This is a genomic window from Nostoc sp. GT001, assembly GCF_030382115.1.
Taxonomy (GTDB): domain Bacteria; phylum Cyanobacteriota; class Cyanobacteriia; order Cyanobacteriales; family Nostocaceae; genus Nostoc.
This window is the reverse complement of sequence record NZ_JAUDRJ010000003.1, coordinates 6,555,766-6,671,108: the sequence shown is the minus strand read 5'-3', so window position 1 is coordinate 6,671,108 and position 115,343 is coordinate 6,555,766. Positions and strand designations below refer to the sequence as shown.

Annotated in this window: 71 protein-coding genes and 7 pseudogenes (1 of these 78 running past the window's edge); 36 read left to right on the top strand and 42 right to left on the bottom strand. The window is 42.0% G+C overall.

What is annotated here, in order from left to right:
- Positions 1-28 precede the first annotated feature (28 nt).
- The 7 genes from QUD05_RS31095 to QUD05_RS31065 form a co-directional block, all read right to left on the bottom strand.
- Positions 29-1,438: a type I polyketide synthase gene (locus QUD05_RS31095; RefSeq protein WP_502911422.1), complete on the bottom strand. Its 1,410-nt coding sequence runs from the start codon at positions 1,436-1,438 to the stop codon at positions 29-31.
- Between the two features lie 54 nt (positions 1,439-1,492).
- Complete coding sequence (locus QUD05_RS31090) at positions 1,493-2,950, bottom strand: acyl-CoA-binding protein (RefSeq protein WP_289799416.1); 1,458 nt, start codon at positions 2,948-2,950, stop codon at positions 1,493-1,495.
- Positions 2,951-2,963: 13 nt separating this feature from the next.
- Positions 2,964-4,427: a fatty acyl-AMP ligase gene (locus tag QUD05_RS31085; protein WP_289799415.1), complete on the bottom strand. Its 1,464-nt coding sequence runs from the start codon at positions 4,425-4,427 to the stop codon at positions 2,964-2,966.
- A complete protein-coding gene (locus tag QUD05_RS31080) occupies positions 4,336-4,701 on the bottom strand; it encodes an AMP-binding protein (RefSeq protein ID WP_289799414.1) in 366 nt (121 codons plus the stop codon). Before QUD05_RS31080 ends, QUD05_RS31085 begins: the two co-directional genes overlap by 92 nt.
- A gap of 23 nt (positions 4,702-4,724) precedes the next feature.
- On the bottom strand, positions 4,725-5,219 hold the full coding sequence (locus QUD05_RS31075) for a 2OG-Fe(II)-dependent halogenase WelO5 family protein (RefSeq protein ID WP_289799413.1): 495 nt from the start codon (positions 5,217-5,219) through the stop codon (positions 4,725-4,727).
- The gene (locus QUD05_RS31070) at positions 5,203-5,583 is read right to left on the bottom strand and encodes a 2OG-Fe(II)-dependent halogenase WelO5 family protein (protein ID WP_289799412.1); all 381 of its coding nucleotides are present in this window, start codon (positions 5,581-5,583) and stop codon (positions 5,203-5,205) included. Before QUD05_RS31070 ends, QUD05_RS31075 begins: the two co-directional genes overlap by 17 nt.
- A 145-nt stretch (positions 5,584-5,728) precedes the next feature.
- Positions 5,729-6,052, bottom strand: coding sequence for a hypothetical protein (locus QUD05_RS31065; protein WP_289799411.1), 324 nt, complete (start codon positions 6,050-6,052; stop codon positions 5,729-5,731).
- Positions 6,053-7,151: 1,099 nt separating this feature from the next.
- On the opposite strand from QUD05_RS31065, the gene QUD05_RS31060 reads away from it, so the two are divergent.
- The 13 genes and pseudogenes from QUD05_RS31060 to QUD05_RS30995 all read left to right on the top strand — a co-directional run bounded on the left by QUD05_RS31060 (position 7,152) and on the right by QUD05_RS30995 (position 30,634).
- Positions 7,152-8,006, top strand: a complete 855-nt coding sequence (locus QUD05_RS31060; RefSeq protein WP_289799410.1) for a 2OG-Fe(II) oxygenase — start codon at positions 7,152-7,154, stop codon at positions 8,004-8,006.
- Between the two features lie 316 nt (positions 8,007-8,322).
- Positions 8,323-9,129: a 2OG-Fe(II)-dependent halogenase WelO5 family protein gene (locus QUD05_RS31055; RefSeq protein WP_289799409.1), complete on the top strand. Its 807-nt coding sequence runs from the start codon at positions 8,323-8,325 to the stop codon at positions 9,127-9,129.
- Positions 9,130-9,177: 48 nt separating this feature from the next.
- Complete coding sequence (locus QUD05_RS31050; RefSeq protein WP_289799408.1) at positions 9,178-13,902, top strand: non-ribosomal peptide synthetase; 4,725 nt, start codon at positions 9,178-9,180, stop codon at positions 13,900-13,902.
- Positions 13,903-13,922: 20 nt separating this feature from the next.
- Entirely contained in the window at positions 13,923-15,803 is a 1,881-nt protein-coding gene (gene asnB, locus QUD05_RS31045; protein WP_289799407.1) for an asparagine synthase (glutamine-hydrolyzing), read from the top strand.
- Positions 15,804-15,862: 59 nt separating this feature from the next.
- Positions 15,863-16,726, top strand: a complete 864-nt coding sequence (locus QUD05_RS31040; RefSeq protein WP_289799406.1) for an aspartate/glutamate racemase family protein — start codon at positions 15,863-15,865, stop codon at positions 16,724-16,726.
- Positions 16,692-18,224 (top strand): annotated as a pseudogene (locus tag QUD05_RS31035) (amino acid adenylation domain-containing protein); the annotation flags it as partial. The gene QUD05_RS31040 and the pseudogene QUD05_RS31035, both read left to right, overlap by 35 nt.
- 84 nt (positions 18,225-18,308) lie before the next feature.
- A pseudogene (locus QUD05_RS34555) lies at positions 18,309-22,848 on the top strand (amino acid adenylation domain-containing protein); the annotation flags it as partial.
- A gap of 303 nt (positions 22,849-23,151) precedes the next feature.
- Complete coding sequence (locus QUD05_RS31015; RefSeq protein WP_289799401.1) at positions 23,152-26,481, top strand: type 2 lanthipeptide synthetase LanM family protein; 3,330 nt, start codon at positions 23,152-23,154, stop codon at positions 26,479-26,481.
- A 60-nt stretch (positions 26,482-26,541) separates the two neighbouring features.
- A pseudogene (locus QUD05_RS34550) lies at positions 26,542-26,749 on the top strand (IS1634 family transposase); the annotation flags it as partial.
- A 49-nt stretch (positions 26,750-26,798) separates the two neighbouring features.
- Positions 26,799-27,017: pseudogene (locus QUD05_RS31010) on the top strand (ParA family protein); the annotation flags it as partial.
- Between the two features lie 216 nt (positions 27,018-27,233).
- A complete protein-coding gene (locus tag QUD05_RS31005; protein WP_289799400.1) occupies positions 27,234-27,953 on the top strand; it encodes a hypothetical protein in 720 nt (239 codons plus the stop codon).
- Between the two features lie 429 nt (positions 27,954-28,382).
- Positions 28,383-29,150 (top strand): DUF1350 family protein, encoded by a 768-nt coding sequence (locus QUD05_RS31000; protein ID WP_289799399.1) that lies wholly within the window; start codon positions 28,383-28,385, stop codon positions 29,148-29,150.
- Between the two features lie 347 nt (positions 29,151-29,497).
- Positions 29,498-30,634 (top strand): PP2C family protein-serine/threonine phosphatase, encoded by a 1,137-nt coding sequence (locus tag QUD05_RS30995; RefSeq protein WP_289799398.1) that lies wholly within the window; start codon positions 29,498-29,500, stop codon positions 30,632-30,634.
- Here QUD05_RS30995 and QUD05_RS30990 read toward each other — a convergent pair whose 3' ends face one another.
- The 4 genes from QUD05_RS30990 to QUD05_RS30975 form a co-directional block, all read right to left on the bottom strand.
- Entirely contained in the window at positions 30,635-30,961 is a 327-nt protein-coding gene (locus QUD05_RS30990) for an STAS domain-containing protein (protein WP_289799397.1), read from the bottom strand.
- Between the two features lie 849 nt (positions 30,962-31,810).
- Entirely contained in the window at positions 31,811-32,455 is a 645-nt protein-coding gene (gene grpE / locus QUD05_RS30985) for a nucleotide exchange factor GrpE (RefSeq protein ID WP_289799396.1), read from the bottom strand.
- Between the two features lie 209 nt (positions 32,456-32,664).
- Positions 32,665-33,156 (bottom strand): Dps family protein, encoded by a 492-nt coding sequence (locus QUD05_RS30980; RefSeq protein WP_289799395.1) that lies wholly within the window; start codon positions 33,154-33,156, stop codon positions 32,665-32,667.
- Positions 33,157-33,348: 192 nt separating this feature from the next.
- Complete coding sequence (locus tag QUD05_RS30975; protein WP_194043156.1) at positions 33,349-33,612, bottom strand: ParB N-terminal domain-containing protein; 264 nt, start codon at positions 33,610-33,612, stop codon at positions 33,349-33,351.
- Between the two features lie 115 nt (positions 33,613-33,727).
- Here QUD05_RS30975 and QUD05_RS30970 point away from each other — a divergent pair, with 115 nt between their 5' ends.
- The gene (locus QUD05_RS30970) at positions 33,728-35,455 is read left to right on the top strand and encodes a SpoIID/LytB domain-containing protein (protein ID WP_289799394.1); all 1,728 of its coding nucleotides are present in this window, start codon (positions 33,728-33,730) and stop codon (positions 35,453-35,455) included.
- A 276-nt stretch (positions 35,456-35,731) separates the two neighbouring features.
- Here the strand turns inward: QUD05_RS30970 and QUD05_RS30965 are convergent, their stop codons facing one another.
- Positions 35,732-36,031 (bottom strand): ferredoxin, encoded by a 300-nt coding sequence (locus QUD05_RS30965; protein WP_289799393.1) that lies wholly within the window; start codon positions 36,029-36,031, stop codon positions 35,732-35,734.
- A gap of 664 nt (positions 36,032-36,695) precedes the next feature.
- On the opposite strand from QUD05_RS30965, the gene QUD05_RS30960 reads away from it, so the two are divergent.
- The 5 genes from QUD05_RS30960 (at position 36,696) to QUD05_RS30940 (ending at position 41,416) form a co-directional block, all read left to right on the top strand.
- Positions 36,696-37,712, top strand: coding sequence for a Gfo/Idh/MocA family protein (locus QUD05_RS30960; protein WP_289799392.1), 1,017 nt, complete (start codon positions 36,696-36,698; stop codon positions 37,710-37,712).
- A 10-nt stretch (positions 37,713-37,722) separates the two neighbouring features.
- A complete protein-coding gene (gene map / locus QUD05_RS30955) occupies positions 37,723-38,523 on the top strand; it encodes a type I methionyl aminopeptidase (RefSeq protein WP_289799391.1) in 801 nt (266 codons plus the stop codon).
- 56 nt (positions 38,524-38,579) lie between these two features.
- Positions 38,580-39,194 (top strand): Uma2 family endonuclease, encoded by a 615-nt coding sequence (locus tag QUD05_RS30950; protein ID WP_289799390.1) that lies wholly within the window; start codon positions 38,580-38,582, stop codon positions 39,192-39,194.
- A 703-nt stretch (positions 39,195-39,897) separates the two neighbouring features.
- Positions 39,898-40,572, top strand: a complete 675-nt coding sequence (locus QUD05_RS30945) for a calcium-binding protein (RefSeq protein ID WP_289799389.1) — start codon at positions 39,898-39,900, stop codon at positions 40,570-40,572.
- 229 nt (positions 40,573-40,801) lie between these two features.
- Entirely contained in the window at positions 40,802-41,416 is a 615-nt protein-coding gene (locus tag QUD05_RS30940) for a Uma2 family endonuclease (RefSeq protein WP_289799388.1), read from the top strand.
- A 10-nt stretch (positions 41,417-41,426) separates the two neighbouring features.
- Here QUD05_RS30940 and QUD05_RS30935 read toward each other — a convergent pair whose 3' ends face one another.
- The 5 genes from QUD05_RS30935 to QUD05_RS30915 all read right to left on the bottom strand — a co-directional run bounded on the left by QUD05_RS30935 (position 41,427) and on the right by QUD05_RS30915 (position 48,723).
- On the bottom strand, positions 41,427-42,761 hold the full coding sequence (locus tag QUD05_RS30935) for a pentapeptide repeat-containing protein (protein ID WP_289799387.1): 1,335 nt from the start codon (positions 42,759-42,761) through the stop codon (positions 41,427-41,429).
- A gap of 242 nt (positions 42,762-43,003) precedes the next feature.
- On the bottom strand, positions 43,004-44,365 hold the full coding sequence (locus QUD05_RS30930; RefSeq protein WP_289799386.1) for a DUF3370 domain-containing protein: 1,362 nt from the start codon (positions 44,363-44,365) through the stop codon (positions 43,004-43,006).
- A gap of 434 nt (positions 44,366-44,799) precedes the next feature.
- Positions 44,800-45,399 carry a hypothetical protein gene (locus tag QUD05_RS30925; RefSeq protein WP_289799385.1) on the bottom strand — a complete coding sequence of 200 codons (600 nt, stop codon included), beginning with the start codon at positions 45,397-45,399 and terminating at the stop codon, positions 44,800-44,802.
- Between the two features lie 428 nt (positions 45,400-45,827).
- On the bottom strand, positions 45,828-47,048 hold the full coding sequence (gene chlP / locus QUD05_RS30920) for a geranylgeranyl reductase (protein WP_289799384.1): 1,221 nt from the start codon (positions 47,046-47,048) through the stop codon (positions 45,828-45,830).
- A gap of 280 nt (positions 47,049-47,328) precedes the next feature.
- Positions 47,329-48,723 carry an IS4 family transposase gene (locus QUD05_RS30915; protein ID WP_289794868.1) on the bottom strand — a complete coding sequence of 465 codons (1,395 nt, stop codon included), beginning with the start codon at positions 48,721-48,723 and terminating at the stop codon, positions 47,329-47,331.
- Between the two features lie 248 nt (positions 48,724-48,971).
- On the opposite strand from QUD05_RS30915, the gene QUD05_RS30910 reads away from it, so the two are divergent.
- From QUD05_RS30910 to QUD05_RS30900, 3 genes are all read left to right on the top strand, one after another.
- Positions 48,972-49,448, top strand: a complete 477-nt coding sequence (locus QUD05_RS30910) for a hypothetical protein (protein ID WP_289799383.1) — start codon at positions 48,972-48,974, stop codon at positions 49,446-49,448.
- Positions 49,449-50,021: 573 nt separating this feature from the next.
- Positions 50,022-53,198, top strand: a complete 3,177-nt coding sequence (locus QUD05_RS30905; protein WP_289799382.1) for a HEAT repeat domain-containing protein — start codon at positions 50,022-50,024, stop codon at positions 53,196-53,198.
- Between the two features lie 261 nt (positions 53,199-53,459).
- Positions 53,460-54,476, top strand: coding sequence for a sulfate/molybdate ABC transporter ATP-binding protein (locus tag QUD05_RS30900; protein ID WP_289799381.1), 1,017 nt, complete (start codon positions 53,460-53,462; stop codon positions 54,474-54,476).
- A gap of 289 nt (positions 54,477-54,765) precedes the next feature.
- Here the strand turns inward: QUD05_RS30900 and QUD05_RS30895 are convergent, their stop codons facing one another.
- Positions 54,766-57,582, bottom strand: coding sequence for a M16 family metallopeptidase (locus QUD05_RS30895; protein ID WP_289799380.1), 2,817 nt, complete (start codon positions 57,580-57,582; stop codon positions 54,766-54,768).
- Between the two features lie 957 nt (positions 57,583-58,539).
- Here QUD05_RS30895 and QUD05_RS30890 point away from each other — a divergent pair.
- Entirely contained in the window at positions 58,540-62,784 is a 4,245-nt protein-coding gene (locus QUD05_RS30890) for a YlcI/YnfO family protein (RefSeq protein WP_289799379.1), read from the top strand.
- 28 nt (positions 62,785-62,812) lie between these two features.
- Here QUD05_RS30890 and QUD05_RS30885 read toward each other — a convergent pair whose 3' ends face one another.
- The 6 genes from QUD05_RS30885 to QUD05_RS30860 form a co-directional block, all read right to left on the bottom strand.
- Positions 62,813-64,879, bottom strand: a complete 2,067-nt coding sequence (locus QUD05_RS30885) for a prolyl oligopeptidase family serine peptidase (RefSeq protein ID WP_289799378.1) — start codon at positions 64,877-64,879, stop codon at positions 62,813-62,815.
- A gap of 339 nt (positions 64,880-65,218) precedes the next feature.
- A complete protein-coding gene (locus QUD05_RS30880; RefSeq protein WP_289799377.1) occupies positions 65,219-70,915 on the bottom strand; it encodes a hybrid sensor histidine kinase/response regulator in 5,697 nt (1,898 codons plus the stop codon).
- Positions 70,916-71,104: 189 nt separating this feature from the next.
- A complete protein-coding gene (locus QUD05_RS30875; protein WP_502911421.1) occupies positions 71,105-74,062 on the bottom strand; it encodes a methyl-accepting chemotaxis protein in 2,958 nt (985 codons plus the stop codon).
- The gene (locus tag QUD05_RS30870) at positions 74,059-74,589 is read right to left on the bottom strand and encodes a chemotaxis protein CheW (RefSeq protein WP_289799376.1); all 531 of its coding nucleotides are present in this window, start codon (positions 74,587-74,589) and stop codon (positions 74,059-74,061) included. Before QUD05_RS30870 ends, QUD05_RS30875 begins: the two co-directional genes overlap by 4 nt.
- Positions 74,590-74,602: 13 nt before the next feature.
- Entirely contained in the window at positions 74,603-74,968 is a 366-nt protein-coding gene (locus QUD05_RS30865) for a response regulator transcription factor (protein ID WP_069073698.1), read from the bottom strand.
- Positions 74,969-75,229: 261 nt separating this feature from the next.
- On the bottom strand, positions 75,230-76,408 hold the full coding sequence (locus QUD05_RS30860) for a response regulator (RefSeq protein WP_289799375.1): 1,179 nt from the start codon (positions 76,406-76,408) through the stop codon (positions 75,230-75,232).
- Between the two features lie 382 nt (positions 76,409-76,790).
- On the opposite strand from QUD05_RS30860, the pseudogene hmpF reads away from it, so the two are divergent.
- Positions 76,791-78,553 (top strand): annotated as a pseudogene (gene hmpF, locus QUD05_RS30855) (pilus motility taxis protein HmpF).
- Positions 78,554-78,788: 235 nt separating this feature from the next.
- On the opposite strand, the gene QUD05_RS30850 reads toward hmpF, so the two are convergent.
- From QUD05_RS30850 to QUD05_RS30835, 4 genes are all read right to left on the bottom strand, one after another.
- Positions 78,789-79,193 (bottom strand): helix-turn-helix domain-containing protein, encoded by a 405-nt coding sequence (locus QUD05_RS30850; RefSeq protein WP_289799374.1) that lies wholly within the window; start codon positions 79,191-79,193, stop codon positions 78,789-78,791.
- Positions 79,177-79,476, bottom strand: a complete 300-nt coding sequence (locus tag QUD05_RS30845) for a type II toxin-antitoxin system HigB family toxin (RefSeq protein ID WP_289799373.1) — start codon at positions 79,474-79,476, stop codon at positions 79,177-79,179. The genes QUD05_RS30850 and QUD05_RS30845 overlap by 17 nt, the downstream gene beginning before the upstream one ends.
- A gap of 30 nt (positions 79,477-79,506) precedes the next feature.
- Entirely contained in the window at positions 79,507-80,499 is a 993-nt protein-coding gene (tilS, locus tag QUD05_RS30840; protein ID WP_289799372.1) for a tRNA lysidine(34) synthetase TilS, read from the bottom strand.
- 67 nt (positions 80,500-80,566) lie between these two features.
- On the bottom strand, positions 80,567-80,908 hold the full coding sequence (locus QUD05_RS30835) for a KGK domain-containing protein (RefSeq protein WP_289799371.1): 342 nt from the start codon (positions 80,906-80,908) through the stop codon (positions 80,567-80,569).
- A 398-nt stretch (positions 80,909-81,306) separates the two neighbouring features.
- Here QUD05_RS30835 and nrdJ (QUD05_RS30830) point away from each other — a divergent pair.
- The 3 genes and pseudogenes from nrdJ (QUD05_RS30830) to QUD05_RS30820 all read left to right on the top strand — a co-directional run.
- A pseudogene (nrdJ, locus tag QUD05_RS30830) lies at positions 81,307-82,536 on the top strand (ribonucleoside-triphosphate reductase, adenosylcobalamin-dependent); the annotation flags it as partial.
- Positions 82,537-82,845: 309 nt separating this feature from the next.
- Positions 82,846-83,919, top strand: a pseudogene (nrdJ, locus tag QUD05_RS30825) (ribonucleoside-triphosphate reductase, adenosylcobalamin-dependent); the annotation flags it as partial.
- 142 nt (positions 83,920-84,061) lie between these two features.
- Positions 84,062-84,280 (top strand): ssl0294 family protein, encoded by a 219-nt coding sequence (locus tag QUD05_RS30820; protein ID WP_289799370.1) that lies wholly within the window; start codon positions 84,062-84,064, stop codon positions 84,278-84,280.
- A gap of 112 nt (positions 84,281-84,392) precedes the next feature.
- On the opposite strand, the gene QUD05_RS30815 is transcribed toward QUD05_RS30820, so the two are convergent.
- From QUD05_RS30815 to QUD05_RS30790, 5 genes are all read right to left on the bottom strand, one after another.
- Complete coding sequence (locus tag QUD05_RS30815) at positions 84,393-84,905, bottom strand: hypothetical protein (RefSeq protein WP_289799369.1); 513 nt, start codon at positions 84,903-84,905, stop codon at positions 84,393-84,395.
- Between the two features lie 482 nt (positions 84,906-85,387).
- Positions 85,388-90,721, bottom strand: coding sequence for an NHLP family bacteriocin export ABC transporter peptidase/permease/ATPase subunit (locus QUD05_RS34215; protein WP_354666166.1), 5,334 nt, complete (start codon positions 90,719-90,721; stop codon positions 85,388-85,390).
- Positions 90,722-90,874: 153 nt separating this feature from the next.
- Positions 90,875-92,314: an NHLP bacteriocin system secretion protein gene (locus QUD05_RS30800; protein WP_289799368.1), complete on the bottom strand. Its 1,440-nt coding sequence runs from the start codon at positions 92,312-92,314 to the stop codon at positions 90,875-90,877.
- Positions 92,315-93,103: 789 nt separating this feature from the next.
- Positions 93,104-94,873, bottom strand: a complete 1,770-nt coding sequence (locus tag QUD05_RS30795) for a WD40 repeat domain-containing protein (RefSeq protein ID WP_289799367.1) — start codon at positions 94,871-94,873, stop codon at positions 93,104-93,106.
- Positions 94,874-95,277: 404 nt separating this feature from the next.
- Positions 95,278-95,673 (bottom strand): hypothetical protein, encoded by a 396-nt coding sequence (locus tag QUD05_RS30790; protein WP_289799366.1) that lies wholly within the window; start codon positions 95,671-95,673, stop codon positions 95,278-95,280.
- Positions 95,674-95,994: 321 nt separating this feature from the next.
- On the opposite strand from QUD05_RS30790, the gene QUD05_RS30785 reads away from it, so the two are divergent.
- Positions 95,995-96,672 carry an SDR family oxidoreductase gene (locus tag QUD05_RS30785; RefSeq protein WP_289799365.1) on the top strand — a complete coding sequence of 226 codons (678 nt, stop codon included), beginning with the start codon at positions 95,995-95,997 and terminating at the stop codon, positions 96,670-96,672.
- A 1-nt stretch (position 96,673) separates the two neighbouring features.
- Here the strand turns inward: QUD05_RS30785 and QUD05_RS30780 are convergent, their stop codons facing one another.
- The 3 genes from QUD05_RS30780 to QUD05_RS30770 form a co-directional block, all read right to left on the bottom strand.
- On the bottom strand, positions 96,674-97,726 hold the full coding sequence (locus QUD05_RS30780) for a Rieske 2Fe-2S domain-containing protein (RefSeq protein WP_289799364.1): 1,053 nt from the start codon (positions 97,724-97,726) through the stop codon (positions 96,674-96,676).
- A gap of 183 nt (positions 97,727-97,909) precedes the next feature.
- Positions 97,910-98,347 carry a secondary thiamine-phosphate synthase enzyme YjbQ gene (locus QUD05_RS30775; protein ID WP_289799363.1) on the bottom strand — a complete coding sequence of 146 codons (438 nt, stop codon included), beginning with the start codon at positions 98,345-98,347 and terminating at the stop codon, positions 97,910-97,912.
- An 84-nt stretch (positions 98,348-98,431) separates the two neighbouring features.
- The gene (locus QUD05_RS30770) at positions 98,432-99,601 is read right to left on the bottom strand and encodes a pyridoxal phosphate-dependent aminotransferase (protein ID WP_289799362.1); all 1,170 of its coding nucleotides are present in this window, start codon (positions 99,599-99,601) and stop codon (positions 98,432-98,434) included.
- A gap of 580 nt (positions 99,602-100,181) precedes the next feature.
- Here QUD05_RS30770 and QUD05_RS30765 point away from each other — a divergent pair.
- The 3 genes from QUD05_RS30765 (at position 100,182) to QUD05_RS30755 (ending at position 102,886) form a co-directional block, all read left to right on the top strand.
- Positions 100,182-101,174: a hypothetical protein gene (locus QUD05_RS30765; protein ID WP_289799361.1), complete on the top strand. Its 993-nt coding sequence runs from the start codon at positions 100,182-100,184 to the stop codon at positions 101,172-101,174.
- 284 nt (positions 101,175-101,458) lie between these two features.
- Positions 101,459-101,650, top strand: a complete 192-nt coding sequence (locus QUD05_RS30760) for a hypothetical protein (protein ID WP_289800122.1) — start codon at positions 101,459-101,461, stop codon at positions 101,648-101,650.
- 90 nt (positions 101,651-101,740) lie between these two features.
- The gene (locus QUD05_RS30755; RefSeq protein ID WP_289799360.1) at positions 101,741-102,886 is read left to right on the top strand and encodes an AI-2E family transporter; all 1,146 of its coding nucleotides are present in this window, start codon (positions 101,741-101,743) and stop codon (positions 102,884-102,886) included.
- 371 nt (positions 102,887-103,257) lie between these two features.
- Here the strand turns inward: QUD05_RS30755 and QUD05_RS30750 are convergent, their stop codons facing one another.
- On the bottom strand, positions 103,258-104,148 hold the full coding sequence (locus QUD05_RS30750; RefSeq protein WP_289799359.1) for a DUF4231 domain-containing protein: 891 nt from the start codon (positions 104,146-104,148) through the stop codon (positions 103,258-103,260).
- A 610-nt stretch (positions 104,149-104,758) separates the two neighbouring features.
- Between QUD05_RS30750 and QUD05_RS30745 the strand changes: the two genes are divergently transcribed.
- Positions 104,759-105,928, top strand: coding sequence for a homocysteine biosynthesis protein (locus QUD05_RS30745; protein WP_289799358.1), 1,170 nt, complete (start codon positions 104,759-104,761; stop codon positions 105,926-105,928).
- A gap of 106 nt (positions 105,929-106,034) precedes the next feature.
- Here QUD05_RS30745 and patR read toward each other — a convergent pair whose 3' ends face one another.
- Complete coding sequence (patR, locus tag QUD05_RS30740; protein WP_289799357.1) at positions 106,035-107,060, bottom strand: heterocyst master regulator PatR; 1,026 nt, start codon at positions 107,058-107,060, stop codon at positions 106,035-106,037.
- Positions 107,061-107,438: 378 nt separating this feature from the next.
- Between patR and QUD05_RS30735 the strand changes: the two genes are divergently transcribed.
- The gene (locus QUD05_RS30735; RefSeq protein WP_289799356.1) at positions 107,439-108,332 is read left to right on the top strand and encodes a tetratricopeptide repeat protein; all 894 of its coding nucleotides are present in this window, start codon (positions 107,439-107,441) and stop codon (positions 108,330-108,332) included.
- A gap of 179 nt (positions 108,333-108,511) precedes the next feature.
- Here QUD05_RS30735 and QUD05_RS30730 read toward each other — a convergent pair whose 3' ends face one another.
- The 3 genes from QUD05_RS30730 to QUD05_RS30720 all read right to left on the bottom strand — a co-directional run bounded on the left by QUD05_RS30730 (position 108,512) and on the right by QUD05_RS30720 (position 111,196).
- On the bottom strand, positions 108,512-109,132 hold the full coding sequence (locus tag QUD05_RS30730) for a TMEM165/GDT1 family protein (RefSeq protein ID WP_289799355.1): 621 nt from the start codon (positions 109,130-109,132) through the stop codon (positions 108,512-108,514).
- A gap of 313 nt (positions 109,133-109,445) precedes the next feature.
- Positions 109,446-109,898 (bottom strand): DUF29 domain-containing protein, encoded by a 453-nt coding sequence (locus QUD05_RS30725; protein ID WP_289799354.1) that lies wholly within the window; start codon positions 109,896-109,898, stop codon positions 109,446-109,448.
- Between the two features lie 338 nt (positions 109,899-110,236).
- Positions 110,237-111,196 carry a protochlorophyllide reductase gene (locus tag QUD05_RS30720; RefSeq protein WP_289799353.1) on the bottom strand — a complete coding sequence of 320 codons (960 nt, stop codon included), beginning with the start codon at positions 111,194-111,196 and terminating at the stop codon, positions 110,237-110,239.
- 425 nt (positions 111,197-111,621) lie between these two features.
- Here QUD05_RS30720 and QUD05_RS30715 point away from each other — a divergent pair, with 425 nt between their 5' ends.
- Both QUD05_RS30715 and QUD05_RS30710 read left to right on the top strand, forming a co-directional pair.
- Positions 111,622-113,028, top strand: coding sequence for an AAA-like domain-containing protein (locus QUD05_RS30715; RefSeq protein WP_322687406.1), 1,407 nt, complete (start codon positions 111,622-111,624; stop codon positions 113,026-113,028).
- A gap of 138 nt (positions 113,029-113,166) precedes the next feature.
- Complete coding sequence (locus QUD05_RS30710; protein WP_289799351.1) at positions 113,167-114,741, top strand: AAA-like domain-containing protein; 1,575 nt, start codon at positions 113,167-113,169, stop codon at positions 114,739-114,741.
- A 24-nt stretch (positions 114,742-114,765) separates the two neighbouring features.
- Here QUD05_RS30710 and QUD05_RS30705 read toward each other — a convergent pair whose 3' ends face one another.
- Complete coding sequence (locus QUD05_RS30705) at positions 114,766-114,930, bottom strand: hypothetical protein (protein WP_289799350.1); 165 nt, start codon at positions 114,928-114,930, stop codon at positions 114,766-114,768.
- A 189-nt stretch (positions 114,931-115,119) separates the two neighbouring features.
- Between QUD05_RS30705 and QUD05_RS30700 the strand changes: the two genes are divergently transcribed.
- Positions 115,120-115,343, top strand: partial view of a hypothetical protein gene (locus tag QUD05_RS30700; protein WP_289799349.1) — the 5' portion only. The gene runs 13 nt beyond the window's last position; 224 of the gene's 237 nt are visible here — the first part of the coding sequence; it begins with the start codon at positions 115,120-115,122; its stop codon lies off the right edge, out of view.

Below are 115,343 nucleotides of genomic sequence, written 5' to 3'. Positions count from 1 at the left end.
CGATAGAGTCAGAAGATGCAGCGATCGCTCAACTTGAAAAATCCCCCCCGCTCCCCTGCCCCCCTGCTCCTCGGTAACAGAGCGACTTGCCCTGAGCGGAGCCGAAGGGAGCCGAAGTGCTGCCCCCCCTGCCCCCCTGCTCCCCTGCTCCTCCGCTCCCTTCAGGCGAAGCTTCTAAAATCAGATGAGAATTAGTGCCACCAAAGCTAAACCCACTCACACCAGCCAAAAGGCGATCGCTAGGCCAAGGTTGACATTCCCCAGGAATAAAAAATGGTGTTCCATCTAAACCTAGATGGGGATTTAACTGCTGCAAGTGGAGGTGGGGGGGAATTTTCTTGTGTTGTAGCGATAACACTACCTTAATTAAACCTGCTACCCCAGCGGCTGGTTCTAAATGACCAATATTTGTTTTCACCGAGCCAATTCCACAGCGTTGTTCAGGGGAACGCCCCGACATCAATACTGCTTTTAACGCTCTAATCTCAATTGGATCTCCTAGAGGAGTACCAGTTCCGTGGGCTTCTATATAGCTAATCTCTGCGGGTGCGACACCAGCGTTTTTTAAAGCTTGGCGAATCACTGCCTGTTGAGCCAAGCCATTCGGTGCTGTAATCCCGTTACTGAGTCCATCGTGATTAACTGCCGAACCTTTAATTACTGCTAAGATGCGGTCTCGATCCTGAATGGCATCACTGAGGCGCTTGAGAATCGTAATACCGCAACCCTCACCCCGGACGTATCCATTGGCACTAGCATCAAAGGTTTTACATCGACCATCAGGAGCCATCATCCGGGCTTGGGAGAAGGTAATTGTCATGTCTGGCGATAGCATCAGGCTGACACCGCCAGTAATTGCTAAGTTAGACTCCCCACTTTGCAAACTTTGACAAGCAGAGTGAATTGCTACCAAGGATGAGGAACAAGCTGTTTCGATAGCCATACTTGGCCCATGCAAATCCAGCAGATAAGATAAGCGATTAGCGGCAATGCTCAGAGTCAGACCAGTGCCATTATGAATATTGATGTTGGCTAAATCACTACATAAAAATCTGCCGTAGTCGTAGTTGCCAATGCCAATAAAAACACCAGTTTGGCTACCCGCGAGACTTTCTGGTGCGATCGCGGCATCTTCTAAAGCCTCCCAAGCTACTTCCAAAACCAGTCTGTGCTGGGGGTCTATGCGTTCGGCTTCACGGGGAGAAATCCCAAAAAAATTGGGGTCGAATCGATCTACTTGATCTAAGAAACCGCCCCAGCGAGTGTTCATTTTCCCTGGAGTAGCCGGATCGGGATCGTAAAAAGCCTCAACATCCCATCGGTCTTTTGGCACTTGAGCGATCGCATCGATGCCATTATGCAAAAGCTTCCAGAATGATTCGGGATTATTAGCATGAGGAAAACGGCAACCGATGCCTATAATCGCTATGGGTTCCACTTTTGACCTTTTTTGTGTATATTACAACATCATTTTTTCGGTACTTACAGAAGTTTACGCCAAAACTTGCATTTCCTCTGCTATGTGTTGGGCTAAAGCCTCAATAGTCGGGTATTCATATACTAGAGTCGGAGCAAGTTTATATCCTGTCGCAGCTTCTAGATCGCCAATTAGAACAGTTCCTTCTGCTGAGGATAAACCATAACGTTGGAAGGGAATTTTCACTTCTATTTCATCTGGTTGCGTGTCCAACAGTTCAGACAGATAAGAAATTAACCAACTTTCAATATCCGCTGCTTTTAATACTCCCTTGTTTACTGTACTAGTATTGCTTCTACTGCTGACATCTTTGGGATTTTTTCGTGGCAAACTCCTTACTAATTGGTTATACCGCTTCATTGCTTCTGTAGTACTCATGCCTTGATATCGATTCCACGCTTGCCATTGAATATATTTACGCGGATGCAAAATTGGATTTGGTTCTTCTTCTTGACAATCTCCTTCTAAAACCTGTTTTTCCAAACCGTAAATTTCTAGTTGTAGTTTGTCTTCTGGGATATTTACATGACCAAACCGCACCAAATTAGACATGAGTTGAAATTCTACTTCCGTCTCATCTAAATCATGCTCATCTCTAACTACGTTATGTCTATAATCATCACGTCCAGAAACTAAAATACAAAAATGCCTTTTGATGTTGTGGGCATTTTCATCAATAAAATCCCCTTGCCAGCGATAGGGATAAACCTGGGTACTTGGACGCACATAACGGCCAATAATCGCCAAGCGACGACGATTTGAGTGATTGGGTAGGGAACAGTGCATTGTACTTTCAGTAAAGACGATCGCTTGACCTGCCTTGACTGGCACTGATTCTACTTCCCAGTCATTTTCATCAAATTCATAAGATAAGGAGTATTGTTGCTCTTTTTGCCAAACTGTTTTATGGGCACTAATGCCAGCAAACACACCTTCAGATGCCGGAACACTCCCTTTTAATATTTTAAATATTCGTTGATGCGATCCATTGGCGAAACGCATACAACCATTTTCCAGGTCGGCATCTTCCAAGGCCACCCAGACTGTTAAATTTAAAGGGTCTTCGTCTTGAGAATAAACTAAAGTTTTCTTAGCAAAGTCGATGTCACTTGATGTATAAAACTCTTTCGCTTGATGCCATTTAATTTCCCCTTGTCCGGGCATTTTACAAAAGACATTGGTATACCAAAGCAATAAGTTTTCTCCAGCGATTTGGTTTAAGCGCTGAATTAGTTGTGGATGTTGAAATAGTTCTGCTATTGGTTTATGAAATAGATAATGATCGCGGGGAGTTTCTAAATTAAGAACATTATTATAAAATGTGATAATTTCCTGTCCGTCTGCTTCTTTGATAATGCGGCTATTAGTTTCTAAACATTCCTTTACTGCGGCAATTTCTGCTGGTGCAAAGATATCAACTGGGCCGACCCATCCTTTTTGTTGGAAATGTTTAACTTGGTCTTGATTTAACATATTATCTCTATCTTTAGATGGTTGTTGTTAATTTCGGAGATTTTTCTGATGTTAATAAATTCAGTGTGTTATTCAAAAAATTTTGACGGCAAGCTTGACGCTGAATCTTACCACTAGAAGTTTTAGGAACGGTTCCCGTTTTTACTAATAAAACAGTATGAGTTCGGATCTCATGTTCTGCTGCCACCGCTTGACGAATGTTACCAATTACTTCATTGACATCTAGCCGTCGCAGATAACTCCGCTCTACTTCTTGAACTACAACTAACTGTTCCTCACCTTTAAATTCCACTGCAAAGGCTGCCCCACAACTGGGTCGCAATGCGGGATGACTATTTTCAATGGTTAATTCAATATCTTGGGGATAATGGTTGCGTCCTTGAATAACGATCGTATCTTTCAACCGCCCTGTAACGAATAATTCGCCATCCTTAATAAATCCTAAGTCGCCTGTACGGAGAAACATTCTAGAATCACTATCTTTTAGGGTTGCTTGAAAGGTTTTTTGTGTCTCTTGGGGGTTTTTCCAGTAGCCTTGAGCAATAGTAGAACCTGATACCCAAATTTCCCCGACTTGTGAATCTTGGCATCGAATAAACGATTCAGGATGAACGATCGCAATTTGTGTATCAATCTCGCTACGTCCACATCCCACCAATGTCTGCACATTTTGTTGATTTAATCTCGCCTCTACCACTCGATTTTCTGCTAGTGCATCTGTATCAACTCGCAAGAATACAGGCGGATCTTGTTGACGCACCGCCGCCACTTTCAGGGTGGCTTCTGCCAAACCATAACCGGGACAGAAGGCTGTTAAATCAAATCCACAGGGTTTAAAGGTTTCGGCGAACCGTTGTAGGACATCTGCCCTCACAGGTTCAGCACCATTTAAAGCCATTTGCCAGCTACTCAAATCCAAGGTAGCCTTTTGTGCTGCGGTGATTTTCCGCACGCATAGATCGTAGGCAAAATTCGGTGCGCCGCTATGACTAGCTTTGTAAGTCGAAATCGCCTGTAGCCATCGTATGGGTTTATGCAAAAAGGACACAGGAGGCATCATGTAGCAAGAACAACCTTTATATAAGGGTTCGATGACTCCATAAATTAGCCCCATATCATGAAAAGTGGGTAGCCAAGTGACAATAATACTATCTGCTGTGTGGTTCCATCCGCGATCGAGGTCGGTACAGTTGGATAGGAGATTGCCGTGGCTGACCATCACTCCCTTGGGAGTGCCTGTAGAGCCGGAGGTGTACTGGAGAAGAGCTAGGGTATGGCTATTGACAATAGGTTTCTGCCATGCATCTGCTAAATCTGCATCAATGTCATCGGTGGCTAACCAACGCAACTGGGCTAACTCTGGGTGTTCTACCAACCAATGCTGACTATTGGCTAAGACAGATGTGGTTGTGAGGGCAAAGGTTGCTTCTGCATCTTTGAGCCATCGCCAACAGCCTAGACTTTGACTGATTGGCACGGAGGGGATAGGCGGGAATAGCTACAACTCCAGCCAACAAACATCCGAAAAAAGCGGCAATGAATTCTAAACCTGGTGGATACAGTAGTAAGGCTTGTTGACCTATGGCATTAAAACTCTGAAGTTTGGCGGCGATCGCCTGTGCTAATCGCTGCAATTCTTGATAACTTAGAGTATGCGCTGCAATTTCTCCATCCTGAAGAAAAGTGTAATTTTTATCAGGCTGCGATCGCGCTCTTTCACTCAAAGCATCTACTAAGGTAGAAAATTTCATGCCGTTATTGCTCTCTTAATTCCCTAACTCCAGTAGAAAAGTTTTTCACGCTCCTTGGAGAAGGCAAGAAATCCACCTACGGTAATCCGACGGCGAGAACCTTCAACCGCAGAAACACGATGCAAAATCCTCCCCGCATCAAAGACTACTAAAGAACCAGCTTCTGGACTGAGGAACATTTGGTCATAATCTTCCATAACTGAGGCAATCAGTTGACCGTTCACTAAACCATTTTTCCTTGTTCCCCCATGTTCCTTATCGGGCCATTCTGTCTCTGACCACTCTAAATCATAGAGAATCAACTCTCCCCCAGCATTAGCAGCACTCAGCACTACAAAATAGCTGAGATGATCTTCGGGTTCAACTATGGTTTCTAAGTGGCGATACCCTGGTGTGCAATGCAGAAATTGATTTTCAAAATGCCAGCCCATCTCCTGGCCAGTTTTTAAAACTCGAATTGTCGTTGGAGTATAGGCGTAGCCGTCGGGGGTAACGGGAAGTTCAACGGGCCGACTCACCAGACATTGCACCGAGAACTTCTGTTAGCCGCGTCTCGAAATCGGCTCCTCCACTGAAGAGTTGACGGCAATATTTCCGAAAATCAACTGCTTCTTCACAATATTGAGTAATATCGGCATCGCATACATATAATGCTGGGCCGTAAATCAGAACATCCCCAAAGGGCGAACCAGGAAATGGGTCTTTGCGCGTTAGCCGACTGACGACTCTAGAGATATCTTCTTGAGAAAGAAAATTTTTGACTATTAGACCATGAACCTGGCGATCGCAAATATCTATAATTCCTTCTGGATAGTTACCAATTTCGCTAACATCCAGTTCAACAAAATTATATAAGGACTTGGCTACAGGAGACTTAATCATGATTTCGCCAAAAACAAATTTTTACAAACTCTACTAATTGTTCTTTTTGTTCAAGAAGGCTTGTAATCGATACATCTCAGACTATCCTGTTTTTTGAAAACCTGAGATGTATCAAATTTCAAATCAAAGATTTCGCACTCAGATTTTAGCTGGCACTAATTGCACTTCCAAAATGACAAGAGGTACTACAGTAGGTATCCGCCATAGCAGCTATGATAGGGTTGATTTCATATTGGACTTTCAGAGAGTCGATATACGTACTCACATCTGCTTCTGAAACATCAAAGCCCTTAGATTTAGCTACTTTAGACAACTCTTGTGCTACTTTTGCAACTTTTTCTTCTGGAGATCCCTGAAGATTAGTTAAAGCTTTTTGCAATTCTGCACCTACTCCTGATGAGTCGCTAGCTGGATTGTTATTTTCTGTCGTAATATTTTTTACGAAGTCAGTAAATTGTGCTATTGACATATTGTTTCTCCTTGTAATCTTGTCCTCTGTTTTTAAGAAACACATTTTATAATCCTCCTTCTCTAAGAATTTGAGGATTTATATTTCAGTGTGTTTCTTTCATAATTATTGCGGCAGCGAAAAAACTTCTCTGTTAGAGGTTATTAAGAAATACACACATTTTATAAACCTGATTCAGTCAGGATCTGAGGTTTTAAATTTCAATGTATTTCTTCCATTTTTTGTTAGCGCATAGGGGGCGCTAATCAAAAGCTCATATCTGGTGCCATTGTCTGATTGCAAGCTTTAAAATTGCATTGTTTGTTGCTAGTCATTACTGGTTGTTCGCTTAAATCCTGAATTTATAAGCTGTAGACATTGCCCAGTTTCAGGTTGTCGAAAATAGCGCCAGATTTGGTCTCTGTCAAAATTGAGAGAATTTTACTAGAGAAATCCGCTTACCAGAAATTGAGATATTTGGGATTTTGTAAATCAAGGGTAAAGCAGATCAGCCTTTGGTATAAAACCTTTTGCACTTGGTAGCTATTCGCTTTCCGTCAGATAATTACTTGAATTTATTTCGTAGTCAGGCTTTCAGCTCTGAGTTGGGAATTTCAAAAGCGATGAAGTCTTTACCACGCAACTCTGTCATCCTATAACGGGAAGGGACTAAGTGCAATGTCCGATACAAAATTTAATTATATTGACCATCTAGTTACCATGTATTAACATTACTTTATCATATACCCCTTATACGCTATCTTGTGTAATATTTTTGACATTTTTACGTACAAACACTGTATAATTGCGATGTCAAAACTAAATAACTTTAGCTTTTAAGCTCTATTTTTCGTGAAGGCTGTTATTGGGAGCGACTGCGTTAAACGGGTTTCTCGGCTTGTTTGCCCTTGGCTTTCTCGTTCGTATAGCGTCTTTGTTAGGATAAGGGTAGCAAGTAAAGTTTGACAAAAAAAGCTTAATAAAAAAAAGATTTACATCAAGATATGTTAGTGTTTGACTAAGTTGTATAAACCCTAAATTCTTGGTTTAAAATTTATGGATACCATCACCATAGCCAGTTGTAACTGAATATTAAATTACCGATTGCGCTAGATTAATTTTGTGGTATTGGTTAAAACAAGGTAACAAACCAGATTTAGGAGTTTTGGAAAATTCTGCGATGACATACGTTAAAAATGATTTATGGCTCACGGTTACAGCTGATTTATTAGCTAATTATCCAGACGCAGTTAATCGGATATACAAAGGTGAAATTGATGGAATGCTGATTAAGCAGGTTTTCACCAAAGAAGAAATGCTCAAGGCGAAACATCAACTGGAAAACATAAAAAGTCGAAAAAGTGTAGGTTACGGCGAATCATTTGGTGTTGTTCTACCTGCCAAAGAAAATGAACCGACTAAATATTTTCAAGATGTAAATGTATATAGAAACGATCTGAAAAATATTTTTGAAGGTGGTTATGAACAAAGAATTGAAGGATTACTAAGTAAAGTCTCAGGAGGGAGAGTAGTAGAGATAGCCTCAGAAAATAATCAAACTTATGCCCCTGCTCAAATCAGATTTGTTGAGCCAAATAAAGGTGGGATTATTATTCATAAAGGTAGTCAATTTCTCCAGCATCCATCCTTTGCTCATTTAACAAAAATTGCTAGATTACAAGAACATCTGAGTTATTTTCTGATCGTCGATAAGCCGGAAGAAGGTGGAGAATTAATAATTTACGATTTGCCGCCAGAAGAAGCGAAAAAGGATTTTGATACTTTAGTTAAGGATTCCGCTTTTGAAAAATGCGACAAAAAATATATCAGTCCAGACATTGGTGATATGGTTCTTTTCCACGGTGGTACAATATGGCATAAGGTAGCGGAGGCCAGGGGAAACAAAAATCGTATTAGTATAGGTGGATTTGTTGCTATATCAACAGACGATCAAAAGATATTCTATTGGAGTTAATCAAATTATAGTCAAAAATCATCGTAGAATTTAAGCAACGCTTAAAGGATGTTTTTCAAGTATCAAATTGTGTTACTATCTCCTTTTTTATTGGGATTTAGGGAGATAAAGAAATTTTTACATAACCAAGCACTTTTAAAACATCCTCTTTGTAGGACTTTATCTAAATACAAGAACGTCAGCCTTATTTTATAAAGGTTCTAGCTTCGACAGCCATTTTTTATTTATAAACAAAGGTTTTATTGGATGCAATCGCATCTAATTAATGTATGTAAAATGGCTCATCACAAATTTAAAATCATAAATGGAGAACAAGATGAATAAAAATGCTACTCAGCCAGAATTAGCAATCAATAACTGGCTCACTTTAGAAGCTGAATTAGCCAGTAATTATCCTGATAGTGTGAATCAAATTTATCAAGGTGAAATCGATGGAATGCTCCTCAAAGGAGTCTTTTCCCAGGCAGAAATGTTAGAAGTAAAACAGAGACTAGATAACGCCAGTGACGAGCTAGAAACTGTTAGATACGGTACAACGCTTGGCTGTGTTTTAATGGCAGCAGGTAGTGATAAAGAAAGATATTTTCAAGGTGCAGACAATTTCAGGAACAAGTTAAAGACGCTTTTTGACACCAATTTTGAAGCGAGATTAGAAGCAACTTTAACTGAAATTTCTGGAGGCAGAAAGGTCGAGGTAGCTAGAGAAAATGATGAGCGGGTTTATACTCCGGCTACTGTGAGATTTGTTTACCCAAATCTAGGTGGAATGGTTCCCCATAAAAACAATGATTTTCTGGAAAATTCCTACTACGATCACTTGAACCAAATTGCCAAAATGGTAGATGCTCTTAGCTATTTTATCATCATTGATAAACCAGAAGCAGGTGGAGATTTAGTACTTTACGATTTACCTCCAGAAGAGTCAATGACTCTCACCAAAGATTTGGATTTAGAAAAATGCCCCAAGAGATATATTACCTCCGATATCGGAGACATGATTGTTTTTCACGGTGGTAATATAGTGCATCAAATTACTGATGTAATAGGGCAAAAAGTTAGAATTACGATTGGTGGCTTCTTAGCAATGTCCAAAGACGATCAAAAAATCCTCTATTGGAGTTAAATAGTTTTGCTGTGACTCGATAGAGGTGTAGGTAGGCAAGAAGAGGAAATGATTGAGTTTTTTCGACTTTCAACTCAGCAAAAGCATCTGTGGTTGTTGCAGCAAGCTGATTCTAGCTTGCCTTACCGGACTCAATGTGCTGTTTTCATTGAGGGAACTCTCAATATCGAGGCTCTCGAAATTGCCTTAAATACTGTCATTAATCGACATGAGATTTTACGTACCAAATTCAAAAGCTCACCTGGAGAGATTATTCCCTTTCAAGTCATAACCGACAGTAACCTACCAGCAATTTATCAGCACGACTTGGCTGCTTTAAATCCATTAGAACAGGAAGCTGAAATCGCAGCAATTTGGCAAAAGATGAGCCAATTGGATTTCGATTTTGCACAAGCTCCAATTTTGAATGTATCTTTGATAATTTTGTCGCCTCAAAAGCATTTATTATTTCTTTGTTTACCGTCTCTATGTGCAGATGGTGTAACACTTAAAAATTTGGTGCGTGAAATTAGCTGTAACTATGGAGGATTGGCAAAAGGACAGCTTCAGCAAGAACCAATGCAATATGCTGATTATTCAGAATGGCAACATGAATTACTCATAGCAGAAGATACCAAAAAAGGGCGAGAGTATTGGGAAAAACAGGATATTTCTGCTATTTTTAATTTCAAACTTCCAGTAGAAAATCAGTCAGCTAATAAGAGAGAATTTCAACCAAAATTAATTGCGATCGCTATTCAACCACATACAGTTGCAAAGCTAAAAAACCTGATACGGCAGTATGATATTTCAATATCTGTATTTCTGCAAACTATCTGGCACATTCATCTGTGGCGATTGACAAAAGAATCAAATCTGATTGTTGGTGTAGGATACGATGGTCGCCAATATGAGGAATTACAGACATCATTAGGATTGTTCGCTAGATATTTACCAATTCATGTTCATTTAGCAGCGAACTTACAATTTTTGGAAGTTTTAAAGCAGATTAATGAATCTACACTTCAACAAACCAAATGGCAGGATTATTTTAGTTGGAATGAGATAAATTTATCTTGGTTTCCAGTCACCTACAATTTTGCAGAAGAGACAGAGCAGTATTTTGCAGAGAATCTGGTTATATATATAGATAAGCAATTGAGCTATATTGATAAATTTAAATTAAATTTATCATGCTGTGTAACCAAAAACCAAGAAATAGTTGCAGAATTTCACTATGATTCCAGCTTATTTCGAGCAGAGGATATAAAACGTTGGGCGGGACAATTTCAGATGTTGTTAGCAAGTGCTATTGAGAATCCGTTAACTTTAATCAGTAAGTTAGAAATTCTCAGTGAAGTAGAGCGACAACAACTGTTGTTATGGTGCAACAATACAGAAACTAATTATTCAAAATTTCAGTGCATACATCAACTGTTTGAAAAACAGGCAGATAGTACACCAGATAATGTTGCCGTTGTGTTTGAGAACCAGCAATTGACTTATGCTCAACTCAACGCTCGTGCTAATCAGTTAGCACGTTATTTACAGGATTGGGGTGTGGGGCCAGAAGTTTTGGTGGCAATTTGTCTGGAGCGATCGCACTTGATAATCATCGCCCTGCTAGCTATCCTGAAAGCAGGTGGTGCTTATGTACCGCTCGATCCTCAACTGCCAAAAGAACGCCAAGCCTTGATTTTAGAAGATACCCAGGCAACAGTGGTATTGACTCAAGAATTCTCAGCCTGGACTCTACCTGAACATAGGGCGCGTGTGGTTTCCCTAGATGCACATTGGCATATCATCGCCGAAAAAAGCAATGAAAACTTGCCCAGCAAAGTCATTCCAGAAAATTTAATCTATGTACTCTACACCTCTGGCTCTACAGGAAAACCTAAAGGAGTTGCCGTTGAGCATCAGCAAATGTGCAACTATCTTTATAGCATCCTTGCTCAACTAAATCTGTCTACTGGTGCTAGTTTTAGCTTAGTTTCTAGCTTCGCCGCAGATTTAGGTAATACAGTTATCTTCCCTGCCTTGTGTACAGGCGGCTGTCTCCATGTAATTTCTCAAGAGCGAGCCTCTGATGCAGATAAGCTGGCTGATTACTATGACAATCATGGCGGTATCGACTGTCTCAAAATTGCTCCCAGTCATCTGCAAGCTTTACTAAATTCCTGCCAACACCCCGCCCAAATCTTACCCCGCCATCGATTAGTTTTGGGTGGTGAAGCCTTGAGTTGGCAACTAGTTGAGAAGGTGCAAGCGTTAGCCCCTGACTGTAAGATTCTGAATCACTACGGGCCTACAGAAGCTACCGTAGGAGTGCTTACTTATCAGGTGGAAAACGGTCAAAGCGATTATGCAGCAAGTGTTCCCCTTGGGCAACCTCTGGCAAACACGCAAATCTTGCTTTTAGATGAGCATCTGCAACCCGTTCCCATCAGTATCCCTGGAGAAATATACATCGGTGGTGCGAATTTAGCGCGGGGCTATTTCAACCGCCCAGATTTGACCAAAGAAAAATTTATACCAAATCCATTTATTGATTTTGGATTAAGCGATCCGAGTGAGAACCTGCTATCTTCTAAAACCGATCGACAGCTTAATAATCTAAAATCCAAAATCCAAAATCCAAAATTAACCCGTCTATATAAAACTGGAGATTTAGCACGTTACCTCAGTGATGGTAACATCGAGTTCCTCGGTCGAATTGACCATCAGGTGAAGATTCGCGGCTTCCGCATCGAGTTGGGAGAGCTTGAGTCAGCATTGCGACAACACCCAACAATACGAGAAACTGTAGCGATCGCTCTGGATGATGAGCGGGGTGAACAGCGGCTAGTTGCCTATATCGTCCCCCACCGAATAGATGTATCTAGCAGTGAACTACGCAACTTTTTGCAGGAGAAACTGCCCGACTACATGATGCCCTCTGTTTTCGTGAGGCTGGACGCTTTACCATTGCTGCTTAACGGTAAGTTAGATCGTCGCTCCCTCCCAGCACCAGATTGGACACGCCCCGAACTAGAAGCAGCCTTTATCGCACCTCGGACTCCAGAAGAACAAATATTAGCCGATATCTGGGCGGAAGTTTTGGGTGTCGAACGAGTAGGAGTGCAGGATAACTTCTTTGAGTTAGGCGGAGATTCTATCCTCAGCATTCAGATTGTCGCCAGAGCCAAAGAAGCGGGGCTTTGTCTGACTCCCATGCAGCTATTTCACCAGCAAACGATCGCCCAGTTAGCAGCCTTAGCGACAAAAACGCCTAAGCCAACACAGGGTTTGGTAACTGCTGAAGTGCCCCTAGTTCGTCACCGCCTCTCTTTTGATGGCAGCTACACCCCTTCTGATTTTCCCCAGGCGAAGTTAAACCAAGAACAGCTGGATCTACTGGGCGCTAAATTTGCTATTGAAGATATTTACTGCCTCTCACCTCTGCAACAAGGCTTACTCTTTCATAGCTTGTACGATCCAAAATCAAGAGTGTACTTCCAGCAAAAGATTTTAACCTTCCAAGGAAAATTGAATGCTACCGCTTTCCGGCAAGCATGGCAACAGGTAGTAAATCGCCACCCCAGCTTGCGAACCATCTTTCTTTGGGAAGACTTGGCAGAACCGATACAAGTAGTGCTACAGCAGGTAGAATTGCCTTGGCAGCAGCAAGACTGGCGCTACATGTCTCCAACTGAGCAAGAAGAACAATTGCAGACTTATCTTCAAGCAGATTCACAGCAGGTTTTTTCACTGAGTGCAGGCCCATTGATGCGATTGGCACTTATCCAAACTGCTCCAGACATTCATCAATTCATCTGGAGCCACCACCATATAATACTGGATGGTTGGTCTACTTCTGCGATCGTCACAGAGGTCTTCAAGTTATACAAAGCATTTTGTGAAGGTCAGGATTTATACCTTAAAGATAACCATCTTTATCGAGACTATATCGCCTGGTTGCAACAGCAAGACTGGTCTGGAGAAGAAAGCTTCTGGCGAAAGGCTCTCAGGGGACTACGCGCTCCAACTAAGTTAGGTGTAGATTGGGTGTCGGGCAATTTACCCGATCCAGATTGGGGATGGGGATATGCTCAGGAGGAAACCACACTCTCAGCCGATGTTACCTCGTCCCTACAGTCCTTTGCCAGAAAGCATCATTTAACGCTCAACACCATCATTCAGGGAGTTTGGGCTTTGCTTTTAAGCCGATACAGCGGTGAGGAAGACGTGGTTTTCGGCGTGACTGTCTCTGGTCGTCCAGCAGATTTGCCAGGAGTTGAGGCGATCGTTGGACTATTAATCAATGCCCGACCGATGCGAGTACAAGTTTCTGGTCATATTTCCGTTTTATCCTGGTTTCATCGGTTGCAACAGCAACAAGTAGAACTGCTTCAGTATCAGTATAGTTCTTTAGTGCAGATTCAAGAGTGGAGCCAGATACCCAGAGGAACGCCTTTGTTCGATAGTTTTGTCTCCTTTCAAAATCACCCATTGAATCTTTCCTTAATAGAGGAAAACAGTGGCCTAAAAATTATCAATGTACGTTCCTTTTTTGAAACCAACTATCCTTTAAGTTTAACTGTGGAACCCGGTTATCAACTGTTAATCAGAATTGAATATTTATCCAATAAATTTGATCTTGCCACGATCCGCCGAATATTAAAACAGTTTGGCACTGTGCTGAAAAATATTCCAGTCAATTTAGCCCAACCTCTATCGCATATTTCTCTAACTACTGAAATGACTACAGTAGAAAGTCAGGAACTAGTTAATAGTTTCAATGCTGACCTAGAATAAAAAGATTTAAGGAAAATATTATGTGCGGTATTTGTGGATGTTTTGATATTTCAAAAGAGCGTAGCCCAGAAATGAAAGTTCTGGAAAATATGACTGACACATTAATTTATCGAGGACCAGATTCATCGGGATATTTGATCAAAGAAAATTTAGGTTTAGGCTTTCGGAGGTTAAGTTTAATTGATTTAGCAGGCGGTAATCAACCTCTATATAACGAGGATGAAACAATAGTCTTAATATGTAATGGAGAAATATTTAATTATTTAGAACTGAAAAAGGAATTAATTAAAAAAGGTCATAAATTCCGCACCAATACAGATGTAGAAGTTTTGGTTCACCTCTATGAAGAATATGGGCTAGATTTTTTAAATCAACTCAATGGTCAATTCGCCTTTGCTCTTTACGACTATCAAAAACAACAATTAATTTTAGCTAGAGATCAAATGGGCATTTGCCCACTTTTTTATACAATTGTGGATAAATTTTTGATTTTCGGCTCAGAAATCAAAGCAATCTTAGCACATCCGTTAGTTAAGCGTGAGGTTGACTTGGTTGGTTTAGATCAAATCCTCACATTTCCCGGATTAGTAAGTCCGAGAACTATGTTTAAAAATATCAATAGTTTAAAAAGTGGTCATTATGTTCTGATTAAAGATTTTCAGGTAAAAGTTACAGAATACTGGGATTTAGATTATCCACAGATTAATGAAACTGCTTATAGTCAATCAGAAAGCTATTACACAGAGAAATTACAAGAGCTTTTGATCCAATCAGTTAAATATCGGTTACACGCTGATGTCCCGGTGGGAGTGTACGTTAGTGGCGGCTTAGATTCTTCATTAATTGCAGCAATAGTCAATAAAATACGTCCTGATAGTGATGTACATTCTTTCTCAATTGGCTTTACAGATAAAGAGATATGTGAGTCAAAATATCGAGATATTTTGCTGAAACAACTGAATTTTATCCATCATGATATTTTGTTCGATTGGCATCAAATCAGTGATGGCTTAGTAAAAGCTATTTATCATTCTGAATGCCCGATCAAAGAAACTTATAATACAGCTTCTTTAGCTCTTTCTGGCTGTGCTAATAGTAACCATATTAAAGCCATTTTAACGGGGGAAGGTGCTGATGAATTATTTGCAGGTTATGTCGGCTATCGTTTTGAACAATTACGAAATAGCAACCTTTCTGCAAACCAAAAAGATTATAGTTTGGAATCTGTATTAGATGATGAATTGAGACTTAAGGTATGGGGAGATGAAAATATTTTTTATGAAAGAGATTTATACTCTTACCGAGAAACGAAATTAGCTTTGTATTCATCAGAATTGAACGATCGATTTAGTGAATTTGACTGTCTTAACTTTGAGTTAGTTAACCATGAGAAGTTACGAAATAGGCATTTTATTCATCAAAGGTCTTATCTTGATTTTAAATTAAGGTTATCAGATCATTTGATTTCCGATCATGGCGATCGCATGGCTTTAGCTAATTCGGTTGAAGCTCGTTATCCATTCTTGGATATTAATCTAGTTGAATTTACTAAAGCAATACCTCCTAACTTAAAACTCAATGGCTTAATAGAAAAATATATTCTTAAAAAAACAGCAAAAGACTTTCTTCCTCAACAAATTGTTGAGCGAGAAAAATTTGCTTTTCATGCACCTGGAAGCCCTCATTTATTAAAACAAGATATCGAATACATCAATGACATATTGTCAAGTGATTTGCTTAAAAAGCAAGGCTATTTCAACCCAATTACTATCGATAACCTTAAGAACCAATATCTACAAGATGGCTTTCACCTCAATCTTCCTTTTGATATGGACTTGTTAATTATCCCCCTGACTTTTGGGATATTTTTACAGGAATTCAAAATGCCTGATATTAACTAATTCACCAATACCACTAACATAATTAAGTTTGTTTACAGCAGAAGCGAGGTATCGGCAAAATGGCAAAGATTCACAAGAGGGAAATGTTGGGTGTTTTAGGTGGTATGGACCCATTGGCATCGGCTGAATTTTTGAAGACAATTTATGAATATAATATTTTCGGTCAACGTGAACAACAATCACCTAAAGTTATTCTTTATTCTGACCCCACATTTCCTGACAGAACGGAAGCTTTGCTCAGGGGAGATGATGAAATTTTACTAGCTAATTTAATAGCAGCTTTAGATCAATTATGTGAATTAGATGTTTCAAAAATTGTTATTTGTTGCATAACTTCTCATTACTTACTGCCCAAATTACCCTATGATTTAAGAGATAGAGTGATTTCTTTAGTAGATATCATTTTCAAAAAGATTTTAGACCAACCAAAAAAGCATTTATTAATTTGCTCAACCGGAACGCAAAAATTACAAATCTTTCAAAACCATATTCTTTGGCAGTTTGTCAAAGATGACATCATATTACCTGATGAAAGCGAACAAAATTTAATTCATCAAATGATTTATTATCTAAAAATTAAAGGAGATTTTCAAAAGTGTCTGCCTATTTTAGAAAACTTGCAAGCGAAGTATAATGTAGAAAAATTGATCGCAGGCTGCACAGAAATTCATTTGTTAAATAAATATTTAGAGTCAGTTGCAGGTAAGCAACCCGAAAATATCTTTTTAGATCCGTTGACGATAATAGCACAAGAACTATGGAGTATTTCAAATCTGCAAAATTACACAGATTTACCAAATACAATTGTGGCTTTCCAGTTTCTCTCCCGGATATTTTCGCCAGATTTACATCTTCCTCAAGAAATAGACAAATATAATTCTAAAAAATATGAACTCTCAAATTTATATTCAAGATTGGTTTAGTGAAACTGCTGAAAAATTTAGCAAAAATACAGCTATTGATTGCGGTGAACGACAATTTACCTATGGTGAAATTGAAGCGCAGTCAAATAAACTTGCCAATTTTCTCATTGAACATGGCGCTATTAAAGGCTCAATGATAGCGATTTTGGCTAAAGATTATGTTAAATTTATTATTGCAATCATCGGCATTTTAAAAGCAGGGTGTGTCTTTGTACCGCTAGTTCCCGATTTACCTGATGACCGAATTTATACCATCATCGCAGAAGTAGCTCCACAATGGTTAATCGTTGATGCCACAGGGTTAACGAAAATTAGCAATGGTAGAATAGCAGAATTTTTACAATCGCCAGTTATTTGTTTGGAAGAAAATCGCAATTTTGATAGTTTTAATCCTCTGAATTGCTACCTGAATAAGTATGCAGAATATTCTCAATTTGAGAAGCCAAATATTCAAATAGAACCAGACGATATGTCCTACTTATACTTCACCTCTGGTTCGACGGGTAAGCCTAAAGGAATAGCAGGTCGTTTGAAAGCGATCGCTCATTTTATCAACTGGGAAATTCAAACATTTGGGATTAAAGAGTTCACCAGAGTTAGTCAATTAATTACTCCCGCTTTTGATGCTTTTTTAAGAGATATTTTTGTTCCCTTATGTGCTGGTGGCGTCGTTTGTATACCGGAAGAAATTGATATTATCCTTGATGCTAGAAAGCTAATTGAATGGATAGAACGTCAGCAAATTAATCTAATTCATTGTGTACCTTCCTTATTTCGCTCTCTTCTAAATGAGGATTTAGACCCGAAAAGTTTTTCATCTTTGCAATATATTCTTTTATCTGGAGAACCCCTACTGCCTGCGGATATTAGCCGTTGGATGGATATTTACGGCGACAAAATTCAGTTAGTCAATCTTTATGGGGCATCAGAAACAACAATGACGAAGTTCTTTTATTTCGTCAAGGCTGCCGATCGAGAACGACGGTCTATCCCTATTGGTAAGCCAATGGATGGAGCTGCGGCTTTAGTTGTTGATGAGCGAGGAAAAGTTTGTCTTCCGGGAATGGTGGGTGAAATTTATATTCGGACTCCCTATCGCACCTTGGGATATTATCAGCAGCCAGAGTTAACCAATCAATTTTTTATTCCCAATCCTTTTAGTAATAACCCCCATGATATTGTCTATAAAACGGGCGATTTAGGTCGAATTTTAGAAGATGGAAATTTTGAATGTTTAGGCCGCCGAGATGGGCAAGTCAAGATTAGAGGAGTGAGAATAGAATTAGGAGAAATTGAGAATTATCTGCGACTTCATCCATTAGTTAAGGATGTGGTTGTCGTAGATCGTGAAGACGCAAATAGTCATAAATATTTGTGTGCCTATGTTGTTCTCAAAGAAGAATTGGAATCAGGGAAATTGAGAGATTTTTTATTAAAATCCCTGCCAGAATCGATGATACCTTCAGTATTCGTGCTGATGGATGCTTTGCCAAGAACCATTAGCGGGAAAGTGGATAAGCGATCGCTCCCTGCACCCAATCGACAACAAAACCGAACTTTTGTACCACCCCAGACACCTATTGAGACACAGTTGGCGCAAATCTGGTCACAAGTCCTAAATCTTGACCGAGTAGGGTTAAACGATAATTTTTTTGAATTAGGCGGACACTCCCTCAACGCCACTCAGCTACTTTCTCGTGTGGCTAAAACCTTTCAAGTAGAAATATCGTTGCGATCGCTGTTTGAGTCGCCAACATTAGCTACTCAAGCCGAAAGCATTGAAACTCTGCATTGGGTAAAAGAAAGTCCACACCTTGAGGGCGCATTGGAGGAGGGAGAATTATGACAACCATCGAGTTTTTATCTGAGTTGCGCCGCAGCAATATCAAACTGTGGGTGGAAGGCGCGGCTCCACAGGAGCTTCGCCTCCGTTATAGCGCCCCCCAAGGAACGCTGACACCTGCTCTCAAAGCCGAGTTATCACAGCGCAAGGCGGAAATTCTCGATTTTCTGTGGCAAGCTACAGTTACTCCTGCTACTTATAGTCCATTGCGCTCCACCTCACGCAATGCCAAACTTCCTCTTTCTTTTGCCCAACAACGGTTATGGTTTCTTGACCAATTAACCCCCGGTAGCTCGGTATACAACATTTCTGGAGCCGTTGAAATCCAAGGTTTACTCAACGTAGCAGCACTAGAAAAGAGCTTGAACGAAATTATTCAGCGTCATGAAATCTGGCGTACTTCCTTTAAAGCGGTAGATGGGGAACCGCTACAAGTGATTGCTCCCAGTTTCAGCTTCACGCTCAAGGAAGTGGATCTCAGGTTAATAGCAAAAAAAGAACAAATAGATACAGTAAAATTCCTCATAGAGAAGGAAGCAGCACAGCCCTTCGATTTATCTAAAGCAACGTTATTAAGAGCAACGTTGCTGCAATTAGATGAAGTTAACTATGTACTAATTTTGACTATTCACCACATTGTTTTCGATGCTTGGTCTATGGGAGTGCTAATTGGGGAATTAGCAGTACTCTATGAAGCGAACGCTCTTGGCATACCGCATCTACTCCCTGAACTCCCGATCCAGTATGCAGACTTTGCCGAATGGCAGCGACAGTGGTTACAGGGCGAGGTACTTTCAACCCAGCTTGCCTACTGGAAACAAAAGTTGAGTGGTAAGTTGCCTTTGTTGCAGCTGCCTACCGACCGTCCGCGAACGCCACAGCCAACTTTCCAAGGAGCAAAGCGATCGCTGACACTATCTAAGACTCTATCCCAGGCAGTGAAGAACCTGAGCCAGCAGTCAGGTGTAACTCTGTTTATGACGCTGCTGGCGGCATTCAAGACCTTACTTTATCGCTACACAGGTCAAGCAGATTTGCTAGTTGGCACAGCGACAGCAGGTCGCAACCTACCGGAAGTAGAACAACTAATTGGCTGTTTTGTCAATACTTTGGTGCTACGGACTGACCTTTCTGGCAACCCAACATTTTTGCAGCTGTTAGAACAGCTTGCGGGAAGTTGCCTTAGCAGCATTCAATCACCAAGACTTGCCCTTTGAAAAACTGGTAGAGGAATTACAGCCAGAACGCCACCTCAGTTACTCGCCGCTATTCCAAGTTGGGTTCGCTTTCTATAATGCTCCTAGAACAGAACTGAAACTTCCTGGTTTGACCTTGAGTTCTCAGCCAATAGATAGCGGCACAGCCAAGTTGGATTTAACCTTATCCTTTAAAGAAACTGAGGAAGGATTAACTGGGTGTTTGGAATATAAAACCGAACTATTCGATGCCGCCACAATTAACCGGATGTTAGCTCATTTTCAAACCTTGTTAGCGGGCATAGTTGCCAACCCAAAACAGCGTTTGGATGAGTTGCCTTTATTGACGACAACTGAGCGCCAACAGTTATTGTGGGAGTGGAACAATACTGAAATAGACTATCCTGGTGATGTCTGCATTCATCAACTATTTGAGGCTCAAGTCGAGCGATCGCCCGATGCGATCGCACTGATATCTAATCACTCTACACTCACCTATCAGCAGTTAAACACCCAAGCCAATCAGCTAGCTCATTACTTGCGTTCACTGGGGATAAAACCAGAGATGCCGGTGGGAGTTTGTATGGAGCGATCGCCCTTAACGATTGTGAGCATTTTAGGCATCCTGAAAGCGGGTGGTGTCTATGTACCGCTAGATCCTAAATATCCCAAAGAACGCCTAGCTTTCACGATCGAAGACGCGAGATTGTCGGTGCTACTCACTCAACAGTCATTGGACATTGAAGTAGGAAAAAGCACAACTGTAGTTTTTCTAGATCGAGAATCGGAAATCATCGCCCAACACAGCAGTACTAACCTGAACCAAGTTGTCACACCCGATAACCTCGCCTACATTATTTATACATCTGGTTCCACAGGTAAACCCAAGGGCGTTCTCCTCGCCCATCGAGGATTGTGCAACCTAGCTACAGCCCAAATTCAAGCCTTCGATATCCGACCTGATAGCCGCGTCCTTCAGTTTGCCTCCCTCAGCTTCGATGCCTCAATCAGTGAAATTTTTATGGCTCTAGTAGCAGGAGCAACACTTTGTTTAGCAACCACCGATGCTCTGCTTCCTGGTGCAAACTTGCTGCGCTTGTTGCGCGATCGCGCCATCACAACCGTCACCTTACCACCATCTGTACTAGCAGTGCTACCAGTTGAAGAACTCCCAGCTTTACAGACAATCATCGTCGCTGGAGAAGCTTGTTCTGCCGATCTAGTAGCGCGTTGGGGACGCGATCGCCGCTTCTTTAATGCCTATGGCCCGACTGAAGCAACCGTCTGTGCCACCATTGCCGAATGCACAGATGCCCAAAATCAACCGTCTATCGGTCGTCCAATTGCGAACACCCAAGTCTATATTTTAGATCGCCATCTCCAACCCGTACCCATCGGCGTGGCAGGAGAACTGTACATTGGTGGCATTGGACTTGCCCAAGCTTACCTCAACCGTCCAGACTTGACCCAAGAGAAATTCGTCCCGAATCCGTTTATCGATTTTAAATTGCCGATTTGGGATTTTGGATTAAGCGATCGGGATGATAACTTACGATCCTCTAAAACTGATAATCTAAAATCTAATCGCCTGTATCAGACAGGAGATTTAGCACGTTATCTCCCAGATGGCAATATTGAGTTTCTGGGCCGTATCGATCGTCAAGTGAAGATTCGTGGTTTTCGGATCGAATTAGGGGAAATTGAGACGGTACTGCGCCAACACCCAGATGTACTTACTTGCGTTGTGGTAGCCGATGAAGACCGCTTTGGTAAGCGTTTAGTAGCTTATATCGTTCCTGAAAATGGGATGACAATCAATCAGCAACAGCTAAAGGATTATCTCAAAGAACACCTACCAGATTACATGCTTCCTGCCGCCCTAACGATCCTAAACACCTTACCTCTGACCTCCAATGGTAAAGTCGATCGCCAAGCCCTCCCCGCCCCCCATACAGACAGAAGCCTGAAATTAGCAACCTTCGTCATGCCCCGCGACAGCTTGGAACTAGAACTAGTGCAGATTTGGGAAGAGGTTATGAACGTCCGTCCTATAGGTGTCACAGACAACTTCTTTGACATTGGCGGTCACTCGTTGCTGGCGGTGCGTCTGATGGCTTTGATTCAGCAGCAGTTCGGGCGGGAGCTACCTTTATCAATTCTGTTTCAAGGCGGGACAGTCGAACATCTCGCAACCATACTCCGCTCCGAAACGCCTTCTCGACCTTGAGTCTCCCTTAGTTGGCATCCAAACCACAGGTTCCAAACCACCTTTATTCTGCGCCCATCCAATTGGGGGTAATGTTCTGGGATACGTGGCTTTGGGACGCTATCTCAGTCCAGATCAACCGCTTTACGCTCTACAAGCCCCTGGAGTCGATGGACAACGACAACCTTACACCAATATTCCTGATTTGGCAGCTCATTATATCGAAGCCTTGCAAGCTTTTCAGCCGACTGGCCCATACTTTTTGGGTGGACATTCCTTTGGCGGACTTGTAGCTTTTGAAATGGCTCAACAGCTACAACAGCTAGGACAAGAGATAGGCTTACTTGTGATTATGGATACACCAGCACCAATTCACAGGGGAGTTATTGAACCAATAGATGATGCGAGGTGGATGGTGAAGCGATCGCAAGTGCTAGAAAGATTTTTTGAGAAAAAACTGGCGGTTGACTACACAGAACTCCAGCAGTTAGAACCCGAAGCACAATTCAACTATTTTTTAGAGAAATTGAGACGGGCCGATCTCATCCCCCCAGATGCTGGCCATGAGATGATTCACCACATCTTGGAAGTCCAAAAAGCGAGTCATCAAGCTTTAGTAAGTTATTTACCACAGATTTATCCAGGTAAAATTACTCTCCTGCGAGCTTCTGAGATGGTAGCTGAAGATTCTAGAGGGGTGTTTTCTGAGAGCTTTTGTCAACCTGCTTTGGGTTGGGGTGAATTGGCTAGTGAACCAATAGATATTTATGAGGTACTGGGCGATCATGTGACAATGCTTGCTGAACCTCATGTTAGAGTGCTAGCGGATCGGTTGAAATCTTGTATAAGCAATAGCCGAAAGCCTGATTTTCAGTAGGGGCAATTCATGTAGACGCATATTCGTAAGTTGAAGCAAGTTACGAATATGCGTCTGTCTACGACACGCTGCACATTCGCGTCAGCGTCCCGCAGGGAACGTAGAGAAGGGGCTACTCTACAAGTTTTCCGACAGAGTATCCACAGAGTTTTGTATGAGTTCTACATATATCAAATAAACGAACCGCAGAGACACAGAGAACACAGAGGAAGGAATAGGGAGGAGAGAGTTTTTTCGCCACTTTTTTGAGTATTTTTTTATTTGGAAGTCCCATAAGTAGTTTTTTTATACAAGGATTTGTCAATGATTAATGATGATTTATTACAAATTATTTCCCAGGCAAATTCTTTATCAGAATGCCTTAGTAAAAGGACAAACTCAATTAATAAACAAGAAACTAATGATGAGTTCATTAAGCATTGGTGTGAAGTTGTTGCTCAAGGTAATTGGGAAAAATTCTACAAGCGTCTGCAATGGGATGGATTAGATATTAATACAGTTCGTTCGGTACTATTGAGTGTACCTCTAGCAGAATCAGAGCCGCTACCAATCTGGGCAGAAACTTTGAAAGAGGTTATTGAAACTTCTGCCAAATTTCATTTAAATGAAGTAACTTCCGAAACCTGCAAATTACCAATAGAAGGTGAAAAGCTGTTACCTTTTGCAGATATATTATTACCTGCTGTCTTAGTAGGGCGGCAAAAATTACTAACTTTTTTGGGTTCGATGTCGCTATCCTCAGACTGTTTACCTTTAAATTTGCTTTCCGAAGCAGCTTACCTACAATTAGAGCATAGCTTACTACAAAAATTGGTCAATCTTAGCGCCAAAACCTTTCAATTGGAATTTACTAACTTCCGTCCCTATAATTATAGTTTACTCAACTTAATGTTAGAGAAATTAAAATTATCAGCAGAGGGAATATTAGGCAGTCCTACTAAAAAATATTATCTTGATTTTGTCGATGATCTATTAAAAGATGGGTTGTTAGCTTTTTTTAAAAAGTATGCTGTTTTAGGTAGGTTAATCGCAATAACTGTTGATTTTTGGGTGGAAGCAACAGCAGAATTTCTGCAACGTTTGCAAGCCGATCGTTCTGAAATTGAGAAGATTTTAGATGTTGCAGAAGTTACTTTAGGAAAGGTGACAGCTATTGCTGGTTCGCTTTCAGATGTGCATAATCGCGGTCGTTCTGTCTTAATTCTAACTTTTACATCTGGGAAAAAACTAGTTTATAAACCCAAAAATTTAGGTTTAGAAGTTATTTATAACCAGTTATTAAATTGGTGTAATCAGCACGATGCACCTTTAATTTTCAAAGTCATTAAAGTCCTCGATCGCCATACCTATGGTTGGGTTTTTGATTATATAGAACAATTGCCATGTCAGGATGAAGCAGCAGCACAGCGATTTTATCAGCGAGCTGGAATGCTGTTGTGCGTGTTGTATGTTCTGGGGGGGAATGACTGTCATTACGAGAATTTAATTGCTTGCGGCGAAGATCCGGTGCTGATTGACGCAGAAACTCTATTACACCCTCAAACCAACCCGATAGAAGGTTCTGTGCAAGCTATAGAAGAAATGAGTGAAATTGAGCAACACTTCCAGGATTCCGTGCTGCGAACTGGACTTTTGCCCCGTTGGGACTTTAGCCCAGACAAACGAGTTGCCTACGATGTCAGCGCTATAGGTAGTGTTAACTCCCAGCAAGCACCTTGGCGAATGCCACGCTGGAAAGCCGTCAATACTGACGAAATGCATTTGGTATATGAAGAAGTGAAATTACCTGTCCAGGCAAATGTGCCGATGTTGCATGGGGTTGCGCTCTCACCTAACGACTATCTGGAGGAGATAGTCGTGGGGTTTAGGCAAATGTATCATTTTTTGAGCGATCGCCGATCAACACTCCTGGCAAATGATGATTTTGTCACAGCGCTACAAGCACAACAGGTACGGTTTATTTTCCGCCCTACCAATTTTTATCACATCCTTTTAGAAAAAACGCTGACACCAGAATTTCTGCGTTATGGAATTGCGCGTAGTATTGAATTGGATATCCTTTGTCAAACTTGTCTGACATCTGGGCAAAAACCACAGGCTTGGGCAATTTTGCGATCGGAACTCCAATCCTTAGAGCAGTTAGATATTCCCTACTTTGGGACATCTTGCAGTAGTGATGCTCTAACTGTTGGGCTAAAGCAACCGATAGAAAAATATTTTAAACAACCAAGTTACAACCAATTTCTCAAGCGGTTACAAAACCTCAACGAAACAGATTTAGTTAGCCAAATAGGGATTATTCAAGGCTCTTTTTATGCCAGAGTGGGACAAAATATTGTTGCTGAAGAACCACCAAATTCTAACTCTTTAAAAACTACTGATTTCTCCAAAACTGTTCCTTTAACTTCTTCTCAACTCCTCCAGCAAGCTGAAGCCATTGCTGAGGAAATCCAAGCTAGGTCTTTGTATGATTCTGCTGGCAATGTCAACTGGATTGGCTTTAGCTATGTTCCTAATGCTGAACGGTTCCAATTCCAGCCTTTGGGTTATAGTCTCTACGATGGTAGTTGTGGTGTCGCTTTATTTCTGGCGGCTCTTGCTCGTGTCACAGGTAATGCCCAGTGGGGCAATTTAGCTTTGAATGCCCTACAATCTTTGCAGACAGTATTGCAGACATCCAACAATTTATTCGCGCAAAAATTTGCTCGCCGAATTGGCATCGGCGGAGCAACAGGAATTGGCTCTATGATTTATTCTCTAGTTAAAATCAGCCAATTTTTATCAAATACAGCACTCATCGAAGATGCGCGGCTAGCTGCTCAGTTAATTACACCAGAATTAATCGCTGCTGACCAACAGTTAGACGTAATTGGGGGAGCAGTGGGAGCAATTTTAGGGTTATTAACACTTTATCAAGCAACAGGTGAAACAAAGGTTTTAGAGCAAGCTATTAACTGCGGTCAACATTTACTTTCGCATCGCGTCAGCGAACAAGAACAGCCTAGAGCTTGGAAAAATATAGCCCAAAAGCCATTAACAGGTTTCTCGCATGGGGCGGGTGGTATTGCTTATGCTTTGTTACGGCTCTATGCTGTCACCGAAGACCAAGCCTATTTACAAGCGGCTCAGGAGGGAATTGCTTACGAATGCAGTGTTTTCTCAACCACCGCCGCCAATTGGCCAGACTTGCGCGATATTTCTGATGGGCTATGCCAATCTAGGTTTCTGGTTAGTTGGTGTCATGGCGCTCCTGGTATTGCTTTGTCACGTTTGGGCGGTTTGTCAATTTACCAAACGGATGAAATACTTCAAGATGTGGAAGTTGCATTGCAGACAACTCTGAAGTATGGCTTACAGGGTTTAGACCATCTCTGCTGTGGTAATTTTGGTCGTATAGAGGTGTTGTTGGTAGCAGCCCAAAAACTATTCCGTCCCCATTTGCGAGAAATTGCCCAAAAGCAGGCTGCTTGGGTAGTGGCTCAACCCGATAGAGTAGTTACATATCATCTGTTTAACAACTTACCAAACTCTTTGTTTAATCCCGGTTTTTTCCAGGGGACAGCAGGGATTGGCTACCAAATGTTACGGCTGACATACCCAGAGATGTTGCCATCTGTACTGTTATGGGAATAAATATCGGTAGACCAAAAACTTTGGCGATCGCCCGCCAAAAATGTGAGTTCGACGGACAGGAAAGCCCAAAAAGCTACAGTAAAAAATCAACTTAACAAAGACATGCAATCCCCCACAATGCGAAAGGATATTTCAATGCTTTCAGGGGATTCACTTGATGATTGCACAAGGATGGCGAAGGATTTTGAACTTAACTAATTCTCGTTGTCGAATCTTGCAATTTTTGCCTTTAGCCTGTCAAAAGTATTACTTATTATTTGAGTTTTGAATTCTCTAATTCAGTATTGCTTAATCTGATGTTTTCCTAACTGATTGCAATGGTATTAACCCAAACAGCAGATGAACTTGTCCTACACAAAAGAGGAGCCTACCTTTTAGCCGACTGTTTAACAGATTATCCACTAGCACACGACGTAGTTATTTTTGATTGCCCAGCAACCCTTGGCCCTTTACCTTTAATGGCTCTAGCCGCTTGTACACATATTATTATCCCCGTACAGCTAGAACCAAAATCAATTCAAGGTGCAGCACATTTATTCGTATGCAAGCAGTGTGAACAACCCACACAACGAGAAACCTTTGGTGTGCGTCCACTTTACTGTGAAAAATGCCGTAGTATTATATTGTACAAAAATCTTGACATCGCTTACAAGTATTAACTTGCACGAAAAAGTTTAGACAAAATGCCAGCATTCTAGAAATTTGATTGCTATATTAGATTAAATAACTATTCTGGCAAGGGTTTAAAAGCTGTGCGGGATGATTTACAGGGCTTGGAAATTAGTCAGAACGATCTGCAAAAGCTGACTAATTTACCTGTCAATGGGGAACTTTTAATCATTACAAATCCTCTCAAGAGATTAGCCAATATATATATGCAAAAACTTAAAAGCTCTGAAGGAGCAACTGTAGTGTTTATTGGATTTTCTACATTTGTTTTTGTCTATATTTTATTTGATATAATTATTAAAATATTTGTTACGTGGATAACAATTCCATCTTGGATATTATTAATTGTCTTAGGTCTGTGGGTTGGTGGTTTGACGCAAAGCATCTTATATTTTATCTGGAAAACTAGAAGTAAGCTTGTTAAAGCTAATATGACAAAATCCCTGCAAATCCTGTTAAATGAGGTTAATAGATATAATACTGTTATTAAAGTTATAGATATCAATGACCAAATAGAAGAAGCTGGTAATCCAGAAGTGATTATAAAGGAAAGAGAGGATGTAATTGAGGCACTTAAACTCACAAAAGCTGATTTAGTTCGCGCTTTAAAGACAGAAAAGATTTTGAGAGAGAATAAGAATTTTATCTTGAGTAATACAGAACTATTTGTCAACAATTTAGCAACTTTAACAGCTATGCAAGTAACAGAGGAGGCTACTGAGCATGGAAGGTTACTCAATGAAGCATTACAAATTGCATTAGATGTGCAATACGAAATGAAAAGATTACAGACTCAACGTTAAGATAATTCGTAATTCGTAATACTTCGGCTCCCTTCTCTACGAGAGGCTGCGCCCGAAGCGTAGCTATGCCGCAGGCTTTACGGCTTCTCTGCGAGACGCTACGCGAACGCGGTAGTTGAGCGTAGTCGAAACTCAGGGCAAGACGCTCAGTACAAGTTCGTAATTCGTAATGACGCTCTCTACGAGACGATAAAAGCGTAGCTTGCTTCTCTGTAAGAGTACGCGGACTCGCTAACGTAATTAAGTTTTGTAATGGGATTTAGAAAGAGTTGGAGAAAGCGTAGGTGCTTCTGATAAATCCATAGACGCTGCTGGGTGGGTTGGTTTCCAACCTACTCGCCAGAGATTATCAATGGCTTTTCCATAATCTTTCCCACGGTTGCAATCCCCGGTCTAACATAAAGAATAATCGTAAAGCCGCTTATCCGTATGGACTGGAAAGAAATTAGAGGGAACTGGGTAATCATTCCCCGAAATCCCATAGGTATCGTTCATTTTTTAGGAGGTGCATTTGTCGCCACTGCACCGCACATCACTTATCGCTGGTTACTCGAACAACTGGCAAGTAAAGGCTATGTTGTAATTGCTACGCCTTTTGTTAATACACTGGATCATGCTGCGATCGCAAAATCTGTGCTATTAAACTTTGAGCGCACCCTCGAACGATTGCATGATTCTGGAGCATTACGCAAGCTTTACTTTCCCATCTACGGTGTTGGACACAGTATGGGCTGTAAACTCCACTTGCTGATTGGTAGCCTTTTTAAAGTAGAACGTGCAGGCAATATTTTAATATCCTTCAACAACTACGCCGCTAAAGAAGCTATCCCTCTAGTAGAACAATTCAATTCTACTTTTGCAATCGAGTTTACCCCATCGCCGTTGGAAACTAACAAACTTGTCCAAGAACGTTACAATATCCGACGCAATTTATTAATAAAATTTAGTAATGACACCATCGATCAATCGGCAGCTTTAACCAAAATCTTACAAGAACGTTTTGATGAGATGGTGACAGCGCAAACTTTACCAGGAAATCATACAACACCTTTAGGTCAAGATATTAAATGGCAAACGGGAACATCTTTTACCCCCTTTGATGCTTTAGGACAATGGTTCAAGCAAGAAGCATACCGCGACTTAAACCAGTTAAAAAGCAACATTCTTTTATGGCTAAATCCTTTAGGAGCGCCATAATATTTTATGACTGTTAAACAGTCGTAAATTCTCTGAGTAAATAGAAATGAGTTATAGTGCTTCTCATTTGAGTCTAATAAAGACCAAACCCTCAACTCCTTACGCCTGTTGCTACAAGGTAGCGTACTCTCTCTTAAAAAGAGAGAGGGGTCAAAGTCTATTGCATACATAGACGCGTAGCGGCTACTTAACGAGTTCTCTATTTGCGCTAGCGTCAAGGAGTACCCGCAGGGTACGATAAGCGCTATAGCATCTCTGTATTGATACTACTAGCTTATTAGCTCATATCATATTTTTATTTTCTAGTTTGACAAAAAATTATTAATGAGTGTTTTCAAAAAATTTATATGTTTCAAATACTAATAATTGATGATGACCATTCAATAAAAATACTCCTGAAAAGGATGTTGGAAAAACAGGGTTATGAGGTCGTTACTGCCAGTAGCGGCGAGGAAGGAATAGAAAAGGCACTAGTTTATCGTCCAGCACTGATTATTTGTGATTGGATCATGCCGGGGTTGACTGGACTAGAAGTTTGCCACCGCATTAAGACAGACCCCAAATTTTTCACCACATTCTTTATTTTATTAACATCCTTAGATTCCGTTGCCGATTGTGTCAAAGGTTTAGATGCTGGTGCTGATGATTTTATCTCTAAACCTATTGAGCATAATGAATTACAAGCACGCGTAAGAGCGGGATTACGCCTGCATCAGTTGAGTAGAGATTTGCAGGCTCAAAAGTTGCTTCTAGAATCAGAAATGTCAGAAGCAGCAGAATATGTGCGATCGCTGCTACCTTTTTCCATGACCGAACCCTTCAATATAAATTTCCGATTCATTCCTTCACGACAACTCGGTGGTGACTGTTTCGATTACTATTGGCTCGATGATGACTATCTGGCAATTTACTTACTCGATACCGCCGGACATGGACTCAAAGCTACTCTTCCCTCTGTTTCAGTACTAAATCTGCTGCGTTCTCGTGCGCTCAAAGGTCTTAATTACTATCAACCTAGTGATGTATTGAAGGCTTTAAATGACACTTTTCCGATGAATTATCAAAATGATAAATACTTTACGATTTGGTACGGAGTTTACAATCGAATCAACCGCCAGTTAATTTATGCTAGCGCAGGTCATCCACCAGCAGTTTTAGTAACTGGCACATCTCCAAGAAAGTCTGAAGTTAAACTCCTAAAAACCCCTGGTATGCCAGTTGGCATGTTTCCAGAGGCAAAATATGTTGATGGGTTTTGCAATATTGAAAAATTCAGTACCCTTTATATTTTTAGTGATGGCGCTTATGAAATAACTAAATCAGATGGCACACTTTGGAGTTTGGATGCTTTTATTCAGCTACTGGTTAGCTTACAATATCCTGTTGATAGCCAACTCGATCGCGTACTCAGTTATTTAATTGCTCTGAACTCCAAAGATGCTTTTGATGATGATTTATCTATTTTGCAAATGAAGTTTGATTAATTACGTATTAGAGACTAAAACCTGATTAAAGGCATCTTGACTGGGAAATATTTCAAAGACTTTATCCATATTAGTCAGTTCAAATAATATCCTGACTTGCTCATTAATTGAGCAGAGAACAAGCTTAGTATCTGCTGCTCGCAAGGTTTTGAAAGCTAATACTAAAGCTCCCAAACCCGAACTATCCATAAACGTTACATCTTTAAAATCAACTAACACAATTTTTGCACCAGTTTCTAGAATATCAGTGATATTTTGTCGAAAGTCTTGTGAAGTTGTGGCATTCAAATTACCACTGAGTTTAATAACTTTTACTTGTTCTCTCATAATTATGTCACTCTGACTTATGTAAATAATACTCTGATTTCGCCATTATAGAACATTTAAAAATGCTTGTAAAATAAAATTTAAGATTATCTATTGAGTAATCATTAATAATTAATCAGGATAGATAAAGATTAATTATAAAATTTTGATATCTATTTTTTTGTAATCAAAATAAATTATTAGCTTAATTTAGTATAGTTTTCTTGCTAGAAATAGACCAATTATAAATAAACAAGCTAAGTCAGTTGGCATGACAAATAACTGGTATATTTAGTTTTGTAAAAAGGTTGTAATGACGAATTTATAAGCCGTTCGTTGATTTGATGTTTTGGCATGTATGTTAATTTTTAACACCGACTTACTTGTATCTTATGGATNNNGATATATACNTTACATACAAGCTGAAGNNNCTGCTTTTCAGANNNTTTACCAAAAATTTTTGCNAAAACTGAGATTCTNNNATAAATCTCATGATAATAACTGTCATTAAACAATTCAGAATTCAANNNGTTGCAGCAATGCTTACGGCGGCTACGCCTACACATAGCTAAACCGAGTCTAGCAGTAGCTTTTCCTCCCTGAGTACTTATGATGGTAACTAGGATCTATATTTATTTATGTCCAATTACTTACATAATTGAAATAATTTACCTCTGGACTACCGCTCTAGAGCCAAAATTTAGGTTTCAACAGCGCCAAGCAAGCTAGAACCGACAGCAAGGCTTTAAAAGAAGTTTTCTGAAGGCGATCGCCTCTGCTATTTTAAGTATTCCCAATATCTGTCATTTCTCGACAGACAATACAAAAAGTAAAGAGTTGTGAATTTGTTACTCCTAACTCCTTACTGCCTCAAATAGGACTCACTTTAGTTCTGTAAAGCAGTTTCTCACCTTGAAGGTAGCCAATGTAGCGGACTTTGACTGTTTCTCCAGGTTGTGCGGTTCCCTCCAGCAATTGGTGCAGTTGGGGATCGTAAGGTAATTCTGCTCCCACAGGGGCGATCGCTTCTACTCCCCACGCCTGTAAAAGCTTTTCTAGGGGTTTCTGCACCAACGGTACTATTTTGACTGCTGCTAGCTGGGGATTTTCCTGCGCTGTGTGTGCTGCTGTTGGCCATTGCAATATTAAAGACTCCAGCAGTTCCAAACTCGACTGCTGGAGTTCTTGTAGTAATATTTCTCGCTGTTGTTCTAGTTGAAGCTGAGAGCGATCGTACTCTCTTCTTAAATTTGTAATTTCTTGTAACAATTCCTGAGTAGGCGCTGTTTTCTCTTGTAATAACTCTACGGTTGAAAAAGTTGCGATCAATTCATTCAATGGCATCTGTAGCACTGACGACAACTTGAGTAGCACATCTAGCCGCATCTGCTCTGGCTTTCCTTGGCGTAACCGCAAAATTTGACGCTCTGAGACGCCAGCAGCGCGACTCAGCGCTTTAAAGCTAGAAATACCTACCTGTTGCATTAAATCTTGCAACTTTTGAGTATGGGGCATTGGGGATTGGGGATTGGGCACTTGTACTGAGTTTCGACTGCGCTCAACTACCGCGTTCGCGTAGCGTCTCGCAGAGAAGCCGTAAAGCCTGCGGCATAGCTACGCTTCGGGCGCAGCCTCTCGAAGAGAAGTATTGGGCATTGGGAATAGGGCATTGGCAATTAAGTTTTTTCTCTATCCCCTATTCCCTATGCCCTATTTCCTATTCCCTATTCTTCCAGTAAACTTCTCAACATCCAAGCTGTCTTTTCGTGTACTTGCATCCGCTGAGTCAATAAATCGGCGGTAGGTTCGTCGTTAACTTCCTCTATCACGGGAAAAATAGATCGTGCAGTTCTGACTACGGCTTCTTGTCCTTCCACAAGTTCGCGAATCATCTCCACAGCTTTAGGAACTCCGGGAGTTTCTGGAATCGAACTCAGTTTGGCATATTCGCTGTAGGTTCCTGGTGCGGGATAGCCAAGCGCTCTAATTCTCTCGGCTATTAAATCAACTGCTAAGGCTAATTCTGTATACTGGGTCTCAAACATCAAATGCAATGTTTGAAACATCGGCCCTGTTACATTCCAATGAAAGTTATGAGTTTTCAGATACAGTGTATAAGTGTCAGCCAACAGGTGAGATAAACCATCGGCAATTTTAGCCCTACTCGCCTCGTCAATGCCGATATTTACATTTTTGACTGTTACTTTCGATGACATAATTTTCTCCTAATTAGGTTATATGTAATTGGGGATTGGAAATTGGGCATTGGGTATTGGGGATTGGGCATGGGGAAAGGGAAAGGGGTAAGGGGAAAAGAGGAAAGATTAAATTTATTCCTTTTCCCTTTAACCTTTAACCTTTTCCCCTGCTCCCCTGCTCCCCTGCTCCTTATTCCCCATTCCCATTTTCTATGCCAAGTGCATCTTTAAAACGCTACGGGGTGCTTTACGGACTCTTGCTAAAACGGTTTCTTTGCCTAAACGCTGGCAAGCTTCATACCGATGGCAACCAGAAAAGCCATAATATTGTCCATCTACTTCTAGAACATCAATAGGTTCTTGCTGCCCAATCTCCGCAATCGATTCCATTAAGGCTTGTACTTTATTTGGATCGTTTGTACGGGGCAATGGCCGTTTTATCTGATTTAATGGAATTTCTTGGACTCTAACCATAAAGAGTTTATCCAACTAGTTCTGTTTTTTCTCCTTAAATAAATCATAGTCGTTATGACTTCGTTTAGCAACTAATATTTAGGGCAAAATTGGTAATGGTATCATTGGAGCATTCATGCGACAAAAAAACCGCGCTACAAAGCAATTAGAAAATCAGCTCCAACGACTCATTAAGGGGCAGAAGACCCTCTCTACGAGAGATTACTCGCGATCGCAACTCTTGCAGACGCTACGCGAACGCTATCAGGTAGCCATGAAATTTTCGTTTTGGCGTTTTCCCCACACTGTGCTGACAACATTTTGTCTATTGGGACTGACTGCTGCATCAGGGCCTGAGAGCAACATCCAGGATATAGAACTGAAAATTGGAATTGTGCAGCGATTTGGCGCCGAAGCCACAGCCAAGCTGCAACTGGAACCGATGAAAGGCGATCGCTTAAAGCTAAAATTTCAAGCGGGCAATAAGCAGCAAATCCTGTTTACGAAAAATCCTGTAAAGCTGGAAACAGTCATGCAAGCTTTACCCCAGTCAGCAGTCGAAGAAGTAGTAGTTTTGGGCACATACCGCACTTTTGAAACTGCGGAAGACAGTGCTAAAAAATGGCGTTCTCAGGGAATGGAAGTGGAAGTAGCCCAGCCAGAACGCTGGCAGGTTTGGGCTAAACGAGATGTTTACAGCACCCCTTTACTGCGACGCTTGTTATTACAAAACATCCAAGCTTCTACCAAAGAAAAAGTATTTATTGATACTAAAATTTTGAAGCAAGTGCCGCGAGTGAGTTGGGTGGTGGATGGTAATCGCTATAGCCCGAATGACTTGGAAATTAGCACTGATAAAAACTTAATTCGGGTGAATAAAAGCGAGAAACCAGAAAATGCTCGTCTTTATGCCGGCCGACTGAATTTGCAGCCAAATGCTTATGGCACATACACTCTCGTTAACCAAGTACCTTTAGAAACTTATTTGCGTGGGGTTGTGCCTTACGAAATAGGCACAAATGCACCAACAGCAGCGCTGGAAGCTCAGGCAATTCTCGCCCGGACTTATGCCTTGAGAAATTTACGTAGGTTTGCCGCAGATAACTATCAGTTGTGTGCTGATACTCACTGCCAAGTTTATTATGGGTTGAAGGGAGCAGCTGCCAAAACAGACCAAGCGATCGCCTCAACTAGGGGTAAAGTACTAACTTATAAGAATGAACTCGTAGACGCCCTGTATTCTTCTACTACTGGTGGCGTCACCGCTTCCTTTAGCGATGTCTGGAATGGCGACGATCGCGCCTATTTACGCCCTGTACTGGATGCTCCGACTAATTTTTGGGACTTGTCTAAGCAGAATTTAGCAAATGAAAAGAATTTTCAGAAATTTATTAATACGCAACAAGGATTTAATGAAAGCAAGTGGGATATGTTTCGTTGGCATAAAGAAACCCCTTTAAAAGATATTATCAAGGACTTGCAAAAATTTTTACAGGTGAAAAACAGTCCCCATGCCAAATTTAAGACAATTCAGGCTATGGCAGTAGTAGAGCGAAGCCAGAGTGGACGTATCCTTGAACTTGCAGTTAAAACCGATCGCAGCACCTTTATTTTGCACAAAGACGAAGTTCGCAGTGCTTTTGCAGCCCCTACAAGTACGCTTTTTTACATTCAACCCCTGAACAAAGGCAAATCGGAACTCTGGGGGTACGCTTTTATTGGTGGTGGATTAGGACATGGAGTCGGCTTGAGTCAAACTGGCGCTCAAAATTTAGCGAAACTAGGTTGGTCAAGTCCAAAAATTCTCCAGTTTTACTATCCTGGTACTCAGATTCAAATTCTCAACAAAGAAATTAAGCTTTGAGCTATTGGCATTCAAGTTGCATCTGTGAGCTAGGAATCGGGAGTTAAAAAGAGACCAAAATCATAGAATAGATAGGAAACTCCATACGTAAAAAATTAAGCAGGAACGCAAGATTTACTGTGTTCCTGCCCAACATAAAATTAGACTTTTTGTCAAAGTCGGTTTTAGAGGTACACACGGAATTGCATTGCAAGGGTGTTAACTCTAGATATCCTGCTTCTATTTTGTTGAAATTAGTAACTCTTGCAAGAGGTTTATGTTTGAGTCGCTTAACTCTTAGTAAAGGTCTTCTTCTTTGTGAGTTTCGATTGTTACGTCAGAGGTTGGGTAAGCAACACAAGTCAGTACATATCCCTTTTCTATTTGTTCATCATCTAAAAATGACTGATCGCCCTGATCAACAGTACCCTTGAGGATTTTACCTGCACAGGTCGAGCAAGCACCAGCACGGCAAGAGTAGGGCAGGTCAAGACCAGCTTCTTCAGCAGCGTCTAGAATATAAGTATCATCATCAACGTCAAGTGTTGTGTTAAGTCCTTCAGCCTCGTTGATTAGTGTCACTTTATAACTTGGCATTGAGTAATCCTCTCTTTTGTAAACGGCAGTATAAGTTATCTTAAGGCAAAGGTCACGGCTGTTCTGTGGAATTAGCCGCTGGTTTAAATTTGCTTCAATTCTGATACTACGAGAAAAATTAAACTATGTAACTGGAAATTGAACCCGATTAGTAATGAAATTTAGTTAGTTAATCCCGATAAGTTTTCTTTATATTATTTTCTACCCTAGTCAGGTTGTGATTAGAAAAAATTATATCCCCTGAAAGTAAACATGAGTAAGGTTAATGTTACCGATATTTTATAAGACTTACGTAGAAGAGATTCCCCAACTCCTTTAAAAAATAGGGCTGTTTCATTTTCTAAGCTGTTTTATTTTCTAATCTGATTTAAATGCGCCCGTTATAAATGAAAGAAACATAACAGTACTGTAGAGATGTAATTTTTCTTTTGCCATTTTTTTGTTCATTGTATTGACAAATTTCTGACATTATGATTTGCAAAAGGGCTTTTCTTTTGAAGTCTTCCTTTTTGAGTACACGTAATTCTATCTAGCTGCAAATAAAGTCTTATTTGCCCTTGAGGGGGTAAGACGAATGTTGTAGAGTCTAGACTGGTGAACCCCATGAAGAGAGAATCTCACCACTAGAAGCCTGGGAAGAGAAAAAACAGAACTAATGAGGATCATGTATAATTCAGAGGCAGCTTTGGAAAAAGCAAAAGTGCGTGTAGGTTTGGTAGGTACTGGGTATGCGGCAAAGTTTCGGGCTGAGGCATTGTTCCATGATGAGCGATCGCATATAGTCGCAGTTGTTGGTCATACAAGAGAAAAAACCGAAACCTTTGCTAGAGACTACCAGATTGAAGTATTGAATACTTGGCAAGAGCTAGTAGAGCGTGAAGATATAGACCTAATAGCGATTTCCACTATTAATCGAGATCATGGTGCGATCGCTCGTGCAGCACTTACCAACGGCAAACATGTGATTGTAGAGTATCCTCTTTCGTTGAATGTATTTGAAGCTGAGGAACTGATTGCCTTAGCCAAAGCACAACAAAAACTCCTGCACGTTGAACACCTAGAACTTTTGGGTGGTTTGCATCAAGCTTTGAAGCAAAACTTAGACAAAATTGGTGAGGTGTTTTATGTTCGCTACAGCACCATCAATCCTCAAAATCCTGCACCCCGCAAATGGACTTATAACCACGAGTTTTTTGGCTTTCCCTTAATTGGGGCTCTGTCTCGCCTACATCGCCTCATCGATTTATTTGGTACAGTATTTACTGTTAACTGTCACCAGCGATATTGGGAAATAGAACCGGAATACTACCAAACCTGTTTCTGCACTAGTGAACTGTGCTTTAACAGTGGACTTTTAGCCCAAGTAGTTTACGGTAAAGGCGAAAGTATTTGGCAATCAGAACGCAAGTTTGAAGTTCACGGTGAAAAAGGTGGTTTAATTTTTGATGGCGACACCGGAATATTCATCCAGCCAGGGGAAACAACACCTATAGAGGTTGGGCCTCGCCGGGGTTTGTTCGCCAAAGATACGAGTATGGTGTTAGACCATCTTTTTGATGGGACTCCTTTGTACGTTACCCCAGAGGAGAGCTTATATACCCTAAAGGTCGCTGATACTGCCCAAAGAGCTGCACAGACAGGGTTAACTATGTTTATGAAAGATACTTTAGATAAAATTTAGATAAAAGTTAATGAAAACTGAACTAATTGTTATTTTATCCCAACGAGAAATAGAGAAAATGCGTCAAGCTGGGCGTTTAGCAGCTAAACTTCTCCAGCATCTAGAACCGTTTGTGAAACCAGGGGTTAGCACTCTTGAACTAAATGATGAAGCCGAACGTTGGACGCAAGCGCATGGAGCAAAAAGCGCACCTCTTGGCTATAAGGGTTATCCTAAATCGATTTGCACCAGTGTAAATGAGGTCATTTGTCACGGCATTCCCAACGCCAAGCAAATTCTTAAGGAAGGTGACATCATTAATATTGATGTCACACCCATTGTTGAAGGTTATCACGGCGATACATCCAAGACATTTTTTGTTGGTACACCTTCTCCAAAAACAAGAAAGTTGGTAGAGGTGACAGAAGAGTGTTTGCGTCTAGGTATTGCTGAAGTTAAACCTGGGGCACGCATTGGCGATATTGGTGCAGCAATTCAAGAGTATGCTGAAGCACAAGGCTTTTCTGTAGTGCGAGATTTTGTTGGCCACGGCATCAGTAATATTTTCCATACTGCGCCGGATGTTCCCCACTATGGCACACGCGGTAAGGGCAAGCGCCTCAGATCGGGGATGGTTTTTACCATTGAGCCAATGATTAACGAAGGTACTTACGAAGTCGAAGTTCTCAGCGATAAATGGACTGCGGTAACACGCGATCGCAAACTATCCGCTCAATGTGAGCATACCTTAGCTGTAACTGAAGACGGCGTTGAAATTCTTACTCTACCTGAAGGTGTGAATTACTGGAACCTAGATAAAACAGCTAGTTAGAATAATTAAGAGCAGCAATACCTGCTCTAGTTCTGAACCTGGAAGGACAAATCTTGATGGTTTCAGCCACTATTAATATAAGCAATCTTAGCTCTGAGGCATTCGTTGCTGGCTATGTAGATGATGTACGCTACGAGTTAATTGATGGAGAACTCATCGACTTGGAACCCACTGGACTTCATGAACAGGTAGCTGGGTTAATTAATCGTAAGCTCAACGTCGCAATTGATCTGCTCAACTTGCCTTGGTTTATTCCCATGAAATGCCTGATTAAACCATTAGGTCAAAATTCAGCCTTTAGAACCGATGTTGTGATTATTGATCAGACGGCTTTGGCAAATGAGCCATTATGGAAAACTGAGCCAGTGATTACACTAGGCAAATCTGTAAAATTGGTCGTAGAGGTTGTCAGTACCAATTGGCAGAATGACTATGCCCGGAAAGTGGAAGACTACGAAGCTTTAGGTATTGGGGAGTATTGGATTGCAGATTATCTAGGGTTAGGAGGAAAACGCTACATTGGCTTATCTAAACAACCTGTAATCACGATTTATCAGTTAGTTGATGGAACTTATCAAGGACAACAATTTAGGGGAACAGAACGCCTCATATCCCAAACATTTTCAGACCTGAATTTGACGGCAGAAGAGATATTTATTGCAGGTCGCTAGAGTTAGAGATTGGGGAACAGGTGGCGCTCTCTGAGGAGCAGTATTTGAATTGCTTAATAATTATTTAATAGCAGGGTGGTTTCATACGAAAAAAGAAAAATACATAAGTTTTGATTTCTCATTTTGTAGCATGGTTTTTTACCTCTCTCCAAACCTCTCACCCACGGGGAGAGAGGCTNNNAAGTTTTTCTCTGGTTGTATGAAACCACCCTGCTTAATAATTATTTAATGGGGGTTATGTTGGAAAAGTGCAAAAACGATATAACATGACCTTGGCACTGTTTTGATGTCAACAATTATCGATATAGCGCTTCTCACTTAAGTGCAATACAGACCTAACCCCCAACCCTTTCCCTACTAGCATTGGGGAGTAAGATTCAAAGCCTCTCTCCTAAAAGGAGAGAGGTCAAACTGTGTTGCATCCAAGTAATAACCGCTGTAAATCCAGTGCTTGTTAAATCTTCAGAGTTAATAGCAAAGGCCTGTTCAAATCGGGTGTAGTTCTGTTATCTCTTCCCACTCGTTATTTCTCCACCTTATTTTCTCGGCGTTGCTGAATGAAAGTGTAAAACTCCATGTTTTAAACTATTTCTTTTGCGCTTTTGGGGAAACCAAATTCATACTTTTAATCAGCAACGCCGTTTTCTGATGGGGAAGTGATGAGGTAATTTTTTTACCCTCTAAGTTAAGGAGAAACTCATTAATGGCAAATATAACTTTTAACGGTACTAATGGCCCTGACGCTTTAGTTTACTTTAAGGAAAATGATTTTTTAATATATGGTGTTCAAAGTAGTCTGTTTGATGTTGTTTTCATAAACGGATTAGACGGTGACGACATTATCAGCAGTGTTTCTTTTAGCGCTTATATCATCAATGGCGGTGCTGGCAACGATATAGTCTTTGGCAATTATCAAGGTGATGTCCTCGCAGGGGATGATTCGTTTGATGTCGTTGGTGGTAACGATTACCTCGCAGGGTTTAACGGTGACGATGCCCTCTATGGCTTTGGTGGCAACGATACTCTCATAGGGGGTACTGGCAAGGATAAACTCTATGGGGTTGATGGCAACGATGTTTTCCGGTTTGACTCAGTTTCAGATAGTCAACCTGGTTTGTCACGGGATATTATCAAAGACTTTGTTGGAAACGGTATCTTTGCAGGAGATCGAATTGATCTATCTCGCATAGATGCTAATACCAATATAGCGGGCGACCAAGGCTTCACTTACATTGGAAGTGGCGCATTCACCGCACCCGGTCAGATCCGTTATTCAGGAGATATTCTCCAAGGTAATACTGATAGTAATCTATCGGCTAATTTCGAGATTCAGCTTGAAGGATCACCACTACTAGTGGCAAGCGATATTATCGTTTAATAGACTTGTTGCAAAAGTCCTTAATACCCCAACTTCTTACTGACTTTTCACGGGATCTGGAAAACCTCTCTCTAAATCTCTCTCCTTTTAGGAGAGAGACTTTGAAATTTCCCCCTTCCCGCATCGGGAAGGGGGCACGAATGATTTAGGACTCCCATAGTGCGAATTTTATCAACTAAAAATCAACATTTATTGCATGATAAAGTAAAACATATATGGAGGTAAGATTATGACCCAAGCGTTGCCAAAATTACTAACCTTCAATGAATTTATCGAATGGTATCCCAACGATGGAAAACGCTATGAGTTGCACAAAGGAGTAATTGTTGAAATGCCACCCCCAACCGGTTCGCATGAAAAAGTTATTGCGTTTTTGTCGCGGAAATTAACCGTGGAGTTTGATCGTCTTAATTTACCCTATGGAATCCCCAAAACTGCATTGATCCAAACTCCTTCTGCCGAATCCGCTTACTCGCCTGATGTGTTGCTGCTAAATCTTGATAATCTCGACAATGAACCGCTTTTTCAAAAACAGTCAACAGTAAGCCAAGCAGCATCGGTTCCAATAGTTATTGAAGTTGTTTCAACTAACTGGCGAGATGATTACTACAATAAACTTAGGGATTATGAGGAAATGGGCATTCCCGAATATTGGATTGCTGATTATGCTGCATTGGGTGCAAGAAAGTTCATCGGCAATCCCAAACAACCCACTATTTTTGTATGCGAATTAGTTGATGGTGAATATCAAATGACAGCCTTTCAAGGTAACACCACGATTTCATCACCTACCTTTCCCCAATTAAATTTAACTGCACAGCAAATCTTTAATGCGGCTAACTGATTTTTTATAACTATCTTCCCAACTTATTAGGAATACCTTCACAACCACCAGGAATAGTACCTCTGGTTTTTTCGCCACCCCAAGTGCAACAGTAGCAACGCGCAGACTCAGACATCCGCTGCACATTCGTAAAATCGGCATTTTCCACCACAGCGCCAGTGTGTTCGCCGGTTTCATAATCTGGTCGTTCAGTGCGGCTGCGGGGTGATGCTTTTTCCAGTACACCGTAGAATAGGCGAATCCCGTTCAGGTCAGCACTACTGAGATTAGCATTATATAAAATTGTGCGCGAGAGATTGGCTTTTACTAAGTCACAACCGACCAGATTAGCGCGGACAAGATTAGCTTCGCTCAAATCAGTCCAACGCAAATCAGTGCCAGAAAGGTCTGCGGCGGCTAGCATTACGCCTAAATCTATGACGCGCACACCTTCAAGGCGGTCTTCTGCATATCCGCCACTCCCGTCAAGAATGGCTCTACCTAATCGCCCATCGCGTTTTAAGGGTGAAAGCAACTTAGAACGTGAGAGAAAACGGAGAATTTTCGCTTTCCCACTACCATCGACACTACTTAAAATTGCCGCAGTGCGTCCTTCTGCGATCGCTCTTTCTTGAGGCCAATCTTCTAATAATCCTTCTTCATCTAATACTAAGTCGGAAACGCCTTGGAAATAAGAATCAATTGTCTGTTGCTGGGTGATAATATTTTGCTGAACTGTCAGCATATTTTGCTGAATTGTCAAGTCTTTGGAAATAACATATTGTCGCCATGCTACGTAAACAGCAATGATAGCAATGAGAATTTGCCCCAAAGCGCCAAACCATTCTGCTAGGCTACCAGCAATATCCCAGTTAATCTGGCGTCCTAAAAGCAGCAAGCGATCGCCTACACCCGTGAACCTGATCAAGCCAATGATGGCTACTATGAGTCCCAAAAACGCCACAAACAGGGTGCGTTCTTGGGGTGAAAACCATTCGTCTAAAACTTCTTGCAACCAAGGCAATAATATCGCTAGGGATAACAGCAAAGTTATCAGCGTGCCGATTGTGCCAACGATCCAGTTATTCAGGATAACTCCAATGAAGGTGATGGCGATCGCGATTAAAATAATCAGCAATGCCCTCGGCTTAACTGTAAATTGCTTGGCAATGGGTTGTTTGAAGTCAGAACGGGCTTGTTGTAAAGCAGTTGTATGTTGCGGAGATTGCAAAGAACCAATTGCTGCTAGTGCTTGTGAGGGTAGGTTTTTCTCATTTGCACTCCCGTCAAAGTCATCCGGCTGCAAATCATCTTCGGGGTCTGGTTCTGGGGTTGGTAGATTAGAGGAATTGGATTCAATCGTCATGTTTTCTATTTTGCCCCAGTAGATTCAGAACAACATCTGTTTTATCAGAAATTGCACTAAACCTAAAAACCAAAGACCTGTATTCCATACGACTGAGAAACGCTACATATAGCAGTTTCCAATTGCCTCAAGTACACACATTTTGTAAGGGCATAACAGCAGTTCACCTCTATCAACTTAAGTAGAAGCTGGCATTGGCAAGGGTTTTTTGATAACTTTTTGGTTCTCCTTTGCCCTATACCTTATGTTTGGTCTACAGTTTGAATTGTCAGCATTTGAGGAGGCGTAGCATCAGGTGGGTAGAGAAAATCCACTTCTACCAGTCGGCGCTGTCCAGGAGATATTTTTAATTGAGCCAGCGGTTTTCCCATCTGTCCCCGTTGTTGAACTAAATGCCAATATTGGGTTCTGGGTAAGCCATTATCGTCGTTGTAGCGAATACGAACAGTGCCTCGGAAAAAGACAGATGGTGCGGGTGGTGAAAAAAAGCGCAGCCCTGGTTTACTTAACTCATCTTCTTTAATAGGCGTTTGAAAAAGTACATTTATAGTTTGCGGCTTATCCGTATTATTGAATAATGGTAGAGAGATGTTGTATTCAATACCGTAATTGCCGTGAGCTTCGTAAGCAGTACCAGGATAACGCGCTACAAGTTTAGCAGTTTGGTTTTGTCCCGTACCCATTTTGCCAGCCAAAAGGGTACTTAAACCGTAAGAAAAAGCTTGTCCTGATTCGGGAATTGTCAGGTATGAACTATTAGAGTCGGTAACTTGTGCTTGCCAACGAGAGCCAACAGCTACCCCCGCTACCCGTCCGTAAATTTCTGTTGCCCCTGCAAGTTTATCTGGAGGACTGGGAGCCGGTTCACGAGGCCCAGCAAAATCACCATTTTCTAATAAATTCTCCCATTCTTCTAAAGTAGGCGCTCTTTCACTACCATCGGGATTGGGTTTAGCAAACATGGCCAGGTTCGCCATATAAACAGGACGATCGCTATACAAACGTAACAAAGTAGAACGTCCATTCAATGGCGGCGTTAAAGTCCGCACTGGAATTGGATGATTCATTAACATCCGGCTTTGTTTTGGTGGAATTAGCAACTGGGCTGCCCATCCTTGTCGTCTGACTCGTAGCACATCATTCATTACGCGATCGCCCAGCCCTGCATAAATGTTTCCCGAATTATTTGACAGCATGGGAGGAAGCTTGATAAAAGGTGCATCAGGTTGACTTACATAACTAGCTGCTTGCAATATATTGACAGTTGCAGGGCGATCGCTGGGATTGTAAATAACCACTCCCAAATAAAGAGTCCGCAAATCATTTGGCGTCTCAATCGCTCTAGCAATATGGTGAGAAAATAAATCAAACCGTCCCTGAAATGGAAAGTTCAGGTGGGCGCTGGGCACTTTTTTACCTTGAGGAGGAAATGTAGATAGGAGGATTCCTTCACTCTTAACTACTTCTGGGTTATTACTGTTAAATACTGGTACTTCGTCAAGATGTCCTGTTAAAGGTCTTGTTTGTTGAGGAACGAAGATTTCTTGTGGTGCTGGAGAAGGCGATGCTTGAGCCAAAAACAAATAGGAAATAAAATTAAGCATTTATTCAAAAAGCAATTTATCGCTGAAGTTTAGAATACAGCATACGTAACCTCCACCCAAGCATGACAAGTTAGAGGAGGCTGTTGACATTTGGGGATCTGTCTTAACTTGACACCAATGGCAGGATGTCCGCCCCACAAAATTGGGTAATTTATAAGTCTTAGTCCGAATGGCATTAATAAAAACGCAAACCCTTAATTTGATTTGTCTCGTTTTTGCCTAATAAGAAGGCTGCCGCCTCAAGATTTGCGGCAGCAGCCCAATGATCAGCAAGTTACCACGATTAAGAATTTTGATGAATGCGATGTGCGACTTATTCTTGGAACCCCGCTCCCATTCTTCTGCCCTACAGTCCAAAATGCTTTGATTTTTTCTCCGATTACCTGATATGGAAGGGATTGCGGGTTAGGTTTGAGAGAAAGTCGCACATCGCGTTATCTATTACTTTTTAGCAGACTACTGTCAGGAAGAAGAGCTAATCTCTTTTGTTCAAAGTTCAAAATGTTATTGATGGATGCTTCTTTGCGTGCGCGACAGAAGACTGGAGTTTCAGTTCCCAAGCACCCGTTACTAAAATTCGTTTCAATTCTATTGTTCTGAGTTAATTGCCAGTATCTGTGACGCCACTGCCCAGAAGAACATGTAGCTGTGGCATCATCAGAGGCTAGTGTTCCTCTATAAAAAATAAAGCCTCCATAACTCATGCCCGCCAGTGGATTATCAGATAGAACCATATACGGTTGCTTGTTATAGATCCTTTTTCCCACATTCCAACTACTGCAAACAACTGGTAATGGCTCAGTTGTGTTATAAGAAATTGCATATTCGTAGCTACTAGTTGGATAGTTTGGAATCTGACAAGTTTCATCGATCTGGCTTAGATTTCCACATTGAAGCCAATCACTTGCATAGGCTGGCGAAACCACAAAGATACTTATAAAAACTGAAACGAGTTTACAAAAGTTTTGAGTTTTTGTTTTCACTTTCTTCATCATCATAATGTTGTGATGTTTTGCAAAGGTTTTATCAAGCACACTCAACTCTAAGTTGTAGCAATCACCCTCTTTTCAGGAATTTAGGTCTACTCTAAAGGGCAGCGACATAGCCAACAGCTACTGCTCGGAAAATACTGAGTTTTGTTGTACAAAAATTACAATACCAAAGTGAAAATTACAAGAGCATCAATTTATACAAAACTTAATTTANNNGTAGCACTCATTATTTCAAAGAAAAATCTTGAAGATGATTTGAGGAAACTGCTAGAAAATAGTGCTAGTGAACCTACACTAGACCTCTTGCATAAATCAAANGATAAAACCCCACCCCGCCAAAGCTATGCTTTGTCTCGCCTCCCGAAGAGCGGGGAGGGGTTGGGGGTGGGGTGTTAGGGACTTTTGTAAAAGGTCTACTGTAACCGTATTGGGTAATTTTATTGGTTGCAATTTCAGTATTTTGCACTTACCTAAGGTGCAAGAGCATTACCCCGAATTAGACTACCGATAGTTTTGGCAGTAATTTTCAATTGGGTGATGGGATTAGCTGGGACAACCGTCTTATACAAATAGCTATCGAATGTTAGCCGTTGTACATCGAGGTCATCGCACATTTCCACAAACGCCTCGCGGGTAGCGTCGGAACGATAGAACACAGTTTGCAGAATGTCCAGCACCTTGTAAGTGAGTCCGTATCTTTTATCCCAACGCTTCAGGTAAAGCTTCAGGTCGCCTTCTGTAGGAATACGGCTACCACTGTTAGATGTTTCGACAATGGTTTCGGCACACATCCGCCCAGATTTAGCGGCAAAATAGATACCTTCACCAGAGGACTTGGTAACGTAACCAGCAGCATCTCCCACCAAAGCGATGCGACCGACAACACGACGGGGACGGGGATGTTCGGGAATTGGGTGTGCTTCGACTTTGATGATTTTACCACCAGCTAGTTTCTCGGAAGCACGGGCGCGGATACCAGCTTGTAACTGTTTGATGCTGGCTTTATTGATGTGCATCGTACCAGTACCGACAGCTACGTGGTCATATTTGGGGAAAACCCAAGCGTAGAAATCGGTCGAAACGTCATCACCGACATACATTTCGGCGAGGTCGTTGTAGTAGGCCATTTTGTCTTCGGGTAAGCGAATCCGCTCTTGGAAAGCGATCGCATAATTGTAATCCCCAGCATCCATTTCTTTGGCAACGCGGGAATTAGCCCCATCGGCCCCAATAATTAAATCCACCTTCAAGGTTTTAGCAATACCCTGCGATATACCGTCTGTATGGTCAATGTAATGGATGGTATAGGGATCAGTATTGTTTCCTGGTATATCAAGTTTATGAACAGTGGCATTAATTAAATTTGCGCCTAGTTTTGCCGCGCGATCGCGCAAAAAGCCATCTAACACTTCCCGGCGGCACATTCCTATATATTCATCTTCATTTACCAGATTGATATCAACCTCGCGATTGGAAGGCGAAATCATTTTCATCTTCCGTACCCGGCGATCGATAATTTCTGGTGGTAGGTCAAATTCACTCACCATACACAGGGGAATTGCACCCCCACAAGGCTTTGCATTGTCTAGCTTCCGCTCAAACAGGTAGGTTTCAATCCCAGAGGCTGCCAGTGTTTCAGCGGCAGATGAACCAGCAGGGCCTGACCCAATAACAGCAACCCGTAGTGTCAAAGGTCTTTCTCCCAATCTTCACATTTACCGAGAGCATACTATCACGGTCTTTCTGGTGATTTGGCGCTTTTCCTCCAGGTTTCTGCACAAATGCAATATTCCTTAACGTTTCGATACGAAAAGCGAGATGGCGGATGGATGGCATTTACCAGTGGGAATCGTAACAACTCATTTAGCTTGAAGCGTAAATTTTACCCCACCCTAACCCTCCCCTTGTAAAGGGGAGGGAACTAGATTTTCTATTTCCCCCCTTAAAAAGCCTTGTCATTACCAACATCTTTTAAACTGACTGGGTGATAAAATCAGCAGCCCAACACATATCCTGTAATCGCAACCAGCCTCGCCATAAGGTCTGCCAACCAGGTAGACCATCGGATTTGCGGCCAAGAAAACCACCCAAACGAGCGATCGCTAAAAAGAATTCACCCAAAGTCAACTCACAATTTGTCAACCCAAGACGAGCAACTAAGACTTTTAACATAATTGTAGGTATGTACTCGTGTGCCTTCAGTTGGGAATTGCTGCGACTAAGTTGGCGTAACTGTAATAATCTGACTGAAACTATAGCAAAAAAGCCAAGTAACCTTACCAGTGATGAAGCTGACTCCAATTGACGTTTTTCTACAGCACAACCAGTTTTGAGACACTTATGATACTCTTCAATTAACCAACGTGTAGCATACCAATCTAGTTGCATGAGGGCATCCTCACGAGCATTTACAGCAACAGTGGTAAATAGAATCCATTCTAAATCTCCTTCTGGTTCCCAACAACGAATACACCAACCATCTATTAGCTGTTGTTTTCTTTCACAGCCAATTGCTGGGGGTTGAATTGTCAATTGAGACCAAGCTACTTGTAAGTTAACTTGACGTTTGGGTTCTCCGTTGCGCCCACGCAAAACAACAGTTTTCTCCGCCATTGGTTGTAAAGAACGAGCAAATGCCTTGAGATACCCTTTGGTGGCATCAGGTTTAGTAATCACTCGGTTTTGAGTGACTCGTACTAAGCAGTGCCAGTACAAAGCTTTGGCTCGTCGAAGGTAAGAAAAAATATCACTCCCCCTGTCTCCGACACTTACCCAAATTGACCCAGTTTGTGGTGTTGGTGCAGTGCCGATGGATTCCACCATCTCTGCCCAAATTTCCCCTTCACCATCTGTTCTCAATAGTTCTGGTAGCGCTTCCACCAACGTGTTGTCATTGTCCTTTTTTTGACTACGCAGCCAAGGTATTTGTCCTGCCAATCCCAAAATTTGTGGATTCAAAGGTAACGGTACTACTGCTAAACACGTGTGTAGCATCATTCCTCTACCTTTGCCATCTCCAATATGCCCTAATCCCTTAACTTGCCGATGATGAGTATAATCTAGTTCTGTTGTGTCTTGGATGAATAAAACAACATTGGATTTTATTTCAGTTGCGCTTTGTTTCGTCTCCGTGATGTGAGGTTGAATTAATGCCTTATGAGTTACATCGTCTTCCGCAAATAATCGGTACGCAGCACGAATTTCATTCCAGCCTTGCATCATATCTGGTAAACTCCCTTGCGGGTTGGCAGCTATGGCTGCACCGATAGCGATCGCTCTTTGCGTACGACGAGTATCCCCTAATTCGGCATCTCCCCATTGCTCAACTGCCCAAGCATTGAGGTCTGTGAAATTTTTCAACTTCATACTCTGACTCTATTACATCCCTACCTCACTTTAAAAGATGTTGGTAATGACAAGCCTTTCCAAGGGGGGATTAAGGGGGGTAATTCGACTTGTGTGTACACGCTTTCCAAGGGGGGATTAAGGGGGATAATTCGACTTATGTGTACACCAGAGAGGTTAATTTCCCTATTCCCCGTTCCNTTAAATACTGTGCGATCGCATTTATCAGTGGGAATCATAACAAACAGATTTACCACAGTAAATAACCAATGGCATACCAAAATATTACAGGCTCCCTTACCCCAGCAGATATCCAAGAAATTAAAGCAGCCTTTGCGACTATCCAAGCAAAGTTACCTTTTCTTGTGACTCTGAGTGTAGAAGAACGACGCAAGTTATTTAAGATGGGCGATAAAAGCCTAGCTTTTGTTAACACTAGCCTGACTGCTGCCCAATCTAACCGAGATATTTTACCAGCCAGCTTTGATGTAGATGAATTTGTACGCGATTATCAACTAGCCGCAACTCTTAGCGAACTTCTGATTGGACTGCGACAACTGACAGAACAAGTAGATGATACCTTAATGGCTGTCGGTAGTGAGACAATGAGCAGCAGTTTGACAGTTTACGATTACGTCAAGACTGCTGCTAAGAAAACTCCAGGGTTAAAAACTATTGCCGAACAGTTAGGGGAACGGTTTAAAGCTATTAAAAGTAAACCTGCTAAAACTGCTTCTGGTTCATAGGCTGTAAACTTTGCCAGAGATAGGGGAAGAGTGAAAGGGGAAAAGTTAAAGGTAGATGCAAATCCTTTTCTTTTCCCCTTTCTGTTTGCTCAACTGGTGAATGAGTCTTTTTTACTCGCGGGAGAGTCTTTGATACTCGTCGGCGAGTCTTTGATACTCGCGGGAGAGTCTTTGATACTCGCAGGAGAGCCTTTAATACTCGCGGATGAGTCTTTGATACTCGCAGGAGAGCCTTTAATACTCGCGGATGAGTCTTTTATACTTGTGAGCGAGTCTTTTATACTCGCGGATGAGTCTTTGATACTCGTGAGCGAGTCTTTTATACTCATGAGCAAAGATCAACATTAAGTCTGTTCTCTTACTCTGCGTCCTTTGCGTCCTTTGCGGTTCGTTTCTTCATTCTCTTATTCCTATCTGAACGCACCATAGTAGTAAATTTCAAAATTTGGAAAGCTCCCACAAATAGAAACCTAAAAACCCAAAGAAAATCTGACTTTCTCAATCAGGAATTAGGAATTGCAAGGTTGTTATTATACTCATAGCCGCGTGTAATCTGCCGCCTTGCCCTGATTTATGCTCATAACTCCACGCCACACCAGCAGATCGCTCTTTTTCCTTTTCTGTTTCACCCTACTCCTAACTTTCCTCCTCTCTCTACCTTGGGTGAGCGCTGAAGAAAAACCTAAGCCAGAAGCATGGCAGATTAACGGTATCGTAGCAGCCCTAAAAGACCTAATACCCGAAGTTAGAGCTACAGCAACCCAAAACTTACAGAAATATCAGCTAGATAACCTTAAATTCCAGATAAAAAACTATGATGAACTTGTAAAACAGTTTGTCAAACAGTTACAGGATAAAGATTCAGCAGTCTCCCGTAAAGCAGCAGCAGAAGCACTAGGGCAGATGCAAGCCAAGGAACAAGCTCCACAAGTTGCTAAACTGCTCATAGATTCTGACTCTAGTGTCCGTAGTGCAGTAGCACAGGCACTAGGGCAGATGCAAGCCAAGGAACAAACACCACAAGTTGCTAAACTGCTCATAGATTCTGACTCTGATGTCCGTAAAGCAGCAGCAGTGGCACTAGGGCAGATGCAAGCTAAGGAAGTAGTTCCACAAGTTGTCCAGCTGCTCACAAATCCTGACGGTGATGCCCGTTATGCAGCAATACAAGCATTAGGGCAGATGCAAGCCAAGGAACAAATTCCACTAGTTGCTAAACTTCTCAAAGAAGATCCTGAAGCCTATATCCGTCATGCAGCAGTACAAGCACTAGGGCAGATGCAAGCCAAGGAACAAGCTCCACAAGTTGTCCAGCTGCTCAAAAATCCTGACGGTGGTGTCCGTGGTGCAGCAATACAGGCATTAGGGCAGATGCAAGCAAAGGAACAAATTCCACAAGTTGTCCAGCTGCTCACAAATCCTGACACTCATACCCGTTATGCAGCAATACAGGCACTAGGGCAGATGCAAGCCAAGGAACAAATTCCAAAACTTGTCCAGCTGCTTGAAGATTCTGAAGGTGTTATCCGTCATGCAGCAGTACAAGCACTAGGGCAGATGCAAGCCAAGGAACAAATTCCACTAGTTGCTAAACTGCTCAAAGATCCTGAAGCCTATATCCGTAAAGCAGCAACAGAGGAACTAGGGCAGATGCAAGCCAAGGAACAAACTCCACTAGTTACTAAACTGCTCATAGATTCTGACTCTGATGTCCGTAAAGCAGCAGCAGTGGCACTAGGGCAGATGCAAGCCAAGGAACAAACTTCACTAGTTGCTAAACTACTCGAAGATCCTGACTCTGGTGTCCGTCATGCAGCAGTACAAGCACTAGGGCAGATGCAAGCCAAGGAACAAGCTCCACGAGTTGCTAAACTGCTCAAAGAAGATTTTGACTCTGGTGTCCGTTATGCAGCAGCACAGGCACTCATGAAACTAGGGCAACAAGATTTGCCTGTTGTTGTGCAAGTTCTAGATTCAGTTCACTATTATCCCTCTGAGGTTGGTCAAATCAGGTTTGTAGCTCATTTTTTGGGAGGTGGTGAATCACAAGTAGAAACTCTTATGCAATGGGTTGGTGAGCCTAAAATGCCCCCAGAGAAACCACCATCATATAAGCAGGGAGTGGATGCAATGGAAGTTTTCCAAAAAGCCTGGAAAAATTGTAAATCTTTACCAAAACTGCAAAGAGAACTGGCACAACAAATTTCTGAAGTTGCTGCCAACCAACAAATTATTTGGAAAGCTAAGGATATTAACTTACTGGAAACTCATAAGAGCAACCTCAAAAACGTTAAGTCCACTCACGCCGATGCACTACAGTCAGTAATTGATAATGTGGAATATAGGCAGTGGTTTCTCAAAGCCAGAAACACCATCCTTATTCACATTACCTTTTGGCTAGCCCTCATCTTTGCCTACCCCAAATTTCCCCAAGTCCAAGCCATCTTCTTCTGGAACCCTTGGGTGAGGCGCATTCTTGGCGTCGGCTATGTCGGCTTTCTCCTCACCTGGTTTCCACCCTTGCGGCGCAAATTATTTGAACCGTTCAAACCTTCCCTATTAGCCGATGCCGGCTTAGATAATTTTTATGACCAATCATACTTCCCAGAATCTAAAGTCAAAGTTCCCACTTCAGGAGACATCCTGCCAATTACCGCAGCCTTACCCAGTATTCAAGGACAAATTATCTTAGAAGGAGATTCCGGCTTAGGCAAGTCGATGTTTCTCCGTCATCTGTTGCAAAACTCCCAGCGCATCGTCGTTTATCTCCCCGCCCAAAAGTGTCATAAAGGCGTAATTGAAGCCATCCAAGACAAGCTACACGGCCAAGCCCAAGATGCCGGCTTTCTGAAAAACCTAATTTACAGTGGCGCGATAGATATCTGCATCGACGGACTCAACGAAGTCACCGCCGAAACCCGCGCCAAAATCTGCCAGTTTGTCGAAAGCTATTTCCGGGGCAACATTATCATGACTACCCAGCCCCTAGAGTGGACACCCCCCTCAACAGCCAAAACCTACTACTTGCAGCCCCTCGAACAACAACAAATTCAAGAGTTTTTGATCTCCCGTCAGCCGCGACTCCCCAAAGATGCCAAAATTCAAGGTGCTGATTATGCCCAAGCCTGCACCAATTATTTAAAAGAAGTCCTCAATAACCAGCAAGCCCAAGAAGAATTAGATGCTGTCCGCCGAATTCTTTCCAATCCAATGGATCTAACAGTGGTTGCGCTGATGCTATCACAAGATAAACAGCCAAACTTGTTTCGCCTGCAAGAACAGCAATACAACCTGATGGCGGCAGAATACCAGCAAGAATGGAAACAAGAATTTCCCCTCAAAAGATTTTCCGCCGCCGTCTACCAAATGCGACTCGATGACAAACAAGCCTTACCCGCAGATGATTTTCACCAAGTTGCCATGTCTTTAGAAGACGAGAAATACAAAATGGTAGTCAGCCGTCAGTGGCAAGATGAAAAAGGCGAAGCCAAGAAAGAATGGTACTTCCGCCACGATAAAATCATGGATTTCTTCTTGGTGCAAAACTTTCTCGGCGAAACTGATGCCGCCGAAGGACTATTAGTTGATAGAATGGGCGATCCGCGTTTTCGTGGTGTTTATTTCTTGTTAGCAACCTTACTTCCTTTAGATGCAGCCAAAGAACTGCGAGAAGATTTGATTCAATACGCCGCCGATACCAAAGACAATACGGTGAGTAATACCTTTGTGCAGTTGTTGCGAACTAGGTAAGGGACTTCTAAGAAATAAATTATCCAAATAAACGAACCACAGAGGCGCAGAGAACACAGAGAAAGAAGAAATAGAAAGGATTTTTGCGTCAGTTTTGGGATATTTTTTATTTGGAAGTCCCTAAGTTGACATGGGGCATTTAGTGTGTGCTGAAAAGTAGAGGCTAAATTTTGTTTATCTATCAATAATTATGTATGGTATATGTAAGACACAGTAATCCTACCAAGGATCTGTAGATTTAGTTGCAGAGGTATAGCAGCAGTGGGCATAGTAGTTGAAAATGTCTCCAAACAATTCGGGAGTTTCAAGGCAGTTGATGAGGTTAGCCTGGAAATTAAGAGTGGTTCGCTAGTTGCGTTGCTTGGGCCTTCGGGTTCGGGTAAATCTACGCTATTACGGTTAATTTCAGGTTTAGAAATGCCAGATAGGGGCAAAATTCTGCTTACTGGTAAAGATGCTACATACCAAAGCGTGCAGCAACGCAATATTGGCTTTGTATTTCAGCACTATGCCCTATTTAAGCATTTGACTGTTAAGCAAAATATTGCCTTTGGCTTAGAAATTCGTAAGGCACAGCCCAAGAAGATTAAGGGGCGGGTAGAACAGTTACTCGAATTGGTGCAATTGAATGGATTAGGCGATCGCTATCCATCACAACTTTCTGGTGGTCAAAGACAACGAGTAGCTTTAGCGAGGGCATTGGCAGTAGAACCGGAAGTTTTATTGCTAGATGAACCCTTTGGCGCACTTGATGCTAAAGTCCGCAAAGATTTACGGGCATGGTTACGCCGCCTCCATGATGAGGTTCATGTTACCACAGTTTTCGTTACCCACGACCAAGAGGAAGCAATGGAAGTTTCCGATGAGGTTGTGGTGATGAATAAAGGACGTGTGGAACAGGTAGGGACACCAGCTGAAATTTACGATAATCCTGCCACCGCATTTGTAATGAGCTTCATTGGTCCGGTGAATGTGTTACCCAGTACCTCGAAGATTTTTCAAAGTAGCGGCTTTGATGCACCACACCCAGAAGTATTTTTGCGCCCGCAAGATGTGATTTTTGAAAAGGTTGCTAACGGTACGACTACGGCTGCGACAGTAAGCCGATTGATACATTTGGGTTGGGAAATTCAGGTGGAATTAACTTTCGATGACGGGCAAGTATTGATGGCGCATTTAACACGCGATCGCTTTAATGACTTAGAGTTAGAACCTCTACAGCGAGTGTATGTAAAGCCAAAGGATGCAAAGTCCTTTCCAGTGTCTTATTCAATTTGAAGCAGGCAGAATGAGATCCCCGATTTCTTTAAGAAATCGGGGATCTTGTTATTGCGATTTTTACAAATCGAATCCCATTGCTATGTATCTGAGTTGACATACTCACCGAGAAAGAAGGGTCGGTGATTCTGGAGTAAGTAATAAGTAATAAGTAATGAGTAGATACCCATTACTCATTACTCATTACTCATTACTCATTTAAAGTCCTGTCAACGATGATAAAAAGCCGTCCTCAAAGGACGGGGCTTCTCTACGAGACGCTTCGCGAACAGACCCAAGTTTTTGGTAATTAACTGCCCTTGGGTACTGTATCTCCAGGCCCGGCGGTGACAATCACCAGATTTTCTGGCTTAATTAAATCTTCAATTGCCTGTTGCATATTAGCCATAGTGACTGCTTGAATCCGTTGGGGAAACTCTCGGATTTCTGAGCGTGAAAGCCCTAAGACAGAATTATCCAAAATGATGCTTGATACATCACTAGGATTAGCTAAATCCACAGGATAGCTATTAGTGATTGAGCGTTTTGCTGCGTTCAATTCAGCCTCAGTCACTCCTTGCTCGCGTAACTGTTTTAGTAATGCGAGAGTACTGGCGATCGCTTTTTGGGCATCAAGAGGAGCAGTCTGCATTTGAATCAAGAAGGGCCCCGGATTGATTCCGGCAGCAAAACCACTATATATACCGTAGGTTAGACCTTGGCGATCGCGCACTTCCGTACCCAGGCGGCTCGATAAGGTATCACCACCCAAAATTTGATTTAGCACCAGTGCCGCATAATAACGTGGGTCTTTCCGAGAGATGCCGTTGTAGCCGATGTAGGTGACAGCCTCAGCTTTACCGGGAATTACTTTGTTTAGTTGTGTCAAAGTTTTCGGAAATGGTACGGTTGGTATTTTGAGAACAGGTGGCTTACCTGTGGTTTGCCATTTACCAAATACCTCATTTAGCAAAGCTTTTACCTTAACTGAATCAAAGTCTCCAACTATTGCGAGCGTCGTGGTATCCGGTCGGTAGTGTGTCTGGTAGAAGCCAAGCAAATCATCACGAGTAATAGTTTTTAAACTCTCGGCTGTGGGAAAGCTGTGGAATGGATGATTTTCAGGGTAAATTGCCTGTTGGAATACTTGTCTTCCCAAACCTCTAGGGTCATCCAGTTGGACTTTCAGACTTGTTAACGCTCTTTGGCGACTCAGTTCTAACTGATCGGCGGGGAAAGTGGCGTTTTCTAACACATCTGCCAGAGTTTGAATCAATATTGGCAAATTTGCTGAAAGCCCCTCACCGCTGACGTTAACTCCTTCACGGCTAGCACTGAAGCTCAAACCGACTCCCAGGTCTTCTAAGGTTTTTGCTAGAGTCAGAGCATTTTTAGTCTGCGTCCCATTCATTAAGTTGCTTGCAGTTAGATTCGCTAATCCAGCTTTTTGATTGCCGTCAAATTCAGCACCAGCGTCAATTTGTGCGCTCAGGTTAATAGTGGGAAGATTGCGATCGCTCAACAGCAAAACCTTCAAACCATTTTTTAAGGTAAACTCTTCTGGTAGCGATTGTTTATTAGAATCTGTCTCTGATGTAGCAGGTGGCAAATATTTTGCTAGTTCTGCTGGATCTACAGGCTTACCAGGGCTGAAATTTTCCACCGTGCGTCCAGAACCAGCGCTAGAAGTTCCTGGTTTCCCATCTGGTTGAGTTGGCTCAAAGAAGCCGATAGTTTGTTGAGCCGGATTGAGGTAAGTTTTCGCTGCTTTTTGGACTTGAGCAGGAGTCACTTTCGCGATCGCAGCCAGATACCTTTCAATAAAATGATAATCCCCTGCGATCGTTTGGTTATATCCCAGTTGATTAGCTTGACTCGTGATATCTTGATTACCCAAAATATATGAGGCTTGCAGTTGCGTCTTTGCCCGCTTCAACTCTTCTGAGGTGACAGGCTGCTGTTGCAATTTTGTTAAAGATTCCTGGAGTACCTGGGCAATTTTCCCCAACTCTTGACCAGGAGCCGCTGTAGCATCAATTTCATACCAACCCGGTTCGATGAGTTCGGCAGCACCACCACTCACTGAACTAGCGAGTCCAGATTCTACCAAAGCCTGATACAGTCGAGAACTACGTCCACCTGTAAGAATGGCATCCATCAAATCAATTGCTGGGACATCAGGATGTTTGATATCTGGCAGAGGATAGACCGCTTGCAATAGTGCTGCACTTCCAGGTTGCTTAAGGACAATCGGTGCTTTTTTAGCAATAGGGGTAGACGGGGAAGCGTCGGCGATAGAATTAGATGCTAAGAAACGATCGAGTGCTCTGGTTGCATTATCAACTGCCGTATTCTTTTTTGCTCGTTGCGATAACTTACCAAAAGTTTCTTGGACAACTTTGAGTGCGGGTTTTGTGGCAAAATCTCCGGTAATCACTAACGTGGCATTTTCTGGGCTGTAGTAGGTTTGGTAATAATTCCGTACCTGCTCCACCGTGAATTTCTCTACATCGGCTTTTGTGCCTCCCACCGATAAGCCATAGGCTCGATTAGGGAAAGCAGCCCGCATCACTGCCCGACTCAGACGATAACCTGGTGAATTTTCGTATCCCTGTAACTCGGAGATCACCACCCGCTTTTCACTGGTGAGTTGTTCAGGCCCAATTAAGGAGTTTTCCATGCGATCGGCTTCCAGTGTCAGCAGTGCTTCTAATTTGTCTCGCTGCACTGTGCCAAAGTAAGCTGTTTCGTCATAACTAGTAAAAGCATTGAACTGGCTACCCAAAGCACTAAACAACCGTCCAAACTGTACTGGACGGTCGTTTGTACCTTTGAACATTAAATGTTCTAGCTGGTGAGAAATACCATTTTCTCCCTTCACCTCGTTGCGTGAGCCAACTTTATACCAAACTTGCACACTCACCACAGGAGCAGTATGAACTTCTTTGGTTAGTACCATTAAGCCGTTGTCTAATACCGTTTTTTGCACTCCTTGGGTGAATGAGAGAGCAGAGACAGGTGTGACTGCTGTTGGTGTTGCAGCATTAGTGAAATTGCCAGGCATTGGCACGATAGTTAAAACAAGGCTGAGGAAAAATCCTAGAAGCATGTATGGTCGCCGTTTCATAAGCAATACAAAATTTCCAATTTTAAAATAAAACCCCAAAGGGTATTTCAAAATCTAAATCTAACTCAAGTTGCTAGTTATGGAGGGATAAGACAAAAATGCAATCAAATCGCCTCAAAAGAAATGTGGCAGGAGATGATGTATAAACTTATTGCTGCACTACTTTTTGCCTATACCATATCTGAGTGTATTTTTTAAAACTCCTCAAGGGTTATCAGGTTCGTAGATCAAATTTTTACAGAATATTAGAAATTATTGCAAATAGATTAACAAGCATTACAATGTGTTCCATTTTACACGATTGTAGTCATATCTACTTTTAAAATTGGTTTGATACCTATTGTCATCTCATTCGGGTAAGTATCTCGGTCAAACTAGCAAAAACTTTTTTAGGTATGCAAACAAGAAACTTAGGGACTTGCGTGAAAATAAAGTACCAATAAACCGAGTTTCGACTGCGCTCAACTCTCGACATCTGAGGGTTAAGCGCAGCGATGCACTGAGCGCAGTCGAAGTGTCGAAACCCTCCTGTCTGGGACACTATTAACCCGCAGATCCCTTAATTGAATCGTTCACATTAGGTATGCTGTTAACAGCAATACCTGTATTATCAGCTAATGCTTCAGAAGTAGTACCAAATTTATACCAGTTTCAAGGTAAGAATGTCAGCATTAGTTACTCAACGACAAGCTTTATTAGCAAGCCACTTTTTACCTAAAATTAAGTAAAGTTTATTTTTATTCAATCTTTAACTAAAGATTATCAATACTTTTAAGATATATTTTAAAAATAAGTAATGAATTATTCTTTGATAAAATAATGTTTAATTTTGACTGTAATCATGACGATTTTACCCCATTCATTTAATTCGATTTGCAAGGGTAAATATTATAATTGTTTGTGTTCGCAAACTTCTTTACATTTCATAATTAATACTTGCTTAGAGTGAGTAATTGATTGAATTTTAACTCATCTATCAATATTCAAACTCACCCTCTAATTGCAGATAAAAAAAGTGGAAGCAAACCTAGTCGGACTATTCTACGGGCACAATACAATAAATATTATCCATATCTGGTTACACTCATTGCTATGGAACGCGAAGCCTTAACAATCTGTTTTCCGCCTGACTTGCTTGCAAAAGCCAAGAAACTCAAGGAAGGTAGCGAATCATTTAATGATTTAATAGTTAAGGCTTTAGAACGGGAAATACGATACCGCCAGAGATGGGCTGCCGATCGCACCAAGGCTGAAAACCTCTTTGTTGGTGGCGGCAAGATAGGTGCATTGTTGAGATCGCACGATTGGTCGCAAACGTCACTAGGGGCCGTCGAAACCTGGTCGGATAGCCTAAAAACGGCTGTGCAGATCCTATTAACAGAACTAGATCGTGTCCAGCAGCTAGAATCCGATCTGCTACCGGAGTGCATATCAACCAATGCCTCGCATCAAGCTGCCCAAGCCGATGCGTTTCGAGTCAAGCTCACCAATGCGCTACGCCCGTTGACTGATGCTAACGAGATTCAGGCGATCGCTGCCTTTGTTCTGGGCGAGTCTCTAGGCGCAAGCCGCGTTATTTACATTGAAGTGTTACCGGATGGCAAGGAGGTGATCGTTCATAAAAACTATACGAACGGCGTTGCCGAACTGAGCGGACTGTACCATCTAGAAGACTTTGGGCGCAACCTGACAGATGACCATCGAGCGGGGCGAACGGCGATCGTTTCCGATGTGGCCAACTACTCTAAATACACAGCCAGCCAGAGGGCAATATATCAAACAATTGATATTGCCGCGCATATTGATGTGCCGCTGATTAAGAACAATCAATTTGTCGCGTTGCTGGCGGTGCATCAGGCAGAGCCTCGCCAGTGGACGGAAGACGAGGTGAAACGAGTCGAGGAAACAGCAGAGCAGACGTGGGCCGCCGTCGAGCGTGCCCGTGCTGAAGCAGCATTACGCGAGAGCCGTAGCGAACTCGAACGGCAATTGCGAAAGTTTGACGCGATCGTCGCTGCAATTCCCGATTTTATTTACACCTTTGATTTGGCGGGACGGTTCACGTATATCAGCCCGGCACTGCTCAATCTTTGGCAAAAAACTTCAGATGAAGCTTTGGGAAAGAACTTTTTTGAGCTGGATTATCCAACCGATTTAGCGACCCGACATCAGCAACAGATTCAACAGGTGATCGCCACGCGCCAGCCGCTCAAGGATAAAACGCCCTATACTAGCGCAATCGGCACACGCACCTATGAATACATTTTTGTCCCACTTTTAGGTATAAACGGCGCAGTAGACGCAGTGGCAGGTGTGACGCGAGACATTACTGATGTCTCCAACGAGCTTTGCTTACGCAAACAGGTAGAGCAAGCCTTGCGCCAAAGTGAGGAAAAGAGCCGGAATATTCTGGAGAGTATTACAGACGCATTCTTTGCTCTGGATGAGAACTGGATGTTTACCTATGTGAATCAAGCTGCCGAAATGCTGCTCGATCGTGTGGCAGGGGATTTAATTGGCAAGACTTTATGGGAAGAATATTCAGGATTGATTGGCAACGAGTTAGAGCAGATTCACTGGAGCGCCATGCGCGATCGTGTGGCTGCGTCAATGACTGCGTTTTACCCGGATCGCGATCGCTGGTACGAAGTTCGCACCTACCCCGCCCCAAACGGTATCACTGTTTATTTCAAGAATGTTACCGAGCAGATTCAAACTGCCGCAACCCTGCGTCAATCCGAAGAACGCTACCGGACTTTGTTTGAGTCGATCGACGAAGGCTTCTGCATTATTGAAGTATTATTTGAAGAAAATGATCTACCGAGTGGCAGTGTGCCACGCGCCAGCGACTACCGTTTCTTAGAGATCAATCCCACCTTTGAGCAACAAACGGGACTTCGACAAGCAGTCGGGAAAACGGCGCGTCAGTTAGTTCCAGATTTAGAAGACCATTGGATTCAGATTTACGGTCAAGTTGCTCTAACGGGTGAACCTGCTCGCTTTGAAAATGGCTCTCTTGCAATGAACCGATGGTTCGATGTCTATGCCTGTCGTATGGGTGAGCCGGAGGCGCGAAAAGTTGCCATTGTCTTCAAAGATATTAGCGAACGCAAACTCTCAGAAGAACTTTCGCGGCGAACTGCCGAATTTAATGCTTTCCGCGTCTCTCTCTCCGACGCACTCCGCCCACTTGCCGACCCTATAGAGATTCAGGCTACGGCCAGCCGTGTGCTTGGCGAATATCTCAGCGCGAATCGGGTGGCGTACTTCGAGGTTCGCGGTGCTGATTACGTCGTTGAGCGTGACTATGTTAATGGAGCCGCAGCACTCGCTGGCAATTACCCGGTTGATTCGTTCGGTCCCAAGCTGCTCGCAGCCTACCGCACCGGTCGCGCCGTGTCCGCGTCCGATGTGGAAGCCGATCCCAACCTGTCCCCGCCAGAGCGAGCAGCCTACGCCGCCATTGAGATCGGTGCCTACATCGGCATACCGCTGATCAAGAGGGGCGAGTTCGTAGCGGGGCTGGCAGTTCACACATCCGGGCCACGAGCTTGGACACCGGACGAGGTGTCCCTAGCCGAAGAAGTAGCCGAGCGCACTTGGGCGGCGGTCGAACGCGCCCGCGCTGAAGCAGCCTTGCGCGACAGTGAAAACCGCTTCCGTATGGCGATCGAATCTGCCCAATTAGGCACCTGGGACTGGAATCTCATCACCAACCAATTGATTTGGGATGAAGGTTGCAAAGCCATGCATGGTTTACCACCAGAAGCCGAGAGCAGCATTGAGGTCTTTTTTGCCGGACTGTACCCTGACGATCGCGAACGACTAGAACATTTGCTGCAAAGGACTTTGAACCCAAAAAGCAACGGCAAGTATGACGTAGAATATCGCACGATCGGGATTCAGGATGGGGTTGAACGGTGGATTGCAGCCAGAGGACAGGCTTACTTTGATGCTGCCGACAATCCACAACGCTTTGTCGGTACTGTACTCAATATCACTGAGCAAAAACGCATTGAGGCAGAACGAGAACAACTCCTTGTCCGCGAACAAGCCGCAAGAGAAACAGCCGATCGCGCCAATCGGATCAAAGATGAGTTTTTGGCAGTGCTGTCTCATGAATTGCGATCGCCTTTGAACCCGATTTTGGGCTGGACGCAGTTACTACAAAACGGCAAACTGAGAGAAACCCAAAGAGCCGAAGCCTTGAAAATTATTGAGCGCAATGCCAATTTACAGACGCGACTAATCGAAGACTTGCTCGACATCTCCCGCATCATGCAGGGCAAACTCAGCTTAACAGCGGCTCCGGTCAGTTTGACCTTTGTGATTTATGCTGCCGTTGAAACAGTGCGTTTGGCAGCAGAAGCAAAAAATATTGCGATCGCTCTTGAGCTTGATACTGAGATCGCTCCGATTTATGGCGATGCAGCTCGCTTGCAACAAGTGATGTGGAATTTGCTTACCAATGCGGTTAAGTTCACACCTAACAACGGACAAGTGGCTGTTGAACTGCGGCAACTCGACGGGCTAGCTCAGATTCAGGTAATTGATACTGGCAAGGGCATCAATCCACAGTTTTTGCCCCATGTATTTGAATATTTTCGCCAAGAAGACGGCTCAACGACACGCAAATTTGGCGGGTTGGGATTGGGGCTAGCGATCGTGCGGCAAATTGTCGAAATGCATGGGGGCAGGGTGACAGCAGAAAGTCAGGGTGAGAATCAAGGCGCAACCTTCATCATCCAATTGCCCCTCATGCAGCACGCAAGAGCAAAGCTCAACGCATTCGAGCCAATCCACACTCAGACAGAAGCAAAAGTGCCTTTAGAGGGCGTTCAAATTTTGCTGGTGGATGATGAGGCAGATACTCGCGAGTTTCAAGCACTTGTGCTGTCACAATGCGGTGCAAATGTAACAGCCGTCGCTTCTGCTTTAGAAGCTTTGCAAGCTCTAGAGCAGTTCACTCCTGACGTATTAGTGAGTGACATAGGTATGGCACAGATGGACGGCTATATGCTGATGCAGCAGATTCGATCTCGCCCAGCCAATCAAGGAGGAACCATCCGAGCGATCGCACTGACTGCTTATGCCGCAGAAATTGACCAGCAAAGAGCGCTCCAGGTAGGATTTCAAACTCACATTACAAAACCTGTAGAGCCACAGAAGTTAGTGAGGGCGATAGTTAGTTTAGTCTCGTAGGGTAGGCAATGCCCACCCGACAAAGTTGCTAAACTTCAACATCCAAAACACGTACCAAAAAAGCCCATTTGTCTGCGGCTTCTTCGATAATTTTAGCCGTGGGTTTACCCGCACCATGTCCGGCTTTCGTCTCAATTCTAATTAGGGTTGGCGCCTCACCTGTGTGAGCCTCTTGCAAAGCAGCGGCAAATTTGAAACTATGAGCAGGGACAACGCGATCGTCATGGTCGGCTGTGGTAATTAAGGTTGCTGGGTAAGCTGTATTTGGTTTGATTTTATGTAATGGCGAATAAGCATACAGTACTGAAAACTCTTCTGGATTATCCGCAGAACCATATTCAGAAGTCCAAGCCCAACCGATGGTAAATTTGTGGAACCGCAACATATCCATGACGCCGACGGCGGGTATTGCTGCACCAAACAAATCGGGACGTTGCGTTATACAAGCACCCACTAATAAACCGCCGTTACTACCACCTGCGATCGCTAGCTTTTCAGTTTTAGTATACTTATTAGCAATCAACCACTCAGCAGCGCCAATAAAGTCATCAAAGACATTCTGCTTTTTATCCTTCATTCCTGCTTGATGCCATTCTTCGCCGTATTCTCCACCGCCGCGGATATTAGGCATCGCATAGACACCACCCATCTCCATCCACACCAATAGACTCACAGAAAAACCGGGTGTCATTGAAGCATTAAAACCACCATAAGCATAGAGATAAGTAGGGTTATTTCCATCTAATTTAATACCCTTTTTGTGTGTAATAAATATTGGGACTCTAGTACCATCTTTGCTGTGATAAAAGACTTGTTTTGTCTCATAATCATCAGGATTAAAATCGACCACTGGTTGACGGAAAATCTCACTTTTTCCTGTCACCATGTCGTAGCGATAAATAGTGCCTGGTATGGTAAAACTGGTAAAACTATAAAAAGTTTCAGTATCATAACGCTTGCCCCCAAAGCCTCCGGCTGAACCGAGTCCTGGTAGTTCTACCTCTCGAATAAATGCACCTTTGAGGTCAAAAATTTTGATTTGGCTGTGAGCATCTTTGAGGTAATCAGCAACAAATTGGTTATTAAGTATGCCAACACTCTCCAACGTTTCTGCTGATTGAGGAATAATTTCTTGCCAATTTTCCTTAGCAGGTTTTTTCGTATCAATCGCAATAACTCTTCCCCGAGGTGCATTTAAATCTGTGCGAAAATAAAACACGCTATCATCATTGTCGATAAAGCTGTAATCTGCCTCAAATTGTTTAATTAGTTCTACAACTTCTGTATTATGGTTAGTTAAATCTTTGGAAAAAACCAAATTTTTAGAGTCCGTACCTAGCCAAATGGAAATTATTAGATAGCGTCCATCTTCAGTAACGCCACCACTAAACCCCCATTCTTTTTGGTCAGGACGATGGTAAATTAGTACGTCTTCTGATTGAGGTTTACCCAGTTGATGATAGTAGAGCTTCTGATAATAGTTGACATCTTCTAATCGAGTTTTTTCATTCGGTTCATCGTAGCGACTGTAGAAAAAACCTTGATGATCGTGTGTCCAAGATGCGCCAGAGAATTTAATCCACTTCAGGTGGTCTTGGAGGTCTTCACCAGTTTCAACATTGCGTACTTTCCACTCTTGCCAATCAGAACCAGAGGAGGATAGACCATAAGCTAAAAGTTTACCATCCTCGCTAATTGACAATCCTGAAAGAGCAACAGTGCCATCTTCTGAGAGTTTATTGGGATCGAGTAAAACTTGGGGTTGGTCATCGAGAGTTTTCAAAGTGTAAAGGACACTTTGATTTTGCAATCCGTCATTTTTGAAATAAAAGTAACGTTCGCCTTCTTTAAAAGGAATACCATATTTTTCATAATCCCAAAGTTTGGTGAGGCGCTGTTTAATTTTTTCCCTAGCAGGAATTTCACTCAGGTAGCCAAAAGTAACTTGATTTTGTGCCTCAATCCAAGTTCTTGTTTCTTCAGAGTCAGGATCTTCTAACCAACGGTAAGGATCTGCAACTGAAGTACCGTGGTAATTATCAGCTTGATTGCTCTTATGGCTGGTTGGGTAAGTGAGATTTTCAGAAGAAGGCATAGCTCTTAGGTCAAAGTACTTCTTTACATACTACAAAGATAGACCCAAGACTTGGGGCAATACTACTCGGTTTTTGGATTTTGAACTCAGAATTGGGTTTGGGGAAAAGGTTAAAGGGGAAAGGTTAAAGGTTTTTTCTTTGCCCTTTTCCCCAAAACCCGACAAGTATTGAGACTTGGGGTATACACTCTAATTCTCAAAAAGAAAGCCCCGGCTTCTGACGGGGCAATACGTGCTATTTTTGATTATAGAACAATTGTACTATTAAAAACTAGTATCAGCTTTAATCGAGGTAAAAGCGTGTAGAGTTTTCCCTAAAATCGAAGTCTTTTGGTTGATTTAGTTAACGAGTTTCTCTCCTTTGAGCATTCGCGCTGCGGCTTCAAGTAGAGCTTCTTCGAGATAGGGCTTGGTAAAGTAGCCACTAGCACCGAGTTGAGCGGCAATTTGTCTGTGCTTGTCTGCACCGCGCGAGGTGAGCATTGCGATCGGTAAGTGGTTAAGGTTAGAGTCTTTCTGGATGCGAGAGAGCAATTCCAGACCGTCGCAACGGGGCATTTCGATATCGCAAAAGACGATATCGCAAGGCAGACCAGAGCGGAGTTTATCCCAAGCCTCCTGACCGTCACGCGCCTGTTCTACGCGATAACCTGCTTTGTTAAATGTCAGGGATAGCAATTCTCGGACTGTGATTGAGTCATCGACAATCAGCACTGTCGGGTCAATCTTTGCAGGAGAGGTATCAGGAGGAGTAAGTTTCTGTTGCCAAGAATTGCCACCAGCTTGTGTAGAAATCCGTCCCTGGAAGATGTCAATTATTTCTAGCACGTCAGCAATGGGCATAATCCGACCATCACCCAGAACTGTAGCACCAGCTACACCAATGGGTTTAGGTGCTGGCCCTTCAAATTGCTTAATTACAATTTCTTGTTCGCTTAACACCAAGTCGATCTGTAGAGCAATCAGGGTATTTGCCGATCGCACCACAACCACAGAAACCATGTCATCATCTCTGGTGCCGCCATAGACATTACCGCGACTGATTTGGCGATTGAAGGTTAAAAGTTCCTTCAGGGGTCGGAATGGTAGCACCGTATCGCGCCAGGAAATAAATGATTGCCCATTGGCATCATGCTGAATATTTTTGACTGGGATATCTAGCGTATCTTCTACACCGTCCATTGGGAAGGCGATCCTGGAGCGATCGGAGACGCAGCAGAGAGCTTTACAAATACTCAGAGTCAGTGGTAAACGAATAGTAAAGGTGGTTCCCTTACCGATCGCAGAATCGGTGTTAACTGTTCCCCGAATTTCGCTAATTTCGGAGCGCACCACGTCCATACCCACGCCACGACCAGAAATTTCATCGGCTTGGTCTTTAATCGTAAAACCAGACTGGAACAGTAGATCGTAGACTTCCAGACGAGACATGGCTTTTGCCTGCGCTTCTGTAATCATGCCAATCTTCACAGCCTTAGCCTTAACCTTTGCGGAATCGATACCTGCGCCATCATCGCCTACAGATATGATCGTTTGGTTGCCTTGGTGGAAGGCACGGATAGTAATGATTCCCGCAGGTGGTTTACCAACAGCTTGTCTTTCTTCTGGTGTCTCAATACCATGAGCGATCGCATTATTCAACATGTGAGTCAACGGATCGGTCAGATGATCCAAAATCATCTTGTCGATTAAGGTATCGCCACCTTCAATCACCAACTCTACCTGTTTGCCGCACTTGATAGCGTTGTCGCGGACTCCTCGCCGCCAGCGATCGATAGTTTGAGCAAAGGGAACCATTCGCGCTCTAGTTAATCCCTCTTGTAGCTGGGTGGTTACTTGGCGGAACTGCCTAGCGACTCGTTCGGTTTCTTCGGTAACAAAATCAATGTCACTAGCCGACTCACGCACTCGGACAATGCGTTCAATCATCTGCTGTGAGAGTGTGTGGAAGGGAGTAAAACGATCCATTTCTAGTTCGCTAAAACCCCGATCGGCATTGGAATCAGGGGCTTGGAAGCCGTCGGGGTCTTTCTTTTTGCGTCCAGCTAATAGAGACGCTTCCAGTAGCGATCGCTCATACAACTCCTGCATCCTTGCACCTACATCTGAGAGTTGTTGTACCTGAATCAGCAAGTTATCTAATGACTGTCGTAGCCGTTCATGATCCTGCTCTAAGGTATTGCGATTTACCACCAACTCCCCAACTAAATTACTCATATCGTCCAGTTGCTTAACTGGAACCTTCATAGTTTCTTCAAATCTCGCAGCCCTACGACTAGAGGGACGGGTAGCTTGGCTGGTGTTCGATTTTACTACAGTAGAATGGGATATTGTTTGATTCGCTTCTGCCAGCAATTTCTCTAAGTCACCAAATTCATCTTTGATGGCTGGTGATGGAATAGCATTTTTAGCTGAGACTGGTTGAGTGTTGAAAGGCTGGCGTTGGCGGTAGACATCGTTGTTATTATCTGTACTTAGTAAGTCTTCCAGGGCAGCAAAATCTACTTCTGGTATCTTCTTAACTTTGGGGATGGGTGCTACTTCCTCTCCTAATAATGCTGCCAAGTCTGCAAATTCATCTTCTTGAGCAACAATCTCAGCGGTTTCTGTAAACAATAAATTATTTTCAACAACTGTGTTTTCTGTTAATTCAAAGGTAGTTTCTAAATTATTAGTTTCCTCGGTCTCTAAAACTTCTGGGCTTGTCTGGGCTGAATCTGAATTGTCCTCAAAACTGATAGTTTCTGATAGTTTATCCACAGTATTCTCTGTGGTTTCCATCTGAATATAGGTCAAGTCATTTGTAACTACATCCTCAGAGTCGAATAAATCACCTAGCTGTGCTTGTAATGATGCTGAATCTGAAGTTTCCTCAAAACTGACGGTTTCTGATAGTTCATCCACAGTATTCTCTGTGGTTTCCATCTGAATATAGGTCAAGTCATTTATGGCTAAATCTTCAAACAGCAGTTGTGAATTTTCATCGAAAGAGCCGAACAAATCACTTGGTTGTGCTTCAGATGATGCTGAATCTGAAGTTTCCCCAAAACTGATAGTTTCTGATAGTTCATCCACAGTATTCTCTGTGGTGTCCATCTGAATATAGGTCAAGTCATTTGTAGCGACATCTTCAGAGTTGAACAAATCATTTGGCTGTGCTTCGGGTGATGCTGAATCTGAAGTTTCCCCAAAACTGATAGTTTCTGATAGTTCATCCACAGTATTCTCTGTGGTGTCCATCTGAATATAGGTCAAGTCATTTGTAGCGACATCTTCAGAGTTGAACAAATCACTTGGCTGTGCTTCGGGTGATGCTGAATCTGAAGTTTCCCCAAAACTGATAGTTTCTGATAGTTCATCCACAGTATTCTCTGTGGTGTCCATCTGAATATAGGTCAAGTCATTTGTAGCGACATCTTCAGAGTTGAACAAATCACTTGGCTGTGCTTCGGGTGATGCTGAATCTGAAGTTTCCCCAAAACTGATGGTTTCTGATAGTTCATCCACAGTATTCTCTGTGGTTTCCATCTGAATATAGGTCAAGTCATTTGGAGCAGCATCTTCAAACAGCAGTTGCAGATTCTCATCGAAAGAGCCTAATGAATTAACTTCCAGATCAACAGCAGATATCTCTGGGGTCTGATTAGCAAATTCTGGAACAAAATCTAAAGATTCTGGTTGTTGCGGTCTGAGAATTTCTTCCCCAGAATGCTGCGCAAACAAAGACGTTTCAGGCGTGGAGGTATCGTTGATTACAGGAGAAATAGTTGAGCTACTTGATGTTAATTCATCAAATAAATTCTCTCCAGAATCTGATGATATTAAATCTAGCTGTTCTTGATGCTGGAAATTAATATCAAAATCTTCTTCTATATCAAAACTGGCTATAGGAGAAGATATGGATTGCTGATTATCAGCAAAAATGTCATCAACCCCCGCAGTAAACAAACTTTCATCTAACGCCCTTTCCACATTCTGATCAATTAAGGAATCGAATTCGTCCTTTTCCTCTGTGGTTTCCTGGTTCCAGAAGTTGCTCAGATCATTTTCTGATTGAGAAAACTCAGGTTCTGTTACTGGAGGTGTATCAAATAAATCACTGATTTCTGGTTCACTTGTCGATAGTTGTGGCTGTTCTTCCATTTCAGCAAACAAGTTGTTCAAAGACAAGTCTGTTGGCTGGGATAATTCTATGTAGTCACTGGGGGTAATTTCTTCTACCCAATTTGCATTTTTAGTTTCTAAGAATAAGTTATCAAAATTATTTTCTTGGTTAGTAGATAGTTCCACACTGGTGAACGGCTCAGTTTCTGGTTGAGTGACATTGCTGGTTGGCAATAGTTCATCATCATCTAACCCCAGTGTTAAGAAATCTTCGACCACACTATTTTCGACAATTTCGCTAGTAGTCTGGTTTGTATCACTAGAAATATCAATAAATTCTTGTAAAATTTCGGAAGGAGATGAGTCTAAATTTATATCAAATTCGTTAATATCGCTCAACTCTAAAGGTGTAGCAGATGTTTGTTGATTTTTCGGTTCTGAATTATCTTTTTCTAAGAAATGGTCGCCAAATAACAGAGATAAATCTTCTGTTGTAGCTGTGCTTGTTGGGTGTAGCGCGTTGCTTATATCTTCATTAAAGGAGAGTAAGTCAGATAAATCGTTATGAGCCTCTTCAGCCTCAGTGCTGCTCAAATCAATTCCAAAGTCATCGTTAGTAACAATATCTAAGGTTTCTTCTTGATGCCAGCTTTCATCTAGTTCGGGAGTCTCACCGTCAAATAAATCGGCAAGGGTATTTAACTCAGCTATTCCTACCTCTGGGCCATTAGGATCGAGATTGTTACTGATTGGGTGTGCTTCGTCATGTGTCGTGAAAGTAAGACTAGTGTTTCTACCTTCATTTAGTGGTGTTCCTTGTAAGTGAAGGGAGGGGTGTTCGTCAGAGACATTGGCGTAGCTATGTTCTTCAGTTGTCTGGGCTGACGCCTTGATGTCACCAGATAAAATTGACTCTGATTCTGTCAAAACCGGAGATTGTTCATCAAATAAATCAGGGGTAATTTCTAATAACTCAATTTCGGCAAAGCTTAAAAGTGCTTCTAGTTGCTGACTAATTGCAATTTCGGCTTCTCTACCTTGCAGAACTAATTCTTGAGCTTGTTTGATTTCGGTAATGACAATTTTAGCTAAAGTCAGATAACTATTTTCAGGATTTGCGATCGCACTGGCTGCTGCTTGACACAAACCACACCATTTGGGTAAATTCCAAGTTTCACCAAGTTTGACTAACTGGTGACAGCATTGCTGGAGGTTTTGCCGAGTTGAAGGTGTTGTAGTTTGCTTAAATAATTGCAACATTTCCCGCAGTGTTTGCAGCACTTGGGCTTGAAACTCGCTCCAGTTATTATTTTCTTTAGCTGTGACTGGCGTAGCGAGTCCGCGAGTGTCTAGCGCCTGGGGTGCTACCGAGTCTGGAGATTCCTGATGGGTGTATTCTGCCAGATCGGGAATATCTCGCCGCATGAAAATTTCTGTAAGTGTGGAGACATTCTCTATAGAGGTTGTGAGTTCTGTTGCGTCAGAACTACTGGCTACTCCACTCTTTGCTTGTTCTACAAGTAGTTCCAGATGCTGATACAGCCATTGAAAAACTGGCTCAGTTTCTGACATCAAAGTATTAGCTGCATCTTCAGAAAGACCATAAGGCCCACTCAAATGCTCTAAAAGCGATTTTAGGGTATCAGAGACACCAAGAAATAAAGACTCTAACTTTTGGTCAATCTGAACCGGATTATCTTTGAGAATTTTGAAACAATCTTCCAGACGGTGGGAGGTATGCTGGATGCTAGTCAATCCAAGCATCGCCGCTCCTCCTTTGATGGAGTGAGCCGCCCGGAAGACTTCACTGATCATTTCCGGGTCGTTTAAAGTGCCCTCTAAATTCAGCAAGCCCTGCTCAATGGTATTCAGGTGATCCCTGGCTTCTTCGATAAAGTAACCCAAAATCCGCTGTTGTTGTTCCGGCAGCATAGCAAAAGTTATGAGTTATGAGTTATGAGTTATGAGTTATGAATTATGAGTTATGAGTTATGAGTTATGAGTTGTGATTTTTATTTCTAACTCCTTACCCCTTACTCCTAACTTTTTTCCAAGTTACGAGTTGTGAGATGTGAGTTGTGATTTTTATTTCTAACTCCTCACTCCTAACTCCTAACTTTTTTACCTGGTTTCCATAGTTTCCACTCGGAAACGTTCAACGGAGGCGATCAAGTCACGGGATACACCTACTAAGTGTTGTAGGGCACCTGAAACTCGCTGTGCTTCTTGGGAAGTTTCTTGGGCGGTCAGTTCTACTGATTGCATTACATGAGCAACGGCGCGTGAGGTTTCCGTTTGTTCCACAGTATCGCTGGTAATGGAGCGCACAAGAATATCGATGCGATTCGCCACTTGAATAATGTTTTCGAGCGATCGCTTGGCATCTTCTGCCAATTTTGTCCCTTTAATTACTTGTTGTGTGCCCTCTTCCATCGCGGTCATTACAGAACCTGTTTCGCTTTGGATTTGCATCACAATTTGTTCAATTTCCTTCAGGGATTTAGCAGATTTATCTGCTAGCTGGCGCACTTCATCTGCTACGATCGCAAACCCGCGTCCGGCTTCTCCGGCTCTTGCCGCCTCAATACTAGCATTGAGTGCTAACAAGTTTGTTCTCGAAGCAATCTGAGAAATCAACGCCACAATTTTAGAAATTTCTTGCGAAGATTCCGCCAACCGCTTCACTTTGCGAGTGGTTTCAGCAACGGTTTCTCGAATTTCTAAAATCCCTGCTACGGTATTTTCTACTGCTTCGCCACCTTTGAGAGCGATCGTACTAGCATCACGAGCAACGGTTTCAGCTTCCCGCGCCGCCTCTGCTACCCGCTGAATCGAGTCGGTCATCACCTGTACAGAATTCAACGTTACTGCCAACTCTTCTGCTTGCCGCAAAGCATCACTAGATAAAGCTCTCGCAAAGGTTTCAGAGTTGGTTGCACCTTTTGTTACATCTTTCGCCGCCACTTTTACCTGTTGAACGATATCCCGCAAGTTTTGAATTGTCAGGTTAAAGGCGTCAGCTACAGCTCCCAGTACGTCAGCTGTCACTTCCGCTTGGACTGTTAAATCGCCTCTAGCAGCTCCTTCCACATCATCCAAGAGGCGGATCACCTGACGTTGCAGGTTTTCTTTGGCTTCCTCTTGTTCATCGGCTTTGCGTTGGGCTTCACTTGTGGTTGTGAAAATTACCCGCGCCATTTCATTAAAGCCAGTGGATAAATGCCCCAATTCATCTTCGGAATATACTGTAGCTTGAGCATTCAGATTTCCTTGACGTACAGCCTCAAACTGAGCTTGGAGGTCATCAGTTGTGCGCCGAATTTGTTTCAGCGCCAGATTCCCCATGAAACCTGCGGTAGCAAAACCTGCAATCCCAGCGGCTAGTGACATTGCCCAACCTGTGTTTCTTACTGATTCTCGTTGTTGGGGTGGCGAAAATGTGGTCGCGACAAAACTAACTGTGGCTACAACTAGCGCTGAAACAATGCCCACACTTCCAGCAATTAGCCATTGTTTTCGTTCGATGGAGGCATTTTCTAATGGTGCTAACCATCCTTGCTCGATGCTGACGTTGGGTTCTAGTTTTGAGATATCTGTTTGGCTAAAGACTGGAACGGCTTCATGGGAACCAGTCATTGAGAACAGTTCCTCTTCGCGATCGGCTGAATTACTTGCAAAAGCCTCTGCTACGTGCGGGCGTCCAGTATCACTAGTTTCTGATGGAGCAGAATGCATTGCGACATTACCGAAGTTAGAATCTCCTTCGATCAGGTCAAACCCTGGAATATTGCCTAAATCATCAAATTCCTCAAAGTCATCTAAAAACTCGATATTGCTCTTAGAATTTTCTCCATTTAGTATATTACTTGAGTCTTCATAAGAGTTTAAACTCTCTGAGCCAAAGGCAGACTCAAATGCTTCCATATCAAAATTTTCATCGTCATCGAAGCTATTTTTTCCGATGAATTCACCTGATTTAAACTGCTTTTCCTTTTGAGGCAAATTACTATTAAAAGATGATTTACTATCAGGTAAATTCGGCTGAAATGCTGATTCCAATTCTACTTGTTTTGGTGTTAACCAACTATGGGATTCGGTTTCAGACAAGTTATTTTGGCTGCCGTTTTCCAAGTTATTTGTTGTTGGCGAATCATTTCTTAGTTCTTCTGAAACAATCAGTAAAGTTTCGTCTCCAAAACTAGATTTTTTATATTCTAAATTTCCCATAGCCTGATCTGGAGACTTTGGCTCACTCAACAAATCAGAGAAATTATTCTCGTTATTACCAGTTTGTGAGTTAGAGTATGAAGAGTTATTATTGTCAATAGTTGAATCTCCGTAAGGAGAATTTATCCCATTATCTGAGAATTGACTATTTGCTAATGATTCTTCGGAAATATCTTCTGAGATACTTTCCTGCCAAAAAGCAGGCAACTCTAATTCTGTGTTCTCCTCCCAGTTTTTATTTGACTCTTGTTCTTGTGACTCTTCATTCATGGCAAAAGGGTCATCACCAAAAGCTATAGAAGAATCTGAGATTTTTTCTGTTCCAATACTATCTTCTGTGGGCAGATCGAATGGACTTTTTGAAGATGTATCTTCAACGCCATTCATACTTTCTTGATGCTCTCCAAAAAAGTTCAAATCAAGGTTGTCGCTGTCAAACTCCTGATTAGCGCTTAAATCTTCTAATTCTGATTCCCTATATGCCAGTGGATCGGATATCTCTGAAGAGTTTATTTCCTCTTGACTTTCTAATGGATCGATCTGCCCACTAAATGACTCTAAATATTGATTGATATTGTCAATTCCATTCTTGGCAAAACCAATAATTTCTCGATCGTTAGTCAAGCCTAACACCTGTTGATATTCTTCTTTTGCTACATCATAGTGCTGTAAAACATAGTAGATGTGACCCCTCAACAAATGAGTATTAGGGTCATCTGGTAAATTTTGCACCACTTGGTCAACTAAAGTGGCCGCAACCTCATAATTTCTTTGAACATAGGCGGTCATCGCCTGTTGATATGTTGGCTCGTAATTATCAATACTTGCTGCCATTTCCTCCTCCAATTTCATCCTGCCCACCTAGCACTTCGTACAATTGCCATTTGATCGAGCAGTCGTAGACACTGATTGCTTTTAGCACCTAATGACCACTCTCCACGTAAAAAGGGAGCCATCGTATCAGGAACACTAGTTGGTGGCATGAGATTCTGGACATCCAGCCAATCCATACCACCGATTTCCTCTACTGCTAAACCCACTATTGTGTCTTGCTCTTCAATGGCAATCACCGAAATTTCAGCTCTATCCGTGTTTAATGCACCTGCTTCCCCCAGAAATTGACCCAAGTCAGCCACCCAAATAACTCGACCTCGTAAATTTAGAGTACCCAAAAGTAAAGGAGAAGCATTAGGAATCGGGGTGATTCTATCAGGACTTAGTTCAATTACCTCTCGGATGCCAGTTGCTTGTAGTGCAAACTCCTGATGCGAGGGAATGTAAAACCTCAAATGTAACTCACCTTCAGGACTTTCTACTTGTAATTCTGGTCGAAAGTGGTCTTGACCGCCGCCACTTAAAAAGTCCGGTTTGCTGACCATGTTGTTTTTATCCTTATCCTCGCAGCAGTTGTTTGACTGTACCTACCAACTCGGTTGGTTGAAACGGTTTGGCTATGTAAGCATCTGCACCCTGCTTCATGCCCCAATAGCGATCGAATTCTTCGCCTTTGGAAGAACACATAACCACTGGGACATTTTGGGTTTTTGGATCGGATTTTAACCGCCGACAAACTTCGTAGCCGTTCATTCGGGGCATGACAATATCTAATACCACTAAATCTGGAGGTGCTATTTGAATTGCCTCTAATGCTTCTAATCCATCACTAGCATGGGTAACTGTTAGGCCAGTTGCTTTCAGGAGGTCTGTAATCATCTCCCTTTGCGCTATACTGTCTTCCACAATCAGAACTGTGCTCATAAGTGTCTATTTACCTCCTGATTTAGACGTTCCTAATTGGAACATTCCCTGATTCCTCCGCAAGTATTAACTGTATAAATTAATTTTATGTCTTCACTATTTTCCCGTAGATTGACGTTTCACTCAGTTAACTGACTCTGTGATAACATCTTTTAACTCATCTTTTAGTAGATCAACAAATCTTTGATCTCTTTATATGCCCCATAGACAACGGAGACGAAGAAGATGAGGGAGAAGTAATCAATGCCCCATGTCCAATTTTCATTGGTTGTTGATATATTTTTCTATGAGCATCAGTAACTCTGTGTCTGTAAACGGTTTTGTTAAATAATCTGTTGCCCCGACCATCCTAGCTTTGACTCTATCCATAAACCCATCTTTCCCAGTCAGCATGATAATCGGTGTGAGCCGAAATGCTGTTGAATGTCGCAGCATGGCACAAACCTCGTATCCTTCCAATTCCGACATAGCAATGTCGCATAGAATTAAATCTGGTTTGAGTTGAAAAACCAGACTCAGTGCTTCTAAGGGATTGGTGAGAGCGATCGCTTCATAACCTTGTGGTTGTAGGATGGAATTTATAGTCTCACCGATGGCGATCGCATCGTCAATACATACTATCCGCCCCATTGGTTTTTCTTTCAATTCCCAGCTATCCGTGTGTGTACTTGGGTAATTAGTCTCGGAATATACTAGTTGTAGCCAACTTTGTTGCACATAAGGATATATTGCCTTAGCAACTGTCAAAATGTCTCGGTTGAGATGGCGAGCTAGTTGTCGCAAGGATGTTTTACCATCAGCCCAATGTTGTAGCTTATTCACGGTTGCTTCTGGTAAAGAAGATTGTAGCTGAACTTTGTCAGATAGCACTGGCAATTGTTCTGGAGACTGAATGTGTGGATAGAGTTGCTTCCACTGTTGCAGCTGCTTGGTGATTTTTGTCACCAATGGAGCAATCTCATAAGTGTTTAATTGCGGGGCAAGTGCTGCACCCTGATGGAAAATGAAGTTACCTTGGCGTAAACTCAGCAGGTCAAAGAGGGTTTCATGCACCAAACCGTAAATGATACTACCAGCTATCTTTGGGTTAATGATATTCCGTTCCAAAAGTGACCAAAGATAGGCATACTCTGGCGCGTCGGTTGGTGGTAGGGTAGCAATTTGTTTGTCGGTGAGTCGCATTTCAACTCGATAATGACGTAAATAATCGCTAATTCTGGATAAACTACTCTCGCCTTCTTGGCAATAGATAATTTGACCATTAAGGAAAAAAACGAACCAAGACTGTTGTTTAGGGCGATAAATATTTGCTCCATCTCCACCCAGTTTGTTGTTATGGTGAGAGCTATAAGCTTCTACCCATAGTTGCCCAGTTCGCTGTCCCAATTCAATCAATTGCAGGATACTGCAAATATCAATTTCATTTAAATTTCCCTGCATTTAACTAAAAAGTACTCCTAAGTATTGCTGAATTCTGAATCGTGAATTATGACTTATTCTTTAAATATTGATTATGGAGTATTGAAAAGATTTTTACTCTATTCTGATTGTCATAGGGAATACATTAAGCTATAAACCTTCATCTTTCGTAATACACTTTGACAAAGCTAGTGTTAACACGGAAGTCATCATCACTGTCATCAGTACAAAATATAAAGGCGCGACCAGATCGCTTCTATAAGTATCAAGACGTAACATCTTGCGTCTATAGTTTTGTCTGTCTTGTTCTTCTAAACCCTGGTTCAGTGAGACAAGTTAACAGAATTATTTAAGGTATATCTCAAAACACGAACTTTAAGTGCATCAATAAAGGACTAACGGTGTGCTGTATTTAGCAGAAGTACAAAAACAGAAAGGTGGTTTACTCAGTGGCGGTGGCAAAACCGAACTGAAACTGCTAGCTTGTCAGCGAACTGACCAGAATTGGAGTACTGTGTCGGAAGAGGTGATTGCCGCTGAGGACGCAAGCAAATTAAATGATGGTGCTTTGGTATTGGCTGAATTGAATCCGAATCGTCAAGTGCAGCGGATTCAAGAAGCAGGGCGTCCACTCGTGAACATTTTGCAGAGTTTTTCCCGCCAGTTGGAGAAATTTAAGCTCAAGGAAGATGAGATCGATCAGTGGAAACAGTCACTAACATTTCAGGCGCAAGAGTTGAATCGCCGTGAAATGGACATGGAGGTACGCTCGGAACAGCTGCAACAATTGGAGGATGAGGTACAACATCTAGAGGAGCAAAAACAGGAAGTTGACACCTCCCGCCAGGAAATTGAACGATTACAAGGAGAAATTGAGCGCAACCGCCAAGAGTTGGAAGGCGCTTGGGAGCATTTACGGGGTGAGCAGCGTCGCCTAGAAGAACGCCAAGCGGATTTTCAACAAGGGACGGTTTTGGATGAGGAGCAAAGTCGAGTAATGAGTGAGTTACTCGACCGCTTGTCTAGTCGTGTTAATCCTACGGAAACAGTTAGAGAACATCTGCATCTAGCCTTTGAATTGGTCGAAAAGCAGCAAGCGACTCTTACCCCGCATTGGCAAAAACTGGAGGAGGAAAAAATTGCGATCGCACAACAGCAAGAAGAAGTTGAGCGTTTATCACAAACCTTTAGCGATCGCCAAAATGCGTTGCAAGAAGCGCAAAATTCTCTAGTTCAGCAAAGAGCGCAATTGCAAATAAATACAGCAGACCTTACTAGTAAGCAAGAGTATGCTCGGCTCGTCAAAGAACAGTTACAAAACGCCGAAGAGTTATATCAACAGATGCACTCTTTAGCTGCAACATCTGGTGATGTAGTTCTTGGCAAGCAAGCTGATATGGAGGCTTTGGAAAAAATGCCTTTAGAAGAACTACAAAAGATAGTGCAAGACTTGCAGCATAAATTAGAAATCGACGCTAGCTTTGTTCACGATCAAGAACAAGAACTGAAATATAAACAAGAAGCTATAGAAGAACTTCAAACTAAATTAAATCACGCATCTGACCATGACCACATCAATTTGGAATTAGAACTAACTGATGAAAAAGACCTTTATCAGATGCTAAATTCCAGTTTGGTGGGGCAACGCCGCAATATGCTACAGCACCAGAAATTTCTCAAGCAACATCAAGCTGTACTACTACGCTTAAGCAAGGACATAATGTTACTGAAGAAGAAAGTAACAACAAAATTAATTTAGAACCGATTCTGTTACAAATTGAAACCCAGCGACAACAATATTCACAAGAAATCCAAAAGTTGGAACGTGAAATTGAGCAGATTCGTTCTGGTGTTGAGCTAAATCAGGGAATGATTGACAATCAAACTCACGATCTAGATGAAAAGCGCCAAGAACTGAAAGCGATCGAGGAAAATTTGCTATCCCTACGAAGAACAACAGCTGAATTATCTGGTCGAGTGAATCTTTATCAAGAAGCACTACAACCAATTCAAGATTCTCTAGATGGATTACGGCAAAAGCTGCAAGGAATTGCAGAATCTTTAGAGCAATTCCAGGAAACTGGTGATTATCAAGTCCAAGCGATCGCTCAGTTGCGTCATACTCTCCAGAGTTTAATGCCTCAGCCGGAATTACTGGCGTCTTAATAAGTTCTGGAGCTTTGGTGAGAACAAGGGGCTTTACCCGGATTTCTCACCACACCTCTTAAAGCCTGCGCTTGTGCCGGGGAGAAGTAATAAGTAATAAGTAATGAGTAAAAATTTATTACTTATTACTCCTTACTCCTTACTCATTACTTCTCCTCGCTCCATCAAATGCCTTAAGCTTGTGAGAAATGCGGGTTTAGTCATGCTAAAGCCCAAGTACTAACTAAATTCTTAGTTAGTATTCCATAAATAAACTAGATTCTATATGAAAAAACTCTCCTAATTTACGTGCTTGTTCTGTATTTATCTTCTGTTGTCCACTTAAAATATCATCAACCAAATCTTCTGTCCCTAAAACTGCTACTAAATCATCTCTACTTCTCTCAGATTCCTCTAAAAAAAATAACAATATAGATGCAGGATTACTCTGCTGGATTGGCTGATAATATTCCTGTTCAAACTTTTCAATTAAAGTAATTAATAACTGATAAAGTTCGTCTTCTTCTGGGGTGCGTTCCCGGTGCATTAAATCTTCTACTATCTTTAAAGCTTGCTCATTTTCAAGTTCACTTTTTATCAGCTTGGGAAGATAAGCTGTTAATAATTCTTTATATTTATCTGGATTAAAAGTAAGGGTCATCTTTCCAATTTTCCTTATCATATTCCGCATGGGTGAGGATATATTTAATATAAATTAACTGCCCTTCATAATCTATACTAACAATCAAGCGATATTTATTTCCTTTAATATTGAATACTGTAAAGTTACCAACAGCTTCAGCTTTAATAAAAATTTGCTGTACTTCAACTAAATTCGACCATTTCGCTTTAGTAGCAACCTTATACCAATTACTTAATGCTTCCTGACAATCTGTATGGTTTTCTGCATATTCTCTTAAGATTCTAAAACTAATAATGTGCATCGTCCCTGATAACAAAAAGCCTTTAAATAACTATTTCAAACAGATCCAGTCGCCTTCTACTTGAGCGATCGCACCGCCAGGAAATGGATCGGTTTGCGATCGGTTGGGCGCTATAATTAAAGCCGTTAATTTTTCGATGTGTTCAAAACTGGGTGCATCAGTCAGTATTTGCTGCAATACCTGACGCATCACCCGACGTTGCAACGCCAGTGGTGCTTTTTGTAATACCCGACGATTTAACCGTAAGGGAAGAACAGTAAGGGAATCTTCTTCATGTCTCACGCCCAATGCCCCATCCCGCAACTCCTGGGCAGCTTTTTCCAAATATTCCACTTCCGCTTGTAAAAGTTCTGCTGTTTGGGCTAAGGCTGATTCTACTTGGGGGTTGAAATTATCTCGCAAATATGGTATTAATTCTTGGCGAATACGGTTGCGGGCATATTGCAAATTTTGATTGGTGGAATCTTCCCAAATTGGTAATTTAAATTCTTGACAAAATTGCTCTGTTTGTATTCGAGTAATTTCTAAAAGTGGACGCACTAACACAATGCCTGTAGTTAGAGGGCGTTGCCAAGTTAGGGCTTGTAAACCATCAGCACCAGTACCGCGAATTAAATTGTAGAGGAGAGTTTCGGCGCGATCGCTCTTCGTGTGTCCTGTCACTATATATTGATAATTGTTTGCTTGAGCGATCGCACTTAAAACTTGATAGCGCCAATCGCGTGCAGCAGCTTCACTATTTATCGGTTTGTTCGCTGTTTCTAAATAAAAGGATATACCCCAAGTTTTAGCTAAATTTTCGACGTGGTTAGCATTAGCTTCGGAGTCAGAACGCCAGCGATGATCGCAGTGAGCAATACCTAAATACCATCCCCATTTGGATTGTAAATCTAAAAGTAATTTTATTAAACATAGAGAATCTTGTCCGCCGGAAACAGCAATTAATAGCCGTTGATTGCGCTCAAATAAGTGGCGCGATCGGATGGTGCGATGAATTTTTGCATGTAGGGGAGTCCATACCATTTTATTTTTTTCAGCGCACACAGACACAGATAATTTTCTATTATATCTGTGTATATCAACTTGAGTATTAGTTTTTACCTTCCTTTAGTTGCTGCCGAAGGTCGTCAAGGGGAGAGTTTTCGTGTTTGATGTCTAATCGATTATCTTCGACTTCAGTTTCATCAGGGCAGAATTCTAGGCGCACTCTAATTTTACCTGTCCGCCATTGTTGACCGGGTATTAAAACACAACATTCAAATCCTTCTCCAAATACTCTTGAACCTGAAGATGTACAGTATTCTGCCCAAATTTTTTTGATTTCCTTGAATAACTGAAACACTATTTGAGTGCGGGGTAAATTTTCAAATGCTTCTTGATAAAAATGCACAACATCATCATCAGGATTTAGAGGTTCCCATTCATCATTCATAATCAATTTCCTGTAACTAAATTTATAGTTCCCAAGAGATTGGAATTAATTGTTTGGATTTGACTGACAGCCGCAACTTATTTAACTATTACTGCTAGTTGAGGGAAACTAATGAAGAGTCATGAGTACAGTTAGCGATAGCGGAGCGTTGAGTAGTGATAATCAGCCTGAAGATGGGGTGATAGAGATAATTTACTTAAAAGTAATAGTGCTAATTACAACTTAGTATCTATCGCTTACCCAAGAGTAGAGAACATTATACATTATAAATTTCTGTTGTAATTAGTGCCGCGTAGAGCTAGCGTAAAGTGGACAATTTGACAATCTTTAATACTCAAACTACTTGGCGTATAGTCATAATCTGTCCGCACGCAAGAAGAACGCAAGACACTTAATATATGGTTCAGAATCTCGAAAGAACACGCCAGAGTGCAAGGTTTCCAGAAACTGCACCTGCTGCTAATCCCGTATTTTTTAGAACTTATAGCCGCCGATCAAAGGCGGGACTAAGGGAAACATGGGATGAGGTATGCGATCGCACTATACTCGGCTTAGTGGAGTTGGGAAAGCTAACTCAAGAAGAAGCTGCCACACTGGATAAGATGCAGCGCAACTTGAAAGCTATGCCCAGTGGACGCTGGTTATGGGTTGGTGGTACAGATTGGATCACCAAGCCAAAGAACTTTTCCGGGGCTTATAATTGCACTTCTACTAATCTCGAAGACTGGAGTGCCTTCGGCTTAATGATGGATCTAGCAATGATGGGCTGTGGCACTGGAGCCGTCCTAGAACCACAATTTATTAACCAGTTGCCTCCAATTCGCAATCAACTGAATGTGACTGTCCAAGGCGAAATTGGCAGCACTCCTGTTCAAAAGCGGCGTGAATATACAGAAACTCATATAGAAGGCAATAACGTCACTATTCATGTTGGAGATAGCCGTGAAGGTTGGGTTGAATCATATCAAGCCCTATTAGAACTTTCTACTAATGAACAGTTTTCAGCAGCAGTCGAAGTATTAGTTGATATCAGCGATGTCCGAAAAGCAGGAGAAACTCTCAACGGCTTTGGAGGAGTTGCTAATCCTGTGAAATTGCCCGGACTCTATCAGCGTTGTGCTTCTATCCTGAGTAAAGCTGTAGGACGACAATTAAATTCAGTTGAATGCTGTCTGTTAATCGATCAAGCAGCGGTAACAATTGTTGCAGGGAATATACGTAGGAGCGCGGGGATGCGTCAGTTTGATTCTGGCGATGACTTAGCAGCCACCGCCAAAGATAACTTATGGCAGCAAGATGAAAATGGCAACTGGCGAATCGATCCAGAGCGTGATGCACTCAGGATGGCAAATCATACGAGAGTTTTTCACCGTAAGCCAACCTTAGAAGAATGTGTTGGTGCTGTCCGCAAACAATATTATAGTGGCGAGGGAGCGATTCAATGGGCTGGTGAAGCTGTAGCGCGATCAAACATAGATTTGCTACCAACACAAGCTCTGAAAGTTGAATTTTTACAAGCTTACGAACAAGGAACAGCAAAACAGTGGTTAGAAGAACGTTATTCAAATCTTGATGCTAATGAGTTAGAACATCGTTTAGCTCGCTATGGACTAAATCCGTGTGGTAAGTGATTTTGCCTCACGTTAAAAACCTCGCAAAAACGGGGAAAGCTGAGATGCTAATCCCGTGGTAATCAAAGGAAGTAAAAAGTCTTTGACACCGTACAGCGTAGAGAGTGAAACTAGATAACATTAGAAATTTGTGTCTAGAATATAATCTCTCCAAGAGTGCGGGGGCGGATGTGAAAAACACTTGTGTTGAGCGGAGCCGAAACACTTTTATTATCTGATATCACATCTGTAAAAGGTACGCGGAGCTACTGCAAATAATCAAGCAGTAGAACTAGGGGATAAAAAGCCTCTAGGGTAACAAATCTGGAAATCATCGGTTCTAATTTTCACTGCAATTTGTCAGAGGTTCACCTTAATCAAATCGACCCACATAACTACAAAGAACAAGAGGAGGCTTTCACCGCTGGGGCGCTATCTGTAGCAGCACTTTTAAATCACAAATTCCTGGAACCACGCTATCAATACAGCCGTGAATTAGACCCAATTGTAGGAGTTTCTTTTACAGGTTTATTTGATTTCTTTGTCCATGCTTTTGGTGTTGATTGGCTGCGCTGGTGGGAAGCAGGAAGACCAGCAACTCCCCAAGGATTAGCTTTCAAGCGTGAGGAAGAGAAATATCTAAGTTCTTGGAGAGATATTGTACATCGGGCGGTTTGGGATTATTGCGATCGCCACAATCTCAAGCGTCCAAATCGTTGCACCACAGTCCAACCCAGTGGTACTAAGGCTTTGTTAACTAATGCTAGTTCAGGATGGCATCCTCCCAAAGCCCAAAGATTCATTCGTCGGATCACCTTTGGTAAAAATGATCCAGTAGCTTTAGCTTGTATTGACTATGGCTACAACGTCATTCCTTCTCAATCAGACAAAGATGAACACGGCAATTTGCTTAACGATCCCTTTGATCCACGGGTGAGTGAATGGCTAGTGGAAATCCCTGTTTCTGTAACTTGGGCTGATTTACCAGGGGCTGATGAAATTGATGTTTCTAAGTTTTCAGTCTTAGCCCAATTTGATTTTGTCCTCCAGGTTCAACGTTGGTACGTGACTCACAACACATCAGCTACTTTGGAACTGCGCTCTGATGAAATCGAGCCTTTGGGACAGCGCATTTACGAGACCATCCAGAATGATGAAGGATATATTTCAGCGGCTCTTTTAGCCCGTTTTGACGATTTGCAATCATTCCCCCGTTTGCCATTTGAACCAATAGATAAATCAACCTACGATCGCTTAACTCAAGAAGTGAAAGCGCGGCGCAAAACAGATGATTTCTGTGCAGTACTAAGCCGCTACGATTTAGGCGAAATGACAGAGGCTGGCCCTAGTGGTTGTGATTCTGATAAGTGTATGTTTCCCGATCAGCAACCAAGCTCATAAGGCAGAATGACTGGGTATTGGGGACTAGGGGCTAGGAACTGTAAAGGAGAGGAGAATAATCAATGCCCAATCCCCAATGCCGTAACACGTTACGATCAATTAAGAAGTAATAATTTTTTACGGCAGTGCCAGGAGTCTTTTTATGTTCATTGATGAATTGTCACCTATATTCAGAGAATTAACTCAACATCCAGTCTCATTTGTGGGTGGGTTTTTCTCTGGTGTGCTTCGGCTTAATCTTGCAGACGATCCCGTTAAAAGCTGGCTGGATAAACAGATCGGCTCAAATAGTTACACCAGTAATACAACGGACGCGCATAACGGCAAAGCCACTGGTCCTCAGCAGATTTCGATTGACTAAAAACTCCAATCATACATAGTTACATTTACTAAAAAATAAGGAGTCAGTGCTGCCGACGCAGCGCTGACTCCTACTTTCTACAATAATTATTTTATTTTTTGGAAGTCATTTACTACTTGATTGGCACTCTGAGCATGAGCGCGCCTACTTGGTCTGGCGTGGGGCCGGGCTTGAAATTGATGTGGCAAAGCGCACACTCCGCCCTGAAGTTGCTGAGGGGGATTGAGCGTCGATAGTACCATTTATTGTTCACGCGCTGGACGGACGTGTATGCCTGTCCCGCCATTGCCAGCGCATTTGCCTGACGCTCAAAGTTGTCGCTGGGGCGATCGTTTTCCCGAAGTGGGGAAACGGTGCCGACTAATCTCATATCCTTATTCTGATCGTTAAATATCAGCGAGATGGAATGCTTACCCTGCTCCACATTTGCCGCCGTGGTTTCGTTGAACTCCTGCGTCAGCGCTGCGAATAACGTGTTGAACATAAGATCGCTTGTCTCTTGGGCGATCGCAACTTTCCCAGTTGGGGGTGGATAGTCAAAAGCACGGGCAATTCCCGTGAAACTGAACCCGATGATGAGCATCAGCACAAAAATTCCATAGCTGACTAGCTTTTTCAAACGCATTCTCTTACTCCTTTGGTTTTGTATTGTTTCTGAGTCATACCAATCCTGTGTGAAGATACATATAACAAGACCCCCATGCAGTCTCCCAAATGACTTGGGGAAACTGAGTAGCTGGGGGTAAATATATACAACTTCACAAAGAAACGATATCCGCAACTTTGCATCACGGATAGAAACTTTATCCAATAGCAGTAGAGATTAGAGAGCAGAAAGGAAAGATTTATTTTTTATTTACTATGAAAGTATGTTCGCGTAGTATTTCGTATAATCTTACCATATTAAGCAGTGAAACTACTAGTACTCTAATGGGTAAATATAAGTACTATGTTAATTAACAATGTTTGGGGCTGAAATTGTTAAAGTTAGATAAACTTCCGCCATTCCCCACCATCCGATTGTGCGATCGCTGGTAGTAAGTGTACTGGGTTTGGGTTAAAGGTTTGTTCTCTCTTCAAAACCCGATAAGTATTGACTAGAAGTCGCTAAAGCATCTGTCTTAACATGAGTTGGGCAAACAACCCTGGTTGATTTGCCAAATCAGTGAAACTACCTTGCTGTACTATCTTGCCAGCTTGGAGTACGTAAATTCGGTCAGCATTTTGAATGGTACTAAGGCGATGAGCGATCGCAATTCTCGTCACTTTTAACTGCTCTAAGCTTTGACTAACAATTGCCTGGGTTCTATTATCCAAGGCACTAGTCGCTTCATCAAATAGCAAAATCCGGGGTTTGAGCGCCAACGCTCTGGCAATCAACAGCCGTTGTCGTTGTCCGCCAGAGAGATTACTACCTCCTTCACTCACTACTGTATGCATTTGCATTGGCATTGCGGCAACATCATCCGCGAAACCTGCCATCTGGGCTGCTTGCCAAGCTTCATCCATCGTCAGCACTGCGCCACTGGCAATGTTCTCAAAAATTGAGGCTGACATCAAGCGACTATTTTGTATGACAACACCTAATTGGCGGCGTACAGCATGGACATCCACAGAAGCTAAGTCTTGCCCATCGTAGTAAATGCTGCCAGCTTTCGGGAATTCAAACCCTAAAAGTAATCTCAAGAAAGTTGATTTACCGCTACCAGAAGGCCCAACAATGGCAATAAATTCTCCGGGTTGGGCGTGGATGCTGACATCATCCAACGTTAAAGGCCCATCATCGCGGTAGCGGAAACTTACGCGATCTGCAACTAATTTACCCGATAGCCTTCCCGGATCTGCCTGACTGGAATTGATTTCTAGTTCCCCTTGGAGAATTGGCTGGGTCCTTTGCCACAAGGGCATGACTTGCAAAACTTCCACTACTGTACTGCTTAAGTTCGTAACCCCGTGGATAAATGTCCCAAAAGCCACGTTAAATGCTAAGAAAGTGCCCGTGGATAAACTAGTCGCTCCTGGGGTTTGAGACTGTCCAATTAAGGTAGTAGCAAACCAGAAAATCGCCGCAGTAGTTAACACAGGTAACACTTGATTAATGACTGCAAGACTATCTTCAATGCCTTGGGTACTCAACATTAGTTTCAGTTGATGGGTATATTTTTTTCCCCAGTAAGCAAAGGCGCGAGCTTCAGCTTTGGCAACTCGGAGTTTGGCTACTCCATTAATCAACTGCACCATCACGCCAAAGATTTGTCCTTCTTGTTCTAGTAGGGGACGAACTTTACGGACAATGAGCATACCGGAAATGATGGTGACGGCAATGTTTATCAGTGCGACTACACAAGCTATCAGAGCTAAATAAATACTGTAGTAAAACAACAGTCCCAGGTTCAGCAGCGAGAACATACTGGAAAAGATGGTTTTGAATACCGTATTACCCAATCTTTGGCGAATTTGACTAATAGCTGTGACTCTCGAATTTAAATCCCCAACCGAGAAGGAGCGAAAAAAAGTCGCCTTTAAGTTCAACAATCGATCCCAGACTGCGGCTTCAGTGGCAGAATCGGCAAAAGTTTCCAGCCGGATGGTAGCAAACCCAAGAGCTAATTGAAACAGCATTCCGCCAAAGGCAGCAGCTAGCAAACCGACAACAAGTTGGCTCAACAACCCCCGATTAGCATCTGGGATAGCTTTGTCGATGAGGATAGCTGTAGCTTGAGGCGTCAGCATTCCTAAAAGGCTGATGGTAATTCCCATCACTACAATGACAATTAGTTCTTTGGAATGTCCTTGGAGGGCAAACTGAAGCAAATCAAAAGTTTTCAGCGGTTTATTCGGTAAAGGTCGATAGAATACATAGCCAGTGGGAGCGAGGGCTGCGGCAATTCGGGCATCTACAGAGACGCGCTTCTGTTGCCAAGGAGCGTAGAGTTGATAACGAGTATCAGATATTGGTAACAGTGCCACTGGTAGGTTGTCCTGAAGTGTAAATGCCAACATTGGCCCGCAATCCTTTTGCCACCAGTTATCCCGCAACTGAATCCGCCGCACTCGAATATGTGAAGCACGGGCGATCGCTTCTACAGGATCTTGCACTCGTTTCGGGTCTTCTGATGCCGCTGGGGGACGAATCTCAACTCCTAATGCTCGTCCGACTGCACCAGCAGCAACTAGCAAGGCTCGATCTGGGTGATTTGCATCAATGCTAATACTGAATTCTAAACTACTACTTAACCTGTTTAACTTTGGCTGTGGCAATACAGATGCTAGTTCTGCCAAAGTCTCTTGCATCACTTGTCTTTCCAGACTTTCCCTAGCTTCAAATCTGAGTAATTCTGCATTCATTTCCTGGCGTTGCAGCAGTTCAATGCAGTTTAGGAAATAAGTTTGTAGTTGAGACAAACCCCCTAACAAGGAATTCACATCTGAAATTTCTAAAGTGCTAACAGTTTTCAATTCAACTGTGTCACTTGCCTCTAGCCACATATTTGGATGTAGAGGTAATATCCCAGAGACAGGAGTTAACAGCAGATCCCCAAACCCCATCCATTTAGCACGTCCTTGGAGGATTTGCACCCATGATACATGACCAGGCGGTTGAAAGATTTGGTTTTTGGCTAAGGAATAGTATTGAATTCCTTGGGGTAATAGTGGTGTCGTTGGCGTCGTGATGCCTGCAATTACCGAACCTAATTGATAAATCCAGCCCTCTATGAAAGCCACTGCTTCGCTGTTAGTATCAGCAAACAACCGATTCAACTCCGTTCTCGATACTTTCAGGAGTTCTGTTTCCTCAAAGAACACCGCTAAAATCTGATGCTGCTCACTATCTAAACTTGATGCAGTGCCAAACATCGCCTGCCCTGCTGTACTACTAAATAAGTAGCGACGACTTCCTTCGGGAATGCCATTATTGAGAGCGATCGCAAATAGCGCCAAGTAACCAGATTTTACTACCCAAATTGTCTGCGGATCGCTTAATAGTAGCGATTGATTACCCTGAAAACGATAGCATTCTCCTAACAGAGGCAAAGGGGCAGAGGGGCAAAGGGGCAGAGGGGCAAAGGGGAAAGACTTGCTACTACTTCTCCCCTGCTCCCCTGCTCCCCTTCTCCCCTGCTCCCCTGCCTCTTCATCTCCCTCGCTGCGAATCAACTGTAAATAAAGCCCCTCAATCTGCCGTAATTCCTCATGGGTTCCCCGTTGAACTATCTGGCCGCGATCGAGGACAATAATTTCATCGCAATCTCGGATGGTCGAAAGTCGATGCGCGATGATTATGCAAGTGCAACCGCGCAAACGCAGATTACGAGTCACATTCTTTTCGGTTTCAGCATCCAAGGCACTAGTAGCTTCATCCATGACCAGGATACTGGGATTATTCACCAAAGCACGGGCAATTTCCAACCGTTGCCGTTGACCACCGCTTAAATTGGTAGCACCTTCTAACAGGTCGGCACTATAGCCTCCTGGCAACGAAAGAATGACATCATGAACTGCTGCATCTTGACAAGCTCGCACTAAATGACTTTCAGGTATAGTAGTATCCCAAAGCGTTAAGTTGTCTCTGACACTGCCAGCAAACAACAAAATCTCTTGCTCTACCGCAGATATAGAATTGGCTAATACTTGGCGAGAAATTTGCTCTTTGGGTTTACCATCAAACAAAATTTCTCCCTGCCACGGTTGGTATAGCCCACATAAAAGTTTGGCAATGGTAGACTTACCAGAACCACTCCCACCCACCAAAGCAACTCGCTGCCCTGGCTGGAGTGAGAGACTAAAATTTTCAATCAATGGTGGAGCAATTTTGCTATAGCCAAATGTCACATTGTCTAATTCAACATATCCCCTGAGTTTGGAAAAAGGGTTGAGGGATGAGGAGGACAAGGGAGACGAGGAAGAATTTACTCTCATGTCTCCCCCTGCCTCCTCTGCCCCTCTGCCCCTTTGCTCCCATTCCCCCCTGCCTCTTTCCTGCAACTGCGAATCAATGGGGTTACGCAAGACATCATCAAGGCGAGTCAAATTACCTTCCATCTCTTGCAGGTCACTTCCCAGGTTGACAAGATTACTTATCGGCTGGAAAAAATTTTGCATCATACCAAGAAAGGCTATTAACATGCCGATGCTCATGGTTCCATCCATGACTCGCAAACCACCTATAGCTAAAAGCAGCATAGAAGCGATCGCTGACAAGAAATCTGGTAAAACTCCTAATGTCTGGTTTGTTGTCTCTAATTCCTGTCGGGTGTTGATGGCTTTGGCATAGTAACCCGCCCATCGAGAGAAGAAATCTGACTCTAACCCAGAAGCCTTGAGTGTTTCCATACTCTGAAGACCAGAAATTGCAACGCCGCTAACTTTGCCATGTTCTTGGAGCAGTTTGATGTTGGCATCGACGCGCCGCCCTCTCACCCACTGTAATGCAGCAAGGTTAACAGCGACAAAGGCGATCGCAATTAAGGTTAGCACTACATCATATTGCAGCATCACTCCTACATACAAAAATATTGACGCTGTGGCAATTACCGTCGTAGCTAATTTTCCCGATAGCATGTTGGCTATGCTGTCGTTGAGTTGCACGCGGCTACTGATTTCTCCAGCAAACCGCTGATCGTAAAAACTCATGGGTAGGCGTAAAATATGCCAGAGAAATTGACTCTCCATGCCCACCGACAACTTAATTTTCAGCTGACGCAAAAACTGTAACTGTAGCAGCGTCAGAAATCCATTGAGTCCGGCTGTGAAAATCATTCCTAAAATTAGAGGACGTAACCACTCATGCCGATGCTCAATTAATACGTTGTCTATAAATACTTGAGAAAATGCAGGTATGGCCAGTCCCGGAATCACTAGCAAAAATCCTGCCAGCACACAGTAAATCAATGCCCCAATCGAGCCTCGCAACCGCGACCATAAAGCGAGGATAGTGCTAGGTTTCCGTCCTCCTTGCAGGAACTCGGAACTCGGCTCTAAAGCTAGCACCACTCCTGTGTAAGCACTGCTAAATTCTTCCAGAGAGACAGTGCGTCGTCCAGTAGCGGGGTCATTGAGATAAACTCGCTGTTTACCAAATCCCTCTACTACTAGAAAATGGTTAAATTGCCAAAATACAATGAAGGGAAATTTTAACTGCGACAGGGCAGCTAAATTTGTTTTAAAGCTCTTAGCGGTTAATCGATAATTTCTGGCAGCCTTCAAAATATTTAACGCACTAACTCCATCGCGGGATACACCACACGCTTGTCGGAGTTCCGTCAGCGGCACAATGCGACCGTAGTAACTCAGAATAATTCCTAAAGCAGCAGCACCGCACTCTACTACCTCCATTTGCAGCAGAGTTGGAGTGCGACACCGTTTACTTTTTGACTTCAGTAGGTTTTGCAGATTTCGCCACAATATCATAGGAGCAACGCGAAGAAGTGAAATCATCATTTATAGGGAATTGGGCATTGGGAATAGTGAATGAGCCTTTTATCTCCATTAATGAGTGTTTGATACTCATTAATGAGCCTTTGATACTCGTGAATAAGTTTTTTAACTCCACTCTTGCGCCCCTCCGCTCCCCTGCCCCTCTGCCCCTCATGCTCAATAAACCCCACTCCACGATCGCAAAATTGGCAGCACAAATGTAATTGGCGCACGTTCTTCGACGGTGACTTGTACAGAGGTAGTAGTTCCAGAAGTTACTTTCATCTCTGGCCCTTTGGAAGAAGACCATTTGTAGCGGCTGACTGTGGAAGTGTCTGGTTGTAGTCGGGCGGTAATTAAAATCTGTAGCCCTTGTGACATCAAACCTTGGACGAATTCGGAACTGCCTACCACACTTAATGCACCTTCTTTGGTAACGGGAAAAGCTGAGACATCTGTGACAGCACCAATAATACCGCCAAAGCGTTCCCGTTGCACTGTACTAGGTGTGACTTGTAACTTCATCCCTGGTTGAATTTGCTTACCATCTCCGACGGGAAAAAATGCCACACTTTCTAGTTGCACCGATCGCTTTTGTGCGGCGATCGCTCCTATGGGTGTACCCTGTAAGACAACCTGCCCCGGTGTTGCTGAGATTTCTAACACTCTTCCTGAGTAAGTGCTTTTGATTAAGCTGTTACTCGATAGTTGCAGCGCCAATTGCGTAATGTTGCGCTGCACTTCCTGAATTTCTTTCTTGCGGATTGTTACGGCTTCTAAATCTTGTTGTGCCAATGTCGCTTCTTTACTATCTAGTTGCTTTAACTGGCTTTCCAAATCTTTGATTGAGTTGAGATTTTCTAAATATTGACGTTGGGCATCTGCTTCTTTGACATCCAATTGCTTGAGTTGGGATTCGGCTTCATTAATTTGCCTGACAGCATTTAAGTAATCTTGCTGTGACTGTAAGACTGTATCCCCAGAAATCGCTCCCTCTTTTAATAGCTGCTTCCGGTTGTCTAATCTCTGTTTGAAAGTCGGCAGCAGTTCCCGTAGAGATTGTAGGCTTTGTATTTGGCTAGTGCGATCGCGTTGGATCGAGTTCAGCCCTTTTTCCCTTAAAATTGGCGTGAATTTTTGTACTGTTTGGAGACTTTGCTGCAAACTTTGGCGTTGCTGTATCAGCGCCTGTTTATCTGCATTCTGCCGCAGTCGTTGCACTGAGTTGGCATCGCGATTCTCTTGCTGTAGTTGCTCTAGTTTTAAGCGCACTAACTGTAGCTGTTTCATGAGTTCGCTTTGGTCTAGAGTCGCCAGCACATCTCCTCTGTTGACAAAATCGCCAACCCGAACGTTGACTGTTCGCAATCTGCCTGCGATCGGTGACTGAAACGAAGTAATTGTACTGGGATAGACTATGATGCCAGTACCCATCACCGTAATTGGAATTCGACCTAAAAAACTCCAAGTCAGCCCAGATGCCACCAAGGAACCAACAGCAACTAGAGGTAGCCACTTTTTGGGGCTGACTACCTGCATAATTTGATCTAGTTCTTCAGGTGAAGAAATACGCTCTAAAGCTTCTTTGCGGAATAGGTTGCTTTTTTGATTAATCACCGAAGACCATCCCAATTTGTATGCGGGTGAAAGTGAATTGGGTACTGGGAAGAAGACGCGGAGAATGAAAGATGCTCTGATCCGAGAAAAGAAGAAAATGCAGTTTTGATTTATTTGAACCACATTTATGGTATTGGCACAGCAACATTGTCCCCGTAGGACGTGGTCTATTTATCTGAAAGCTGCTATCTGTTGTTTTCCTTGGATTATATTATTTATATATAAAAATCAACCTACCATCTAATGAGAGGTCGAGAACTGAGAAAATAAAGGTTTTTAATTTTTTAATTTTGCCTAAGCGACGAGTAGCTGCTACTAGAGTAACGATTTATTAATTTTCATCACAAAATAAACAGTCGGATAGTAAAGCAAGAAATAATAGGCGAATTTCCTTTAGTCGTTTGTTAGTTGCTGATAGCAACTGACATTTCAGGCCTAATATCATGTCCGCTTGATTGCTTATTAAACCCGAAGAACCCCACCCCCGCCAAAGCTACGCTTTGTCTCCCCTCCCCGCAAGCAGGGAGGGGATTAAGGGGAGCCAGTGCGGTCTTCTCCCAAGGGGAGACGCCAAGGGCGATGGGGTCTCCCCAAGTGGAGCATCTGGCGTGTGGGGTGCAATGACTGTGGTTAGCATAACTAATTATGCTGACATGATATAATACGGCTTGAGCAGGAGAGTTTTTAAAGTTTGTTGTCCACGAGTCTCAAAGACTCGACAATTACGAGTTACGTTAGCGAGTCATTGTACTCCTGTAAAGCAGCAAACTACGTAGAGAGTGTCATGATTTAACTGCGTTGCCAAATTTTAATTGTCTTATCCAAACTACCGCTGACTAACATTTCACCGGAAGCTGTGAAGGCTAATGCTGTGACTATATTCCCATGACCTGTAAATGTACCCAGCAATTCCCCGGTTGGTAAATGCCACAACTTGATAGTTTTATCAGCACTACCGCTGGCGATAATTTTTCCATCGGGACTTAAAGCGATCGCATATACCCTATCTCGATGTCCTTTAAGGGTATGAAGTAATTCCCCAGTCTCCAATTGCCAAACTTTAATCGTTTGATCCCAACTACCACTCACGAGCAGTTTACCATCTGCACTGATTGCTAAGGAACAAACGATGTGAGAATGACCCATGAGGGTGTGTAGTGGTTGTGCATCTTTTAAACTTTTGATTCCCGTTTGGGGTGAAGTGCGCCAAACTTTGATTTTGCGGTAGCTACCTGTAACTAGAGTTTCGCCGTCTCGACTTAAAACTAGGGAATGAGCCGCTGTATCATCTAAAGAAAGTGCGATCGCAACCTGACGATGCATCAAATCCCAAAATAGAATTTTTCTATCATCTCCACCCGTCGCTAACATTCTGCCATCTGGGGTGAAAGCAGCACACCGCACTACCCCATTGTGTTTGTGCAAAATATCTATCAAGTCTAAAGCACCTACGTGCCAAAGCTTAATTGTCGAATCTGCACCGCAACTGACTAAAGTCTGTCCATCTGAACTAAAAGCTAGGGAATTCACTTCATCCACCAGCCCAGATATTACCCAAGGATATTCTGATAATGTCTCTATTAATTCACCCTTGCTTAAATCCCAGAGTTTAGTTTCTCCACGACTACCACTCGCCAATATGGGTAAGGCTTTGCCATTATTGCACCCAGAACTGAAAGCTAGGCAATTAATGCCTCTGGTGTGTCCTTGCAAAGTCTGCCAGCATTCCCAGTCACCGACTATAGCCTTGAGACAATGTTCTGATGGTAGAGTCTGTATTGTATGTGCGATCGCTCTCTCATTAATTACTGGCGACGTGTCTTTTTTACCCATAAGTGATTCTAAATACCAACTTAACCCCCCTGCATATAACAAATTACTCGGAGTGACATACAGTTTTGGTTCAGGAAATTCAAGTTGATTTGTAGGTAAAAAACCTGTTATTACGCTTTGCTTCTCGTAACCTAAATTACCTGTAGATGGATAAAATAAACACAGAAAAATTAATACTTGGTGATTTTTTAAATCTTCTTGAGTAACAGACCACCTAATTTTGTCTTTCTTAATACCATTAAAACTTTCTCCATCAGCAACGTAAACTTGAACACTTATCTGAGGATGATCTTTGAGTATATAAGGAAATTTACTTTCGCCACACAAATTTCCCTCATCATCTAAAATCATGTTTTGCAAAGTATCTTGTGACACCTTTTTTACTAACTTGCCCAAGCGTTCAGTTATCACCCTGTCAACAATATGCTCCCGCAAAAGATAATCTTGGGCTTGTTGTTGGAAGTATTTGGGAAAAGGTATCGTCCAGTCAGGAGGCTCAGGATATTCCGGCGGGGTTGGCGGCGGATTTTTGGCGAGAACTTCTGCTTGCTGGCGAGAAAGTTCTTGGAGTCTAGCCAATGGCTCGCCCCAAAAGGCTATAACTTCAGTGTGACAACCTTTAACTTGACTTTCCAGCAAAGATAAGTCGTAAGTTTTAGGTTTTTTCACACGTTGAAGAAAGTCAGTTTGTTGAGCTTTGAGTAAGCTAATCCAATCCATCTGCATTCCTGCGGCAAACTATTGCATACCTACGGTAAGCTATACAAATGCAATTACTCAAGTTTATAACCTTAGTTAATTAAAAATTCAGTAATATTAACAGTCTAATAAAACACAGCCATTGACAAATGTTTCCGTGAAAGAGATAGATGGATAGCACTTAGACATTTCATGAACTGATGCGTTGAAGTATATAGAATTAGATGATATCAGTCAATTCTAACGGAGATGGATAACGAGATACTGTTTCCCTAGAAACACTTCTAACTGTAAAGGAAAGTTGAATTTGAGACGGATTTAAAAGATTACAGTAAGTTAAGTCAGCAAATAGCTACATAAAAATAACCTAGTAAAGATAATTCTAGGAAATATCATCTGAAATCGAAATAAATGGTGAAGATTGGCTTATTTTAACCTTTGCGTTTTGGTTGTCTGGGTGTAGTACTTACATCAGAAGAGTCACCAAAAGTATCCCTTGCTTCGATCTGTTTAATTTTCATTTGCAAGTTCAAGTCATCGCTGCTAACAATTGTTTCTAAATTCGCTAATCTTTGTTCTAGCAGTTCTATTTGCTGCTGTTGCAAATAGTTAGTTTTGGATTTTTGCTCATCAGAACGCCAAACCGCAACTGTACCAACAGCTGCACCACCAATAGCAACTAAAGGAAGAATAGCACCGCTTCTAGTAACGGCTGATAGTGGGACGCAAACTCCTAGAATGGCTACTGTAATTACCCAAATTCTAGTGGTAGCAGATAATCTGACATCTTGGTATGGTTCTACATTGAGTTGAGATTTTTTAGCCATAAGTAAATCCATTGAAAAGTTATTTGCTAGATTGACACAATTGCTGATTAAAATACTTCCTACCATTGGGTTAGGTATAATTGCTATCTTATATATTTTTGTAATTATAGTTACTCAGTTATTTGCGATCGCTAGATTGGAATTTTACCAGATTCGCTACCACTTCTACTGATGGGAGGAACCTGCAATGGAGTTATTGCTAACAACAGCGCGCTATAGTGTAAGCTTATTGACGCTTATGTTCGCCACCAACCAGAAGCATCTCAGGAACTTGAGCAATTGTCTGATAAAATCCATTGAGCGTAAATAGTTAAGTTTATTATGACAAGTGCATCTTATATTTTTTTAGCTGGAGCAAGTCGCGGTGTTGGTCGAGAAATTGCTCAATATCTCACAGCGCAACAGCTAAAAGTCAAAGCACTCCTGAGAACAGCAGCAGTTGCTAGTGAACTAGAAACAATGGGTATTGAAGTAGTTCAGGGAGATGCCTTGAATATTGGCGATGTCGAACGCGCAATGCTGACAGATACACCTATTCACACCGTTATCAGTACAATTGGCGGTTTACCATCAGATGTAGAAAGACCAGATTACCCTGGTAATAGAAATCTGATCGATGCAGCAGTTAAAGCTGGAGTGCAAAAGTTTATTCTTGTATCTTCCATCGGTGCTGGCAATAGTGTTGTTGCTGCCTCACCCCAAGTTTTAGAGGTACTGGGAAAAGTTTTAGCTGAGAAAGACAAAGCCGAACAACACTTAATTGCCAGTGGACTCACCTATACAATTATCCGTCCTGGTGGACTAAAGTCAGAACCAGCAACGGGTAATGGCGTTTTAACCGAAGATCCGCACATTATTGGTAGCATCAATCGTGCAGATGTGGCGCAGTTAGTTGGTCGTAGTTTAAATAGCCAACGCGCTAATAATAAAATATTGTCAGCCGTAGACCGAAATATGCTGTTCGGACAAAGAGAATTTGCCGAATTTACTTTGGAGTAATTTAAGCACGCCAGCGGAGTATTTGACCCTTGACAGGATTGACAAATTCTCGTCTTTCAGCGACAGATCGAGCATACTCCCGCTTTAACTGGTAATACCACTGCGCCTGCATATCTGAGTCTTTAATCAGCCGTAGCACAGGGTTATATTTCAAACCAATTTGCTGCTTTTCTACAACCGTTCGGTCTTGGCCAATGAAAGTCCGCGCCAGCACATGTAACAGTGGCTTGAAAAATCCCACCCAAGGAAGTGTCCAGTAAAGAGCAAAAGTTACCTCCGTTTCTGTGTCTGAAATTGGTGTAACTGCCGTCAAATTAACGACTCGATTATTACCAATGGTGGTTTCTTCGATTCTGACTCCAGGTAAACGAAAGGAAATCTCCGTTTCTGGGACACCACCGCCAATCAGCCAGTATAACCGACCCCCATTCGCTGGTAATCGGTGTCGTCGCATCGTAAAGCCGTAGGGCGAAGCATCAAATTGCTTTACCTCTTCGTGTAATTGCTCATTTCGCCACCACCAAGCACGATGAACATAAGGTGAATGAGCCGGGTCCATCAGACCTACTACTGCATGATCTATAAAACAAGGGAATTTTACCACCTCTACGAACTGGTGAGAACGATCGCCAAAGCCTGGTATTACCGGAATTTCCATCTCAGATGCAGGTTGAGGGTTATCGGGATCGGGCATATATATCCAGATATTCCCTTGGGCTTCGCGGATTGTGTATGACTGCACGTCGAACCGACTCAAATCCATTTGCTGTTCCTCTACAAGAGAAGGTATCGCAGTACAGCGCCCAGCGGAGTTAAAGCGCCAACCGTGGTAACAGCATTCAACTTCTTGCCCATTGAATCTCCCACAACTCAAGGGCACACCACGATGGGGGCAAATGTCCGTCATCGCAGACACTTTGCCATCCTGGCTACGAACTAACAGCACCGGTTCTCCTAAGAAAATGCGGCTGATCATCATACCTGGCTTGATTTGATCGCTAGGCAGAGCATAGTACCAAGTATTACGTAATACAAAATTATCGTTATTTTTCATAACTAATGGCCTCTGCCTTTGACACAACGAAAGTCCTGGTTTGTGGAGAGGAAGGTGATGCTGGAAAACATTCTTTCAGGTTTTTAATTGCTGTAGGTAAGTTCAACTGATGTACTTATTAGTCGTGTTCGTAATTCTCTCAGATTTAGGTTGTTCTGAGAGGATTGCAGGTTTGAAATTGCATTATTCGCCAGAAATTTGTACAAATACTGTTCTTTTACGCGGGCCATCCAACTCAAAAAACAACACAGATTGCCAGGTTCCCAAAGCTAATTTCCCATCCACAATGGGAATTATCTCACTAGTGTTCAGCATTATTGCCATTAAATGAGAGTGAGCATTAATCGGTTCATCTTCCGGGACATCTCTTAAATGCAAATCATTATGCAAATAGCGGTTTGATTCTGGTGCTAATTTTTGCAAGAACACTTTTATATCTTCTAATAATCTGACTTCATTTTCGTTGATAGATAACGCTGTTGTCGTGTGTTGAGAAAATACTAAAACTTGTCCATTTTTAATTGATGTTGAGGCAATAAAATCTTGAATTTGTGAGGTGATATGATGAATATTAATTTTTGGCTCAGTTTCAATTTCAATTAACTTATGAATAATTGGCATCTGTTGAATTTTATATTTAGGATTGCAGGCAGGAGGCAGGTGGTTACTGAGCGTAGCCGAAGTGAGACAGGAATTGAATGACTTCTAACTCCTAAGTATAGTTTCCAAACCTTGTACTAATCTTTCTATACCTTCTTTTGCTGTCTCTTTTTGCAGCGCCCCATAGGCGACACGTAGATAGCATCCGTCATTTATGCCAAAGGTTGTACCTGGAATAACTGCTACTTTATGTTCCTGGATCAGTTGTTTGACTAACTCAAAAGCATCCATCTGGGTATGAACTTTGAGGAAAAAATAGAACGCACCATTGGCAGGAATAATACTACATAAGCCTTGTAGACGATTAAGGGAGTCTAATACTAGTTGGCGTACTTGAGCAATGGCTCCTATATGACTCTTCAAATAATCCTTTTTTGCCTGCAATGCCCCTAAAGCTGCATATTGAGAAATGACTGGCGGGCAAATCAAAATTGTATCCTGGACTTTTTTAACGGCAACAAGTAAGTGTTGGGGAATCACCATGTAGCCAATGCGCCAACTTGCAAAACCGTATGCTTTAGAAAAGCTATACAGAGAAATGGTGTACTCGCTGCTATTACCAAATGAGCCAGGTGAAACGTGTTTTACACCGTTATATGTAAAGTATTCATAAGCTTCATCGCTGATGTGGTAAATACTGTGAGCAGCACAAATTTGATTTACTTGGCGCAATGCGGCTTCAGAATAGACAACTCCAGTGGGATTATTTGGTGAAATCGTCACCACAGCCCGTGTTTTAGGAGTAATTGCTTGAGCGATCGCTTCTGGGCGTAGTTGGTAATTTTCATCCGTCGCCACTAATACCGCACCACAACCAGCCATTGCGATCGCCATTTCGTGGTTGAAATAGTAGGGCGTATTCAGAATAATTTCGTCGCCTGGGTTAGTGATAGCAAGAATGGTATTCATAAATCCCATATTGCTCCCTGCTGTGACAACGATGCAGTTTTCCCCGTTGATTTCAATCCCGTTGAAGGCTTGCAATTTTCCCGCAAGTGCTGTCAGTAAAGGGGGAATTCCCTCAACTGATTTGTATAAATTATTGGCTGGTTCGGCTAAGAATTTGGCTAAAAATTCTATGGCTTCACGTGGTGGGTTGTAAGAAACAACACCTTGTCCTAGAGAGATGGTTCCAGGAGAGTTTTTAATCAGTTCCCCAACCACAGGAATAATTGGCGATTGTACCGCCTGCATACGAGAGGTTAGGGATTCCATATTTTCTTGCCTATGTATCTGCTTTTAGTATCTCTTAATAGGTGAACAATCAACTAGTACAGCATGGTGGAAATAAACCACCCCTGACGCTCGATGACTCACCATCGCTTAAATTTAATATTTTAGGAATTAATCTAGCCACATCCTGATTCCTCGATCCGCGCCCCAAAATGGATGGGTTTTAACCTGATTATGTATTCTCTCACCAATATGGTCTGTTTATTGCCGCCGACCTACTTATGTTCTGGCACTGATTTCAATATCTATCAAGTTAATAGATGTAATAGAAATCCATTTTCTACATTTAATTAGGATTGGATGAATATAAAATCCGATATCTGTGTTGTTTTTTGCTGCACGCATCTCTTTTTGTTTTAACCTATCTGTACTTTTAAAATATTATTCTAAAAGCAATCAATCAGGTTGGTTTCAACAGGTTCAATAAAATTTAGACTATACTTTACGGACACTTTACACAGAATTTAAGCTTAATTGATATTAGTAGATATCTACACTTTGGCGTGTAAGGTAGAATGCGATTAGAAAACGAAAGCTTAGATACTGTTAATTAATAAAAATAATGTTTATTTCACAACGTGGCATTATCACCTATGCTTACGGAGAATCCTATTATCTAGAAATGGCAAAGTCATTAGCACGTTCTCTACGGCTTCATTCACCAAATGTTCCACGTGCTATTGTTACCGATCGTGAAAATGATAAAGATTTACTAGAGCTTTATGATTACATTATAAATATTAAAAAGGAATATGGTTCTAACGTAAAGCAAAAGTTTCACCTCTATGACTATTCTCCATTTGAATATACACTTTGTATTGATAGTGATTGCATAGCAGTGAGGGATATTAACTTTATTTTTGATGATTTTAAAGGTAGAAGTTTTAGTGTGGCAGGTAATGTATATCTTCAAGTAGGTGATAAAGATACATTCATTGATGTAAATGACACACTCAAACGGTTTCATCTGAAAAAGTTACCTAGATTTAATGGAGGTCTCTATTATTTTGAAAAAAACGATACTGCTAAAGCCTTTTTTGAAACAGCACTAGAATTGGCAAAGGATTGGGAAAAGCTAGGTATTAGCGAATTTCGTGGTGATGGACCTAATGATGAACGTATTTTTGGTCTAGCTATGATGCTACACAATCAAAGTATGTTTGAAGATAATGGTCAGATGATGCGAACACCTATAGGTCTTCGTGGTTCTTTTAATATAGATGCTATTAAAGGTAAATCTACTTTTCAAAAATATAATCAGGTGGTGTCTCCTGCTCTTGTACACTTTGCCTGCGTTTGGGGAGAGCATCCCATATATCATCGTGAAGTAACAAAGTTAAAAAACCTAGACAAAGGTTCCACTAACCAGATCAATTCCAATATATTTTCCGCAATGCAATATAAGTTTGGCTATCAGATTGCTTTATTAAGATATATAGCTAAACGTGTACCTAAAAATCCTAAATATATTCAAGCTAGAGTGAAAAAACTTTTGATAGAATTGCCTGAATTGATTAAAGCTAAATATAGAATTGAGCCAGTTCGGAGGAAATAAAGCTTACTAAAACTCTGCATTTCTTTGTGCTTAGTTTAAATTACTCAAAGGTTGCTTTGGTTACTTTCTGTAAAGCTTTAATAGTGTATAATGTGCTGTCTGAGGTTCAGGCAGCACTAACAACTTGTAATAGCGATCGCGCCTCACATCCTTCGCTTCTGATAGGTAATATAAATTATATTTTTGTGAAAACTACAAGGATTGTATCTGTGGGTTTATTCTAGAAACTACACGGTACAGCGTAAATTTGTATGTACCACAAAAATCTGTATTGCCGTACTTTTATGGAAAATCAACTAGGATTAATTCTAAAACTGCTTTTACTCTCGGCTTTATTATCGGTATTGATTAAGTATGCAGGGCCAAGTCTACCAATTCCGGCGACAGCAACCAACGCGCTAATTATAGTATTCTTGCCGATTGCGATCGTAGCGATCGCTCTACTGTGGCGATTTCAAGCACAAAAACAAAATTAACTCAATAGTTTTACGCACAAGTTCCTAAAATCAGCTAACCTAGCTGAATTACAAGAAAATTGCATCTTGCCAACCGTTGGGAGTTAGCCTGTGAACCTGGGTCAATGGATCGGCTTAATCGCCATACTTCTTTGTTTATACATCCTGTGGCAAATTCGGGAAGTGCTTTTGCTGATGTTTGCCGCAGTTGTGTTAGCCACCACCTTAAATCGCCTAGCGAAACGCTTCCAAAGCTTTGGGATGAGGCGGGGATTCGCCGTACTCCTAGCAGTAGCTATTTTTTTCGCAGGTGTCGTGGGTTTTTTCTGGCTAATTGTGCCGCCATTTGCCCAGCAGTTTCAAGAACTAACATATCAAGTTCCTAAAGGGTTTGGACGCTTTAATAGTTGGCTTGATGCCCTGAGAACTCGTATTCCTGACCAGTTAGTTCCTTATATTCCAGATATCAATAGCCTCATTCAACAAGTACAGCCCTTCGCTAATCGGTTACTGGGAAACTCCTTTGCTTTTGTATCTGGCTCTTTAGAAGTCGTCCTCAAGATTTTGCTAGTGTTGGTTTTAACAGGAATGATGTTAGCCGACCCAATTGCTTATCGCAAAGTATTTGTCCGGCTTTTCCCTTCATTTTATCGGCGACGGGTAGATGGGATTTTAGATAAATGTGAAGTCTCTTTGGAAGGATGGATTACAGGCGCTTTCATCGCCATCTTTGTAGTGGGGGTGATGAGTCTGATTGGCTTATCAATTTTGCATGTCAAGGCAGCACTTGCTTTATCGGTTTTAGCGGGATTTTTTAACTTGATTCCCAATCTGGGGCCAACAATGAGTGTAATCCCAGCAATGGCGATCGCTTTCTTGGATGAACCTTGGAAAGCGATCGCTGTCTTGATTCTCTACTTCATTATTCAACAGATTGAGAGTAATTTCATCACGCCTGTTGTCATGGCGCATCAAGTCTCATTACTGCCAGCCATAACCTTAATTGCCCAGCTATTTTTCGTCACGTTCTTTGGCTTTTTAGGATTATTTCTAGCACTACCTTTAACTGTTGTCGCTAAGATTTGGTTACAAGAGGTGTTAATTAAAGATGTTTTAGATGAATGGGGAAATAATCATAAAAAAGAGACTGAGTTTGTAATAGTTTCTGAATCTCCTAGAACAGATGATAATTGGACGGCAGAAAATCCAGATATAAATGAGAATCCCCCGATTGATGATGATATCTTGAAAAAATAAGATTAGTCACTCGACTTTTAATGCGGCAATAGAGTTCGGTTCAGGTTTTTTGATGAAAATTTTAGATCAACAAAGATGCTATAAATCGCCGTCAAGACGAAAGACCAATTATTGTAGAGACGGCGATTCATCGCGTCTCTTGCCTTAAACGATGATAGCAACAATAATCCCTGGAAAGTAAAAAAACTCAATGACACGAGTTATGTGAATTATTGCAAATTTTGAAACGATTGGGATAATGAGTGCTGGAGTGCAAAAACAATAAGATTCCCAACTTCTTAAAAAAGTTGGGAATCTCATACTTTTGAGTCAGTCTGAAGAAATCCTATTTGAAAGAATAACTATAAGCATGGAAACAATTAACTAATCCGCTATTGTTTGTTCTGGTTTGTTACCTCTGCTTCTGCTTTGTTTGACTCATTAGATGAAGCTGATTCTGTCTTCTCTGATTGCGTCTCACTAGTTTGTTGCAATTGGTTGAGATGAATATTGTTCACTTGAACAATAAAATATTCTAATGCCTGACTTGCCTTTTGTTGCTGTTGGGTTTCGTCAGATACATCATAACAACGATAAGGCGGAGTCACGCCCAATATAAATTTCTCTTGTTCCGCTTCTAATAATTCAACGGCTGTATTAGCAGCAAGCGAATTCTTCTGAAAAGGAAAAGAGGTAACTATACTAGCAACTATAGAAGCAATAGCTGGGCAAAGCACAGGGAGCCACTTCAGCCATGCTTGTCCTGCTTCTAATTTGTCTACCAGAACTAAAATCGGTGTGACTCCTGATAAAATCACTGTCGCAATTTGCAAACTATAGTAAAGGTTCCTTGATAAACCCCTAATTCTTTTATAATCGTCAATTAAGTCTTGGCTGTATTGTAAAGCTTTCCCTCTTGTCAGAGTCAGTGTATCTTTATCCCAGGAATTAGGATTGGTCAATAAATAACTATAAATTTCAGCTTTTTTGGTGAGTTCAGATTTATAAGCGGCCTGCTTATAGTTCTGATATACTTGTCTATTGATGAGCAACAAAAAAAACAAAAAAGTTAGAGATACTGCTCCAGAAATTACAACTGTTTTATCATCTGAAAGAAAAATAATAAAAAGTCCAGCAGAGACAAAAGCTGCAAGTAATAAATACTCTATTACCTTCAGGTTAAATAACTTTTTTTCATCTGATGAAGAGGATAAATTTTCAATCCTATCGGAAATCTTACTTTGTTTTTTTTGCTCAAGATTAGCTAATTCTGAAGTAGTCATTGCCTCTTACTCAATTCATTATCGGGTCAAATGTAGCAATCAAATCAATAGCAATAAGTAGAATTGCTTTGAGGAGGTAGAAGTCAGAACAAGTCCGCCATAAAGCAACTTATTTTTGCTTATACTTCGCTTCTATTAATGCTCTTAAATAATTTCTACCTTCTCAAAACTTTCTAGTATCTGCGATTAACTCCCACTTTGCGATTGACTAGTTGGCTTATAATGCTTTACAAAAACCAGAAATGTTTCTTTCGGTTGACGTAAAATTATTTAAGTCCAGTAAGTCCACTTAATCCTAACCATACATACATTTGATTGATAATGCAAGGCTTTTTTTATGGTAATTTTACGTAGAATCAAAACTATTTTGGATACAGGCAGCTTGTTTGCCCCAAAAAATCTATCATTTTAATTTTGCAATACTTGAATTATTTTTTGGAATTTATCTTTATTCGGGGTAAGCTGTCGCGCAGAGATTGGCGATCGCCATTTGGAGATGAAATTATCCAATAGTCTCGATCATCTGCGCTCACAAAGAGCAATAAAAATTTCTTTTCCCTACTCCCTAATCCCCATTTCCCACTCACCAGGAAGCCTAAGCACTGATAAGATGCGAACAATTGCAGAAATTAACGAGAAAATTAAGCGCCAACGTGCGGTGGTGTTGACAACTGAAGAATTAAAAGCACGAGTTATAGAAATCGGTGTTACTAAAGCTGCTAAAGAAGTCGATGTAATTACCACTGGTACTTTTGAGCCGATGGAATCAAGTGGTGCAATTATCAATCTGGGACATACCGATCCCCCAATAAAAATTCGTCGTTGTTGGTTAGATGGTGTACCAGCATACTCTGGTTTTGGGGCAGTAGATTTATATTTAGGTGCGAGTTGCGCTGTGGAGACGACAGACGGGGAAGAAGTGCGAGAACGTGGTGGCGGTCATGTAATCGAAGATTTGATCGCTGGTAAATCTATACACGTGAAAGCGCAAGGACAAGTAACAGATTGTTACCCCAGAGCAAATTTTGAAACTACAATTACCAGTGACACAATTAATCAGTTTTATTTATTTAATCCGCGCAATCTTTATCAAAATTTTATTGTTGGTGTCAATGGTGGCGATCGCCCTCTCTTTACATATCTCGGCCCTTTACAACCACGTCTGGGGAATGCGGTTTATTCTAACCCAGGTGCGATTTCCCCCTTACTCAACGATCCCGATTTGCAACTCGTTGGTATAGGTACTCGAATTTTTTTAGGCGGCGGTATTGGCTATGTCGCTTGGGAAGGCACTCAGCACTTCCCCTTACAAAAGCGTTTAGCTAATCGTACACCGATTGGGCCTTCTGCCACTTTAGCTTTAATTGGTGATGCCAAGCAAATGGATGCTCATTGGGTGCGGGGGTGTTACTTCAAAAGTTATGGCCCCTCATTAATGTTAGGGGTTGGTGTACCACTACCTGTATTAAATGAACAAGTAATTGAACACTGCGCCGTCCAAGATCAAGACTTAGTAGCCCCAATAGTAGATTTTTCCATTCCCCGGCGTGTCCGTCCCACCTTTGGTTTGGTGAGTTACGCCCAACTCAAATCTGGGCGGATAACTATAGAGGGCAAAGCAGTACGCTCTGCCCCCTTAGCGAGTTTGTTTTTTTCTAGGCAAGTCGCCCTAGAGTTGAAAAAGTGGATCGAAGCAGGTACGTTTACCCTGACAGAACCAGTTTCTCCAATTCCGATGGAGCGATCTTTTCTACCCCAAGACCGTCGGACGGATTTTTGATTGGGGGAGTGGGGAGTAAGAATTTTAGATTTTAGATTTTGGATTTTAGATTGGAATTTAATCCAAAATCTAAAATCCAAAATCCAAAATTGAATTTCCCCATACCCTACTCTTGAGTCGGTTTCGGTCGCTTGATGGGTTTAGGAGTGGGTGTTCTTGGTATAGGTTTTGACACCACTGAAGGGTCGCCGCCTGTACTTGTTTTCTTGATGGGACGAGGGGTTTCGCCAGTGCGTCTGGGGGGGAATGGTTTTCTACCACCAGCACCACCAATACCAGCACGAGGCCCACCTTTAAATGGTGGTTTGCGTTTTTTGGGCAAATCAGCGATCGCCTCGGCTTTTTCTACTATCAAAACGTCTGCTTCCCGCTTGGCTTGGAAGTCCCAAAATTTTCCCACTGCTTTGGTGGTTAGCACACCCCTCAATTTCAACTTAAAATATTTGGGTTTGTCAGTTGATTTGCGTGGAGCCTGTCTAATTTTGACTACCAAGCTTTTAGCATCAAAAGATTGGTATACTACTTCACCACGAACAGAAAAACCACCATCTGCAACTTCTGATGAAGGTTTCAGGGCAGTTGTATTTAGTTCAGAGTTTTCGGATAAGCCATCATCGAGTGTCTCTAACTCTTGCAACTCCAAATCCGATTCGTCCTCATCTGTTGAGTTTTTAGCCAGATTTTCTGGTTCCCAAACTCCGACGATTTGGATGTGCAAGGTATCATTTTCTTGTCTAGTACGTGGATATACTACCCACAAGTGTTCTTTTTCTAAGTCTAGATGATTCTTGACTAAGCTCATAATCCGGCCTAGGAGGACGGCATTGAGTTCTACACCATCTGGAGTCAGCAACGTACCTTGAGTAAATTGTTCGCTGCTAGCATGATAGCGACCCCGGACTAAGCCGATCGCTCGATACTGCATCGGTTCACTGGGAGGCGGAATCGGTTGCTGGCGATTAATCAAGTTCCCATTTGAGTCAGTCTCGCTGGTGTTGACAGGCAAATTGTCAACTTGTTTAGAGGACTGGGCTGCTATATGAACATTAGCGGCTGCCTCTACGTTAGTTGGGCCCTGGTTAGAGGCAGAAGAATTGGAAGATTCAGGCAACGGCATCAGGTCGGAATTCATAAAAACTCCTTGCGGCGGAGACACATCCCATTGTGGGATTTTACAAAGGCAGCTGGAAAGAGCATTTGTGCGACTGATGAAAGTATATTGGCTTTTCACAAAATCACACTAGGGTACTCTATACAATCCTAAAGGCGCTAAATTTAATGTATAAACACTAAATGTCTAATTTAGCGGCTTTACACTAGTTTCGGAAGCATATCATAGCTACAATTCTGACGGCTCCTCCTAAAGTCATCACTTACTTTAGCAGTGTGGATAGTTAATTGTTATAAAATTCACAGGCAATTGGCGGTATTCCGCAAAGTTTTGGAAATTTTTAACTTTACGATTTGTGTAAATGATAATGTCATTAAAATTTAGGAGAAAGACAAAACCGTGTCTCAACCGCGCAATCGTTGGATAGTTCAAGTCGTCTTAGCGGTGGCAATTCTTGCTTTTGTGGGTGTTTCGGTGATTCCCATAATTGGAGCATTTAATAATACGCCACCCTCAAACCAAAATACCGCTAGCACTAGAGGCAGTTTGACCTCCGCTGACCAAAAATCAAAACTGGAAGACGAAGCACGGGGTTATGAACAGGTTTTGCAAAGGGAACCAGAAAATCAGACTGCGCTTAAGGGTCTGTTACAGGCGCGGCTGCAATTACTGAGTCAAAAAGATAAAAGTGAGGTTAAACCAGCTGATATCCAAGTTGTCATTGAACCTTTAGAAAAGCTAGCCAAGCTGAATCCCGAACAGTCAGAATATTCAGTGTTACTAGCTCAAGCCAAACAGCAAATTGGCGATCGCGAAGGAGCCGCTCAAGCTTATCGCTCGATTTTGTCGACGAAACCAGGCGATTTGAAGGCTTTGCAAGGAATGGTGGCTTTATTGATCAGTCAGCAACGACCCGAAGCAGCCATTGGTTTGTTGCAAGAAACCCTCGCTAATGCAGCCCAAGCAAATACAATTCAGCCTGGAAGTGTCGATATAGTAGCGGTGCAGGTGCTGTTAGGTTCTGTTCATGCTTCCCAGAAACGTTATGCTCAAGCTAGCTCTGTTTATGACCAGGCAATTAAGAAAGATCCCAAGGATTTTCGCCCCGTTGTGGCAAAAGCGATGCTCTTGAAACAACAGGGCAAAGATGCAGATGCAAAACCTTTGTTTGATAGTGCCGCAGCTTTAGCACCTGCTCAGTACAGAGACGAAATTAAGAAGGCAGGAACGGTTTCTCCCATTCCTAAATCTGCTACCTCTCCCGCATCTTTACCGGAAAGTACGCCTAAGTAATGGGTATGGGGCGTTGAGCATGGGGCATGGAGAAGAGACAAGGTAGACAAGGAAGAGGGGGGAGATAAGGGAGAGACTTGTCCCCCCTTGTCCCCCTTGTCTCCCCTGCCCCGCTGGTTACTGAGCGCAGTCGTTGGCGCAGCCTCTCGTAGAGAAGTATGCTCCCCTGCTTCTTCCCCTCACGCTCCTTCAATGGCAGCAACAATACCAAAGACTAAAAACAAGCATCCGCCAATCAGGGTGAGTTGACGCTCAGAAATGCGTCCGGCAATCATTTTGCCGCCGATAACTGCGATCGCAGCACAAATGGCATGTCCTAAAATTGCACCTATTGTCACTCCAATCGGATTATTACCTGCTGCTAGAGCAATAGTGGCAATTTGGGTGCGATCGCCCCACTCTGCCATAAATGTCAACACAAAGGCTTCTATGACAATTGCCAAACCAGTCTTTTGTTTTGGCAACTGCAAATCTGCTTGTTTCACCGCAGCTTCCGCTTCTTGTACAACTTCTGTATCACAAGCAGCATTGGACATCTTACTAGCGTCATACAACAGCTTGATACCAAAGGCAATAAATAAAGCTATTTCAGCGTAATGAATAAAAACTTTTGGTAAAAAAGATACCGCTTGTCCAAATATCACCGAAAGGATTGTCATCGCGGCTAAAGCAGCTGTCACACCTATAAATACCAACCGCCGCGGGTGGTGCATTGCCAAAATTACAGCGATAAAAAACGTTTTATCGCCTAGTTCTGAAACTGTAATTAGTAATAAACCTGCGGTAAAAGCTGTTAACACTCTCTCAAGCTCCTGAAGAATCGTTTACCGATGTGAAGCTTGATGAGAGCCAAAAGACCTCACCAAGTTTACACTTTTCGGTGTGAACTTAGTGAAGGTCTCGCTTTCAANNATATTAATTATTTGCCACCTGAACCAGGCTCATCGCCAGTATGTTGATTCAGATGTACTGGCTTTCAAGTTTTTTGCCAGCAGCTACTCCCCTTCNTATGCGTTCGTAATTATACATATTTTCCATATATTAAGTCAAGAGAGTAGCTAATATCGAGGTATAACTGTAGAGTGAAGCGTTACATACAGACCGATTCAGGGCTTACTGAGGTAAAAACTCATCATCTGTGACTTCTGCTAGCTGGTATGGGCAGTTCAGAGGAAAGGATTCCATTGACAAGCCAGTTTCAGCTTTTGCTTGCTTAACCGCTTGTGTGTAACACTCAGCAAAAACTATCTCAAGATAGGATTTGAGACTAGGTGAATCATCTAGAGCTTCTTTGACACGTCTACGATGTTCAATTATGCTTCCTTCCCAGCTACCGCTTCTTTTATCGGGCTGAAATTGCCATTTGAGCAAATGGATGAGAATTACAATCAGATTACTCTTGAGACTCCGGCGCTCACTCCTTCCCATATCGGCAATTTCTTCAATTAGGTTCTCCCACTCAACGTTTGCGTAATCCTCACTTTGCAATTTTTCTACAGTCGTTTCTATCCATTGCAAGTAATCAGTTTCATATAGGGTTTGGGAATGTGCCTTTAGGGAAGACATAGCAGTTTCCATCAGAAATCTTTAGATAATATCTCACATATCTTTACAATTAACATCGGTGCGTTAAACTTTAACGCACCCTACGGACTAAAGTAATTGCCAATTGTCTACAACTTTAATAAAGTTAGAGGTGACGTAATAAGCTAATCAGCATTTAAGTTGCATAATCAGGGCGGGCAAGATGCCCACCCCACAAGATATTGAGAAAATTTTATCTGCAAATTAGATGTGTTTTAGCTTAATCACCTCAAGCATTACTTACCTGCACAATAATACTAATTCATTCAAAAAAATGAATTTATGAATCATGCACAAGGGTAACGCCAAGTCCTGTTCCGTCATGCAAGTCCAACCAATTTGGCACTTAGTTCCCACATGCGATCGCCTTTGTCATCATCACGGGCTTGAGGAGAGACTTTTTGCACAAAAGACTTGCCATCTTTCTTCTGACGATTTCCCCAACTCCAATAAATACCGGATTGATTATACTCAGGATCGGCAACCACAGCAGCAACCCGTTCTCCCGCTAACTCTTGAGACACATATCCTCCAGTGATGTACTTCTGGAATAATGGGAAGATTTTCTGAAACAGGGGATAGTGGTTTCTAAATAGCGGCGTTTCTGCAACACATCCCGGATAAAGAGAATTGAAGACGATACCGGTTGACTCGTGATAGCGCTCGTGCAGTTCCCGCATAGTCAGCACGTTGCAAACTTTGCTGTCTTTGTAAGCTTTGACTGGTTCAAATTTCTTGCCATCAATCATCGATATTGGCTCTTTAAACCCTTCTGCAAAGCCTTGTAAATCGCCTAAGTCGGGACGTGGTGGAATCTTTCCACCGAGTTCGTCTGGATTGTGCGTAACTGTTCCTAAAATTACCAGCCTTGGTTCTAAAGATGATTTCTTCAGATCCTCTATCATCAGGTTGCACAAAAGGAAATGCCCCAGATGATTGGTAGTGACAGTTAACTCGTAACCTTCTGGACTGCGTAAAGGCTCTTTGATTAAGGGCATATAAATTGCAGCGTTGCACACCAAAGCATCTAAAGACTTGCCAGTGGCTCGGAAGTTCTTCACAAATTGTCGAACACTTTCCAAGGAGCCAAGGTCAATATGTATGCTGGTATAACTGTTGTAGGGGATTTCCACAGCTTGAGCAGCTTTTTGTGCCTTCGCTAAATCCCGACATGCCAGTATCACATACCATCCTTTATCAGCAAGAGCTTTTGCAGCATACAAACCCACCCCCGAAGAGGCACCCGTAATTACAACCGTTGGCTTCTGATGTTGTTCCATTGTGTTCGCACTCCATTGACTGTCTCTAGGATCTCATACCAGTGAGCCATGATTGTCATCAGCTTTTTCAAGGCTGCATTAGGCTGAACTAACCTCGTACTCCAAATAAAAGAGACTAATAGTTAATAAAAAAAGTATATAATTATACAAAAACTGCTCCAAAAAATATAATTACAATAATATTTGTGATTTACTAATAGAGTTTAAAATTGTATCAATGCAATGTTGAATTTTTCTGGTTTCAAGTATTTTTTCAGATGTATATTATTACTGGGCTAAAAATTTTATAGCGTTTCCTAATCATATAAGGTACATCATAGTTACCTTCTCGCTAGTGGGGAGGTGATTGGGGTGGGGTTCTCATACCTTACTAAACCTAGAACCGCTATAAGTAAATTGCCTACCTGTTTAACAATTTATACACTGTGGATAAGCTTCTACAATCTGTAAAAAAAATTCTCCAAGACAAGCCTCTCGATTCAATTCAGTGGTTTGTGCTCTATCAATCGTGGTTGGGTAAAACTTATGGTGAGATGGCAGAGGTGTCAGGCTACGGCAACAATTACATCAAGGAAGTTGGTTCTGAGTTGTGGCAAGACCTTTCTGTAGCACTTGGAAAAAGAATAACGAAAAAAAATCTGCATTTAGCCTTAAATAAACACTTCCAAGACGAGATAGGTAATCAAGAAAATCAGATCCAAGAAAAGTTCGGTGAAGAATCTAGCTTAAAAATGGTTTCTCCAGACTTTTTTTCAGCAAGCAAGATAGAATTTCCTAGCGGTCCTGTAGCGCTAGGTTCTCCTTTTTACATCAATCGCCCTTCCCTGGAAGAACTTGTTTGTAATGAGGTTTTACACCCTGGTTGCTTAATCCGGATCAAAGCACCTAGAAAGATGGGAAAAAGTTCTCTGCTCAATCGGATGATTGCTTATGCTAAAGAGCAAGATTATCAAATTGTCTATTTGGACTTTCAAGAAGCTGACCAAGACGTTTTTGCTTCCCTGGATAAATTTTTACGTTGGTTTTGTGTAAATGTCAGTAGGCAGTTAAATCTCCTTCCTTGTGTAGATGATTTTTGGGATATAGAAATGGGCAGCAAGGTAAGCTGCAAAATCTATTTTGAAGCTTATCTGTTGCAATACATTAATGATAGTCCTTTAGTTTTGGCCTTGAATGAAGTCCATCGGATTTTTGAACATCCCAATATTGCCCAAGACTTTCTGCCAATGCTGCGATTTTGGCATGAACAAGCAAAGCAAGATCAGACTTGGCAAAAACTACGGATGGTAGTGGTTCACACCACAGAAATTTATATTCCGCTTAAGCTCAACCAATCGCCTTTCAATGTAGGGATAACAATTACACTGCCACCATTTACCCTCAAGCAGGTACAGAATTTAGCATTACGTTACGGACTAGATTGGGCAGGAAACTCGGAAGGGATAAAACGCCTTGCACCCCTACAAGCAATGGTAGGAGGACATCCCTATCTGGTGAATCTTGCATTTTATCATCTATGTCAGGGAGAAATGACGCTGGAGGTGTTATTAGAAACTGCATCTATAGCAATAGGAATTTACGGTCAACATTTACGAGAACTGTTGACACTACTGCAAGAAGAACCAGAATTAATGTCAGCTATGGAGCAGGTAATTGCAACAAATGAAAAAGTGGAGTTAAATGCGATCGCTGCTTATAAACTAGAAAGTATGGGTTTGGTTCAACTAAATGGCAATCAAGCTAGTGCCATGTGTGAATTATATCGTCTTTATTTTAGTCAACAGTTTAGAAAGCAAAATAGTGCTAATGCTTCTATTAAACTTCCGCACTAGTTTTAAGAGTTCATAGTAAATACTATAGTTTTTACTATGAACCTAATATCTCATCGAAATTATGAGCATGTTATCAAATTTACCTATGCACATTTATTGATTGAGATATAGAAATAATTTAAAATTAAAATCAATTAAATGAAAAATTATCGATACCAAGTTGGTGGTACTCTTACAAATGATGCTCCTAGCTATGTTCAGCGCCGAGCGGATGTAGAACTTTACGAAGCTTTAAAACAGGGTGAATTTTGCCACATTTTAACCTGTAGACAAATGGGTAAATCCTCACTTATGGTAAAAACAAAGCACCGCTTGCAAAAAGAGGGCTTTAGATGTGCCACCGTTGATATGACTAATATTGGTTGTGAAAATATAACTCCAGAACAGTGGTATAAAGGAGTTGTCGGCGATTTATGGTTGAGTTTTAAACTGTTAGGAAAAGTTAATTTAAAAACCTGGTGGCAAGAACAAAACGATCTTTCTTTAGTTCAGAAAACCAGTAGATTTATTTCGGAAATTTTGTTAGCTCAGTTTCCTAATGAAAAGTTATTTATTTTTATTGATGAAGTTGATAGTATACTCAGCCTCAATTTCTCTGTTGATGACTTTTTTAAATTGATTCGGTTTTGTTACAATCAACGGGCAATAAATCCAGAGTATTATCGGATTACATTTGCAATTTTTGGGGTTGCTACACCTTCAGACTTAATTATATATCAAAATAATACTACCCCCTTTAATCTTGGTAAAACCATCCAAGTAAATGGTTTCACCTTTGAAGAAGCTCAACCACTTTCTTTGGGACTAGATATTAAAGACAACCATCCTCAAAAAGTGTTGAAAGAAGTATTAGCTTGGACAGATGGACAACCATTTCTTACTCAAAAGCTGTGTCGATTACTTGTGAGTTTATCTCAAGATGATATAGGTAGAAAGCTGAAAATTCCTCCTGGCACAGAAGAATTTTGGATAGAAAATGTGGTGCGATCGTACATCATCGAGAAATGGGAATCACAAGATGAACCAGAGCATTTACGAACTATTCGCGATCGCATTCTCAGAAACGAAAAATTTGCCGCCAGATTGTTAGGAATTTATCAACAAATCCTCCAAGGATTGAAAGTAACAGCCGATGATAGTCGAGAACAGGTAGAACTGTTGCTGTCTGGTTTGGTAATCAAAAAACAAGGTTGTCTCCAAGTAAAAAACCGAATTTATCAAGAAGTTTTTAATTTAGAATGGGTTGGAAAAAAATTAGCTTACTTGCGCCCCTACTACGAAACCTTTAATGCATGGGTAGCCTCAGAGGAAAAAGATAAATCTCGCCTCTTGCGTGGACAAGCCTTGATCGATGCTCAAACGTGGGCAAATGGTAAAAGCTTGAGTAACTTAGATTATCGGTTTTTAGCTGCTAGTGAAGAATTAGATCGGCGAGAAGTACAGCAAGCATTAGAGGCTGAACGCGCTCAAGAAGTCGAAGCACGACTTTTTGAGCAACAAAAAAGGCTAGCTCAACAAAAGAAAAATGCCACAATAGTGACACTTTTGCTCGTGGGTATGACTATCAAGTTGGTGATTTCTATAGTGTGGGGAGTATCGCTTTTACGAAAGATTGATGTTTTAGAATCACAGCTAAAATGTGCCGAGCCGACTACACCCCTTCAATTTCCTCACTGTCCAAAGTCAAAAACTGCTAGGGAAACCTCAGAATAACGATCATAAAAAACTCTCAATAATCTAAGTGCAGCCGATGTATAGGTTAGTTATCACGAACAAATTTAAAACAGCTTTCCGAAAATTTACTCGTCGTAATGCTGACTTACTTATGACGATGTTTATTAGCTCAATACAAGTGCGATCGCTAATATTGTAGCGACAGTCTTTAAAGTCAAACGTAGGCATAGCCCTTCTCTACGAGAGGCTGCGCTCAGGAACCACCCGTTGTAGACATCTCTCATGTATAAAGGTTGATTTAGTGCGATAAATTAATATGAGTTTGACGAAGCTCAAAAGCGATAAGGATAAGACTTTTAAGTTTTTTATATCTTACGAGTTCTGTTATCAACGCAAATAATTAAGAGGATCAAGCAATTGAGTAACCTAGATAGAGTTTTAGATGCCGCAATGGAGCTTACTTTAGAGCAGCAAGAAATACTGGTACAAATTCTCAAAAACCGAATTATTGAAAGTCGGCGAGATGAAATTGCGTCAGATGCAGCAGCTTCCATTGCTGAATTTCAAGCAGGTAGGTTCAAAGTCCAGACTGCTACCGAAGCAATTCAAGAATTACGGGAATATCTCAATAACCCAAGTGC

Bases quoted from the DNA above. Each gene is read 5' to 3' on its own strand.
- QUD05_RS30845 (WP_289799373.1), bottom strand. From the start codon at position 79,476: ATGCACATTATTAGTTTTAGAATCTTAAGAGAATATGCAGAAAACCAT.
- QUD05_RS30815 (WP_289799369.1), bottom strand. From the start codon at position 84,905: ATGCGTTTGAAAAAGCTAGTCAGCTATGGAATTTTTGTGCTGATGCTC.
- QUD05_RS34215 (WP_354666166.1), bottom strand. From the start codon at position 90,721: ATGATGATTTCACTTCTTCGCGTTGCTCCTATGATATTGTGGCGAAAT.
- map (WP_289799391.1), top strand. From the start codon at position 37,723: ATGAAAACTGAACTAATTGTTATTTTATCCCAACGAGAAATAGAGAAA.
- QUD05_RS31000 (WP_289799399.1), top strand. From the start codon at position 28,383: ATGGACTGGAAAGAAATTAGAGGGAACTGGGTAATCATTCCCCGAAAT.
- QUD05_RS30905 (WP_289799382.1), top strand. From the start codon at position 50,022: ATGCTCATAACTCCACGCCACACCAGCAGATCGCTCTTTTTCCTTTTC.
- QUD05_RS30935 (WP_289799387.1), bottom strand. From the start codon at position 42,761: ATGACGATTGAATCCAATTCCTCTAATCTACCAACCCCAGAACCAGAC.
- QUD05_RS30795 (WP_289799367.1), bottom strand. From the start codon at position 94,873: ATGCAGATGGATTGGATTAGCTTACTCAAAGCTCAACAAACTGACTTT.
- QUD05_RS30780 (WP_289799364.1), bottom strand. From the start codon at position 97,726: ATGAAAAATAACGATAATTTTGTATTACGTAATACTTGGTACTATGCT.
- QUD05_RS30885 (WP_289799378.1), bottom strand. From the start codon at position 64,879: ATGCCTTCTTCTGAAAATCTCACTTACCCAACCAGCCATAAGAGCAAT.
- QUD05_RS30875 (WP_502911421.1), bottom strand. From the start codon at position 74,062: ATGAAATTGGAGGAGGAAATGGCAGCAAGTATTGATAATTACGAGCCA.
- QUD05_RS30895 (WP_289799380.1), bottom strand. From the start codon at position 57,582: ATGAAACGGCGACCATACATGCTTCTAGGATTTTTCCTCAGCCTTGTT.
- QUD05_RS31050 (WP_289799408.1), top strand. From the start codon at position 9,178: ATGATTGAGTTTTTTCGACTTTCAACTCAGCAAAAGCATCTGTGGTTG.
- QUD05_RS30760 (WP_289800122.1), top strand. From the start codon at position 101,459: ATGGAAAATCAACTAGGATTAATTCTAAAACTGCTTTTACTCTCGGCT.
- QUD05_RS30940 (WP_289799388.1), top strand. From the start codon at position 40,802: ATGACCCAAGCGTTGCCAAAATTACTAACCTTCAATGAATTTATCGAA.
- QUD05_RS30705 (WP_289799350.1), bottom strand. From the start codon at position 114,930: ATGCCTACGTTTGACTTTAAAGACTGTCGCTACAATATTAGCGATCGC.
- QUD05_RS30720 (WP_289799353.1), bottom strand. From the start codon at position 111,196: ATGGAACAACATCAGAAGCCAACGGTTGTAATTACGGGTGCCTCTTCG.
- QUD05_RS31065 (WP_289799411.1), bottom strand. From the start codon at position 6,052: ATGTCAATAGCACAATTTACTGACTTCGTAAAAAATATTACGACAGAA.
- QUD05_RS30820 (WP_289799370.1), top strand. From the start codon at position 84,062: ATGTTCATTGATGAATTGTCACCTATATTCAGAGAATTAACTCAACAT.
- QUD05_RS30750 (WP_289799359.1), bottom strand. From the start codon at position 104,148: ATGACTACTTCAGAATTAGCTAATCTTGAGCAAAAAAAACAAAGTAAG.
- QUD05_RS30765 (WP_289799361.1), top strand. From the start codon at position 100,182: ATGTTTATTTCACAACGTGGCATTATCACCTATGCTTACGGAGAATCC.
- QUD05_RS30995 (WP_289799398.1), top strand. From the start codon at position 29,498: ATGTTTCAAATACTAATAATTGATGATGACCATTCAATAAAAATACTC.
- QUD05_RS30945 (WP_289799389.1), top strand. From the start codon at position 39,898: ATGGCAAATATAACTTTTAACGGTACTAATGGCCCTGACGCTTTAGTT.
- QUD05_RS30960 (WP_289799392.1), top strand. From the start codon at position 36,696: ATGTATAATTCAGAGGCAGCTTTGGAAAAAGCAAAAGTGCGTGTAGGT.
- QUD05_RS31040 (WP_289799406.1), top strand. From the start codon at position 15,863: ATGGCAAAGATTCACAAGAGGGAAATGTTGGGTGTTTTAGGTGGTATG.
- QUD05_RS30880 (WP_289799377.1), bottom strand. From the start codon at position 70,915: ATGCTGCCGGAACAACAACAGCGGATTTTGGGTTACTTTATCGAAGAA.
- QUD05_RS31015 (WP_289799401.1), top strand. From the start codon at position 23,152: ATGATTAATGATGATTTATTACAAATTATTTCCCAGGCAAATTCTTTA.
- asnB (WP_289799407.1), top strand. From the start codon at position 13,923: ATGTGCGGTATTTGTGGATGTTTTGATATTTCAAAAGAGCGTAGCCCA.
- QUD05_RS30910 (WP_289799383.1), top strand. From the start codon at position 48,972: ATGGCATACCAAAATATTACAGGCTCCCTTACCCCAGCAGATATCCAA.
- QUD05_RS30785 (WP_289799365.1), top strand. From the start codon at position 95,995: ATGACAAGTGCATCTTATATTTTTTTAGCTGGAGCAAGTCGCGGTGTT.
- QUD05_RS30980 (WP_289799395.1), bottom strand. From the start codon at position 33,156: ATGTCATCGAAAGTAACAGTCAAAAATGTAAATATCGGCATTGACGAG.
- QUD05_RS30775 (WP_289799363.1), bottom strand. From the start codon at position 98,347: ATGCCAATTATTCATAAGTTAATTGAAATTGAAACTGAGCCAAAAATT.
- QUD05_RS30710 (WP_289799351.1), top strand. From the start codon at position 113,167: ATGAAAAATTATCGATACCAAGTTGGTGGTACTCTTACAAATGATGCT.
- QUD05_RS30990 (WP_289799397.1), bottom strand. From the start codon at position 30,961: ATGAGAGAACAAGTAAAAGTTATTAAACTCAGTGGTAATTTGAATGCC.
- patR (WP_289799357.1), bottom strand. From the start codon at position 107,060: ATGAATTCCGACCTGATGCCGTTGCCTGAATCTTCCAATTCTTCTGCC.
- QUD05_RS30975 (WP_194043156.1), bottom strand. From the start codon at position 33,612: ATGGTTAGAGTCCAAGAAATTCCATTAAATCAGATAAAACGGCCATTG.
- grpE (WP_289799396.1), bottom strand. From the start codon at position 32,455: ATGCCCCATACTCAAAAGTTGCAAGATTTAATGCAACAGGTAGGTATT.
- QUD05_RS30850 (WP_289799374.1), bottom strand. From the start codon at position 79,193: ATGACCCTTACTTTTAATCCAGATAAATATAAAGAATTATTAACAGCT.
- tilS (WP_289799372.1), bottom strand. From the start codon at position 80,499: ATGGTATGGACTCCCCTACATGCAAAAATTCATCGCACCATCCGATCG.
- QUD05_RS30790 (WP_289799366.1), bottom strand. From the start codon at position 95,673: ATGGCTAAAAAATCTCAACTCAATGTAGAACCATACCAAGATGTCAGA.
- QUD05_RS30860 (WP_289799375.1), bottom strand. From the start codon at position 76,408: ATGCAGGGAAATTTAAATGAAATTGATATTTGCAGTATCCTGCAATTG.
- QUD05_RS31080 (WP_289799414.1), bottom strand. From the start codon at position 4,701: ATGAAATTTTCTACCTTAGTAGATGCTTTGAGTGAAAGAGCGCGATCG.
- QUD05_RS30835 (WP_289799371.1), bottom strand. From the start codon at position 80,908: ATGAATGATGAATGGGAACCTCTAAATCCTGATGATGATGTTGTGCAT.
- QUD05_RS30870 (WP_289799376.1), bottom strand. From the start codon at position 74,589: ATGGTCAGCAAACCGGACTTTTTAAGTGGCGGCGGTCAAGACCACTTT.
- QUD05_RS31055 (WP_289799409.1), top strand. From the start codon at position 8,323: ATGAATAAAAATGCTACTCAGCCAGAATTAGCAATCAATAACTGGCTC.
- QUD05_RS31070 (WP_289799412.1), bottom strand. From the start codon at position 5,583: ATGATTAAGTCTCCTGTAGCCAAGTCCTTATATAATTTTGTTGAACTG.
- QUD05_RS30970 (WP_289799394.1), top strand. From the start codon at position 33,728: ATGCGACAAAAAAACCGCGCTACAAAGCAATTAGAAAATCAGCTCCAA.
- QUD05_RS30770 (WP_289799362.1), bottom strand. From the start codon at position 99,601: ATGGAATCCCTAACCTCTCGTATGCAGGCGGTACAATCGCCAATTATT.
- QUD05_RS30965 (WP_289799393.1), bottom strand. From the start codon at position 36,031: ATGCCAAGTTATAAAGTGACACTAATCAACGAGGCTGAAGGACTTAAC.
- QUD05_RS30745 (WP_289799358.1), top strand. From the start codon at position 104,759: ATGCGAACAATTGCAGAAATTAACGAGAAAATTAAGCGCCAACGTGCG.
- QUD05_RS30950 (WP_289799390.1), top strand. From the start codon at position 38,580: ATGGTTTCAGCCACTATTAATATAAGCAATCTTAGCTCTGAGGCATTC.
- QUD05_RS30915 (WP_289794868.1), bottom strand. From the start codon at position 48,723: ATGAAGTTGAAAAATTTCACAGACCTCAATGCTTGGGCAGTTGAGCAA.
- QUD05_RS30865 (WP_069073698.1), bottom strand. From the start codon at position 74,968: ATGAGCACAGTTCTGATTGTGGAAGACAGTATAGCGCAAAGGGAGATG.
- QUD05_RS31090 (WP_289799416.1), bottom strand. From the start codon at position 2,950: ATGTTAAATCAAGACCAAGTTAAACATTTCCAACAAAAAGGATGGGTC.
- QUD05_RS30725 (WP_289799354.1), bottom strand. From the start codon at position 109,898: ATGTCTTCCCTAAAGGCACATTCCCAAACCCTATATGAAACTGATTAC.
- QUD05_RS30930 (WP_289799386.1), bottom strand. From the start codon at position 44,365: ATGCTTAATTTTATTTCCTATTTGTTTTTGGCTCAAGCATCGCCTTCT.